Genomic DNA, 115,343 nt, shown 5'->3' on the forward strand with positions numbered 1-115,343 from the left:
CCGTCTCACCGACCTTTACTGTTGATCGAGACGGAACCTATACGGCCCAGCTGATCGTCAATGACGGCACGGTGAGCAGCACCCCCGATACCGTCAACATCACAAGCGACAATGTCGCCCCGGTGTCCAATGCCGGCCCCGACCAACTTGGCAAACAACCCGCATCCGTCATCGCTTTAGATGGTCTCGGTAGTTCCGATGCCAATGGTGACCCGCTCACCTACAGTTGGTCGCTCACCAAACCGGTAGGCAGTGCGGCAACTCTCGTCAATCCGACCACCGCATCACCGACCTTTACGGTTGATCGAGAGGGTAATTACGTTGCACAACTCATTGTGAATGACGGCACCGTGAATAGTTCTCCCGACAGCGTAATTGTGACCGTTACCAATGTGGCGCCTATTGCCAACGCCGGCCCCGACCAAAGCGGCCAAACAGTAGCAGCGCTGATCCACCTCAGTGGTAGCGCCAGCACTGATGGCAACGGAGATCTGCTCACCTATAGCTGGACATTGATAACTAGGCCTCCAGGCAGCGTGGCAACTCTGGCCAATCCAACCACTGTCTCGCCGGCATTCACCGCAGATCTTAGCGGTTCCTACACCGTCGAACTCGTCGTGAGCGACGGCCAAGTAAGCAGTTCACCAGACACCGTGACCATCATTGTTAATTAACTAGTAGGGCTGAGGGCATTGTGAAGTACTCCCACAATGTTCCCTCAGCCCATACTCACTCCTCCCCTCCCCCTTCGTAGGGCAGACAAACTCAGGGTTGTTTCGGTATGATGCGCGAATAATTTCAACCGAGAGCAAACCGGCCATCAGCCGGTACTTGCGAAGAGTGCAGTCAGATTTTACTGCCATAACTTTGAAGAGATCGTCGTGCGGATATTTGCGTTGACGCGCAACACAGAGACAGCCCTTGCGAATCAGTGGACTCTCGCCCTGATACTTCTGCTTGCAGTTGGAGTTGCGGCCTGCGGCGACGTCTCTAATGCTCCGACCCCAGCACCAGGACCAGGCGCTTTGACGATTACCGCGACGGCTCTGCCGCATGGGACGGCAAATCTACCCTATGCCGAAACAGTAGGACCATCGGGAGGCATTTCGCCATACAGCTTGTCAGTGACTCCCGCGCTTCCGGCCAATCTCTCGCTAAATCAAACCACGGGTATTATTACAGGAACGCCCGTCGCTCAAAGTAGCGGGACCTATACCTTCACGTTGCAAGATGCCTCGGTACCTCCACAGTCAGTACAAAAAGCCCTTGCACTGACAATCAACCAGGCGGCAGCCATCCTATCGATTACCACTCCATCGCTCCCCAGCGGGAATGTCGGTCGAGCCTATAGCCAGACTGTCCAAGTTGCCGGCGGGGCTGGTGCGCTGACATGGAGCATCCTTCCCGGTGGCGTACTGCCACAGAACGTAAATCTGAATCCGTCGACCGGTGTAATTTCTGGCACGCCGACGGCGCCAGGCACATCGACTTTCACCGTACGGGTCACCGATACGACAGGGCAAGCTGACCAGCAGGCCTACTCGATTCTTATCAACCCAGCAACTCCGCCGAATATCACGACCATCTTGCTTCCTGGTGGAACAGTCGGACAAGCCTATAACGAAACACTACAAGCGACAGGCGGAACAGGAACCTTAGCTTGGAGCCGCAGTGCTGGATCACTTCCCGTCAATCTCACCTTGAGTTCGAGCGGAGTCATTTCAGGCACTCCGACCAACACGGGCACGGCAACCTTCACCGTGCGAGTGACGGATGCACTATCACAGTCAGATACCCAACAGTTTTCAATCTCCGTCACCACCGCACTGACGATTACAACCACCTCCATAGCGAGCTGCCGAGTTAATCGCAATTGCAATCGGTCATTGGCTGAATCCGGAGGCACAACTCCCTACACATGGAGCCTCAATGCTGGCTCAGAGGGGCTTCCGGCTGGTTTGTCATTGAGCCAGGACGGCGTGATCAGCGGAACCGCTACGGTTATTGGATCAACATCACCGACGTTCAGAGTGCAGGACTCAGCCGGCCGATCCGTCACCAAGCAACTAACGGTCACAATTACGTCCTAATTGACGTCGGTTTGACTTCCCCTTCCCTGCCCTCCTAGAATCCGACCATGGCTTCGTCCTTCGTTCATCTCCATCTGCACACCCAGTTCAGCCTCCTCGACGGCGCGAATCAGATCGAGCCGCTCGTGCAGCAGATCAAGTCATTTGGTCAGCCGGCCGTGGCCATGACCGACCATGGCAACATGTTCGGCGCGATCGAGTTCTATCGCAAAGCCAAGGATGCAGGGGTCAAACCCATCATCGGATGCGAAGCCTATATGGCGCTCGGCAGCCGCCATGCGAAGAAGGACAGTGGGCTTGCCCATAACGATTACTACCATCTGATTCTCCTGGCTCGAAATCTGACCGGCTATCAGAACCTCATCAAGCTTTCTAGTAAAGCATACCTTGAAGGGTTCTACTATAAGCCTCGGATGGACAAGGAACTTCTCAAGGAACATCATGAGGGGTTGATTGCCTTGTCAGGCTGCCTCAGCGGCGAAATTCCTTACCTCATCGGCCAAAAAGACATGGACGGCGCCATAGCCGTCGCAGGGGAATTTCAGGAGATCTTCGGGAAAGAACATTTCTACCTCGAAGTGCAGGCCAACGGTCTCGATCACCAGCGCATCGCCAATGCCGGCCTGATCGAAATACACAAGAAACTCAACATCCCAATGGCAGGCACCAACGACTGCCACTACCTCAAAAAAGAAGACTCCCATCCGCACGAGCTGATGCTCTGCCTCCAAACCGGCAAGACGCGCAGCGACCCGAACCGGATGAAGTTCGACACCGATCAGCTCTACGTCAAATCGACGGAAGAAATCACGCCGGCCTTTGCCGAATTTCCCGGTGCCGTCACGAACACCTGCCGCATCGCGGACAATTGCGACCTGGAGCTCGTCCTTAACAAGACGCACCTGCCGCAATACAAAGTCCCGGAAGGCTATACCCGCGAATCCTACGTCGAGCAGCTGGCCATCGAAGGACTCACGGCCCGGCTGAAAGAACGGCCCAGCACGATCCTGCCGGCCGCCTATGAGTTGCGACTGCGCGAAGAGCTGATGGTTATTTGCTCCATGGGCTTTGCCGGCTATTTCCTGATCGTCTGGGACATTATCCGCTTTGCTCGCTCACGCAATATTCCAGTCGGACCGGGACGCGGTTCGGCGGCGGGCAGTCTCGTCGCTTATGCACTGCGCATCACGGACCTTGATCCGCTCGTCTACAGCCTGCTCTTCGAGCGGTTCCTGAATCCAGAACGTGTGTCCCTCCCCGATATCGACATGGACTTCTGCATGGATCGCCGCGGCGAGGTGATCAACTATGTCGTAGATAAATACGGCAAAGACCACGTCGCCCAGATCATTACGTTCGGCACGCTCGGCGCGAAAGCCGCGATCCGCGATGTCGGTCGCGTGCTCGAAATCCCCTATGCCGAAGCCGACAAGGTCGCCAAGCTGATACCCAACCAGCTCAACATGACCCTGCAACAGGCGCTGGAGCAAGAGCCCAAGCTGATGGAGTTGGTCAACACCGACGCCCGCATCGCCGAGCTCATGAAAGTCGCGCAATCGTTGGAAGGCCTGGCGCGGCACGCCTCGACCCACGCGGCTGGCGTCGTCATCTCCGAAGGCCCGCTGACCGACCATGTGCCCCTCTACAAGGGGGCCAACGACGAAATCGTGACGCAATACACGATGGGCGATGTCGAAAAGATCGGCCTGGTCAAATTCGACTTCCTCGGGCTCAAGACCCTGACCATGATCCACCGGGCGGAGATTCTTATCAACGAAACGCATCCCGATCAGCCTCCGCTCGCGGTGGAACAGCTCCCCTTCGACGATGTGAAAACCTTTGAACTCCTTTCGTCCGGCAAAACCACCGGGATCTTTCAGCTGGAAAGTTCCGGCATGCGCGACCTGCTCACCGGCTTCAGACCGGACCGATTTGAAGACATCATCGCCATCATCGCCCTTTACCGCCCCGGTCCGATGGACCTGATTCCAGACTTCATCAAGCGCAAGCAAGGCAAAATTCCGATCACCTACGAGACGCCCGAACTTGAGCCGATCCTGAAGGACACCTATGGGGTCATCGTCTATCAGGAACAGGTCATGGCGATCGCCAACAAGATCGCTGGCTTCTCACTAGGACAAGCCGACATTCTCCGCCGCGCGATGGGCAAGAAAAAGCCGGAGGAAATGGAGAAGCTGCGCGTCAAATTCCTGGAAGGCGCGAAGAACAACAAGATCGCCGAGAAGAAGGCGGACAAGCTCTACGAGCTGATTCAAAAGTTTGCCGGCTACGGATTCAATAAGTCGCACGCGGCGGCCTATGCCGTCGTCTGCTATCACACGGGCTACCTCAAGGCGCACTACCCGACTGAATTCATGGCCGCGCTCATGACCACGGACATGGGTAATCAGGATAAGATCGTCGGCTACTTCACCGAATGCCGCGATCTCGGCATCAAGGTGCTGGGGCCCGACATCAACGAGAGCGGCAAGAACTTTACGGTCATCGACCGCGCTATCCGATTCGGCATGGCAGCGATCAAGAACGTGGGCGAGGGAGCGGTCGAATCCGTCCTGGCCATTCGCGCAGAGAACGGCCCGTTCAAATCCTTTTACGACTTCTGCCGGCGTGTCGACCTGCATAAAGTGAATAAGCGCATGCTGGAAGGCCTGATCAAGACCGGCGCCTTTGATTCCTCCGCCGCGAAACGGGCGCAGCTGATGGCCGTGATGGACCAAGCCGTCGAAGACGGCGCAGCCGCCCAGCGCGAGCGCGACCTGGGACAAACCAGTATCTTCGGCGATGAGCATAGCGGGCCCGACACCTCAGCCACGCTGGCGACGCCTCCACTCCCGCCGATTGCTGAGTGGGATCAAGCACTGCGATTAAAATATGAGCGGGAGCTGACCGGGTTTTACATCACCGCCCATCCACTCACCCGATACGAAGCGACACTCAAAGCCCTCTCGACAGCCACGACCGTCGGCTTGTCGGACGTGTCCGACGGGAAAGAAGTCAGAATCTGCGGCATCATCGCCTCGGTCAAATCGATGATTACGAAAAAAGGCGATCGGATGGCCTATCTGAACGTCGAAGATCTTCACGGGACGGTCGAAGTCATTGCCTTCCCCGATCTCTTTAAAACAGCCGGCGAGCTGATTGCGCCGGAGCGGCTGGTGCGCATCACCGGCACCATCGATCGCGGGGACAAAGGCACCAAGCTGCGCGGCGTGAAGATCGAGCCGCTCGCCGAGGTGCAGACGCAGTCAATCAAGCGCGTACAGATCAGATTGTCGAATCGATCGGAGACCACCGATCAACTACCGAAACTGCGCGACATTTTCACGCGCTATCCGGGCAACACCACCGTGTCGCTGACGTTGTCTATGGAAAATGCCCTGGAAGCCGATACGGTCCCTCTGCCGAACCATACGATTTCACCCAGCGAATATTTCGTAGCAGACGTCGAAGAAGTGCTAGGCAAAGGGGCCCTCTCTTTGCTATCTTAGTGTACGTAATTGGGGGTATGCCTCCATAGGATTCACCCTGGAATACCGAGCTCCATGCGCGACTATCTCGAATTTGAAAAGCCTGTTCGCGAGATCGAAGAAAAGATCGAAAAGTTAGCGGCGGCCAATTCAGGCAAGGCCTCCACGCAGGAAGAAATCAGGAAGTTGCGCGGAAAACTTGCGCAAGTCGAGCATCAGCTCTATAGCACATTGACCCCCTGGCAGCGGACCCAACTCGCCCGCCACCCTCAGCGCCCCAGCACACTCGATTACATCAGCGAGCTCAGCCGCGGATTTTTGGAACTCCATGGGGATCGCTCATTCGGAGACGACCGAGCCATTGTCGGGGGATTTGCCAAGTTCAACGACCGGACGGTCATGATCATCGGCCACCAGAAGGGCAAGACACTGAAGGAACGCATGCAGCGAAACTTCGGCATGCCCAATCCTGAAGGCTATCGGAAAGCGTTGCGTCTGATGCGATTGGCAGAAAAGTTCGGCCATCCCATCCTGACCTTCATCGATACCCCGGGAGCTTACCCTGGGATCGGCGCAGAAGAGCGCGGACAGGCGGAAGCGATCGCCAGAAATCTTTTGGTGATGTCACGCCTGAAAGTCCCGATTCTGTCCGTCGTGATCGGCGAAGGCGGAAGCGGCGGCGCACTGGCGCTCGGAGTCTCAGACCGCGTTCTCATGCTGGAACATTCGGTCTATTCGGTGATTTCTCCGGAAGGATGCGCGGCTATTCTCTGGGACAACCCCGCTAAGGTTCCGGATGCGGCCATGGCCCTTAAGATCACGGCCCAGGATCTGATGGGTCTCGGCGTGATCGATGAAATTATTCCAGAGCCCTTAGGCGGAGCGCACCGCGAACCCAAGGCCGTCTGCGACCGGGTAGCCAAAGCCCTCACCAATCAACTGTTCCAACTGCTCGATCTCCCGCACAACGAACTCCTGAACCAGCGCGATCTCAAATTCCGCAAGATGGGCGCCGTTGAAGGACTAGTCGCGCAGGCGTAACCCGCAACAATGCTCTATTCCAGCAAGCCCGTGCTTTTTAATCGCTGGTGAATTGCCGCCTGCATGGCTGAGGCCACTTCCGTTCGGCAGGCATCCAAACTCGAATCTTGCAGATAGCGATCCACCGTCCGCGGCAGTTTTTTCCACCAGGCCTTCGCTGAGATCCGCGCCTGATCCGCTTCAACACCACCCCCAACAAGCAGCTTTCGAATCTCCTGTTCAAAGAATGCGACGTGGGTTTCCTCGTCGTCCACGATGGACTGCATGTCCGGACGCAATCCAACCAGCAGCTTCGCAAACTCCAGCCCCAGCGCTTCGTATCCGAACAACAGCACGGCCAATGACGGCCACTGGTGCGGCACCGTCGGCAACACCTCACGCCCCCAGGACTGATAGCCCACCAGCGTTTCAAAATGTTTTAAATGCTCTTCCTCATCGGCTTCGTGCTGCTTGAGAAAGGCCAAAACATTCGCCGGCACATCGCGCAACTGCGCCGCCCGCACAGCCCACAGAGCCATGGCCTCGGCTTTCAAGAAACGTTCGAGAATCGGCCGCTCGCTACTAGGAGGAATGGTCATCGACACACTGGCAGCAAGAATGAGGTTGAACGATCTGACGCAATACCGAACCGGTTGCACAGAGACACGACACTGAGTAGGATGCCCACGCGCTCACCTCTGCCTTGTCGAAAGGACACCCACATGCCGTCAGACACTCCACATTTCGCACCCATGATTCTTTCCTTCGCACTGCTCGCGGGATGCGCATCCATGGGAAATCCCCCTGACGATCTGATGAAGCATGTCCCGCTGATCGAAATCGGAAAACCGGAACCAGCCGACAAAAATTACATCCTCTACATTCCAGGAGGCAAGACCATCCCTGTTCAGCTGGCGGTGAAAGGCCCCCTCGTCGTCAATCCTGGAGAAGCCACCACTCGCATCCAACTAACCCAGAGCCTCTACATTTATAAGGAATGGTCCAGCCTCGACGGAAGGAACTGGACCCATCAAGCCTTTCAAGGGCGAGTCTCGATTGGCCTGGCCCCACAGGGAGGCATCGTCGAAGTTTTCGTGAGCCGACCGGATTAACGCGGCTTCAACCATTCCACCGCCCCTGCTCCGGCTGCGCGGCCACTGGCAAAACAGGCCGTCAAGAGATACCCGCCCGTTGGGGCTTCCCAATCCAGCATCTCTCCGGCGCAAAACACCCCCGGCACCTCACGCAACATCAACCTGGCATCCACCGCTTCAAAAATGACTCCGCCGGCCGAGCTGATCGACTCCGCCAGCGGTCTGGTCGCAATCAGCTTCAACGACAGCGACTTGATCGCGGCGGCTAGCTTGGCCGGATCGGCAAAGTCCTCTTTTGACACGACTTCGCGCAACAGCCCGACCTTCACTCCGGCCATACCCACCCGCCGCTCCAAATGCGTCGCCATGGTTTTTTTCCCGCGCGGCTTGGCAAGATCGTTCGTCAAACCGTTGAGGTCACGGTCCGGCGCCAAATCCAGCCGCAAGGCTGCGAATCCCTTGGTGGCAATTTCATCGCGCAACAGTGCGGACATCGAGTAGATCACGCCGCCTTCCACTCCGGTCGTCGTCACGACGAATTCGCCCTGCTGCCACTTCTCGCCGCCCGCCGGAGTCTGAATTTTCAACGCCACAGACTTGACCGGGTGGCCCGCAAACTTGTTTTTGAAAATCTCCGTCCAAGCAATGTCGAACCCGCAGTTGGCCGGTCGTAACGGACTCACCGAGACGCCGCGCTGAACGAGCCACGGCACCCAGGCCGCATCTGAACCGAGTTGCGGCCAACTCCCGCCGCCCAGCGCGAGAATGACCGCATCGGCACGAACGATCTGATTGCCTTCGGGGGATTCGAATTGCAACGCGCCCTGCGCATCCCATCCGCGCCAGCAATGCCGCACATGAAACCGAACGCCAGCCTGACGCAGCCGCCGCAGCCAAGCCCGCAGCAACGGCGCCGACTTCATATCTTTCGGAAACACCCGGCCGGACGATCCCACAAATGTCTCAATCCCTAGTCCCTTGACCCAGGTGCGCAGCGCCTCAGGTCCAAAGCTCGCCAGGAGTGGCGCAATCTGAGTCCGCCGTATCCCATACCGCGACAACATTTTCTCGACCGGCTCGGAGTGCGTGAGATTCAGCCCACCCTTCCCGGCCAGCAAGAATTTCCGCCCGACCGACGGCATCGCGTCATACAGGTCCACTTGGGCTCCCGCTGCGCTCGCACTTTCCGCGGCCATCAGGCCAGCCGGACCGCCTCCGACAATCGCAATCTTCATCGGGCCCACCGCGATCCGTTTCCATAAATCTTCCGCATCGTCATGTCGCGCGTCGCTTTCCTGTGGTTGATTGTTTCAAAACTAGCTGGAGCACTACCGCCTGATTGAATCGTTCGTCCCGGGCAGAATACACCAGCGTGACAGGGCCTTCCTTCGCTTGCTGTCTGACGGTATCAAGCAACGGCTGCTGTTCCCGTAATTCCGTCCGATACCGCTCGCAAAATTCTTCCCACTTGGCCGGATCATGATTGAACCACTGCCGCAAAGCCGTGGACGGGGCAATGTCTCGCATCCACAGATCAATACGCGCCGCGACTTTCGAGACACCCCGCGGCCAGAGTCGATCCACCAGAATCCGATATCCATCGCCCTCAGCAACCGGCGCATAGATGCGCTTGATTCTGACCAGGGTCGAGGCCATTACAATCCAATCGTTTCAATCCGCTGCAACTCTTCCGGCGTCAAGGTGAAGTGATCCGCCGCCAGGTCTTCCTTCATGTGTTCTGGATTCGTGGTTCCCGTCAGCGGCAACATCCCGATCTGCATGGCGAATCGAAAGACAATTTGCGCGAGCCCAGCCCCGTACTTTACCGCCATTGCGCGCACATCAGGCTCTGTAAAGACCTCACGATTCGCCGTGAGAAGCGAGAAGCCCTGATAAATGATCCGATGTTCTCGACACAGATCCCGCACCTCTTTGTCCCAACCGAAGGCGGCATAGCAGCGATTCTGTACGACCATCGGCTTGTGCCTGGCCTTGGCACAGAGCAACGCGAGCTGTTCAGCCGATACATTGCTAATACCGATCATTTTGGCCTTGCCGGAATCGTAGAACGACTCGATTGCCGCCCAGACCTCCCAATCTGCCGCGCCCAATCCCCTCCTGGAATAGGGCCCGTGCAGGACATAGGAATCGAGATAGTCGGTGTGGAGATGCGACAAAGAACTCTGAAAGGACTGACTGACCTGGGTCGTAAGATCGGCCGTCGCCTCATAGGGCGTCCGGTGGTCTTGCCCGTCAACCGAGGTAAACTTGGTCTGAAGAAACAGCGCGTCCCGCTTGACCCCTTGCGTGGCCAAATTGAGTAACGCATCCCCGACCATGGCTTCTTGATAATGAATCAACTGGTTGGCTGTATCGATTGCCGTAAAGCCTGCCGCCACGGCGAGTTGCACCAACTGGCTCGTGGCCTCTTTCTTCCAGGCCGTGCCGTACATAAATGAGGGAATCGAGATACCGTTATATGCTGTCAACGTCATGACATCGCCTCCTGGGCGCATGCTGACGGAAACCACCCCTCCCTGTCCAGCGGGATCGAGTCCATATCGCAGCCATGCGCCAGACCATCCGGCCGCCGCTTCCCATGGGGAGGCATCTCCCCATGGACTCTGCTATACTTCACAGCATGTATCGCTGGATTCTGCCTCAGATGCTCATGATCGGCCGGCTCGCGCTCCTGATCTGCTTGTGGACCACAAGCGACCGAGTGATTGATCTGGTATTTGAGGAGCCGGACGTGGCGGTCGCCACCGAGGCGTCCGCAGACGAGCCGGATAATGCCGCAGAACACCTGCTCATGCCATCCGAGCGAACGGTTCACTCACCCTCCGGTACCCTCACCTCGGCCACGGCCACTGACCTAGATACGTGGTCTATAGCCATCTCGGCAGTAGACCACGCGGCTCCGAGAGCGGCACCGCCGCTGCACACACCTCCTAAAAACACACCCGCTTCCTTTTCCGTACCTCTTCGCATCTAGACCCATCCGGCGTCTCCACGCTCGCGCTCGTCTCGTTGATCGACGGGCGCTTTCTTCCTAACCACGGAGGCCTGTGATGCGGCATGCGTATGCCTTTTTAGGTTCCTCACCTATTCGCGTTCGGTTTTGGCTCGCGTTGAGCCTCATATGGACACTGAACTACCTGACCGTATTCAACGTGGCCCTCGCTGCCCAAGACACGGCAAACGACGACATCGTCTCGATCACTACGGTCCAGATCGAAGGACTCGTCCATACGGAACAAGCCACCATTCTTCGGCTGCTGCCTCGGCCCTTACCAGCCGAATTCACCCGCGCTGAGATCGAAGAATTTGAGCGGCGTGTGCGCAACCTGAGCCTCTTCGATCACGTGCAGGTTACGCGCGACGGCCGCTCGCTGACGGTTGCCGCCCAGGAAAAGATCACTCTGGCGCCGATCCTGAATTTTACGAGCGGCAGCAGCACAAAGGATCTGAACGCCACCATCGGCCTGGTGGAATACAACCTGTTCGGCACCGGCACGCAACTCGGCGGGCAGTTCAATTACAGCCAACGCGGACCGAACGTCGATCTATGGATCTCACAACATGGCTTTGAGCCGGATCGGTGGGCCAAAGAGATCAAAGGCTCGTATAACGTGAACGGCATCCGGTTTGCCGACTCCACGACAACCTGGACGCGGAACCGGTTCGGGGGCGAGTTGGAACTGAAGGGACCATACCTGTATGGCTCGCCATTGCGGTATGAAGTGGTCCTGAAAGCGTACCGCGAGCAGATCGAGGACCTGAACGGTGCCCGCCGCCCGCCCAACGGATACTATGTCGGCGTGATTCCTGAACTGACATGGGACAAATACCACTGGCACGATCTGGTGCCGAGCGGGTATCGCATCGCGCTCGAACTGCGACCCGGCTTCATGTTCGGCGCCAATCAGCAGCGCCATGAAGCCAAATTGCGCTACCTCCAGGGCATCCCCATGGGGGCCACCACCGTATTCATGATCAACAGCGTAGCGGAGGCCGTAAACAACAGCGGAAACCCCAATCATAGCCTCTTGCTCGGGAGCATCGCGGGCGTGCGGGGACTGTCCGACAATCTGTATCGCAATCGCGCACAGGCCTACGCCAATCTGGAAATCCGGCACGCCATTTCAGTCGCACCACGCTGGGCCGTACAAGGCGTCCTGTTCTCTGACTTCGGCACATTTCAATCATTCAACGAGGACGGCACACTTCACGACTGGCGGAGAGCAATCAATGTGGGAACCGGTATACGCGTCGTCCCCACGTTTCTCTCCAATACCCTCTTGCGGGTTGACGTGGGCCATCTTTTCTCACCAAATCACAACACGCTGGTGCAGATCGGCATCACTCAGTATTTCTAGTCGGGGCATGAAATGGTACGGCGAAGCGTCCATGACTGTTGTTCCAAACCGCCGGCAGAGCTGCTAGAGTGCGGCGCACGCGAACAATACAGAGCAAACGACTATGGACAGCGACGAAACACTTCCCCTTGTCGAACTGAGAGTCACCCAGGGCTACAGCCAGGCCAACCCCTGGGTGATCCAGGCGATCTCCGGATTCTTATCGGCCTATTTTATGGAATACCCAGGCTTTCGGGTTCTGAGACACGCCGATGAAGCTGCGTCGGGTATGCACGTGTGGACCTGTGAAATTCCCACTTCCCTGAAAGTGCCTCGCCTGCTCAAACGGCTGCAAGCCGACATCCCGCCATCTACGGTGACTCCACCAAGCGAAACAGCCCCGTCACCAGCGCAATACATCATCGATACCGCCATCTGATTTTCGCAAGCCCTTCTCCCTGCAGCGACAAACCCGCATCACTGCCAACCCGCCGATAGGCCTTACCCTGTAGTTGCCCAGCCTATTGGGATTGTGTAAAAGTTATCTACATCTTCTGACATCACCATCGCTGGTCGGCACCTGGAGTTCAGAAATCCGGTCGCCCTTAGGGTGATGCCGTTAACAACACAAGCCTGGAGCGTTCATGGCACTGTCGATGCGCAGCAAGGTACTTCTTCTGAGTTTGAGTTTATGGTCCCTGAGGAGCGGCGTAGCTCTCGCGACTTCGTTTTGTGCCGTCTACCCATGGGGGCAAGAATGTACCTTTACCAATTATGACGCCTGTGTTGCCGCGGCCGGCAGCGACGGCGGATGCATCTTCAATCCTCAACAGGAAACGCCGCCTTCCGATAACAAAGCTTTTTGCCTCGTGACGGATTCTTACTCAAAATGTGTATTCGATGATGCGCCGCCTTGCCGCCTGGCGGCCAACATAGAAAACATCCAAGGCTCGACCAATGCCGAATGCCGGGAAAATCCAAATCATTAATCACCCCTATCGCTGAGACGCATGACACCTCCAGGCAGCCATCAGAGCCGAAGGTCATGGCAGAAGGGAACACAACGACATAATGGTCAGATATCTACTCATCGCAATGACGATTGGACTCTTGGGCGCGGGAGGTTGTGCATCGTCGGGGCTTACCGTGGCAACCAGTTCAGACCCCGTCACAGATTTCTCCGTATTTCGGACGGTGGCGTACTCAGGGATTTCCGATAGAGGGCGGGAAGTCGGCCCGTCAGACTCTTCACCGATCCGACTGCGCATCAAGAACATGGTTCATGACCAATTAGTTGCCAAGGGAATCCAAGAGGTTGAACTGAAAGAGCACCCCCAGCTCCTCTTGCATCTATTTTATGGCGTCAAAGACTTAATCCGCGTGCAACAGCACTACACCGACGCGTATTCCTACGGTGAGCCTGGTGTCTATGGGAGACTGGGCTCCTATGACTATCCCGACGAGGCCTACGGGCTCTATGGCCTCCAAGGGCGAACCTATACGTATCATGACGGTACCTGGGTGCCTGTCCCGCTAAGTTACGAGACAACGCATGAGGACTATGAAGGGACGTTGATTATTGACTTGGCTGAAGCGCCCACTCACAAGCTGGTATGGCGGGCGGTGATTCGAGGAATATTGAAAGATAGCTTGGAGCAGAACATGGAACGGGAAGGTCAGGGAATTGCCACCGCCTTCAAGGACTATCCGCCCCAGCGCTGATAGGGGCAACTCGCCGAGCCCTGCGACAGCGTTGCTAGATTACCGGCGAGGCTGGAACCACTCCAACACGCGCTCACAGGCGGCTTCGAGCGGGCGGTCGGCCATGACGGCAATGCCGGCCACAGCAAGAAGAGTCATCACCAAACTAGTTTCGTCAAAGTCAGTCATGGGGAGCGCCTCCTGTTGAGACGTACCCTATCTCACTTGTCGGCAACACGGTAGTCCCCGAAAGAGGGGACCAGTTAAACCCAACGACAATCCACTCCCCCTCCTTTCGAGGGGTGAGCGGTCGTCTCGTATTTAATCGCGGAAGAGTCTCACGGCCACCTTCTGACCCTTGATCCTCGTGCGGCCCAATGCTTCGATCACGTCGCGCGCCATGGATTCAGGAACTTCCACGAGCGAAAAGCGTTCTTCGATTTCGACGCCGCCGATCTGAGCGGATCCCAGCTTGGCTTCATTCGCAATCGCACCCACCAAATCCCCCGGCCTGATACCTGCGGCACGGCCAGCGCCGATGTAGATCCGTGCGGAGTTCGGCGTGCGACCGCCGGTCGGGCGCGCACTTGGACGACCCTGTCCCTCCCTGGGGCGAACCCCGCGCGACATCTCTCCTCCGGACATCGGCGACGGACGCCGCATCCCCGGACGAGCATAGTCCGGACGGGAATAGTCCGGCACTCGGGCTTGCACGGAAGGAATCTCCTGCTCTTCCGCATCGCCGCCTTGCGCCTGATGCGCCAGCTTCACCGCTGCCGCCGCGACATCGACCAATTCAAAATCTTTGGCCAGCACCGTGACGACCGAACGGAAATGTTCCACATCACCAGCGGCCAGCAGCTCTCGAATCGACGTCAGCGTCCGTTCGATCCGCTTGGTCCGCAGATCGGCCACGCTCGGCACTTGGGCGACAACAATTTTCGCCTTGGTCAACTGTTCGATATTCCGCAGCAACCGGTGCTCGCGCGGTTCGACGATGGTAATCGCCTCCCCTTCGCGGCCGGCCCGGCCGGTGCGGCCGATCCGATGCACGTACACTTCGGGGGAAGACGGCAAGTCGTAATTCACCACATGCGAGACGCTCGGAATATCCAAGCCGCGCGCCGCGACGTCCGTGGCCACCAGAATTTGCGTTTGCCCGGACTTAAACGCGGTCATGACGCGGTCCCGCTGCGGCTGGCTCATGCCGCCATGAATCGCTTCCGCGCGATAATCCCGTCCCGCCAAACCGGCCGTCAGTTCATCGACCTCCAACCGGGTCCGGCAGAAGACCAGCGCCGATTTCGGAGCCGCCAGATCCAGCACCCGTATCAAGGCCGCCACTTTGTAGGGACGATTCACCACATACGCTGTTTGCAGCACACGCGGCGCCGCTCCGGCCTTAACCAATTCTTTGGCAATCTTGATCTCGACCGGATTTTTCAGATGACGATGGGCGATCGACGCAATGCGCGGCGGCATCGTGGCGGAAAACAGCGCCGTCTGCCGCTCCGGGGGCGTCTGGGTCAGAATTGCCTCCAGATCGTCGGCAAAACCCATATCCAACATTTCATCCGCTTCGTCCAGCACCACCATCTGCACATGCTTCAGCTGCAGCGTGTTCCGTCGAATATGGTCGAGCGCCCGCCCAGGCGTGGCCACCACGACATCCACTCCGCGCTTCAGCGCATAGAGTTGCGGCCCGATCGCCTGGCCGCCGTACACCGCCAACACCGAAATCCGCAGCTCCTTGCCGTACCGCTGCATCGCTTCGCCGACCTGAATCGCCAGCTCGCGCGTCGGCACCAGAATCAGGGCCGCCGGGCGCTGCTTCGCGCCATGCGCCAGCCGCTGCAACATCGGCAAGGCAAACGAGGCGGTCTTCCCGGTTCCGGTGGCCGCCTGCCCCAACAGATCGCGGCCGGCCAATAACGGAGGAATGGACTCCCGTTGAATCGGCGTGGGCTCTTCATACCCCAGCGTATCCAGTGTCGCCAGCAACGAGCCTTCAAGGCCGAGCGCGGCGAAGCCGGGAGAAAACCCATGAACGGAGGGGGCAGTGGACGGCTCAGTGTGATCGGATTTCATATAGCCTAGGCGGCACCTTTCTGGTGTGAGCAGGATGCTGAACAAGTCCGCCAGCGGCGTTCTCGCTTCACTCAGAGGCTCGACGTACCGACCGGTACGCCTCGCCACTTCGTTGGCTGCGGCCTGGCTGGACAGCCTTGTTGAGCATCCTGAAATTGCGCTGAACTCAGCTCCATGCTGAAGCTCGTCGCTCTATGTCTGGCAGCGGCCGAGTTGTCCGCTGCCTGTTAGACCGACATGTGCTTGGGCCACAACGACTCAAGCTCAGGAAACTTTTTACGATAATCGGCGTGACTGGCGTGAATGACTTTCATCGCTTCTTCGCGCCCATACACGCTGGTAATCTCGACTTTGTGTTGCACCGAACCCGGCGCCATCTTGTAGGTCAAGAAGTAATGTTGCAACCGGTCGATCAAGGCGATCGGACAATCGCCGATATCTTTGAAATCGCCGTAGGCCGCATCATCCTTCATCACCGCGATAATCTTGTCGTCGGCTTCGCCGCCGTCGGCCATGCTGAATCCCCCGATGGGAATCGCCGTGAGTAAGATATCGCTATGGGCGATCGTCTTCTCCGTCAGGACGCAAATGTCCAACGGATCGCCGTCGCCGACCATATTCTTCCGCTTTGCCCGCTTGCCGAACAGCCCGGCCACTTTTTCGCCGCAATAGGTTTGCGGAATAAGTCCGTAATACACCGGACAGAAGTTAGAAAACCGCTGCGGACGATCTACCTTCAAAAATCCGCTGTCCTTATCGACTTCGTATTTCACGGTGTCGGTCGGCACAATCTCGATATAGGTCGTCACCACGTCCGGCGCCTGCTCCCCGATCGACACGCCGTGCCACGGATGCGCCTTGAACATCAAACCCATCAATCGCTGAATTGGATCCATCCCCGAACGCCCCATCGACTCCTCCTGAGCTGAATGCTAATACCCACGCGCCGGCATAGGCCGAACGCAGTTGCCTCAACTGAGTACACGATGCTGAATGAGAGACCGTGAAACGGATCGCGCGGCCGGCCGGTTCCGCACTCATCGACAGCCGCAGGCACGAACCGGCCCGGCAGCTGACTCGCTCCACGCCGCAGACCGAAGCCTGCGCGCCCGAGCGGCAGCATACGTAGGCCGCCTACCAGCAACAAGATGCGGAACGGTCTCTTTCGCAGAGGACAACGAACAACGGACAGGAGGATAAACGGCTAGTCGTCTTCAGGCAGTTGAATCGGTCCGGCCCATTCCCCTTTGGCCAGCGCCACTTCCTGATACCCGCCATCAGGCCACTGAAACTGTCCGACCTGGTCCACTTCCACGATAAACGGGTCGGCCTCATGCGCCGCTCCCCGAAACCAATACCATCCAGCCACTCTCGGCTTGTCGAGAGTCCACTGATAGCCCGCCATCTCCTCGATCCTCTCGTGCTTCCCCACGCGGTCTGCTACAGTCTGCTCCACGTGAGGTTGCACCCTATCATGTCTCGGCTCCCAATAGAAGATGTCCTTTCGGACCTCCGCCACGCGCTCATTCGGTCCCCCAACGGGCTGCTGACCGCCCCACCTGGGGCCGGAAAGACCACTCGCGTGCCGCTGGCCCTGCTGGACGCCCCCTGGCTCCAGGGCAAGAAGCTCCTCATGCTGGAGCCGAGACGCCTGGCCGCTCGGGCCGCCGCTCATCGTATGGCGGCCACGCTCAACGAGGGTGTCGGCGACAGGGTCGGCTATCGCATGCGCCTCGATACGAAGATCGGGCCCACAACCCGCATCGAGGTGGTGACCGAAGGCATTCTGACCCGCTTGCTCCAACAGGATCCCTCGCTCAACAGTTATGGCGCCGTCCTCTTCGACGAGTTTCATGAGCGCAGCCTTCAGGCTGACACCGGCCTGGCGCTCTGCCTCGAATCACAGCGGCTCTTCCGTCCCGATCTGCGCCTGCTCATTATGTCGGCCACATTGGATTGCGGACCAGTCAGCCAACTCCTGGGCGGTGCACCGGTCATCACCTGCGAAGGCCGGATGTTTCCAGTCGAGACCAGATATCTCGACGATCCCCTCACCGGTCATCTCGATAGCGCGGTCACGAAGGTGATCCGCCGCGCGCTGGCGCGGGATCAGGGGAGTTTGCTGGTCTTCCTGCCGGGCATGGCCGAAATCCGGCGCGTCGAACGTCAGCTGCTCGATGCGAATCTGGAATCGACCGTGCATATCGCGCCGCTTCATGGCGATCTTCCTCAGGATGCGCAAGATGCCGCCATCGCCCCGGCGCTTCCAGGCACGAGGAAAATCGTGCTGGCCACCTCGATCGCCGAAACCAGCTTGACGATCGACGGGGTGCGGATCGTCATTGATGCAGGCCTGTTGCGCGTACCGCGCTTCGACCCACGATCCGGGCTCACGCGATTGGACACGATTCGCGTCACCCAGGACTCCGCCGACCAACGGCGCGGGCGGGCCGGACGAGTGGAACCGGGCGTTTGCTACCGGCTCTGGACAGAGCGAGAACAGGCCTCGCTGGCGGCCCGGCGACCTCCGGAAATCCTGGATGCCGATCTGACCTCGCTCGTCCTAGAGCTGGCTCTTTGGGGAACCACCGACCCGGCTGAACTCTCATGGCTCACCACGCCGCCTTCAGGATCGGTCACACAGGCAGCGGATCTGCTGATCCGGCTGGGCGCGTTGGATCCAACGGGACATATCACGGCTCATGGCACCCGGATGGCCGAGCTGGCGCTGCATCCCCGCCTCTCCCACATGTTGCTGCAAGCCGGGCCGCTGAACCTCACCGACCTGGCTTGCGATCTTGCCGCCCTGCTAGGCGAGCGCGATCTGCTCCGAGGACCGGCAGGTCGGCAGCAGGCCGACATACGCACCAGACTCGATATTGTGCACGGACAACACAACCATGCCGCAGGCGCGACCGTCGATCGCGGGGTTCATCGTCGCATCACCGGCACGGCAGAGATGTGGCGGCAACAGCTTTCTCGCCGCTCAACCACAGCCTCCCCACGGACCGGCCGGAATCAACAGGGCGTCGGAACCCTGCTCGCCCTCGCCTATCCTGATCGGATCGCGCAACGGCAAGCCGGCACCGACGCGCGCTATGTGCTGGCCAACGGGCGCGGAGCCCTCTTCGCTGCCCCCGATCATCTCGGATCGGAACCCTATCTCGCCATTGCGGAACTGGATGGTGGCGCGCAATGGGCCAAGATCGAGCTGGCCGCGCCTATTTCGCAGGCGGAAATCGAGAGCCTCTACGCAGACCAGATTGTCGAAACCGAAGCGGTCAGCTGGGATGAGAAGACGCAAGCCGTCCAGGCGCTGCGCCAGCGACGCTTAGGCGGCCTGATTCTCTCGCAGCAGAACCTGTCCAAACCGGATCCCGCGCTGATCGCAACCGCCTTGCTCCAAGGGGTGCGCCAGGCTGGATTGCATGCACTGGCCTGGACGCCGGAACTGCGCCAGTGGCAAGCGCGCGTACAGTTCCTCAGACGGACTGACGGCCCCGATTCACCATGGCCCGATCTGTCCGATGAGCACTTGTTGCAGCAGCTGGACCAATGGCTCGGCCCGTATCTGCACAGCATCACGACGCTGGATCGCGTGAAGCGGATGCCGCTCGATCAGCCGCTCCACGCGCTGCTAAATTGGGATCTTCAACGGCAACTCGACCGCCTCGCACCGACGCACCTGACGGTTCCGAGCGGCTCGAATATTCGAGTGGACTATGAGAGTGCCGAGGTGCCCGTGCTGGCCGTGCGCTTGCAAGAACTCTTCGGCTGTCAGGACACTCCCCGCGTGGCAGGAGGGAAAATTCCCGTCATGCTCCATCTCCTTTCACCGGCGAAGCGCCCGGTCCAGGTCACGAAAGATCTGGCCAGTTTCTGGGCCAACGCCTATCAAGACGTCCGCAAAGAACTTCGCGGCCGCTATCCGAAACATCCCTGGCCCGACAACCCCCTCACCGCCCCGCCGACGGCAAAGGCCAAGCGGCGCGCGCACTGAATCCCATCATTGGTAGGGTAGACCCTTCAGCCGGACTCCTCGTATAGTGACGGTCATGCGCAGAAGGCTCATGGTGCTCTTCATGGCCGTCCTCCCACTCGTCTCGACCTCGCTCAGGGCGGAGTCCGGTGCCCCGCTGCCGCCGCCGACCTTCGATATCCCATTCGATGACATTGATCCGGTCGTGGCACAGGCGGAACTCACGCAGCACATCACCGTCTTCCTGAACAGGCTGCAGACGTCTCGGGGGTCAAGCCCGGAGGTGATTCGCGACCAGGTGACCGGAGACGTTGAACGGGATGAACGGGATACTCTCGTCGTAGGAAAACACTTCGCGGACCACGGCGTGTTGGAAGGCTACGAGTTCCAGGAAGGATCGTTGGTCGCCGGGCACTATCTCGTGCTCCAGCGCCCGGTCAACGGATTGAACGAATTCATCGACTATTACGCAGCGCTGAAACGATCCCTGAGCGAACACTATGGGCAACCTCGAGAGGATCGAATTGTCTGGACGAACGATCTCTACCAGCCGCTTCCCGACTATTGGGGAATTGCCGTGCAGATGGGCCACCTCCGTTACGCCGCCAGATGGGATACGCCTGCCGGCATGATCACCGTCGAACTCACCGGCAACCACCACAGTCGGCTTGCCATCGACTATCGGAGCCACGCTGTTCTCGAACCGTCTCGAAATACCTAGCGCATCGCCGCTATGCCCTCCCTCAACCAGCCACAGGCCTCGATGCCTTGAGGCGGCCGCCAAACCCAGCTACACTGCTGAAAAGACCAGTGTCGCTACAACCTAACCCATGAATCGAAAACCCGTGAAACCAAACACACCACCGCATACGCTGCCGTCTCAGGCGCCCCTCGAAACCGCGCTATCGGATGATCCCAAGCGAGTCACGCTCGACCGCCTCTTCTCAAAACTGGGGTTGGCCAGCCGGAGCGTCGCGCAGGAATGGATTCATGCCGGCCGGGTCCGCATCAACGATCGCGTCGTACGGACCACGGACGCCTGGGTCGCCTGGCCGGGCGACAGCGTCTCGCTCGACGAACAACCGCTTCAGCCAAGCACGCAACGGTTCGTGCTGTTTCACAAACCTAAAAGCGTGGTGACGACGCGCCAGGATGAGAAAGGGCGAACGACTATCTTCGATGTGCTTCCCGAGGAATTGCAGACGCTCCACGCAGTGGGACGGCTGGATCAAGCCACCAGCGGGCTTCTCTTGCTCACCAACGACACAGCGCTCTCCAGCTATCTCACCGACCCGACGAACAAGGTGCCCCGCCGGTACCTCGTCACCGTACGCGGCGAAGTCACGGAAGAGACCCGCCAGGACAGCGTCGCGGGTCTGACGGATGAAGGGGATCTATTGCATTGCGAGAGTGTCACGATTCAGAAACGATCCGGGCGGGAATCCCATCTCGACGTGACGCTGACGGAAGGGAAGAATCGGGAGATCCGGCGGCTCTTCAAAGCGCTGGGCCATGAAGTAATCCGGCTGCGGCGCATTCAATACGGACCCTTCACGATCGACGACCTGCCGCCCGGCGCCTGGCGTGAAATTCCGATCGCAGAAGCAAGAACGGCTCTGTCCCTCTCATCCTCATGAGACAGGAGCACCGACAATTTCAGTCCCTCCCCTTTGTAAGGGGAGGCCAGGAGGGGTAGAAGATCTCGAGCAGGGACGCCGTGTCAATGGACTTGCTCACACGGCAGCCGGAAGATTCGACCTCCCCTACCCCCTCCTTAGCAAGGGGGGGAAAAGATGGAATCGCCTCCGCATGAAACTCGGATACACCAACTGTTCAGCAACCGGCTAGTATCCGCGCCCCGTGCTGCCGCCGCGCCCCATCCGGTCGAGGGGAAGCGCCTCGTATCTGGTCTTCAGGTCGGGATGCGCGCTGAGAAAGTTCTTCACGCCGGCTTCATCGGCAAAGACATCCTTGCTCCGCCCGCGATAGTCTTCAATCGTCAACCCGTGCTTCGATAAGAGCGCGCCGAGTTTCGTATTGATATCGGCGCCCATTTCTTTCATTTGTTCAGGCGACGGACGCTGCCCTGGGCCGAACTGTTCCCCGCCCTTGAAATAATTCGTCATCATCTCGCCGATCTCAATACGCGCCTTCACAAACTTTTCGATATCGGCCGGCTCTGCCGCCAAACTATGCCCTGTAAACAACACAACGCCTAGAACCATCCCCAGCATGCACGATGTCTTTGTCATTCCCCTATCCTTTCAGCAAGTGGCGTAATAGTGACCAGCTACGCGACACAGAACCTCTATCATCAGACAGCGCGGCGAACGATGCGGACAGTCCCTCGCTAGTTTGGAATGTCTCTCATCCCGTCGTACGACATGCGGGACTGAAAAGAGACTTTTACCGTGTCGCCGTCCTTCACCACCGTATCCTCAGTGCCGACCTTCTTATTCACCGAGATCAACGCTTCCCGGCTGTCGATGAATCGTAGGAGCGGTCCAAGGCTCTCGACGTTCGCCTCGATCAGCTTCCTCACCGTCGTCGGCTCCGCCGACTCGATAGAGAATTCGTTCTCTCCGACAGCATCCTGAATGACTCGGCCAAATACCAACACGGTGACCATAATTCCTCGTCCTTTGCCTGACGTCCGCTACGCCTATGATATAGCACAAACCTGCCGGCGACTTTTCGAAATGCACTCCCGTGCCCACCGCACAGGCTCACTCACCGGGCGTGACAGCGAAAGCAATCCTGCCGCCTGGGATGACGATCCGGCAGCGGCTTCGCGGCGCCGGCTTGATGGCAGACGATGCAGTCCTTTTCAGCCGTCACGGCCTGATGCTCCGCATTCTTGGGAACGACCGGATTCCGGTCTTTCGGCGCCGGCAGCAGCGACACCCCCACGACAACCGCGACGGCAAAGAGGACAAACCACCAATCCGCTTTTCGCAACTTCATGAAAGAGAGGTTCCTTTGTTCGACTCCGCTGCCTCGTAGGCTTCGTTTAGTAACTGCGCCACATGTTTCACCTCAACCCGCTCCCGCAAGCCATTCTTGAGTTGAATCATGCAGGCGGGGCAACTGGTCGCGACGACATCGGCCCCGGCCTGTTCGACTGCCCGCGTCTTGCGCGCCAGAATTTTCTGCGAGGTGTCGTAGTCCTTCACGATGAACGTGCCGGCTCCGCCGGCACAGCGATCCGCATCAGGCATCTCGGCATAGTTCAGGCCCGGCAACGACGCCAGAATCTTGCGCGGCTCTTTGGTCACTCCGGCGGCCCGCAAATGACAAGAGGAATGGTACGTGACGCACTTAGTGCGCGGCGCGGCCTGCGCCATCGGCGGCTGCTGCGGCGATCGCGCCACGAACTCGGCGATATGGACGACCTTCTTCGCCAGGTTTTCCGCCTGCCGCTTTTCGTCGCCGTCGGGAAACAACGCGGGATAGTCTTTGAGCATCAGCGTGCAGGACGCGCAGCCGGTCACGACCGTCTCGTAGGCCGCCAAGGATTGCAGATTGAACTGCGCGCCCTCTCGCGCCAAATCCTGATGCCCGTAGGTTTGGATCGGCGTGCCGGAACAACGTTGCGGCGGTAAGGCCGGCTCAACGCCGTGCTTCCGCAACACCCCGATGACCGCATCTCCCACTCCGTCATCAAAATAGTTCGCGGCGCAGCCATGGAAATAGGCCACTCCACCAGAAGCAGGCTGATCACCCGGCTGCGGGATCAACGAGGCGTGACGCTCCCGCAATGGCCGGGGTGCAATCCGTGGCAACAGCAACTCTTGTGGCAACCGGGCCGTCGGCGCAAGGGCCTTGAGCACCAACGCGGCGCTCCACTCCATGACACGCCGGATAGCCGGCCGATCCCACAGGCCTTGCGTGCGGCCCAGGAATTTCAGGAACGGCTCGAACGACTTCCCACGTGCCTGCCAGCGAAAAATCCATCCGGTGAGGCGATTGGGATGCTCCGCCCGCTTTTTCAGGATGAGATCGGATACATCGACGCCCGCCGGGCACGCCGTCCGGCAGGATTTACAATTCACGCAGGCCTCGACCACCCGTTTGGAGTTGAGATAGCTGTAGTCCTTTGAGGTCACGATCTCGAACCAGCCGCGCGAGCTCATGTCTTCTGACTGAAAGACATCGTAGACGGGACAGACGGCGTTGCACTTCGCACAGGTCGCACAGGATTTCGAGAGCCTGGTGTAATCGATGTGCTCCGTGAACGGCACATCGCTGACCTTGATCCCGGGATTGAGCACATTGCCGGGATCAAACGCCCGCTTCACCTTCACAAACAGGCCGTAGAGTTCCTCGCCGAACATCTTCCTGACATACTCGGCGCGAATGCGCCCATCGCCGTGTTCTCCGCAAATGGACCCGCCGAAACGGTCCAACACCGTCGAATGAATGTCGCCATAGGCCTGCACCATCTTGTCGAAATCCTGGCGATCGTTCACATCGAGCAGCGGCACGATATGCGCATTGCCGTTCCCGATGTGACCGAAGATCGCCACCGGCACCTTCTGTCCGGCAAAGTACTCTTCGAGATAATGAATCAGCTCGCTGATCCGCTCCGCCCTCACCACCACATCATCGACAAAATTGATCGGCTTCTTGCGCGGATCGAATCGATAGAGGGTGGGATACAGCGCTTTGCGCGCCTTCCACAATTGCTCACGCTGCTCAGGATCAAAGGCGAGCGTGAGATCGGCCGCGAGCCGGAACGGCCGGCAGGCAGCGGCCATCTGCTCCGCCCGTTCATGCAGATCTACTGCGAGCGAGTCGGCATCAAGTTCAGCCAGCAAAGTGGCCGCCGCATCGGCGGGAATCCCATGTTTGGCGCGACCGATCAAGTCGAGCGTATTGGCGTCCATGACTTCGAGCGCACTCGGCTGCAAGGCCAGCAGCAGCGGCACAGCCGCGCCGACATCCTCAAGATGCCGGAAATGAATCAAGGCCGTCAGCGTCGCTTTCGGTTTCTCGACCAGCCGGAGCGTGGCTTCGCTCATGACCCCCAGCGTGCCTTCACTCCCCACAAAGAGCTTGGGCAGATCGAACTGCCCCTGAGCCAGTCCATCGACCAAACCAAACAAGTTGTATCCGGAGCTGTTCTTGCTGACCGTCGGACGCTTGCCGTTGATCAGATCAGCATGGGATTGCGCCAGAACCAGCACATCCCGCAAGGCCGGAATCGTCGAGAGCAGCCGCTCCAGCGTTGGATCGTTCAACGCATAGGCCTTCGCCTCCAACCAGCTTCCCGACTCCAAACACAGCCGGAGACGATGCACGTTGTCCTTCACCGACCCATAGCGCAACGTATGCGGACCGGAGGAATTATTCGCCAGCATCCCGCCGAGCTTGCACATCTCACCGCTGGACGGATCGGGTCCAAACAAGAGCCCCTGCCGGGCCAGCTGTTTATTCAATTCCGCCAGGACAATTCCCGGCTGCACCCGCGCCCAGCGCTCTTCGCAATTGACTTCAAGAATCCGGTTCAGCCGCGAGACATCGAGAATGATGCCGCTTCCAATGGCCGACCCGGTCAGATTGGTCCCGGCGGCACGCGGCGTGAGCGCGATCCCGCGAGACACGGCATAGCGAATCGTCTTCGCGATGTCGTCTTCGGATTCCACCAGCACGACGGCTTGAGGCTCCAGGCGATAGATACTGGCATCCACCGCGTAGGCCGTCTTGGTCGGGAAATCGTCTTTGACTTTGTCGGAGCCGAGCTGGGCTCGGAGATCAGCCGCGATCGCGCGCGAGCGGTCTGGAAGAATGAGGGTTGGCGCAGTCATAGTTCAAGCGTGGGGCATTCTAGACGGCCCGCCGCAGGAGAACAAGAGCGCACTCACCACCGATGCCCTCACAGGCAATTCAATTTCCGACAACTGCGTTGACCCCATTCCAATCCAGCGGTACAGTTCGGCTACCGAAGGAGAGATTATGCTGAAACGCGCTTTGATTCTGTTGATTCTCGCTCTGAGCCAAGCCGGATGTAGCATTGAAGAGGGCGGCGGGGCCTACAATCCCGTTCCCCTGACCGATGAAGTTCGGAAGGAGCTGGAAGGACTCAAACGTGAATTTCTCACGATTGAGGAACTCACGGTCGGTAGTGGCTCCGTCGCTGCCTGGAGTCGAAAAGTCGAAGCCGATATTGAAGTTCGTTACACTGACGGTACCGTCGTTTACCATGGACCCATCTGGATGTACACCGGCTTGGAAGGAGATGTCTTCGTCCACAATGCTAGTTCTCGTGCCGGAGGGCTCTCCTTCGGTCAAGAAGGTATTAGACTGGGTCTTAACGGGATGGCTGTCGGAGGCAAGCGACGCATCACTATTGAGCCTAAACTTGTCAGGGGTGGATTATTGGTCCAAGGACCCCAGAGAAAGAATGGTATTGGTGTTCGTCAAGAAAAGCTGATCGTTGAAGCTACCCTCACTGCCTCGTGCATTCCCGTTCTTCTCCGAATCCCCGGTCCAGGTTCCGGATACTTTATCGAGCGAGAAATCCGTTGCCGTGATGCCGACTTGCCGAAGCGCGACCCCAACGATCCCATTTGGCGTTTCTACTAAACCCCAGGAAAGAGATGGGGTCGTTGCTTGACTTTGCACTACCACGCTCCTCCCCTCCCACCACATGGCCCGCCAACTGCGCTTGGAATATCCCCGCGCCCTCTACCACCTGACCTAGACCAGATAAAACTGTCAGCAACCATTGCACGAGTTCCTTCTTCAGCCGGCCTCGCTCTCGCAATGTCGCCCCATGCATCCCTCTTCGCTCATACCGCGATCGCACACATTAGTTCCTGGCACCGTTCCCATCTTCCTGAACAGCGAATCGGTCTGCGTTAAGCCCGCCGTCACACCGGCGAGCGGCGTCATCGTGCCGGATTCGAGGAGCGCCACTTCGAAGGCGTCCGGAAACTGGTCAGGGGACTGGCTCCGACCACGTCGGTGCCTGTCCCCGGTTCTGTCGATGATGCCACGGCTCCGAGATCCAGCGCCGAGGGCACCCGGCGGATACCGGGATCAATCGAACCGGCCATGAGGCGCGTGCCGTCGACGGCAGAGCTGACGTGGTCCAATCCCATGACATGCCCCAGTTCGTGCATGAGCACGGTCATGAGATCGATGTGACCGGCAGCGGCACGGCCCTCCAGCGCCGTGAACTGCCAGAGATTCGCGCCGACCGCAAACTCTTCGTTCGTCAACGGGGTCGAATCGATGAACCACCCATACCCGGCGGCATCGGTATCGAGCGTGATCGTGGTCCCCGACGTGAGTGCCAGGTAGCCATCAGCCAGATCGGCAGTGGTAATGGTGGCCTTACTGAGCAAGGCAAGTTGATTGGACGTCAGCCCAAGGAAGCCGTTACCGAATGCATCGACTTGATTGACCAAGTTCCGATCAGTCGGTACAGTTTGGCTACCGAAGGAGAGATGATGCTGAAACGCACGTTGGTTATTTTGATTCTGACTCTGGCCCAAGCTGGGTGCAGCATTGAAGAGGGGGGAGGGGCCTACGAGCTGATTCCCATGACTGAGGACGGGCGGCAATTGCATGAACGAGACAAGCGAGAGTTTATTAAAATTGAGGACCTCAAGGTCGAGAGTGGTCCCCTCGCCGCCTGGGGCCGAAAGATCAGCGCTGACATTGAAGTCCATTATACCGATGGAACGGTCGCCTATCGTGGTCCCATCCACGACTATATTGGTTTCCACGGAAGCACTTTCATTCACAATGCCGACAACGAGCCCGGAGCCCTTGTTGGACAAACCGGTATCTGGCTGGGAATCAATGGCATGGCTGTGGGAGGTAAGCGACGCATCGAGATCGAACCCAAATTGGTCTGTGGTGACACCAACTCCCGGACTTCCTGCTTCTTGATCAAAAACGATATCCACGGCCAGGGTGGCAGGGGAGTCCGTAATGAGAAGCTGATCGTTGAAGCTACCCTCACTGCCTCGTGCATTCCCGTTCTTCTCCGAATCCCCGGTCCAGGTTCCGGATACTTTATCGAGCGAGAAATCCGTTGCCGAGATACCGACTTGCCCAAGCGCGACCCCAGCGATCCCATTTGGCGTTTCTACTAAACCCCAGGAAAGAGTTGGGGTCGTTGTGAGATGGCCCCAAGTGCCGCACTCGAAGCTGCCGCCCTTCGGCGAGCGTGCAGAACAGGCCGGAAGGATCAGACCAATGGCATGCCTACCGCTTATAGATCTCTCGCCGATGTCCGACGCGCAAAATCACAACCTGGCCTCCTTCCAGATCGAAGACGACACGATAATCACCGATGCGAAATCAGTAGGAGCCCAATTCTGATTGCTTGAGGGTCTCGGCGTACTTGAGAGGATCGGATTCGTAACGGAGGAGAGTTTTGCCGATGCGCTGCTTTACTTTCGACTCAAGCGCATCGATATCCCGAATCGCCCGGTGTGAATAAACTAACCGATATTTCACCGGCCAAAGACCTCGTGGTGGGCCTTTACTTTCCCTGACTTGAAATCTCGCCGTGCCTCCCGAATGCTCTGAAGGTACTCAGGAGAGGTCGCGGCAATGAGATCTTCTAAGAACACTCGCCTGACGGACTTTCTCATACCTTTGACCGCTCTGATGATCGTCTCCTGACTGACTTCCATTTTGACGACAGTCGGCATCATTCACCTTCCTTCGTTCGGCCCAACAGATACCCGGATCGCATAACCCATTCCAATACTCCATATTACCTGCGTGGCCCTCGATGGGGTCAAGCAATCCAGGGGATGGCCGCTTGACTTTGCCCCTCTCTCGCCCTACCCTCCGCGAAAATGACGCGCCAGATCCATCTGGAACGCTGCGCGATACACGAATCAGCCCCTGCCGATAGTCGGTCCACCGTCATACGATGACCCAACCCAAGACCATCTACATCACGCGCCTACTCCCCGAACCAGTAATGACAGCCCTGCGCGAGCGCTATGCACTCGTGTCCGAACCGCTGGAAAACCAGATTCCTACCGGCGACGATCAGCGGCGAGGCTTCGCGCAAGCCGAGGCCGTCATCTGTACGCTGGCCGATCCGATCACCGACGACCTCCTCGCCGCCGCTCCGCGCCTGAAGATCGTCGCCAACTATGCCGTGGGGTACAACAACATCGACGTGGCAGCGGCTACGCGGCGTGGAATTGTCGTGACGAATACGCCGGATGTTCTGACGGATGCCACAGCCGATTTAACCTGGGCATTACTGCTGGCAGTGGCTAGGCGTATGGTAGAAGGCGATCAGTGGGCCCGCTCCGGACAATGGCCCGGTTGGGCGCCGACTCAAATGCTGGGGACGGATGTCACGGGGAAAACGCTGGGCATCATCGGAATGGGTCGGATCGGCCAGGCCGTCGCGCTACGCGCGCAAGGGTTTCGTATGCCGGTGCTGTACGCCAGTCGTCGGCCCTGCTCCCCTCCGCCCGGTGTATCGACTTGGGTTCACCGGCCAATAGAGGACGTGCTTGAACAAGCCGACTTTCTCTCGTTGCATGTGCCTCTGTCGGATACGACGCGCCATCTCATTGGATCGCGCGAGCTGGCCATGATGAAACCCACCGCCTTTCTGATCAATACATCCCGCGGCCCGGTCATCGACGAAGCCGCGCTGTTCGCCGCCTTACGAGAAGGCACGATTGCCGGAGCCGGTTTGGATGTGTATGAACGAGAACCCCTGATCACGGACGGGCTAGAGGCACTACCCAATGTCGTGCTGCTCCCGCATTTGGGATCAGCCACGCAACAGGTGCGCATCAAGATGGGAATGCTCTGTGTGGAGAATATTGCGGCGGTACTTGCGGGCCGGCCCCCGGTAAATCCGGTCAACCGGCAGGGTTAGCTGGCGAGGCGAAATTCTTTGTGCGCGACGTGCGCCTTTCCTCGAAGCGCTTCCAGCCGTTGCGGTACATCATGAAACGACGGAATCATCTCGTAGGTGCTGACGGCCTGGTCCCATTGCGACTCGGCTTCATACAACATCCCCAACTCGTAACGGACCGCCTGTCCCTTTGCACCTTGGCAGCGAGGATCCGGCAGGACGGTCTCTAAGCTGCGAATCGCCGGTTCATATTCATGCTGGCCCTTGAGGCACAATGCGGTCATCAGACAGGAATCCAGGTAGAACGAATCGGCTGACTTGGACACGTGAAACTCATCCATCGCGTCTTCGTACAGCCCCATGTTCTTGTAGGCGATCCCCAACGTGAAGTGCGCCTCATAATCGGGGGCCAGCTCCGCAGGCACCGCCGATGGTATCTCAGCCATCAGGCTCGACGGCATCGCCATTGGCTCAATGGAAACGGGTTCAACGGTCTGAGGTATTTCCTGGGGCACATTCGTCAGCCAGGCACCGGGGCGTGACGACTCATTCTCCACCGGCAAGTTTATCGATGCGGGTGGTCCTTCATCAGCCACCAGCTCACTCACACTCACAGGCAGAGGAGCATCCGGAACCGGCTCGTTGACAGGAACCTGCCAAGCCTCAGTCGCCTCAACCAGCGGCGCTACGATCGGTGAATCGTCCCGGACAGATCCGGCCAAGCTGAAATCCGATGCCTCGACGGCCGGTTGCCATGAAATCGGCTCTGGATCAGGCGCGGCCGATTCCGTAACGGGCACTACAACTGATTCGGCAGAAACCGCAGGCTCAGCCTGAATCTCACCGCCCATAAGCACGGTCAGGCGCGCAACCAAGTCCGAGTCCGGGGCCAGGATCTTCACCTTCTCAAAGAGTTCTTCGTGCAAACTTTCCATCCCCGCTTCGGGATGGAGCAACAACAACTCTACAGCCTTTGCATACTGCTCGGCTGCCGCGGCTGGATTGCCTTTTTCTTCGAAGAGCTCGGCCGACAACTCGATGAGGGGAACCGAATTCGGTTCCGCAGTCAGAAACTCCGAGACCAGCGCTTCAGCCAATGGATAATCCTGGGCGCGAAGCGCGGCTCCGGCTAGAAAACGATACTCTCCTAACGCCACCTGCACATCGCCGCGCTGCAAATGGAGCCGTGCGAGTAATTGACACACTTGAGGATTGCCCGGCTCTCTCGTTAACAGCTGGTTGAGGATCGCCTCCGCCCCGGCATACTGCTTTTCATCCATCCGGCGCGTCGCTTCAGCGAGCAGATCCAACGGCTCCGACAACCGGCTCGCCATCGTGGCGGGCCCGCCGGACGCCGCAGGTTTCCCGGGAGCCGCGCCGCCCTTTTTCGCCCCCTCGACAAACTGGGCGGCTTCATTGTTCTTCGGATCGATCCGCAATACGGCGAGATAGGCATCCTTCGCCTCGTCATACCGGCCCTGCGCTGATCGCTCCCGCCCGAGTTGCAGATAGACCTTGGTCGCTTCGTCCTGAAGATTTTCTTGGAGACACAGCTCCGCAACGCGCTGCTGCGCATCGAGGTTCGCCGGGTCCTGGCTGACGATCTTCTTATAGACCTCCAGCGCCTCTTTGCCTTTTCGCTCCTTGAGGTAGTACTTCCCCAGCGTGAGATAGTCTTGAACCGCGCTGCTCAACAATCCACGTTCCGCGTTGAGATCGCCGAGATGACGGTAGACTTCGTACCGGGTGGGGTCGACTTTCAGAACCTTCTTATACGTCGCAATCGCCTTGAGCGTCGCACCCTCCGATCGGAAGCCGGCCGCCGCTTGCAGGAACGCCGCGATCGCATCGGACACCGCGTTGCGCTTGAGATGAAGATCCCCGATTGAGTTGTGGATGCTGCCGTCGTTCGGCGCGTCTCCGGCCAGTTTCCGCCACTCCGTAATAGCCGCATCGTATTGACCTTTGGCGGCCAACAACTGGGCGTTCTGCAGTACTTTTGTCCGATCAACGGCCAAGACAGACCTCGATGAAGAAGAATAGGTAAACGCTAACAGCGTCCCTAGGTTTTGTCCAGAAAATGCAGAAACAAAAGGGGCGTGTTTTCCCTGAAGAAAAACACGCCCCCCATACGATGACGCTTGAGACCGATGTCTAGGCTGAAAGCTCCGCCTTCAACACGTTGGCGGCCTGCGGTCCTTTCGCTCCTTGCACGATGTCAAACTCAACCGGTTCGCCTTCTTTCAAGGTCTTGAATCCATCGCCTTGAAGCGCGGAATAGTGCACAAAGACATCGTCGCCACTATCCAACCGAATAAACCCGAATCCCTTCCGGTCGTTGAACCACTTCACGGTCCCTTTGGTCTTCACAAGATCCTCCTTTTCTCAATGACTACGTGTAGTTACGCAGTCGGTCAAACACGCCGTACAGAGGCACAGATGATTGCGATGAGCAGAAAGAGAGAAGTGAAGGGATCGACTGACGGGCGTCTGCAGAAAAAAATAATTCACGCACAGAACCCATCGGTGAAATGAAAAAGCGAAGTGGAAGTACCATAGCACTTCCACCTTGTCAAGGGACGCATTCGGCCCCGGCCATATCCCGCGCGGTTTACAAGGTCACACGACTGCCCTATAGTGCCGCAACGCGCTCACGGCCCTTACACCTGTGATTCTACGAACACTACTCGACCGATATATTTTCACAGAACTACTCGCCCCGTTCGGGCTGAGCCTGGGTGCGCTGTGCTTCGTGATGCTCACGCGGGAGCTGTTGCGTCTTGTCGAGCTGCTGGTGTCAAAAGGAGTCGGCCTCTGGTCGGTGTTGAAAGTCTTCGCCACGCTGCTGCCGTCATTTCTGGTTCTGACACTGCCCATCGCGGGCATCATCGCCTCGATCACAGCCTTCGGACGTCTCTCCTATGACAAGGAGCTCGTCGCCATGCGGGCTGCGGGACTCAGCCTTTACCGGTTAACCCAGCCGGTTCTGTTGTTTGCCCTCTCGGTGTTTACACTGACCCTCGTCCTCTCTCAGTGGGGACAGCCCTGGAGCTCAGTCAACCTGAAGAAAGTCGCGCTGAACCTCCTCCGCGATCAACTGGTCTTGGCCCTGGAACGGGGCACGTTCAATGAACCCATCCCCAAATTGGTGATCTATATTCCGGACAGCGGCTCCGGACAGGCCGCGTCCGGCATCTTCGTATCGGACGAGCGCAGCCCTGATGAACCTCGGATTATCGTGGCCGATGACTTTCAGGTCCTCATGGATCCGGAGCATGAGCAGGTCGCGCTTCGGCTCGTGAACGGCGTCATTCATAGCCGGCCGGATATCGTCGATCAATATCAACAGGTCTCGTTTACCAGTTACGACCTGAAGATGAGCCTCAACCAAAGCGGCTATGCTGCGACGGAGGAGCGCCCGACCTACGCCTCGATTCACGCGCAGCTTGTGGCCAGCCAATGGAAGGACACGCAGGCCCTGCGGCGCCTGATGGAGTACTACAAAGACTTGGCCTTTCCGACCGCCTCGCTGGTGTTCTGCCTGCTGGGCGTCCCGGTCGGTATTGTCTCCAAGCGGTCCGGGCGGATGGGCGGCTTCGCCGTCGGCGTGCTGATCGTCGTCGCCTACTATATTTTGAATATCGCCTGCGAATTCCTCGTCACCACACTCTGGATTTCTCCCTTTGCCGGCGCCTGGATGCCGAACGGATTGTTCGCGCTCCTCACCGTCTGGCTGTTCTGGAAGATGAGTTACGAATAAGCGCCATGACGATCCTCTTTCGCTACATTCTTCGCGAGTACGCCAAGATCTTCCTGATGTGTTTTTCAGGACTGATGACCATCTATCTGGTGATCGACTTTTTCGAAAAAGTCCGCCGCTTTCTCAAATTCGACGCCAACATGTTCGACGTGCTCACCTATTTTGTATTGAAGACGCCGGCGATTTCGTTTCAGATCACCCCGCTGGCAATTCTCATGGCGACGCTCCTGACCCTGGGGCTCCTCGCGCGCAATAATGAAATCACCGCCATGCGAAGCTGCGGGATCAGTTTGACCTGGATCGCCTCCCCTTTCCTCATCTTCGCTGCGGGCATTTCCTTGATCCTGTTGAGCTTCAGCTCAACGGTCATTCCGCTGGCCTTGGAAAAAGCCGAAGAGATCAGACTCATCCGCATCGAAAAGAAGCCGGCCCCCATGGCCGTGAAAGCGCCTCGCCCCTGGATCCGCATGGGGTCGGATAGTCTCATGCACGTCGCAGAAGTCGAGATCGGCGGAACGGTTCTCCATCGCGTGCATCTCTACCACTTTCACAACGGGTTTCGATTGGACCGTATGACCGAAGCCGCGACCGCAACCTATACCCCTGACGGATGGATGCTCCAGAACGGAAACCAGCGGCGATTCCAAGCAGACGGATCGGTGGCGCTCGTCCAATTCGCGCAGCAACCGGTTGAGTTGTCGCTGATCCCCGACGACTTTTCCACCTGGCTGGCCGGAGACTCCGAAACGATGACCATCAGAGATATGCGTGGATACATGAGTCGCTTTAAGAACGAAGGGAGTTCGTTTGCCCGTCTGCTGACCGACTATTACGGCCGTCTCGCGTTTCCCTTCGTCGCGGTCATCATGGTGATCGTCGGCATTGCCCTCAGTCTCCGCCGAAGCGGCGTCCGCGGCGGCACGATGGCGGTAGGGATCGGCCAGGCCTTTGTGGTGGGATTCTGTTATTGGACCACGCACTCCATCGCGATCGCCTTAGGACGGGGCGGGTTACTGGCCCCCATGCTGGCCGGCTGGATCGCCAATCTGCTCTTTGCGAGCTTTGGCCTCTATCTTCTACTCAAAGTGCGCTACTGACATCGGTTGACTGCATGCAGACCTTCCGGTAAGTAGTGGGCACGCATCTGCAAATGAGGAGTGTGACGCGTGGCTAGTCGGGTAGTCATTACAGGTCTCGGAGTGGTGTCGCCGATCGGCATCGGTGTCAGCACCTTCTGGAAGTCGGCCATGGCCGGGCAGTCTGGCATTTCAGCGATTACCTCCTTCGACCCATTCCCCATGGACGGCTACCGCTCGAAGGTCGCCGGACAAATCCGAAACTTCTCCGCCGAACAACATATCGGTTCCTCGCACGGCGACCGTGTCGATCGGTACGCGCAGTTTGCCCTTGCGGCGAGCCGTGAAGCGCTGGCTGATTCGGGAATGGATATGGAGAAAGAGTCGCCCCATCGCGTCGGCGTCATTGTCGGAGCCGGTATGGGCGGCATGGTGATGGGCGAACGGGAAATTACCCAACTCTATCTGCATCAGAAGCCACACCGCGTCCATCCCAACTTTATCCCAGTCATCACGCTAAACTCAGCATCGGGAATTGTGGCCATGGCCACCGGCGCCAAAGGACCGAATTTCACGATTTCCACCGCCTGCTCATCTAGCGCCCACGCACTCGGCCAGGCCTGGCACACCATTCGAACCGGACAAGCCGATGCCGTCATCGTGGTCGGCGCCGATGCGAGCATTACGCCGCTTGTCTTTGCGGGATTTTGTTCGCTCCGCGCGCTCTCCAGCAAATTCAACGAGCAACCGGAACGGGCATCTCGCCCGTTCGACCGGGACCGGGACGGATTTGTGATGGGGGAAGGCGCGGGATCCTTGATCGTGGAGTCTCTCGCCCATGCCAAGAAGCGCAAGGCTCGAATCTATGCGGAGCTCGCGGGCTATGCGGCGACAAGCGAAGCCTATCACATGGTCATTCCCCGCGAAGACGGCGAGGAAGTCGCCACCACGATGAAGCTAGCGTTGAACGCCGCTGATATCAGCCCCTCGGAAGTGGACTACATCAACGCCCACGCCACCTCGACCAACATCGGCGATGCCGTCGAGTCCAAAGCAATCCGAGCACTGTTTAAGAATCGTGCGGATAAAATCGCTATCAGCGCCACCAAATCGCTGGTTGGCCATACCCTGGGAGCCGCCGGTGCCATCGGCGCCATCGCTACCACCCTGGCTATTCATACGGGACACATCCATCCCACCGCCAATTATGATAACCCTGATCCCGATTGCCGGCTGGGCGGCCTCAGCCGTGACCCACAAGAGAAGAAAATTCGAGCCGCGCTCCTGAACGCCTTCGGGTTCGGCAGCAACAATGCTGCGGTCGTCTTGAAACGATTCCGTGCCTAAGCGACTCCCGACCAAGAGGAATGACACCATGGCCGACCAAGTAATCGTCGATAAAATTATCCAGGCTCTCGCGGAATATTTGAAACGGGATGCCGGCACCATCAAGGCCGCGCACCACCTTCGCGATGACCTCGGCCTAGACTCAATGGCGGTCATTGAATTGTTGTATAAGATCGAAGAAACCTTTGATCTTCAAATTCCAGACCAGGACCTGGTCGGCTTGGCCACCGTCGGATCAGTTGCCTCCTACGTCGAAGGGCGTCTGGCCCCGGCAAAACCGGCAGCAAAGAAGACCGCAAAACCGGCTACCGTCAAATCGACCAAAAAGCGGAAGGCCTAGCCATGCGTGCGTCCTCCCCCTCCATACCGCTGACCCTCGATCAAATACATCAGCTAGTCGGAGGGGAACTTCACGGAGACGGAGCAACTCCCATCAGGGCAGTAGACAGTCTCTCGGATGCCACAGCCGAAGCCATCGCCTTCGTCACCAGCGACAAGGACTTGAAAATACCGGATGGCATCACGGCCGGCGCGTTGCTCACGCATCGCCACCTGCCCGAGCTGCCAATTCCCCACATCGTCGTAACGAATCCCAAACTCGCCTGGGCTCGCGTCGCTCAACGATTGGCTCCCCCCTATCTCCCACGCGGAATCGCAGCGGACCTTGCCAGAGGCAGCCAGGTCGAGATCGGACCCGACGTATCGATATGGTCGTCCGTCACCTTAGGGGATCACGTCACCATCGGTGCACGAGTGACACTCTATCCCGGTGTGTTTGTGGGCTCCGACTCCACGATCGGCGACGATTCAATCCTCTATCCCAATGTCGTGATCCGCGAAGGATGCACCATCGGCGCCCGCGTCATCATTCATAGCGGAACTGTGGTGGGCTCAGATGGCTTCGGGTATGCCCAAGATCATGGACGGCACGTAAAAATTCCACAGCTCGGCGGCGTAATGATCGAAGATGATGTGGAAATCGGCGCGAACGTGACGATCGACCGCGCAACCACGCCGAAGAGACACACGCGCATTAAGACCGGAACGAAGGTAGACAATCTCGTTCAGATCGCGCACAACGTCACCATCGGCGCGCATTCCATCGTCGTCGCGCAGGTCGGTATTGCCGGAAGCACGACCATCGGACAGCACGTGATGATCGGGGGACAGGCCGGATTGGCAGATCACATTACAATCGGAGATCAGGTCATGATTGCCGCCCGAGCCGGAGTCAATCGGAGCCTTGAGCCCAATCAAATCGTCTCAGGGGCACCGGTTATGCCGCACGAAACCTGGATGAAAGCACAGGCCGTCATTCCCAGACTTCCGGAACTACGGCAACTGGTAAGGAGTCTGGAACAACGTGTAGCGACACTGGAAAACCAGCTTGTCCAGACGTCCCGCCCCGCAAAGAAATCCTCTACACGCACCCGCAAATAGCCGCATCTGATTCGTACTGGACTAGACGCGGCCACGCCAGAAAAACAACCGCGCCCAATAGAATCCTGCCCACGGCAAGAGAATAGCCGGAACCATTGAGACCTGTCCAATCGAAATCGCCAGCCAGGATCCGCCGAGCATGACCCCTGTACCCAGCATGTACGCCATCGGGATCAACGAACGCCCCGGATGCTCCAAAGCCGCTGGTTCAGGAGCTTTCGCCCCCTTCTTGCTCTGCTTGGCCGTGGCCACTCGTATGCGGGCCGCCAAGACCTCTGGGAACGATTGTAAAAGATACCAGTGGTAACGAGACTGGGCAAACCCCAGCGCCGTACCCAACGCGATTAACCCCGTACTCTGAAGGAATGTCCCCCAGGTGTACTGATCTGTGGCAAAGAGTTGATATCCCAGTCCCGCGACTCCCCCCAGCATACTGACCAAGCCGACCAGCCCGGAAGGAATCAGTATGTAGGTCTTGATGTAATCATGCGCGTGTTTTGTCACCTGCTCCGGCCGTTGTACGGTAATCAGCTTGGGCACAATCACCTCATTCGATTAGACACACATCCGAGACTAGCAATAATATTCCTGCAACTCCTCCGCGACCTCCGCAATCCAAAAAATTCGCAACGGCACCTGGATCGATCATCTGAATGACAAGGTCTCATTCTTCACGATAGGCCTGTCGTTCATCTTCTAACATTCGCGATCACCAGGATCAACGTTCCCTTTTCGCGCCTGAACCGCGAAACCTCCCTGCCGACATAGCGCCCAACGCAGGTCGATCTATTTTCCCTTGCACGGTAACAAAATTCGCCCTTCAACACGGCATCTTGCAGCCTATCGTGGCATTCAGCAGACGACCCTCAAAACGCGACAGTCTTATGTCCACAAAATCTGTGCATGACCTGTGGGTATCCATGTGGATGATGGCCCAACCAGCATCACAGGTGCCATCGACACCTCTACGCCTATTTTTTAGGCACTGTTTCATCACTTATATCAAATGGATATGCGTCGTCCGCTCATAGCAAGACCTCACCACTAGCCATAGAGCTAGTGCATAAAATCAATGCGTTATAAGGGCAGCGCGCGAGGGTGCGGAGATGAAATTAGGCAGGAAGAATTTCTTCGATAGTCGCTCGCTCAAGACGCCCGAGATTCACCCATTGTTCAGCCATGGGAACCAGCGTCTTCAGGCGCAGTTCCAGCGCTTCAAGGCGAATGGGTAACGACGTCACCTTTCGGTACGCGGTGACCGTCAAAAACGACTTCAACCCTTGGAGAAACATCATAATGGTCATCGCCTGAACCACCTTCGCCTGATCATGTAAGAATTCGACATGGCCAAGAATGGGATCGAGCTGTGACGCCGTAACAAAGCTGGCGGCCTGCGCCCGAAGAGAGGCGAGCGCTTCCGTCATTTGCGGGACATGCGAATGAACGGCCTGGAGAAACTCACTATCCTGCCGATCCAAGTCGCGAAGGATCCGCTCAATTGTAGACACATCGACCGGCTGTTCCCCCTCGCCTACCGCTTCAGCATGATGGATCACGGCTTCGAGCATGTCCCGCGCTGGCTGCATCGATCTCGATCGAGCTTTCTGCAACTCACGCAACGCACTTAACAATGGGAGTGAGGGGAGCGAGGACCATTCAGGCTCCGAGTCATTGGAATGGAGACTAGCCGTGGCCATCTCAGCAGATTCGACAGCATTCACCTCCTCATCTACGACAGACACTTCCTCGTCAGTACCTGTCTGTTCATCTCCCGCTATGCTCTGAGAGGGAATGGCTGCCAACTGTCGGACCGCGGCGATGACTCGTCCCAACCCTTGGTGCAAATGGCGCAACGACTCGGTCGCAACGGCCGTCTCTGCTCCGCCGACATCACGAAGCGTAGGCAGCAGATTCGTCGCCATTGACTCAATCTCATCAAGATGCACCGTGGCGGCAGACCTCGCCAAATTTGTGATCCCGTTGAGGACAATCCCATAAACATGCGAACGAACCGGCCCCTCTTTGCCAGCACTGAGCCGGGCGAGCGCCGATTGAATTTGTGCCAGCCATTCGTGCGCCTCCAACGCAAACAAGCCCACGACTTCTTTGTCGAATCCGACATCCTCTGGACTCAGCGTCTCCGCACCGGACTCGTGACTCAGGATCGCCTCAGATTTCGCCCCGTCCGCGGCACCTGGATGGCGCGCATGTTCAACAACGCCTTGAATGGCAGTCGCAATGGCATCAAGGCTCTCCAGAAGCGATGTAAACTGATCCGACGCCGCGCCCATCGGGACCTCAGCGTTTGGAATCTCCGGCGCAAACGTGAGCCGACCGACCACGGGAGCCTTGAGCGCTTCGATAATACTCACCAGCGGGGTCAGACTGAGATCAATATGCCGGTTCTCCGCATTACCCGCGTCTCCAGATTCATCGACCTCTACGATCGGCCGGAGCGGGTACCGCACATTGACACTCACGACTGTTCCAGTTTCTCCCGTAGTCAGCTGAACGGTCGTCCCAAGGGGATACACCGACAGCTGCTCGACCAACGCCTTGGTGATCTCCCGTGGAAAGGTCGCCCGCTCCGCCACCAGCAACTCCTTAATCGCTTCATGCGGAAAGAGCCGGGGTCGATACGGCCGCTCGCTGATCAACGCGTCAAACACGTCGGAGACGCCGATGATCAATGCCATCTCGCTGATTTGCCGGCCTTTCAACCGATTCGGATAGCCCAACCCATTGGTGCGTTCATGCGCTTGACGAATCAATTCCGCTAACCACGCATAGCCAGCCCCCGACCGCTTGATCGCCTCATACCCTAGTTCCGGATGTTGCTCGATCAACGTTCGTTCGTCCGCCGACAGGCGCCCGGCTTTCGTGACCAGCGATTGAGGCACCGCAAACAATCCAATGTCGTGAAGCAAGCCTGCCAGCGCCAGCCGCTCCAATTCACGCCCATAATATCCCAGCCCCATCCCCACCTTCGTCGACACCACGGCCACATTCAGGAGATTCGTCAAGAGCGGCGATCCCGACGGACTGGAGAGCGCCATGACAATTAATTCATCGCTGCGCTTCAACGACGCAACCAGCGCCATGGCTATGGCTTCGAGCCGATCGAGTTCAATGGTTCGTTGACTTTGTATGGCCGAGGCGACCAGTGTCAGCTCGGCTTCGGCATCCCTATACCATGTCATGGACACTCGTACTCTCCTTCTTCCCAACCGTATCCGGTCAGCCTAATGCGACGCTGCAACGCGTAGCACCAGCGGCCGATCGATGTGATCAACGTTTCCGTGCGCTCCGCTCAACAAGCAGAGATCGCAGAGCGCATTAATCAAGCGGCAGACACCGCCTGTGTGCCGATAAATCGCTTCCACCGCCTCCACCGTAAACAGCCTTCGCGCACACCCTGCCGCAGCTAATCGGCCTTGAATATAGGTCTGCGTTTCGACAACGTCAAACCGCTCCAGGTGATACCGTACCGCGATCCGTTGCATCAGCTGTGGGATGCCCGCTATCCGTTCTCGAAGTTCCGGCTGGCCAAGCAGCACAAGCGTCAACAGAAACCGATTGTTCATCTGATAATTCATCAGGAGCCTGACTTCGTCAAAGATCCGATCCTCAAGGATTGTTTGGGCCTCATCGATGACCAGCACCGTATCGAGCCCTTGACTGGCATTCGACAGCAAATGCTCATTCAAACGCCTCAGCTGCATCGCCTTTGAACCACCGACCGGCAATCCGAATTGATACAGAATTTCTCCAAGAAATTGCTTTTCAGGAAGAGAGGGATTCGCCAGCAAGGCCACATCATACTTTGCCCTCGCCAGATTGAGAATCAGCGCACGGCTCAGAAGAGTCTTCCCGCTTCCGATCTCGCCGGTCAGCATGACCGCGCCCTTCCGAGCCTGAATCCCATACAGAATCCGTTGCCGCGCCTCCTCATGTTTGACCGAGGGGACATAAAAACGCGGATCGGGAACATTCTCAAATGGCTGGGTCTGCAATCCCCAATGCTGTTCGTACGTGAAAGGCACGGGCTCAGCAATTAACACATTCGTCTCCATTCCATCTTCACTGTACGAACACATCGTGTCAGGGATACTCAGACAATGGTGTAACAGAAAGAGACTGGACCATCACTACGCAACAGGCAACAAGGCTTCGATGGCTTCTCGCTCTCGCCGGCCAGCCTCTACCCACTCGTGAATGATCCCGGGCATCTTACGCAGTCGATCCTCCACTCGCTTGAACTGAGCAGCCGGAGGCCTCACCCGCCGCTCCGTTACCAGTAGAAGAAAGCTCTGTAGTCCTGTGAAAAACGTCATAGCCTCGCCCGCGTTCACCTGTTGGGACACCGACCAAAGCTCAGCAACCTGGTTTGTCATTGCGCGCCACTCGGGGAAGGCCTCGTCCCATTCATCTCCAGACGTCCGCGCCATCGTTTCAATGCCGTCAGATACGAGCGGGCCAATCCGCTGCACTAGTTGCGCAAACGCTTGCTCAACTTCTGCGCCTCGCTCAAGAACCTCGCGCAACGACGCGGCATCACAATGCGTCACGCCATGTTTTGTCATCCCGTCAATCTGCGCAAGAATGGTCTTCGTGACATGGCATGGCATAGCCATACTGCCGGCCAAGCGACCGATCAGATCGGTGAGAGCAATCTGGAACTCTTGCGCCGGTACGGTAACGGGCCCTACGTTGTCAGTGGCAGACTCCGCATCAAAGGCCACACCGGTCGCCCGGGTCAGCGCATCGTGAATCTGGCCCAATTGTTTGCAGAGCGCCAGAAATGCGGAGGCTGACAGAGGTACAGAGGGATTCTGTACGGCCTCAATCAAAGGCAGGCCGGCGAAGCTGGCCTGCTCCACTTCGTGCAGATTGATCGTCGCCGCGGACCCGCCAAGATTCGTGAGTCCGGCTTTGATCGCGTGCGCCAACTTGAGATGGCGATCAGCCGGAGGGCCTTGCTGCAATTCATCGAGCGCCACGTGGATCTGTTGCAGCCACTCCTGCGCTTCCTGGGCAAACAGCGCAATCAACTCTTTTTGAAACTCATCGTCTGTATCGACTGCCATGCCGCTTCATTCCTTCGCATGCGCACACATCCAGGCCCGGGACATCGCTCTATTTACACCCGTCCCTTGCCACTGCCGAGCTGAGATGCCAGTCCGGCTATTTCTCCAAGCTTGCGCGCCATCTCTTCAAACCGCTTCATCGATTGTTCAGCGGACTGTTCAGACTCCGAGACGCGCCGAGCCAACACGGCGTTCCGATCCCGCTCGGTCTCCAAGAGCTTCTCGAACTCTTGAGCCGCTGCCACCATCTTTTCCAACTCATGAATACGGCTCTCCTTGGCGCGCCCGATCTGAGTCGCCTCAGCCAGTTGCTGTTCCAGCTCGCCGACCTGCTGCAGGCCGCGTTCAGCCTCGGCTAGACGTTCGATCAACTCTCCGGCACATGCCCGTTCCGCCGTCAGTGCGGCTTCTGTTTGCGTCACCTGTCGGTCCAAGTCGGCCGCGCGATGCTCTTCGCTGAGCAGCCGCGCTTCCAGATCTCTCGCCCGGGCCGCCGCGGCCTCCAAGACGGTCAATTGTTCAACCAATTTTGTCGTAGCCGCCCGTTCGGTCATCAGCGTGGATTCCAATTGAGGCACCACGCTCACCGCTTGTTGGAGATCGGCAATCTGCCGATGAAAGGCTTGAAGGGAATCCTGCTCAGACTTCAGCGCAGACTCGAGAGCCGATGACTTCGCCTGTGCATCCGCAAGCAAATCTTCACCGCTGGCAAGCTGCGCCTTGAGCGACGCAATCTGCTGCCGCTCTTGAGCCAGCTCAGCTTCAATGGCTTGTGCCCGGCTCGACTGACTACTGGCTTCTTCAACACGCTGCCGCTCGACCGCAAGTTGATCCTCGTATTCCTTGACCTGTGCCGCCAGGGCCTCCAGCTCCTCAACTCGCTTCCTGAACCCTTCACCCTTGCCCCGCTCAGTTTGAAGCTGAATCTCAAGCTCGCCGACCTGCGCGACCGCCTGCTTATAGGTCGCGAGCTGCTCGTCCGTGATGCGCGGGCCGCTCCATATTTCAACGGGCGCGACTGGCTTGGAAGCCGTCACGGCAGGAGAAGGAGCCACGACCGCAGAGTCCTGACGCTTGGCAAGTAATTCCAGAACCCGATCCTTGAGTGACGTTCCTTGAAACGGCTTTTTGAGAACCCCATCGGCATGGCAAGACTCAGCCTGTTTCGTGACTTCGTCATTCACAATTCCTGAAATCAGCAATACTGGAGTTGTGGCCAGCGACGCATGTCCCCGCACAAAGGCGCAGACTTCATATCCGCTCTTATCCGGCATGATCACGTCCGACACAACGACGTCCGGTCGTTCCTTTGCCAAATACGCCAGCGCCTCTTCTCCATTCGCGGCTAAGGTGACGCCAAGTCCAGCCTCCGTCAATAAGCGCTCCGCAACTTTTCTGACCGCAATGCTGTCATCTGCTACAAGAATCTTCGGCATACTGACTCCCTTCACCTCTGTTCATAAATATCAACCTTGGACAGCCCCTAAGCGCGCGGCTGAAATAATGGGAACGTCTTCAAACTCATCGGTGAAACATCCGACCGTATGAATATCTTTGTCGCGATAGGCCTGAATCTTTGCGGCATCGAGAGAATGCAACACCGGCATTTCCTCATCAATGCATATCGCCATCGCACCGCCGGCCTGTTTGGCCATCAAGCAGAGGCGCTGCTCGCCCTTCACCCGAACCTTCAGCATCCCGGCGAGATCACAAACAGGAAACACCTCCTGGTCTCGGCGAATAACCGCCGAGATGAAGGGGGTACGGCTGGGAATTGGAATACTGCCAACCCAGGCTGATACCCCGATGATTTCTTCAGTTTTCACCGCAAGCCGACGGCCCCCTACTGAAAAGACCAGCAGACGGCACAGCTGGGAAGTGGCCTTGCGCTGCCGGCCAACCGCTCCCCTTAACATACGATACCCTTTTCCATTCTGTCGGACGTGTCCGATAGGCGCAGCGGCAACCGATGGCTCTGGTTCAGCAACCCGCTAGCCCCCTCTGTGGCGCCGCTCAGCAGCCACTTCGAATGAAGCCCTACCGCTACTCCTTCGCCATAGAGGATAAGGCCCACGTACCAACTCCGCTCTTCACTGCGAAATTGACCTGGCAACGGCAACACACGCGTCCGTTCGACTTCGTGCAGACCATATACTCGATCCACCCGAATGCAGGCATGAATCCCGGCTTGGGCCACCAAGACCGTGCGTGTCTCCGCCCCATTGTCAACGTGCGCAAGCCCGAGCCGCCCCCTAAGATCCAGCGAGGGATACTCCTGACCATGAACCGTAAGGATGTCGCTGGAGCCGCACTCTTCCATCGTCAACAAGCCTTGCACCAATTCAGCGAACAGGGCAAATTGCTGGCCGGCTATTCCTACAATCAAAAAACGCTCGATCGGCACATGAACAGCCGATGCAACCCCATGGCCTCGCAAACTCATACCTGCGCCTCATCGATCATGGCCCCTCGGTTCCGCATGCCGCCCCATACCGACCACATTACTTCCGGGCACCTGATACCTGTCCAACCCATCGTTCCACTTCTTGCAGCAATGCGCGCTCTTCCACCGGCTTGGCAATATACGAACTGGCCCCGATACTGAGCGCCATCTGACGATGCTTGTCCCCCGCCCGCGTGGTCATTACGACAACTGGGGTCTGCTGCGTTTGCGGCCTGCTCCGCAAAGCTTGGATGACTTCCAGTCCGTTCAACTTCGGCATTTCCAGGTCGGTAAAAATCAGCTTATAGGTCTGCGCCGACGCCTTTCGCAATCCATCTTCGCCATCCACCGCGGTGTCGACTTGATACCCTGCATTTTCCAGCATGCGACCGACAAATTTCCGAATGCTCAACGAGTCGTCGATCAAGAGAATTGACGCCCTTGCAGCCCCTTGCGCATCCATACCATGGTCCGAATCCTGATGAGACATCACAGCCGTGTCCGGGGCCGCCAACATCGCAGTGGACTCACGAGACTCCCGCGCGAACAGGCGTCCCGTATCCACCACGAGCACTACATGTCCCTCAGGATCGATGGTAGCCCCGCCAAAACAGGACCGCTCCATCGAGCGTAATGTACCCAATGATTTAATCACGATTTCTTGACGCCCCAACAACTCGTCGACCGCTAATCCGATCGGCCCAGAGACCGTGCGTACCACAACCACCGGCATGGAGATATCGACCGTCCCGCTTTCGCGCCTGAGCAGATGGCGCAGCGAATAGAGATCAATCGCCTCTTCGCCCATCTGCAAAATCGCCCGCTCCCCCATGTGCTGCAACGAGCTCACCGTCGGCATCGTCACCTCGCGCACATTGGGCAATGGAATCGCGTACCGTTCTGATCCCACTCGCACCATCAAGGCCGTGGCAATAAGCAGGGTCAGCGGCAAATCCAACGTAAACTTGGTGCCCACGCCGGGAAGCGACTCCACATCGATATGACCGTTCATGCCCTCAATCACGCGCTTGACGACATCGAGCCCGACACCTCTTCCGGCCTGATCCCCCACCTTCTCCGCCGTCGAAAATCCGGGGGCAAAAATATACTTTAAGACTTCGGCATCCGGCATTGTCTGAATCTGCTCTGGCCGAGCCAGCCCGAGATTGACGACCTTTGTCCGGATCCGTTTGAGATCGAGACCTGCCCCGTCATCTTCCACTTCGATGATGATCGAGTTGCCTCGATGCGCGGCGTGCAAGTAGACCGTGCCGACCGCGGGTTTCCCTTTTGCCACTCGAGCCCCGGCGGGTTCAATGCCGTGATACACGGCATTCCGCACAAGATGGACCAACGGATCCACCAGCCGTTCCACGACCCCAGTATCCACTTCCGTATGCTCACCGGAGGTCACCAACGACACTTCCTTCCCCGAGGCCCTGGCAATCTCCCGGATGGCTCGGCGGAACCGTGTAAACGGAGTCCCGATCGGAACCATGCGGGCCCGCGCGATTTCATCCCGCATACCCAGGGTCAGCTGCTGCAAGTGGCTCATATCATCGTGCGACCGGCGAATAGATCCGCTGAGCTGCGACATCGATTCAGTAATATCGGCCGTCACCTCGCTGATACGTCTCGCCAAAATATTGAAATCATCATACTTATCGAACTCCAGGCTGCCGAAATCACGCAGCCCAGACGCACCGACGGTTGCCGCCTCCGTGGAAGTCACAGGGGCGGACGGAAAGGTGAAGGTGTGTTTCTCTTCAAACGATTGCACGGCATCGACCAACCTAGACTTGCAAGCCAAGACTTGTTGCGACAGTTGCTCCAACACACGGAGGCGCTGTTCCAAGCGACCTCGCCCAATGACCAATTCACCGACCAGATTGAGCAATCGTTCCAATCGCTCTCGGCTGACTCGAATGACTTCTCGCTCTTCTGTGGGCCGGCCGTCGGCGGACTTGGATTGCGCCGCTTCGTCCGTGGATCCAGCCGTCGATTGCGGAGGAAGGAGCGGAACTTCGGCCGCGCCGACCGCATCCACACTTGAGACACCGCCACCATGCAGCAATTTCAGGTCGGCAAGTGCGGCGGCAAATCGTTGCTGAGTCGTCACCAGGGCCGCGGAGTCACGCCGCATGAGCACACGCACAACATCGACGGATCGGAGCAATAAGTCTGTCTGACCTGGCTGTACAGCCAAGTGCCCGTCACGCACAGCCCCCATAAAATCTTCAATGTGGTGAACCAAATCGCCGATAGCTTGAAACCCGACGGTATACGCAGACCCCTTGAGCGTATGAGCCGTTCGGAATAATTGATTGATCAACTCGTTGTCATGAATATTCTTGTCTAGCCGCAGGAGATTGGCCTCAAGCGTCTCCAAATACTCCTGGGCTTCCGGGGCAAAATACGACAGCACCTCGGGATCCAATTGCGGAATCAAATACTCCGCCGATAACACAGGGCTCGCTGCCACATCGTCATTGACTGCTGGTGCAACCGAAGGTTGGCTCTCTGTATGGACAACAGGAGTTGATGACACGGCGGCCACGATGGCTCCACCATCCCGTATCTGCTTCAGGAAACCAATCACTGCAGGCACATCATGCTGCAATTGCGGCACAGAGGACGAATCTCGCCGCAGGGCAAGCCGAATAATGCCGACCGCCCGAGTCAGTCCCTCGAAAAGGGCATCGCTCAGCTCAACCCGGCGCTCACGAACCTTGCCCATACAGTCTTCCATGGGATAGGCAATATCACCAATGACGGTAAAGCCGACCGTATAGCCTGAACCCTTCAGCGTATGGGCCGTTCTAAAAAGCCGGTGGATCGCATCGTCGTCGTTCGGGTGGGCCTGCAAGCTCCGAATCAAACTATCAATCGTGTCCAGATACTCCAACGCCTCGGGGACGAAGTACGACAGCACGTCCGCATCCACATTTGGCACCAGATAATCCGGGCTCAATTGCGCGCCATCTACGGCACCCAAGGTGCCGTTGTCGTTGATAGCGGCCGTCTGACCGGTGGATTCAGCGGGGAGAAACCCATTGGACACGGCGAGGCAACGATCGATCGTCACCTGATCTTCCCCTCCACCTTGTCCGATCACATCGAGCTGAAGCTGGACACCCTGCACAATTTCACGCATCGCCCCGACGGCGCGAGGCCAATCCGCCTCTGAAATCATGTGCCCCTGTTCGCACAACGACTCCAACCGTTCGCTCAACTGTGCGATGCCGGCAAATCCATAGAGCGCCGCAGCCCCTCGAATCCGGTGGGCCACAATAAACTGCTCGTGCAACTGTTGAGGACTTGGAACGGCCCCATCGGCTGGATGCACAGCGCGTTTGAGCTCGGCCATGCCATCGACAGCTTCAGCCACAAAAATGGCCAGCAGACTGTCTGGATCGAATTCTGCACTCATCCTGGTCCCTTCTCACCCGGAGGATGACTGGCATCCTCCGGACACGCTCATCACACCAGTTTGAATTGCGACACAGAAGCCGTCAGCGTTTCAGCGAGCTTCGCCATATCTTCTACGGTGACACGGGCGGAATCCGTAGCTTTCTGCGTGGCCACCGCGCCGCCGGTGAAGTCCTTAATCGAGCGTCCCACCTTATCGGTCGAAGCCGTCTGCTCAACCGCAGACGATGCGATGCTCTGCGCCAGCTCAGATGAGCGCTGGGCGATTGTAGAAATTTCTTTGAACACATCACCCGTGCGTAACGCTGACGCCGAGCCCGCTTCCACCGCCTGGGTTTCATGTTCCATCGCGACCACCGCGTCCTGCGTTTCACTTTGAATCACTTTCACGAGGTCCGCGATTTCTCGCGTCGCCTGCGTGGAGCTTTCCGCGAGTTTTCTCACCTGATCGGCGACGACCGCGAAACGGGCGCCCGCCTCTCCGGCACCGGCGGCCTCGATGGCCGCGTTCAACGCCAGCAAGTTGGTCTGATTGGCAATATCTCGAATCGTCGACACGATCTGTGAAATTTCCAAAGACCGATCACCAAGCGCTTTTACCTGCTTCGACATGCGTTGCACCGCCGCGCGGATACTCTGCATATCTTGCACGGTTTCTTGGACCGCCACACGACCGCGCTCGGTCGCTTGCAACACTTGGCGAGCGGATTCAGAAGACGCACCGGCTGTTTCAGCCACCTCGCGCATCGATGCCGCTAACTGTTCGACCGCGCCCAGCGTCTTGACGGACTCATCGGCTTGATGCTTGGCCGTGCCAGACATCTGACCGGCGTTGTCTCTCAGTGTCCCAGCCGACTTGTTGACGCGTTCTGCCGCTTCACGGACTTGCCGCATCAGCTGGGCGAACCGCTGAATCATGAGGTTGAATCCGTCGGCCAAGTTTCCGAACATATCCGCGGTGACCTCGCCGCGCTTCGTCAAGTCTCCTTTACCGACATCAGACACCAAGACGAGAAATTGCATTAAGCGCTTTTGCATCACGTCCCGCTCTTCCTCGGTGGACACAAGGGCCGTAATACGATCCAACATCGAGTTGAACGCTTTCGCCATGTGACCCACCTCGTCATCGCTCTCGAGCTTCGCGCGAGCCTGAAGGTTGCCCGCCGCGGCTTGCTCGGCGACATCGGCCACATGCACAATGTTCCGCGCAATATACCGAGCCAAATAGTAGCCGATGGCGCCTCCGAAAATGAGCGCGAAGAGCCCTCCGAACAGCACCCAATTCGTACTCCGCGTCGCTTCGGCCTGCCCGCTCTCGTTCAACTCTTTGGCCAATTCCCGAATCGTGGTCAATAATTCTCGGACACGCAACGTGGCGGTGTTGTACTTATTCGCGACTTCGACTGAGAGCGCCAAGTTACCCAAATCTCGCATGCTCTGCTTCTGCTCTTCGGAGAGCGACGGCGAATAACTATCCGCGAACGCGCTGACGGCACCGTCCGTCGACACAAAATATTCGGCCAGCGCAGTTTTCAACGCAGCAATATCCCTGGCCTCGTTTCGCCCCGTTCCTGATTCGCGCGATTCCAATCCCTGGTACGCCTGCAGGGGTTCCAATGTCTGTTTCTTGAGGCCCGCCAGCGGAGCAATGGCATCGTCAAAGTCGCTTTTCCGCGACTGGCGACCGGCATTCAGCAGCGCGTCGTGGTACAGACCGAGGTTCGTACTGCTGACGCCGGTGTTGGACAGCGCGACCGTTGACCCGTCATAAATATTCTGCAACTCAGTTTTCAGCCGGCTCAATCCGATAAGACCCACGAGGCCGACCATGATCATGATGACGCCGACGGCGGAAAATCCGAGAATCAGCTTCGGCAGTGTTTTAAGATTATTGAACCACGTCTGAATCGTCCACGCTGACTTGCTGTGCCTCGCCATAACATCCTCCTCCAAACCCATAGGATAATCGGTTTCTATCGTCGCCGCGCCGTTGCCCTGAGCGGCCGTCAGCCAACTCAGCGGACAGCGTCACGTGTCGGCCATCTAGTTCAACACCCCTTCCACGCAAGCCAAGAGTTTCTGCACATCCATCATGCCGCTCATGCGCTCTTCAATCTTGGCCAGCCCGGAAAGGAATGGCCGTGACTCCGACAGTCCTCGCGACGTGGCGGTCAACAGATCGTCGGGATGGATCGTGCGGATCTCCGGCACCGCGTCGATCAGAATGCCGACCTGCTGCTGACCATGACGCACGACCACCACAAACGGCAGTGACGCGGCCGACGACATCCCGAGCGACGGACGTAAGTCCGCCAGTGGCATAACCGTTCCGCGAAGATTCGCTACTCCCACTAAGATCGACGGCATCCCAGGAACCGGCGTCACGGTTTCCAGCTCAAAGACTTCCCGAACGTGACGAAGATCGATTGCAAACAGTTCTCCTCCGAGAGTCACGAGGCAGATACGCGACGGAACGGGTGGTTTGGCCCCTGCGGCCAGGACAACCCCGACGGATTGGGATGGACTGAGAGCTAGTTCCATGATCTCCCTTCAACCACCAGGTTCGATCTCTGATAGAAGCCTAGTTCAACGCGCGCTTCACGGCCGCCAAGAGATCTTCGGCTTTAAACGGCTTGACCACATACCCATTCGCGCCCTGCTGTTGTCCCCAAAACTTGTCGCTTTCCTGCCCCTTGGAGGTGCAGAGCACGACGGGAATGTTTTTAAAACGCTCATCGCCTTTCAGATCGCGGCAGGCCTGAAATCCGTTCCGTCCCGGCATAACCACATCCATCACAATGAGATCGGGCTTTTCGGAGACGATCTTCTCTTCCAGCTTGTCCGTATTCGGGAATGACACCACGGTGTGGCTGGCCGCCTTGAGATACCCTTCGATCATCTGCAACTCAGCGTATGAATCATCGACGACTACGATCTTGCTCATAATGCTCGTCCTCCAGCTCGCATAGTTGAATCGCGCCCCTTATCGCATCGGCACAACGACGCTGATTGCGCCGGCCAAGTCTCCCTCTTTCCATCCCTCTTTTTTCGTTCCGGTAATATCCCGTTCCCCTTTCGGTCCCCCATGGCAGGTCAGGCACGTCGGACCGGCATATTCAGGATCCATCACACGCATGACCGGCTTTCCCCCGACCATCGTCGCTTTGGCATATTGCTGTCCCTTCGGATGGCGTGAATCGGCGAACATGCGCAACACTTCCGATTCGAAATCATCCGGCTTGTTGCCAGGGAAGCGATAATCCGTTCCCGTCAGCTTCAAGCGAATGCCGGTCTTCTTGTAGAATTTCTCTCCGGACTTGCGCGCAAAGACAGCCGGAATGAATCCTTTGAAGGCGACACCCTGTTTATTGATGACCGGCTGTCCCTCCAACACCACCTCACGCTCCGCTTCGAGCAACGCCAGGAGCACACCGTTTTGCGGAGCTCCATTGGGACGGCTCAGATCGACACGTGTCTTCGCTTTGAATTTCTCAATGACCTGATGCGCCATGAATTCGTCGGTAAATCCTTTATTGCCTTTGCTGGGATCGTTAATCAGCGCCTGATGTTCCGAGACCACCGCGCGGCCTGATTTCAGCAATGCAATCAACAGCTCTGCCGTCTCGCTCTCATCGCCTGCGCGAGCAAACGATGCCCCTCCCATCACCATCGCACAGACGACCGCACTAACAATGAGTGATGTGAACCGTGCTTTCATAGGATCCCCTCCTCCTTCAAGGCTGGCGCGTCTGGTGATTCACGCCCAAGTGTAGTCGCTTGCTCTCCATTCGCAAGAAATCGATGAAAATCGACACCTTCTTCAGCCACTGCGAGTGCGCACAGGTCGAACGACACGGATGTGTGAGGACGGCAACTGAGAACAACAACAAAGGAATGGCAACTACTGTGCCGGGATGAGCGAGAGACGATCGAAAAACCCGCGTGAGAGAAGAATGTGGTCAAATGCTGCCATATCTGCACGAATTGTGAGTGACGCAGGCAGAAGGATACCCTCGCCGCACATTGCTGAAACCCGTGCACGGTTGTGCATTACATGACAATTCTTGCTACGGCATGAGCAGGAAGACCGCAGATAGACAGAGCAACAAGGAGTGGATGTTAGAGGCGGGGTAAGACTGCCTTAATAAACGGCGTGACCTTGAGATGCAGCTGCAGGTGGTCCGCCCACGCATCGAGCTGACTGCCGAGCGACTGAGAGATATCCCGCGAGACTGCATCCGCCAAAGGCACGAGCGACTTTCGACCACGGATTCGGTTAATCCATGCCCGCCTGAACTCTGGAAGGTCGAATACGCCGTGAACGTAGGTTCCCCAAATCAAGCCGGTTCCGTTCACCGCTCCATCGAAACGTTCCACTTCTCTACCCTCCAGCTGCCCACCCCCAAGACTGAGCGGACGCACACGAAAACAGGGGCGCCGATCCCGTCCTGTCGTCTGCCCCATATGGATAAAGTACCCTCGAACAGTCAGACATCTTTCCGGTTCTAGTTGAAGAAACTCGGCCTCAACCAATTGTGTGATCTTGGTCTTTGCAAGTGTCGTGGCTACATCCAATAACCCTAGTCCCTCAACCTCGCCTCCTGCTTCCACCCCAGCAGGATCCGCAATGCTCCGTCCCAGCATCTGATACCCGCCACAAATGCCAATCACCTCGGCTCCCTCACTCGCATGACGACTCATCGCCTCTGCCATCCCGGATTGACGGACATACGCGAGATCTTCAATCGTGTTCTTACTCCCTGGAATCACAATCACATCTGCGCCATCGAGATCTGCCGGCACTGTCGCATAGCGAACGACCACATCAGGCTCTGCCATCAGTGGATTGAAATCGGTAAAGTTGCTCATACGCGGCAGCAAAACCACCGCAATATTGACTCGATCCTTGGCGAACACCGCATGGCGATGGCGCTCGACGTCAACGGCATCCTCCTGATCCAGCATCAGGCCCCGCAGCATAGGGACGACCCCGAGAACGGGAAGACCGGTCCGTTGTTCGATAAATTTCACGCCATCGTCAAATAGCGTCGCATCGCCGCGGAACTTGTTGATGATGATGCCGATCACCCGCGCGCGCTCATGGGGCGCCAACAAGTCCAGCGTGCCAATCACTTGTGCAAATACGCCGCCGCGATCGATGTCCGCCACCAGAACAACTCGCGCATCCGCCAGTTCAACGGCCGACCAATTCGCCAGATCACGATCGCGCAAATTCATTTCAGCCGCGCTTCCGGCGCCCTCAAGGACGATTACCTCATATCGACCAGCTAGTCGCTCGTAACTCTCTCGCACACGCTCGGCCAGTTCCGCTCGCCGCTCAAAATAGGTTCGAGCTTCAGCCTTGCCCCACACCTGCCCCTGCACGACAATCTGCGCACTGCGATCCGATTCCGGCTTCATCAGAATCGGGTTCATGTCTGCGTCAGGTTCAAGCCCGCAGGCCTGCGCTTGCAACGCCTGAGCACGACCGATTTCTTTCCCGTCCGGCGTCACGAACGAATTATTTGACATGTTCTGCGCTTTGAATGGAGCTACCTTGATGCCGGCTCGGTGAAAGAGCCGGCATAACCCGGCCGTGATCAGACTCTTTCCGACATCCGATCCCGTTCCAAGCACCGCAAGTGCGCGGGCTTTCATGCGTGCCGCTTCTGCCATTGCTTCGCCTTCGCTAAACCGCGAGCCACACACTGAGTCACGGCTTGTCCAATCAGTGCGCCAATCATAGTATGAGTCCCACTATAGGCCTGCCACGGCCCCTGCCCCCTTAACCGACAGGCAATCACCACCGCGTCGGTCCCGGTCCCGGTCGCGCCTGGCAGGCCGGTCCAACTCGGGACCGCATGATCTCTCAAGACACCGGTCTTGCTCTCCGTTACAACTTGCACCGCGCCGACCATCGCCGCACTCGACAGGCAGACATTCGTCACAACGATGAGATTGATCGTTCCCAGTCCGGCTGCCTGGCCTCGACGAATGTCGGTCTCCGGACGCTCTCCCGCCTTTACCGCATTCGTCACACCGACAGTGGCAAAGCACTCAACCCAGAGAGACCCAGACGACACTCTGGCCGTGACCAACTGCTTCATCGGGACGGCGGTCATAAGTCCAACCGTTTTCTGCTGCACGCCCAGCCTGACAGCCAACCGTCGAAGCGCCCGGACGGGGTCGTCGTGAGCTCGAGGATGCGTATTCGAGACCGGATTCGACTCCACCTGGTGATTCAGGATAGACGACGCAGCGGTGAATCCGCCGCCTTGCGGAGCTGAAGACAGCACTCGCCTCTTGCCCCCAAGATCAATGACCAGCGTCTGCTCCGTCACTCGATACCGGGTCTGCATGCGTGAGGCCTGTCCTTGCGTCATGACCGGCTCTCACTCAACATTCCGGAGAGGGCTTTCAACAGTCGATCGTTATCCTGTCGAGACCTGACTGCGATCCTGATCGAGCGACGATTCGCACCTGGAACAGACGAACAATCTCGAATGAGTAATCCCTCCCGCCTCAACTGCTCAGTCAGCTTTTTCCCATGCCATCCGCGCGGCAATTCCATAAAGAGGAAATTTGCGTGTGCCGGAAACAGGGTGCATCCCAGCAATCCGGCAAGTTCTTTAGCCATTCGAGTCCGCTCTTTTTCGACAAACCGGAGACTCTTCCTGGCATGCGCCGTATCGCGCAACGCAGCCAATGCCGCCGCCTGTCCCATGGCGTTGACGGACCAGGGCGGTAACTCGCGACGCAATTGCTGGATCACGGCAGGAGCCGTGACCGCATACCCGACACGCAATCCAGGCAATCCATAGAATTTCGTCAGGCTCCGCAACACCACCACCCTGGACCAGGCTGACGCCAGCGGAAGAATAGACCGTTCCGGACAATAGTCGGCAAACGTTTCATCGATTATCAACCACACACCCCGTCGCTGCGCGGCGCGCGCCAGCTTCATCACATCATCAGCCCCGCAAGCCTGCCCCGTCGGACTATTGGGATTGCACAGCAAGATCCCATCAGGCGTCCGAGACCCCTTGGCCGGCCGTTCCAACAACCGACACAGACGATCGATGGGCAAGGCATACTGTTCATCTCGATCGGCATACATTGCTGTGACACGCCCGCCGGTTCGCGCCATCGACGCGGCATACTCGGAGAATGTCGGTTGGACCAGCACTAGATGATTGATTTTGAGCGCCCGCGGAAGCGCATAGATCAATTCTATCGAGCCGTTCCCCATCAGAATCCGTGCGGGCTCGATGCGCCACCGGCTGGCCAGCGCTTGACGAAGCTCCCAGCACTCTGGGTCGGGATAATGCGGAACGAGATGCCGTGCCCCGGTGATGGCGCGCCAGACTTTCGGAGAAGGCCCCAGTGGATTGATACTCGCGCTGAAATCGACAAGCTCGGTGACATCCCGCCCGAGTTCGCGCGACGCCGCATGCACATCGCCGCCATGAACAGGTTTCTTTATTGGAGCCACAACACTCCCGCCCCAATCAATACGCCCAACAGACTCGCCACCCCCATCAATTGAGCCGCAAGGGTGATGTCCCCTACAACCAAGGCTCGGTACCCGTCACCAAGGGTCGGACGTTCATTCGCGATCCCTTCGTAATAGTTGGTCCCGCCCAGTTGCACGCCAAGCGCACCGGCCATCGCCGCCTCTGGCCGCCCGCTATTCGGACTGGGGTGGTTGCCGCCATCGCGTCGCAACACCTGCCAACCACAAATCATACGATCCAGCTTGAGCGTAACCAGACCTGTAGCCAGGAGCAGCAGCACCGCGGCTAACCGAGCGGGAATCCAATTGGCCAGATCGTCAAGCCGGGCCGAAGCCCAGCCAAAATCGACGTGCCGTTCATCCCGATGGCCAACCATGGAATCCAGCGTATTCACCGCCTTGTAGGCCAAGGCTAACGGCGGACCGCCGAGCATAAGATAGAACAGCGGCGCGATCACGCCATCTGCCGTGCTCTCCGCCACCGTCTCGACAGTCGCACGAACGACTTCTGATTCAGATAGCGCGTGCGTATCTCGGCCGACAATCATCGCCACAGCCTGACGCGCGCCGACCAGATCTCCCCGCAGCAACGGCTTCGCCACGGCCTGCACATGATCCCACAGATCACGTCCGGCAAGCGTGCTTGAGGCCAGACCGATCGTTACAACGAGTCCGAACCACTCAGCCACCTCGCCAGCTTCAGCCACTATCCAATGCCCCAAGAGATAGGCCGCCGTCGGCAGCCCCAACGCAAGAACGACTCCTGCCAGGCGCAATGCAAGAGGACTCTGACACATCGCTCTCACATGATCGTCACACCAGGCAATGACCTGCCCCATCGCACGAACCGGATGAGGCAGCCAGCGGGGATCGCCTATGATCCAATCCAGGCCTGCCGCAAGCACTAATTCACTCGCAGTCATGGAAGTAACAACAGCGATGGAATAAGCAGGAGGAATAGGATTTCGATCACTTCGTTCGTCGCGCCCAACGTATCGCCGGTAATCCCGCCGAACCACGCGCGAAACCCAGCCCACAGCGCACACACCACCATAGCTCCTGCCAACAGAATAACCAGCGTGCCCAACAACCCGAACCCCCATCCCAGCCCCGCGGCGAGAATCGCCGTTGAGACCACGACATGGTGCCAGGAGAGATGCGTCAGGAACGAAGCGGCCAATCCCCCTTCAGCCCGGGCATAGGGAGACGCCCACGCCACGGTCACCATCGCCCAGCGGCCGATGGCCGGCAGACAGAGGAGCGCAGGAACGCGTATCGCCTGAGGCAATGCCATGAGCCCCGCATAACGCAGCAGCAATGAGAGAACGAGGCCCGTCGCGCCGATGGCGCCGATACGCGGATCGCGCATGATGGGGAGCCGCTCAGCCGGCGTCTTCCCCCCTGCCAACCCGTCCAACGTGTCAGCGAGTCCATCCTGATGCAACCCGCGCGTGAGCACCACCACCAGAACGATCAATATGACGTTCACCACCGTCGGGATGAATAACTTCGACAACCCCATGTCCGCGAGAACCAACCCACCACCGATCAGAAAGCCAACCACCGGGTACCAAGCCATTGACCTCGCCAACTCGACCGCGGTCGGTTCGTGCAACGCACGGCTCAAGGGGATCCCGGTCAGGAAATGCCAGGCGAATATGAATGGACGAACGAGCGTCCCCATGGAGCTTAGGCTTTCTCCGACACGCCGGCTTCACCGAAGGTGGCCATTTCGGTATAGATCTTGAGCGCTGCACAGACCAGGCTCATACCCAAACAGGCACCGGTGCCTTCACCGAGACGCAGATCGAGATCCAACAACGGCCTCACGCCCAGATGATCGAAGATCGCCGCATGCCCCCGTTCGACGGAACGATGCGACGCGATGAGATATTCGCGGCAACGCGGCTGGAGACCGACGGCAATCAATGCCGCCGCTCCGGCAATGAACCCATCCAGCACCACCGGTACGCGCGCGGCCGCGGCCCCGAGGATCAAGCCGACCAGCCCGCCGATATCCAACCCGCCCACTTTCGCAAGGACATCGAGCGCATCACTGCGATCGGGGCGATGCAGATCGAGCGCCTGCTGGATCACCGCCACCTTCCGCGCATGCCCCGCGTCATCGATGCCGGTCCCGCGCCCGGTCACGTCAGAAACCGGCCGTCCCGTCATCACCGCCGTGATCGCCGCGCTCGGCGTCGTGTTTCCGATTCCCATATCGCCGGTCCCGATGAGGCCAATGCCTTCCTGTGCCGCCTGCGTCGCGAGCTCGACGCCGATCAAGACGGACTGCTCCGCTTCCGCGCGAGTCATCGCCGGTTCGACGAGTAAATTGCGCGTCCCCCGCATCACTTTTTTCGAGATCAGATCCGGCAGCGTTCCGAAATCATGATCGACGCCGATGTCCACCACGCGCACGCCCACGCCGGCATGACGGGCCAACACATTGACTCCCGCTCCGCCGCGCAGAAAGTTCAACACCATCTGCGGCGTGACTTCTCTGGGATAGGCGCTCACACCTTCCTTGGTCACGCCATGATCCGCCGCAAAGGTAAAGACGACACCGCGAGGGATCGCCGGTTTCAGCTCCCCGGTCATCATCACATAGCGCGCCGCGACTTCCTCCAATCGCCCCAAGCTGCCCTGAGGTTTAGTCAGGCAATCCAATCGTGCTTGGGCTTTGGCCAACAACTTAGGGTCCGGCGATTGAATCCGATCACACGCAGCTTGTACGGACATTCCCATTCCCCCTCTTCATTTCAATCGAAGCGGAATCCCACTCACGACCAGGTGCGCCTCATCGGCGCCGGCAGCGAGCACTTGATTCACCCGTCCGGCCAGATCTCGAAAGGCCCGAGCCGTCGGTTCCGCCGGCACAAGCCCCAGCCCCAACTCGTTGCTCACGATCACGATTTTCGCCTTCGTCTTCCGCATCGCCTCCAGCAAGCCGGCCACGCGCTTCAGCACCAGTGGCTCTTTCATCCCGGAGCCCCGCAGATTGCTGAGCCAGAGCGTCACACAATCCAGGACAATCGTCCGATACCGGCTCCCGGCGCGGGTAAACCAGGCTGCGAGGTCGAGGGGAACTTCCGCCGTCTCCCAATCCGCTGCGCGAGTAGCCTGATGCCGTGCGATCCTTGCGGCCATCTCAGCATCGAGACCTTGCCCGGTCGCGACAAAGGCTCTCGGCCCCTTCGATCCGGCAAGCTGCAGAGCGGTCTCGCTCTTCCCCGATGCCGACCCACCGAGCACGAAGATGATCCGACTGGCGGATGTCGTCGCAGACTTACGGCTTTTCAGCTTTTGAGGTGGCATCCCGCTCCCACAAGAATTCCGGCTCACCCTGCGTCTTGGCCACCCAACGGGCCAAGACAAACAAGGCATCGCTCAACCGATTCACATACTTGACGATCGACGGATCGATCGGTTCGACTTTTGACAGCGCCACACACAGCCGTTCGGCGCGCCGGCAGACCGTTCGGGCTTGATGCAAAAAGCTGGAGACTTTCCCGCCGCCCGGCAGAATAAATTCTTTGAGCGGCTTCAGATCTTTCTGACAACGATCGATCAACTTCTCTAACCGCGTCACATTCTTCGCCGTCACCTGCGGCATATTCTTAAACGTCTGTCCCGGCGCCGTGGCCAAGATGCTCCCGACATCGAACAATTTATTCTGCACCCAGCGCAATTCTTCTTCGAGAATGGCTGCCGCCGAATACTCATCGAGCATGTCGGCATTCATGGCGCGCACGACGCCGATTGAGGCATTCAGCTCATCGACCGTCCCATAGGCCTCAACCCGCAGGCTGTCTTTCCAGACCTGCTGCCCTCCCGCAAGGCGAGTTTTTCCCGCGTCGCCTGTCCTGGTATAGACCTTGGTAATGCGCATCACCGTCTCCCCTCAGATCCGGCCGCGGTATTGCCCCACGACTCGTAGTGAATGAGTTCTTCCACCGGAATCCTCGCGCGCCACCCGGCGGACTCCAAGTCCGGCTTCGTCGCAAAATCCGACACGTACCCGAGACAGAGATAGGCCAGCACTGTGACCGGCTTGGGCACCCCAAGCACCCGCTTCAAGGCGCCATGATCCAGAATGCTGACCCATCCGACCCCGATGCCCTCCGCGCGCGCGGCCAGCCAAAGATTTTGAATGGCGCAGCAGGTGCTATACAAATCCGTGTCACGCACCGTCGAACGACCCAGCACATGCGGACCTCCCCGCTGGCGGCTGCATGTCACGCCGATATTGATCGGCGCTTCCTCGATCCCCTCCAGCTTGAGGCTCCGGTAGAGCGCGGCCCGCTCTCCGCGATAGCGCGCCGCCGCTTCGGCATTGGCCTGCCGAAATAGCTCTTTCACCGCTCCCTTGGTCGCACGATCGCGAACCACCACAAAATCCCAGGGCTGCATGAATCCCACCGACCCGGCATGGTGGGCCGCCGTCAGCACGCGCGTCAAGATCCGGTCAGGAATCGGCGTCGGGAGAAAATTTCGGCGGACATCGCGCCGCTCGAAGATCGCCCGATAGACCGCCTCCCGCTCCGGCACGCTAAACTCATGGCACGGCTCAGGGCTTTCTTGCGTCACGCTCGCCCGTGGAGCGACTCCATCGCGGCCGGATCGTAGGCCCCTTCGAACACCCGTTTCCCGAGCCATACGCCTCCTTCACAACACATCCATCCAACCAACCAGCCGCCTGTCTCAGTGGATGATCGAATGAACGCGCCCGCTCGATCACCCTACGGTCCAGCTCAGCTAACTCGACGTCCTGAATCGCTCGGTCCGTGCCGCGACCGCACCGGCCACGCTCAATAATGTATGAATCCCACCGGCAATACCGACATAGAACAACACTGCCGAGAAGCCTCCTGGGAAATACGTCACGAGGCGCATGGCAAACTGGGTCAGATTCGTCTGCTCAAAACGGCCGGAGAAAAAGTAAAAGCCGCCGCTTGAAATCAATTCACACAGAGCCGCGCCGAACACGAGACTCACCGCCAGCGGGAGCAACGTCACGACATTCTCCTGGTGGCGTGCGGCATACCAGCGGCCGGCTCCCCACAACACACCATAGGCCGGCAACAAGAAACCATAGGCAGGACTGACACAGAAATTATCCACGCCTCCCCACGTCACCGCCGCAACATCGAGCAAGGCCGCTTCAGCCAGCAACGCCGGAAATACCCAGCGGGATGAGAGATAGCAGCCGGCAAGAAACAAGACTGCCCAGGACGCGCTCGGCAAATGTTCGAGCGTGCCGAAATGATGGCCGCGCGTGGCGGCCATCAGCGTGGCCAGAGCAATACCGATAACGATCTGCGCCCGAGGAGAACTTATACACATCGCATGATCCCTCCTAGCCAGTTGTTGAATATCCGAATACTGAATATGTTCATCGCGTACGCAGATCACGTGGCAGGCTGAGTGCTCTGCGATAGCGGAGGCCCCAGTTCACCGGCGGCAACCTTCCCCAAACAGCCGGGACAGAGGCAGTCTTTATAATGGGCGGCAATCCAGTCCATCTGCGACTCGGTGATGCCAACCTTCCCGCACCAACACTGATAGCCGCCGCACGAGAACGCCACACCGCAAGCTTCGCATGTCTTAGTCACCGGTCCTCTCATAGGCGAGAAACACTCCCCTCTTTGTATAGCAGGCTGCTCAAAAAGACCGTCCAGCAAGGCCGCAGCAAGTGAAGGGCCGAGGCGTACCCTCCGGGGTACGTTGAGGGTCTGAACGCTGCGAGAACGGCGCTGGCGGGATTTTTCAGCAGCCTGCTAAAACTCCACCCCCGGCTGCGCCTTAATCCCTTTCCGAAACGGATGCTTGATCTGCTTCATCTCGGTGACGAGATCGGCTTCTTCGATTAAGACGTCTTTCGCCCCACGGCCCGTCAGCACCACATGCTGCATCGGAGGGCGGGCGCGCAGTACGGCAACCACCTCCGCCGCGTCGACGTAGTCCTGCTGCAGCGCGATATTGAACTCGTCGAGAATCACCATCGCATAGGACGGATCGCGCAGGAACCCACAGACGGTCTGCCACGCTTCTTGAGCGAATGTCGTATCTCGTTCGCGATCCTGCGTCTCCCAGGTATAGCCTTCGCCCATTCGGAGAAACGTGACGCGATCGCCGAACGATTTCAACGCCCGCTCTTCCGCCGTATCGATCGCCCCTTTAATGAACTGAACGACCGCCACCTTCATTCCGTGACCGATGCATCGGAGAGCCATCCCCAGCGCAGCCGTTGTTTTGCCCTTCCCGGCGCCGGTATAGATTATCAACAGCCCTTTCTCTTCTTGCGCTGCCTCGATCCGCCGATCGACCGAGGCTTTGAGCCGTTCCATCTTTGCCTTGTGTTCCACTTGATCTGTCATTGTGCCTCCCCTTGACGCCTAGCGGTTCGCCGGGCTTCATTCACGAGCGTTGCGGCGATCTCCGGTCGGCTGGAAAAGTGCAGATGGGTATAGAGCGCCAGCACATTGTCCAGCATGAGCCCGTCCTGCCCCTGTGAGCCGCCTCGCGTATCACTCAGCGAACAAGCAAAGTCGAGCGGCCCGCGCGGCACCAGCGTCGAGTAATGAAACTCGTGCCCCCTTGCGATGATGCCGGAGTCACCAAGAACGCACGGCTGGGATAATGCCACCGTTCGATATCCCAACATCATGCCGGCCTTCCCCATCACCGCTTCAGCGGGAAACAACCCGACCATCTCATGTGATCGCCCCTCAAAGTCACGAATCGCCTGCGTGAGGTACATCATGCCGCCGCATTCCGCATAGATCGTTCCGCCCTGTTTGGCAAAATCTCTGATCGCCCTTCGCATGGAGCTATTCCCCGCCAACGCCGCTCCGTGCAGTTCCGGATACCCCCCGCCGAGATACAACATGCCCACATCATCGGGAATTGTTTCGTCCGTGAGTGGAGAAAATGGAACCAGCTCGGCTCCCTCCGCTTCCAGCAATTCAAGATTCTCAGGGTAGTAAAAGCAAAAGGCTAGGTCCTGCGCAACGCCGATGCGAACTCTCACCTTCCCTCGACTTTGCAAGCAGGAAGACGGGGAGGTCGCCTCTTCCATCCCACCGCACGAGCCGGCCAGGGATTCAATCCGATCCAGATCGACCGTGTCGGCCGCAGCCTTCGCTAGTCGGGCATAGAGTTCGCCGGTCCCCTGCTCCATCGCGGTCACCAGTCCGAGATGGCGATCGGTGATCGTCACCGCCTGATCCGGTCGCAAATAACCCACCGCCGCCACGTTCGTGTACCGCCCGACCGCTTCCTTGAGCAACTGGTAGTGCCCCTCGCTGCTGACCCGATTGAACAGGACACCCACGACCTTCAACGCCGGATCGAACTGCGCATACCCCGACACCATCGCCGCAGCGGAACGGGCCATCGCACTGCCGTCGATGACCAGAAGAACCGGCGCATTTAACTGCTTGGCAAGTTCCGCCGTGCTGCCGATCTCGTTCACCGGCGAACTGCCGTCGAATAGTCCCATCATCCCTTCGATGATCGAGATGTCCGCATCCGCAGCAGCCTTCGCAAAAATTGCGCGATTGAGGTCCGCCCCCAACATCCACCCGTCCAGATTCCGAGAGACACGCCCAGTGGCCGCCGTGTGATGGCCGGGATCGATAAAATCCGGACCTGCCTTGAACGGCTGTATCCGGCGGCCCCGCTGTCGCAGAGCCGCCAGGATGGCCAATGTCACCGTCGTCTTGCCGACCCCGCTGGACGTGCCTGCAATGACCAGTCGAGAATAGTTCAACTGATGCCCTTATTTCGCATCGTAGTTCACTCGCACGCCCGCGAAAATTGATCGAATGGGAGTGCCGTAGTAGAGCACTTCCTCATACTTCTCGTTGAAAATATTGTCGGCGCGCACATAGGCTTGCACCTGCTTCATGACATCGTAGGTCGCGGAAAGATTCCATACATCAAACGCCCGCATTTTTTCCGTACTATTGACATCATTGAACCGCGATCCGACATATCGTCCTTCAAGATTGATCCTGAGCGGGTCAATTGGCTGGTAACTGACAATCAGGCTCCATTGGTCAACCGGCATGCGCGGGGATCGATTACCCGGATACTGTTGAAGATTCCGACTGATGGTATTGGTGTATTGCGCCTGCACATCCAAACTCTTGATCAACGGAACATCCCGAATGACGGCATACTTCACGCTGGCTTCCCATCCTTTCGTTCCCACAAGACCGGCATTCTCAGCGCAGAAACCGAATGGGCTACACACCGTCGAACTGGCCTGCGTAACGATCATGTCACGGAAACGATTCCAGAAGTACCCTCCGCTGATGGTCAAACGCTTATCGAGCAAATACTGGTCCACACCAACGTCCATACTTTGGCTTCGTTCCGGCTTGAGATTCGCATTGCCATAAAACGGAAAATATAGTTGATTGATCGTGGGAGCACGAAAGCCGGTCGCGTAGCTGCCTCGCAGTTTCGTGCCGGTTTCTTGATGCAGATAGCCCGCGGTCGTTCGATAGGTTGTCGCACCGCCAAAGACATTGTACTCATCATGCCGCACACCGGCCGTCGCGAACACACGATCCCAGAGATTGAGTTGAGCTTGAGCAAACCCCGCATGACTGGAAAGGGTCTTCGTCGGGATATCTAGACTATTCGTGAGCAGGTCTCGATTCTCCCCTTGCTGCTCACGAAACTGATATCCGGCTGTGAGCAGCAGAGGCTTCCCAATCTGAAAATTATTCTGCCACTCAAGGCGATTTGACACCGTGTTAATCTGCGATCGAAAGAGAAACGGCGTTGAGACAACTCCCGTTTGCACATTGCGCTGACTTTGCCCTGAAGAGGACTCTAAGTCCTCAGTTTGACGTGCCGCAGTAAATACTTGATTCCACCAGTTCGTGATCGGCTGGGTATAGGCAGCGCTGTAAACAAACTGTTGGCTATTCGAGAACCCTCCCAGCGTATCAAACCCAGGTCCAAAGCCATTGTCGAAACTTGCCTTGCCTTGTAACAGGCGAAAGTTGAAATCGAGCCTCCCCTCATGTGGAAGCGCGATACCGAGGCGTGTGGACGCCTGCCAGTTGTGGAACCCATCTCGTTCCGTCGCACCTCGCCGATAGTTCACGGCTGAAAAGCCGGTATAGTCCCAACGAGACAGCGCAACACTATAATCCACAATTCCCGTTTTCCCCGAAACCTGGCCGCCTTCACGAATAGACGAAAATGATCCGTACTCAAAGAACGCATTTGCCGACGGAGCACCCGTACCTCTCTTGGTGGTGATATTAATCACGCCACCCATCGCATCCGCGCCCCACAACATGCTTTGGGCACCGCGAAGGATTTCGATCCGTTCGATATTGTCTGTCGTCAGATTCGCCAGGTTGAATTCGCCCAGCGTTGCGCTATTCATAATCGCGCCATCAATGAGCACCAGCACTTGATCGGAATTACTGCCGCGAATACGAACCGACGTGCTCGTTCCCGGACCGCCATTCGAGAATACCGTGAGGCCCTGACTCAGACGAAGAGCGTCCGCCACGGTTTTGATCTGCCGTCTCTTCAGGTCCTGTTCGGTAATCACTTCCGTCGCACTCGTCACTTGAGTGACCGGAATCGGCGTCTTCGTGGCGCTGACAAAGACCTCGGGGGTTTGAATGATATCGGCCTGTTCGGCGGGAGTAACATCTTTAGTCTGAGCAGCCGGGGCGACACCTTGAGCCTGGTCGGCCGGTGCACTCTCTTGGGATTGGACGGCCGGTGCAGCATCTTGAGCCAGAGCGGCTTGAAGCGGCTGGCAGACACTGAGGACGCACGCACACAATACCCATCGCAGGACAAACAACGACATGTTACAGCTCCCTTGTGCTCGAAGGGTTCAGTCGAATCAACTGCGGGCTGGGTCTCCTGACTTGCGGATCGTCGCGTCTCTGCGCCTTCCCATGTGCCGAAGCACACAGTGGCATGATGCAGACTTACTCCCCGCTGACAGTGGCGGCACCGTGATGGATTTGCACCATCTTCCCCGTCCCCCGCGTCGTTTCTACAAAACGCCCTTTCACGTTAAAAATGATCGTCCCCCCTCACACCAACCCGTCACGGCCGGGGACATGGCCGTGCGGAATTACATCCGATCGAATCGTTCAACCCGGCATCGTGACGCGCGGACGGCCGCTAGTGGGATGGGCATCGACCACGACGTCGCAGCCATACACCGCCCGCAAGCTCTCCGGCGTGATCGTCTCCATGGGTGAACCGATCCGGACGATCCGCCCTTCCTTGAGCATCATCACCCGATCGCACGCCTGACTGGCGACATTCAAATCATGCGAGACCAGCACGACGGTAAGCTGCCGTTCACGTTGCAGCCGGCTGATCAGCGCGCACATTTCAATCTGGTGATTGATGTCGAGAAAGGCCATCGGCTCATCGAGCAACAGTATCGTGGGCTCCTGGGCCAAGGCCCGTGCAATCATCACCCGCTGGCGCTCGCCGCCCGAGAGGTCGGACACGAGGCGACCGGCCAAAGCCAGCACATCCGTCTCGGCCATCGCCTGATACGCTTGCCGCAGATCATGGTCGGACTCATCGCCTATACCCATTCCCCACCAGGACTCACGACGATGCGGGAAACGTCCCATGAGGACAGTTTCCGCCACCGAAAAGGGAAACACCTGCACATATTCTTGTGGAACGACGGCAATGGAACGCGCAAGGAGCTGCGGATCAATGAGTCTGATCGACTGGCTTCCAAGCCGAATCTCGCCGGCATTCGGTCGTAAGAGCCCGGCCAACAGCTTCAGCAGCGACGACTTCCCTGAACCGTTGGGCCCCACAATGCCCAATACTTCTCCCGCCCGCACCTCGCATGAGAGATCTTCGATCGTCCAAGACCTCCCCGCTTGATCGCTTCGATAGCGAAACGAGATTCGGTCCGCTTGCATGGCCGTACCTGAAGAGCACGCAACGGCCACGGAGGCTTCTGTCAATGGCATATCCACGTCACAGCATCCGATCTTTGCGCCAGAGCAGGAGATACAGAAAAAATGGGCCGCCGGCGAGTGCCGTCACGATCCCAACGGGGATTTCCGCCGGCGCCAGAATGGTCCGCGCAATCGTGTCGGAGATGACGAGGAACATGCCGCCCACCAAAGTTGATGCCGGCAGCAAAAGCCGGTGATCAGACCCCACCACCAGGCGCACGGCATGCGGCACAACCATCCCCACAAATCCGATCATCCCGCTTACCGACACGACGGCTCCGGTCAGCAAGGCCGTCAGGACGAACAACTGCTTTTTGATTCGCTCCGTCTCAATGCCCAGTGAGCGAGCCGTTTCCTCCCCCAGAGTCAGCACATTCAACGCATGCGCCTTGTGCATCACGATCACCAACACCAGCACCGCATACCCGACAAGCACACCCAATGCCGGATAGCCCGGCGCCGTAAGCGATCCCATCAGCCAGGCCATCAGGCCCGCAGATCGATTCGGTTCCATGATCGACGTGATGAACATAATCAGCGCGGTGAGAATCGCGTTCAGAATGACGCCGGCCAGCAAGAGACTATGGATAGGCAGACGCCCTTGTGACTGAGCCAATCGATAGATCAAGAGCAGCGCCAGCAACCCGCCGGCAAACCCCCACAACGGGAGGAGGGGTAAGAACAGCAGCGAGGCCCCGATACCCAGAAGCATGGCCAGGGCCGCGCCTAAGGCCGCGCCGCTTGAGACACCGAGCACATAGGGGTCAGCCAGCGGATTTCTCAGCAACGCCTGCAAGGTCACGCCGACCGCGGCAAGGCTGCCGCCGACGACAAATCCCATCAACACCCGAGGCAATCGAATGTGCATCATAATGATAGCCGCGGTGCCCCCGCCCTCACTCTCCACGCTACCCAAACCCAGCCACTGTTTCGCGATGACCAGCACCGTCGCAAGATCGACGCGCGTCGCTCCAAACTGGAGACAGAGGATGCAGAGTGCGACGCTAGCGGCGCCCAACGCCCCCATGATCCCAAGCCACCGGCGGCGCGTCAGAATCGTGCCTGTGCGCCGCCACGCATCCCGATGACTCGCCGTCTCTCCATCGAATCTGGTCGACGCGAGGGATGGCGGTTCGGGAGTCAGAAGCTGAGGGGATAGGGGCGTCATAGGCTCTTTGCTACGGGAGGGGCGATGGTCCAGCCACAAGCTCAGGGTGAAGAATGTTCACCAGCATCGTCAGCGCCTGGCCGATTCGAGGCCCCGGCCGGTTCAAGAGATCGGCGGGAATCTGGTGCAACCGGCCTTGCCGGACCGCCGTCATGGACTGCCATTGCCGCCAGGTCTGCTGCTCACTATCTGGAATGCCTTCGGCTTTTCCCACAGGGAAGAGCAGCACTTCCGGATCCTGCTGCAGCACCACTTCCAAACTCAGCCGTGGATACGGCAGCTGGCTCTGAGCGGCGACATTGGCGCCTCCGGCGATTCGAAGCAGTTGATCGATAAAACTTCCCGGCCCCACGGTTATTAACGGCTGACTATTCAGTACGTACAGCACCCGCACAGGAGACACCGTCTGAGTTCTGACTCGCACAGCGGCGATGTCCTGCCGCAAGCTCATGGCAATGGCATTGGCCTGCACCGAGCGATCCAGCATGCGCCCCAGCGTTTGAATATGTCCTAGAATATTTTCCACCGTCGCGGCGGACAGGATGAAGACCGGAACCTTCAATTGCTCCAGCTTCAGAATGACATCGGGTTTGAGAAATTCCTGCGGGGCCAAGACGAGATCTGGCTGGAGAGCCATCATCGATTCGAGATTCGGATGGGCATACCCAAGCTTTGGCTTCGTCGACGCCTCCGGAGGATAGTCGCAAAAATCGGTCACCCCGACGAGTTGATCCCCCGCACCGATGGCAAACAAGATTTCGGTCACGCTTGGCGCCAGGGAGACGATACGCGTCGGCGTCTTGGCCAAATACATCTTCCGGCCGGCATCGTCGACGAATGACCGCGACGACACGTGAGCCATAAACGGCATACCGGTCAGAATCCCCTGCTGACGCCGCTTCATCTCCGCACAGTCCCCCTCACCGCAGGCCCACACGACGGAGTTACCCGTCACGATGGCCACGGCCAACACCACACCGATCAGAATCCAACGGCCACGCGAGCGCAAATAAAAAATCCCCAAGGCCTGACAGAGACCTTGAGGATTGCACCCGGTTCTTCATCCTCGCCTGTTCCCCAGCCCTCGAGGGAACGATGGTCAATTCATTGGGCAGGTCTTCTGGCTCATGGTTCACCCTACTCCCCGCGCCTTCCCATCCACCAGGTGGACAGTGGCAATACCGGGTTTCGTCCCCATTCACAGCGGCGGGACCGCGAGGGAGTTACACCCTCTTCCCTAACCCAAGAATCATATGTGTGGAGGCACAATAGGAGACCCCGCTGATTTTTGTCAAGTTCATTAATGGCCGAAACGCGTGCGGCGAGCGCAGGATCCAGGGCGTCCACGCGCCTCATTAAATCTGGAGAACGGCCTATCAATGCGAGGTTAGAAAAATCGTCCGGTCGGCATGAGCCTTGCTGATCCGGCGCTACGGAGATCCCGCGTACAGAGTGACCGGCTGACCATACCCTGAACAACGAGGGCGCAGAAATCCATGCGGAACATTATTATTAGCCTCTGTATCATTGGGCTCTTTCTTGAACTATCAGGCCTGATCTGGTCGGCGAAAAAGGACAAGCCTAGCGAGACATTTGTCAGACTCTCAACTCCACCGGCCCGCAATATCGAACGCCCGCTCGACAACGGCTATTTTCTGTTGCTGGGGATGGCCGCTGCGGGTGGAACGAACCCCGTCCAAACCGGATACGACATCTGGAGTGAAACCGGGGCACGACCGACAGAACGCGGCTATGACTTAGACAAACCAGGACGGACAGAGCTTCGACTGCCGGTGGCCTACGACCGTGTCGTTCCCGAATGGCATGCCCACGACCCGTTGTCGGAATTCCAGAACAACGAGGCTTCGTTTCGGTTGTCGGCTTCGCTCTATGCGCCACTCGTCACACGATACGAACAATTTCTCCGTATGCAGTTTGAGGATTGGGGATACGGACATACCGGCGCGCCCCGCATTGAAGAGCTTATGGCGGCCCACCGCCTGTTTGTGGCAATCGGATTCGGCGAACAGGTACGGACCGGGCTCGATCGACTCACCCTGGACGTTGCCAAGTGGCGTAGCGTCCTGCGGGAAGCCCGAACCCTCCCGGTGAAGATACTAGCGTCAGTGATGATCGAAGACGATGTCGAACTGTTGTCGCGCATGCTGAGTCAAAGCACGGTCGACAAACGCGTGCTGGTTCAAGGGCTCAATTTGCTCCAGCCATTGACTCTAGCTGAATACTCACTCCGTTGGCCGATTCAAAATGAATTTATGATGGGCTATCAACGAAGCCGTACGGAATCGGCAAATGGAACCCGGCTTTCTCAGGCCGACCCTCACATCCTGGAAACGGTCACGATCCTGGCCCATCTGCCGTCCGATGCATTCCAAAAAGTGGCGCACCCCAAAAGCCTGACGGGATTTGGCCTGGCCGCATCCGGCCAGCGCACCTGGGACGCGTATTCGAGCTATTACGACGCCACCATTAAGGCCGCTGAAACGAATCACAGCCCGCTTCCTCGCCTGCAATATATCGCGAGACAGTCGCCCCGAACCTTTCTCGAACGGCTGGCCGATCCGATGGAATTCGAACCGCAATGGGAGCCCTTCAGTCAACACTTGGTTGAAACAGATGCGCGGCTGCGCCTGGTCTCACTGCAAATCCTGATGCGCAAGCCCACCGCCACCGTCACCATTCCGACCAGACTGGCGGAAGTCGGCTCGATGTACTTCGACCCCTTCACCGGACTCCCCATGCTGTGGAGCCCAACACAAAAGAAACTCTATAGTGTGGGGAAAGACCGGCTCGACGATGGGGGAGATCCAAGTTTCGATATCAGCGTGCCGCTTCCGCCTGCCTTCACAGCGCCGTCACCGGCCTCGTAGCAAGAGGCGTCAACGCAGCTTCTGATACTTCAGCTTGAGCACCAAGATCGTGAGTGTCAGGAGAAACGTGATGACGTTTGTGACAACGATCGGCCATGCCATCAGGTACAGACCGTAGACTAGCCACAGAAAGACTCCTGTTGTAAAGGTCACCAACATCGCCAGCGACATATCATCGGCAGACTTTGTCCTCCAGGTCCGCTGTAGTTGTGGCAGGAACGCAATGGTGGTGAGTGTCCCGGCAACGAATCCGATCCAATTCGCAGTCTCCATTCCGTCCCTTCTCCTGTCGATTCTCAAGACAGCCACCGGCATCTAGCCAGCTACTTGTCACAGTTCGTCTTAATGTGCTATTTTACCGAGCTAATCATTCGCTCGATCACTCAGAAGGAGCACTACCGTGGCATTCTCTTGCGATCTTTGTCAGAAAAAACCGAAATCAGGTAACAACGTCAGTCACGCGAACAACAAGACCAAGCGGGTATTCAACCCTAATATTCAGACTGTTCGCGCCGTCATCGACGGAGCCAACAAAAAGATTCGCGTGTGCACCCGGTGCCTCCGCTCAGGACTGGTCAAGAAGGCCGTCTAGGTCCTTCTCCGCTCCCATTCAATCTTTACGGCATTGAGAGCAGGACTCGGCCTCCGCGCTCGGTCAACTTGATCGCCTGCGGATCATCGGCCGACAGTGCGAGAGTCCTGCTGCCGTCTTTGCTCCTCAGCACGAGTCCGACTTCACCATTCGTGTCCAGCCCAAGGCCGGCTCTGGCTTTCCCCGCCTGATCCAATAGTAAAAACTCTTCCGCATTCACACCGTTTGCCTTCTGCGCTTGAACAGCCCTGCCCGAAAGGAACTGATCGCTCAGCACGCCTCCGACAATGCCGCCAAGAAATGCAGCCATCACAATCACTAGAGGTTGCCCCATCTTCATGTCACGTCCCTCCTAATCACGTGCGTGTATCTTGATGCGCTCTATAGAAAAGTCTCTGACCCGTTTCCATCACCGCACCGGCGAAAGAGACAAAAAAGGACTTGGAAGCGCGTGCCGTCCAAGTCCTTAGGTGTGACGTGTGAATTTGGAGCGGGCGATGGGATTTGAACCCACGACAACTTGCTTGGGAAGCAAGGACTCTACCACTGAGCTACGCCCGCTCGCTGTGGTGCATCCTACGCGGGCGACGATTCCAAGTCAAGAAAGGCCGTCCTACTTGGCCCGCTCAACCACGGCAAACTTGCGCCGGCCGATTTTCATTTGGTACTGGCGACCGGCATCCAACGTGACAGTGGCATTGGCGTCGCTCTGCTTCTTCTGATCAAATTCCACGCCACCTTGAATCACCAGCCGCCGGGCTTCGCTCTTGCTCGTCACCAAGCCTGTCCTGGCTACAAGATCAACCAGTCCGATCGACTGCCCATCTTTCAAATCCTGCTCCGTCAGCACGAGCCGCACATCCGGCTCGTCCGGAAACTCACGCTCGGAAAATTTGTGCTGAAAAGCGCCTCTCGCCTGCCTCCCCGCTTCTTCACCGTGATACCGAGCCACAAGAAGCTCGGCCAGCGACTGCTTCGCTTCCATCGGATGCAATGCCTTCACTCGCGCAAGATCTTCCGTGGTGAGCAATTCATAGTACCGCAGCATCAACGCGTCGCTGATCGACATCACCTTCCCGAACATGTCTTCCGGCTTATCTTCGAGCGCGATGTAGTTGCCGACGCTCTTGCTCATCTTCTTGATGCCGTCCGTGCCTTCCAGCAACGGCATCGTGATGACCACCTGCGACTCCTGCCCAAAGTCCCGTTGCAGTTCCCGCCCGACCAATAAATTAAACTTCTGGTCGGTCCCACCCAGCTCCACATCCGCCTTCATCGCAACTGAGTCGTACCCCTGCACCAGCGGATAGAGAAACTCATGGACGCTGATCGGCTTTTGCTCGTGAAAGCGTTTGTGAAAATCGTCCCGCTCCATCATCCGCGCCACGCGATAGTGCGCCGCCAGCTGAATCAAGCCCTCGGCCGTCATCGCACCCATCCAGGTACTATTGAACTCGATGACGGTCTTCTGCGGATCGAGGATCTTAAAAATCTGCCGCTGATAGGTCTTGGCGTTCTCCTGCACTTGCTCTTTGGTCAACGCGCGGCGGGTTTCCGACACGCCGGTGGGATCGCCTATCATGCCGGTAAAATCGCCGATCAGGAAGAGCACCTGATGCCCGAGATCTTGAAAATGTTTCAGCTTGTGGATCAGGACCGTATGGCCGAGATGCAGATCAGGCGCAGTCGGATCGAATCCCGCTTTCACGCGAAGGGGACGATTCTCCTTCAACGAGCGAGTCAGCTTCGTCTCCAGTTCTGCGCGCTGAATGACCTCCACGGTTCCCCGCAAAATCAGATCAAGCTGCCGACTCAATTCACTCATATCGGCCCCTTCTTTCCCTGTTCCACTGCAGCTGACTTCGCAACCGTGACAAATGGCTTCAGTTGTTCCAGCTTCTTCTTTCCAATCCCCTTCACCGCCCGCAGATCCTCGACCGCATGAAACCGCCCGACAGACTTCCGATAATCCACCATCCGTTTGGCCAACACCGGCCCGACGCCCGGAAGCTGATCGAAGTCCGCCGCCGTCGCACGGTTCAAATCCACCCGTTGCGCGCTATTCGCCTCCCTGCGCACCTCACTCACTCCGGCAGACGGAATCGTTGGTTCGCCTACCGGAACCACGGTTGGAGAGGCGTTATCGGAAAACAACGACGCTGCATGAGTCACCGCAGGCCGCTGCATCGTTTGGGGAACCTGCCAGCCGATCCACAATACGACGCCCATCGTCATCGCCAACATGCTCAGCTTGATGAGGAGCGACTGAAGCACGCTCATGATTTCTTCTTCATCTGGTGAATCGCACAACCCTCGACATCTTCGACTGCTTCGACGAAACCTTCCGCGAGCGTCGGATGGGCATGAATCATGTGGCTGATCTGCGATACCGTCGCCCCCTGCTCGATGGCAAGCGCAGCTTCGTGAATGAGGTCCGCCGCATGGGCGCCGACAATGTGCGCACCGAGCAACCGGCCGGTCACCGCATCCGCAATCACTTTGAACAGGCCCGTGATATCGCCGGTCGCTTGCGCCTTACCCAGCGCCGCGTAGCGGAAGCGTCCCACCTTGACGGCCTGCTCCGGATCGTGGCCGGCCGCTTGCGCCTGTTCACGAGCCTGCCGTTCCGTCAGCCCAACCCGGCCAACTTCCGGCAACGTGAAGATACCGGCAGGAATGACGTCATAGCGGATCGCTGTCGGATGCCCCATGATGTTTTCAACGGCGACTTTCCCTTGCGCCGACGCCACATGAGCAAGCATGGCCTTTCCGACCACATCGCCGATCGCATAGACGCCGGGCACATTCGTCTCCATCCGGTCATCGACCAAAATCTCGCCCCGCTTCCCCAGCGCAATACCGGCTGCCTCGACCCCGATGTCACGGGATTGAAATCCGCGTCCAATCGAGACCAGAAGCATCTCCGCTTCAACCGTACTGCCATCTTTGAGTTGCGCGACCACCAGTCCATCACGCACCTGCGCCTCTTGAATCGTCGTGCCCGTTCTGACATCGACGCCGCGCTTCTTGAGCTCGCGCGCCATCAGCACAGAAACCTCTTCATCTTCCAATGGAAGCACGGCCGATTGCAGCTCGACCATGGTCACCTGCGTACCCAAGCCACTGAAGAGCGAGGAGCATTCACACCCCTCGACCCCGGCGCCGAGAATGATCATCCGCGGCGGAGCCGATTCGAGATCGAGCGCCTGCTTGCTGGTGATAATGGTTTTCCCGTCGACAGGAAATTGCGCCAGCTGCGGCCAGGATGATCCCGTAGCAATCAGAATCGCATCCGCCTGCACCTGCCGTTGCGAGCCATCCTTTGCGGTCACCGCAATCGTGCGCGCATCGACCAACCTGCCGCGGCCATCGACTACATCGATCTTCCAAGCGTTGAACAACGTGGCAATGCCCTTGACCAGCGACGCCACCACCTTGTTCTTCCGCGCCACCATGCGGGCAAGATCGTAGCGCGGCGGACCGGACAGCAGAAGGCCAAGATCCTCCGCTTTTTTGAGCTTATCGCCGAGTTCAATGACGGAGAGGAGGGCCTTGCTGGGAATACAGCCCCAATTCAAACACACACCGCCGAGCGCCTGTTGCTCGATGACCGTGACTCGTGCGCCCAATTGGGCCGCGCGAATCGCCGCCACGTACCCGCCAGGCCCGGCTCCCAGAATCGCGATGTGTTTCGGCATGGAAAACGTTACGAGCGCGCGTTAATGTTTCTGACTGGCGAGAAAGGCTTCGTATTGGGCGGCCGTCATGAGTTGATCGACCTCTCCGGGATTCGAAAGATCGATCACGGCGATCCAGCCCTTGCCATAGGGATCGGAGTTGACCACTTCAGGATGATCCTTCAGGTCAGTGTTGATCTTCGAGACCGTGCCGCTGACAGGCACATAAATGGTCGATGTCGTTTTCGTCGATTCCACTTCGCCGATCTGCTGCCCGGCGGTCACCACGGCGCCGACTTTCGGCATATCGAGGAACACAATATCCCCGAGAGCATCCTGGGCAAAATGGCTGATACCCACGGTTGCTTGCTTCCCGTTGAGACGCACCCATTCATGTTCTTTGTGATACCGCAAGTCGCTCGGAATCATAGAGTCTCCATCCGTAATCAATTGAAGAAACGCCCATGGAAAGACGTCGGATCGTAGAGGGCAACCACATGATTTGTCAAGGAAGATTGGCCGCATTTCGAGGCAGCAGCAACAGATTCCCGTCTTCCACTTCCAGCGTGACTGCCCTGAGCCCGTCGGTCCACTCGCCGAGCGGAGCCGTCTCCGGCACCATCGCAGAACGAACCAGCCAGAGTCGGTCGGGCGAACCCACTTGCTGAGCGACCTGTTCCAACAACGCCGGCCCCTTGTTGTCCTCTGTACGAATCACGAGTTCCCCTCCACTCCGCCTGAACAAGTCGTTCAGATCCTCACCGTATTGCTCTAACCCGATCAACGGTTCGCTGACCGTGCTTCCGTGAACCTCAATCAACAGGCGCCCGGCCGGCTTCTCATCACGAATCAATTTTCTGATACGCGCAGCCACGGTGGCATAACTTCTGGCCTTCCACCCCACCCAGCGCCAATAGATCGCCTCCCGGTCATACGCCATTACCCCGGCACCAACGGAGTCACCCAATAATTGCTGCGGTGTGATGGTCAGACCGAAGGCCGAGGTAAACAGCTGAAATGATGAGTCAGAAAAATCTTGCGCGAAGCCCTGCGTCTCTCTTGCCCTCAAGAAAATTCCATCGCAACCGGCCCGCAGCAGCACCGTCGCTCGTTCCGCGATGACAGCTTGATAGTCAGGATGCAATGGATCTGGAAGCATCGCCGGCTCCTGGCCGTTGGGCGCCACTCCCCGCATGACAAGAGAGCGGCTCAGCCATTCGGGCCTAAGCGCGATGCCGCGACCGTGATGGAAATCCAGCGTACCCCACACCGAAAGACCAGCCAGATGCGCCGCACCAATAAAAGCCTCGACTGTTTCCGGATTCCTATCCTTGCCCCACTCGGAACTGGCCGGATCCAGCAACACCGTTGTGACACCGGCCTTTAGCAATGTCTGCAACCACGTCACCCAACCTGACACCGGCGGGAGTTGAGACAGAGGAAGCCCCAACGCAACCTGACGCGCGACCGTGACATGAGACCCGCCTGGAATCTGGCGCAACTGATCAAGCCGACTCAACGCCTGTTGCTGGTAGCGCTGTGTCCGAGAATCGCCCCCGGCCTCACCCGTGGCGAGGGCGCGGTATTCGGCCATGGCCGCACGATAGTCCCCCATCTGCTCATAGGAACGTCCGAGCCACCAGCGCGCCTCTACCGACTGCGGCGAATTAGCCACGGTTGAATCGACAACTCGCCGGAAGAACAGTGCGGCTGCGGGATATCGTTCCTGCGCGAACGCCCGGTGGGCCTCGCGCAACAGGCTCAATTGCGCGTCGCGTGCAGGATCATCGTGAATCTGATCAAGCGGGGCTGAAGAGGAAGGAGGAGCCAGTCGCGGGCTACAGGCACACAACAGTGCGAGAGACAGCATCAGCGCTGCCCCTCGCATCCGCGATTGTCCAGAAGTGAAGGGCAAAGAACCCATCGCCCTCCGAGAAAATGGCTTAACTGAAGATTTCCATGCCGGGAAAGAAATACGCCGTCTCGAATGCCGCGGTTTCAGGCGAATCCGATCCGTGCACAGCATTGAACTCAATGTTGGCGCCATGCGCCTTGCGAATCGTATTCGCGTCAGCCTTGGCAGGATCGGTCGCACCCATGAGCTCCCGATTCTTCTTAATCGCATTGTCGCCCTGCAACACAATCACGACCGCCGGCCCGGACGACATAAAGGTGCAGAGACTATCGAAGAACGGCCGCGCCTTATGGACGGCATAAAATCCCTCCGCGACCGGCTTGGACATCTGCATCAGCTTCATCGCCACCGGCTTCAGCCCTGCTTGCTCATAGCGGTTGATGATGTCCCCGACGGCATTCTTCTTCACGGCATCAGGCTTGATAATCGCTAACGTACGTTCACTCATTGTGGCTCCGATTTCTTCAGAAAGTTAAAGGATACATTGAACAGCGTTGGCGCATTATAAGTGGCTGATAACGGGCTTGCAACTGGTTGAAGAAGACGAGGAACAGATTCGATTCGATCAGATGGGAAGCGCTACGATGCGAACTGCTTGGCCAGTTCACTCGGCTTGAAGACGCCCCGTTCGGTGATGATGCCGGTGATCAGTTCAGCCGGGGTCACGTCGAAGGCTGGATTGTAGACAGCGACGCCAGCCGGCGCGATCGGGTGGCTGCCATGGATGGTGGTGACTTCTAACGAGTTGCGTTGCTCGATGGGAATGTCCGCGCCGGTCTTGGTCTTCAAATCGATGGTTGAATACGGCGCCGCGACATAGAACGGAATGCCGTGCGCCTTGGCGAGCACCGCCACGGAGTACGTACCGATCTTGTTCGCCACATCGCCATTGGCCGCGATCCGATCGGCGCCGACGACACAGAGCTGGATTTTCCCCTGGCGCATGAGTGATCCGGCCATATTGTCGGTGATGAGCGTCACCGGAATCTTGTCCTGCATCAGCTCCCAGGCCGTAAGCCGGGCTCCTTGCAAGACCGGGCGCGTCTCATCCGCAATGACCTGAATTTTCTTCCCCTGCTCCCAAGCTGCGCGAATCACACCGAGAGCCGTCCCATATCCCGCCGTCGCCAGCGCACCGGCGTTGCAATGCGTCAGTACGGTCTGCCCATTGGCGATCAACTCCGCGCCATGCTTCCCCATCGCCTTGCACAACGCGATGTCCTCATCCAGGATCGCTTGCGCCTCGGCCAGCAGCGCGGCCTTCACAGCGGGAACCGCCTGCGCGCTCAAGGAAGCAAGTTTCTTTTTCATGCGATCGATCGCCCAGAACAGATTGACGGCCGTCGGCCTGGTGACGGCCAAATGATCGCAGATCGGCATCAGCGCCTGCGCAAACGCGGGAAACTCCGTCGCTGAGACCGCCTGCGCACCCAGCGCCACACCCAACGCGGCCGTCACCCCGATCGCAGGGGCTCCACGGACTTTCAATTCACGAATGGCATCGGCCACCGCCCGATAGTCCCGGCAGTCGAGAAACTCGACATGCTCGGGCAGCCGGCTCTGATCGAGCAGACGCACAACACCGTTTTTCCATTCAACTGTAGGAATCATGGAGGGATCTTCTAGCGGGAACGGAGAGAGAGTGCAAGCCCTAACGACGACGACCGCTCAATTCAAGGATGGTCACCATGCCGACTATGAGCCCGGCTTGGACGAGCAGCAGAACCGCCTCTTGAAGGCCGGCATGGCGGAGCGCCATGGCGGAAAGACCGAGACAGATCGTAAGCAGAAAAATCATAGCCACGCTGGCCTGCCGGGACCCCAACGCCCGCTCTAAGCGATGATGCAGATGGTCCTTCCCCACATAGTCCAGCCACTCTTTCACGGAATGCACCTTTCCAGTGACCACACGCTCCACGGTTATGTGGATCATGTCGTAGATGAGCACGCCGAAAATCAGCAGCGGATTGCTGAACGACACGATGGGACTATGGTTGGCCCAGTTGCCCTTGACGGCCAGGCACGCGAGCGTAAATCCGAGGAAGGTTGATCCGCCGTCGCCGAGAAAAATTTTGGCCGGCCGGCCGCCCCGAAAGTTGTACGGGAAGAAGCCGGCACAGGCGCCGATGATGGCCATCGCCAACCATCCTACACCGGGCTGGTCGGTTTCAAAGGCGACCATTCCCATAAACCCCGCCATCAACATGGCTAACCCGGAGGCCAGCCCGTCCATGCCGTCGAAGAAGTTAAAAGCGTTCGTAATCCCGACGATCCAGAGCAGAGTCAGCACCATGTTGGCTGCATCCCCGATGCCGCCTGCCGGAAAAAGCGTGAGCACTTTTCCGGAGACGATGACAATGCCGGCCGCCACGAGCTGCGCGACGAGTTTCAATGAGGCGGGCAATTCCCGGATATCATCGATCACGCCGACGAGTAACAGCAGCGAGCCCGCCAGCATAATCGCTATCATCCAGTCAGGAAGAATTGAATTCATCAGCACGGATCCGACAAAGCCCGCATAGACCGCCACGCCGCCGAGCCGAGGCGTGGGCTGCACATGAATTTTGCGCTCTGTCGGGATATCTACAAGATTCCAGCGATGACTGATTTGCACCATGATCGGGGTAAGGGCACAGCTTCCGAGAAACGCAAACAGCAAGACATACAGCCAGCGCACCCCCTCTAACTGAAACAGGTCGCGGACCGCAGGCACGGCCAGGGTCACCGCCCCGAATAACGCCGCCACCATCGTGGGCGTGAGCCATCGCCAAGAGCGCGGAGTCACGGCTATCGACAACTCGTTCTCGATTACTCGCGTCGCCATTCGTCCCTCATTACCATACATACCTGGGCCGCTTCTTCGCCGGTCAGATCAGGATAGAGCGGGACAGAAAGAGCTTCCTCCTCCGCCGCCTCACTGGCCGGAAACCCGTCGAGACCGAGATAGCGATGCAGCGACCGAAACACCGGCTTCCGGCATTGCACGCCCTGTCGCTCCAATCGCCCCAGACATTCGCTCAGTTCATCCGAACCCGGTCGCGTCTTGGAGATCCGCACAACGAATCGATAATAGACGTGCGATCTGCCGCCCGGTACAACCGGCAGGATTGCGGAACTGCCGGCCAGCGCTTCGCGATAGCTTTGAGCCAGACTCACCCGCCGGGCAAGCAATTCCGGAAGTCGATTCAATTGCGCCAACCCAACGGCCGCCTGCAAGTCCGTCATCTTGAGATTCGTCGCCTGGGGATTCAGCGAAGGAGCGCCGTCATACTCCCGCAACGCGCGCGCCCGCTCAAGCAAGACAGGATCGTTGGAGAGCACCATCCCCCCTTCGCCGGCGCACAATAACTTGTTTGCATAGAACGAACAGACGGTGAGCACCCCCACCGAGCCGACAGACCGCCCCTGCTCCATGGCACCCAACGTCTGCGCGCAATCCTCAATGAGCGGCACCCCCAACTGCGCAAGCGCCGTCAGGTCTGCAGGCAACCCAAACAGATGCGGCACAATGATCGCGCGAGTCTTGGACGTGATCGCCGCACGGGCCAGAGCGGCATCGATCTGAAACGTCTCCGGGTCAATATCCACCAGACGCGCCTGCGCACCCACACGCTGGACCGCTTGCCACGGCGCCGCACACACATAGCTGGGCAGCAGCACCTCATCGCCGGGGCCGATGTCCAACACGCGCAGCGCCACTTCCAGCGCCATCGTTCCCGAATTGACCGCCACGCCGCCGGCCACGCCGACATAGGCAGCCATGCCCCGCTCGAACTGCTCGACCACCGCGCCCTGCGCAAGATGGCCGGACTGCAGCACCGCGGTGACCGCACGGATGTCTTCCGGTTCGATGGACGGACGGGAGTGAGGAATCATGGTCGTCGTGATCGTCATGCTCCGATATTAATAAACAATCGCAACGGAAGAAACCCTTCTGCGTTTTTCACCCGGCCCTGAATCCCGCGAAAATGCGCCGACGACCGGATCACATCCACGATGCTCAACGCTTCGATATTCGTCTTCCTGACCTGCGACGCATGGGCCTCGATAGAGGCAATCTTTTCGTTGAGGACCTGATCGATATCGACAAAGACCGTAGGCGCAAAGTTCTGTGTCGTCGGACCTTCGTAGAACAGGACGTTCTTCGTGTAGCGCGTCGCCGAAATCGCCGCCATGGCCAGATGACGGTGGTCCTGGTGCGTGTCGTCGTGATAGTGCACGAAAATAAAATGCGGATCGACTTCCTTGACCACCGCTTCAATGGACTGAATCAGTTCCCGCCCCATCGGAATGGCAGTATCCTGATACCCGCCCCAGTAAATCCGCTCGACGCGAAGCTGCTTGGCCGCTTGCTCCTGTTCGAACTTCCGGAGCTCACCGGCGCCGCCCTGCTCTCCCTCGGTCATCACCATCAAGAACACCCGATGCCCGTTTTGCGCGTACTTGACCAACGCCCCGCCACACCCGGCTTCGATGTCGTCCGGATGGGCGCCGATCGCAAGAATCCTCATTGCCTCTGTGCCATCGAATGTCATACCTGCCTCCTCATCATGATCGCGATGACACCGTCGCCCGGTCTTCTCGAACCCGGCAACCGCGCACCTGCTTCAATGCATCAGGCCCCACGCAAAACAATAGATCTATCGCCGATAGATTCGGCTCAAACGGCTCGTACATCTGACGGTACTCGGGATGGTGAAACTCTTGGATCTCCAATTCCACACCGGAGGCTTCAAATCGTGGCTTATCCATATAGCCTTCTGCTCCTGGCCCCGCGAGATACTGCGTTGCGCCGACGGCCCGGCAGAGATCGATGAGGCGATCCGTTGGCTCCTCGCGCGCGATCATCCCTGAGGCACACCGCACCGGCGTCGTGATGCCATAGGACTGGAGCAGCCACCGAATCACCGCCAGATTCAAATCGGACAGCTTCGTCCAAGGCTGTGCATAGATCGCCCGCAACTCCGGCACATACCGATCGCGAAACGGCGCCCGCGCATAGTGCATCTCCAGCGCCCGCAGATGCTGCTCTCGCCATGCCGCCGTCGGATTGATCAGCACGTCCTGCACGCGCTGACCGAAACGGTGCAGCACCGGCACCGTCAGCCATTGCCACCCGTCCGCCGTCCTGATGCGGTTCCGGTTCTGCCATTCGTTCTTCTTGAACTGGACGGTGTCCAGCACGATAAACAGATCGGCGCGATCAATCTTGTCGAGATACCCCAGCCACGGCAGAAACTGCGGTTGATGAATCGTGACACGCATGGGCTACCCGCGTTCCTTCGTCTGGACATCCACATACAGGGGATTGGTCAACAGCTCGCCGCTCTGGCCGACAACCTCCAGACGGTAATACGCGCCGCCGTCCGGCACCGGCTGCATATCCGCCAATTGATACTGCACGGGGGTCTCGGCCTTCGCGATGCCGATAATCTCGCCTGACCGGATCAAGCGCATGGTGACCGGATGAGACTTGCCGTCACGCGCAGAGAGCCGCACCATGGCGACCACGTGCGAGCCGGACGGCAGAGCCAGGTGATCTCCGATGCCGACGGTCGCCGGATCGCAGTCACAACCAAGGCTGAACTCGTCCACCGTCAACATCACCCGATGATCCCCTTCGGCGACCGCATAAGCATGGCCGGACCTGATTGCCTCCAACACACCTGCAACCGATCGTTCTTGAGCAAAGACCGTCGTCACCACACGGTCGAGATCCTTCCCCTTATCGGCCAACCCGTGAAAGGCGATCTCCCCGATCATCGTCGGCACAGCAGACTGTGCCGTCCCCTTGTGCGCCTGAATCACCTGATCCCAGAGCCCGCCTGCGGCCGTCGCCATCCTCGTATCCTGATAGAGGCCGCCGAATCCGGCATACCCGTTGGTCAAAGCCAGCGCTTCCGGATGGGCATCGGTCCTCACCGTCACGGTTCCCAAGGGACCGAAGGCATGCGCCTGTAGATCGCGCGCCTCCGTCATCGACCAGAACACAATCGCACCGCGTTGAGTCGCGACATCCACTAACGCCTGATACGGTCGATACCCCAGTTGTGAATCGTAGGAACTGAACGGCGGCGTTCCCAACGGCCAGGCATGCACCAGTGTGGCCACGGCCAGCACCAGACAGCATGCGGCGGCCGTTCGACGCGCCGCACTGACCGGCTCGCGCCAGCCTTTCACCGATTGCCGGCGGGGTTTCCATAAGAACAGCGCGGGAATGACCAAGAGCAGGGGCGCGGCATTCGCGAGACTGGCGCCATCCACCGTAAAGGAGGCCGGATTCCCGCGTGCCGGGAGCGCGCGATAATCCTCCGCCTTCGTCAGCCCCAACACCAAGAGATTGCGTTGCGCGTCATGCATCGTCAGATCGCCGCGCCACAGCGAACCGGTCCAATAATAAAACGGCGCAACCTCGACTCCCGGCACGATCACCAGCCGAGGATGGCGCGCTTGCACCGTGTGGATCTCGTCAAGATAGCGCTCGACCCCATAGGACAGGATCGACGGAAAGCTGACGGTCTTCTTCAGCAGCCCGGGAAGAGGCTGAAGGCCATACTCATACTCCAACGAGAAATTGTCGGAGAGCACAATCGCATCCAGCCCCTGTTGTTCCGCCCTGACCGCCAGGTCCTCCAGGCTCAACGTCCCGGTACTGGCCGTGCTATGCACATGAATGGCGACACGAAGCGGCACCCGCTGTTCCGCGGCCAATACCGTCGGCGACCAGGCCAGCCCCGACCACGCGAGGCCAATCCAGGCTGCGACACCGACCGCGGTTTGCCAGATGAAATTAGACATGAGCCTGTACGGATCTCCGATAGACCGACTCAACCGCCTCAACCATGGCCTGCACTCCGAATGCCTGCCCAATCGCGCGCGAGGCATTCCGGCCGAGCCTGTCGGCCAATTGCGGATCGCTCAGGATGCGGCGCAACGCCTCGCTCAATGCCCGGCTGTCCCCCGCTGCGACCAGCAACCCGTTCTCCTCATGTCACACGATCGCAGGAATCCCGCCGACCCGGCTCGCCACCACCGGCAGACCCGCTGCCATCGCTTCGATCAATGCGCGCCCCATTCCCTCGTTGAGCGAAGGGAATACGAAACAGTCCATCCCCGCCAAGCACCGCTCAATATCGTCTCGATGCCCGGCCAGATGGATGCGATCACGGAGGCCTAGCGAATCAGCTTGGGCAAGCAAGGCGTCCTGTTGCCCGCCGCTTCCCACGATCACCGCATGGAGCTGTGGAAACTCGTCTTTGAGATAGCCCACGGCCTCGACCAACACCCGATGGCCTTTGATATCCGTCAACCAACCGATCGATCCGACAATGGTCGCATCAGCAGGGCAATTGAACCCCGGTGGAATCTGCCGGCCTTCGACTCGCGCGCGGCGAAACCGCTCCACATCGATGCCGCTGGGAATCACGGCAAACCGGTCGGCACGGCCGACTCCCCGATTGAGATGATCGTCACGCTCCGCGCTCGTCAACGCCACCAGCACAGTCGTGATCCGACACAGGATGCGTTCAACCTGCACAAAGATCCTGGATTTCAAGGGACCGAAGTGGCCATAAAACACATGCCCGTGCGGCGTATGCACAATCATCGGAACCTGCGCGAACCAGGCGGCCACGCGACCGAGTACGCCGGCTTTCGACGTGTGGGTGTGCACGATCGCCGGACGTTTCGCTCGCAGGATCCCGACCAATGTCCACAGGGCACAGAGATCCTTCCAGGGATTGATCGGGCGAACGAGCGCAGGCACGATGACGCAGGAGATCCCCTCCTTCTCCAAACGGCGACCATGTTCCTCTGTCGCCGCCATGCCGCCTTGCGCATCCCACGATCCGGGGTGGCCCGCAATCACCACCGGCTCATACTGCGTCCGATCATGCCCCAAGACTGTGAGCATGGTGTTTTGCGCCGATCCACCGCGATCGAGCCGCGTAATGATGTGAATCACCGTACGTGCCGCCATAGAGATCCTGCTAGGCCGCCTTTCGTTCCGACGCCGGCTTTTTTGTGGAGAGCCGGATCAGATCCGCGCAATGCTGCACCCAGTTGTACCGGCGCTCCACCAGGCTGCGCCCTTTCCTCGACAACCGCTCCCGCTCCACCGGCTCCTCGATGCGACTGAGCACCCGCGCCAACGCATCGGCAAATGAACGGCTATCCGTCCCGTTTGAAATCAGAATGGGATCGATCTGACCCAACACTTCGGGAATCGCGCCGACCGGCGTGCCCACGACCGGCGTGCCGCAAGCCAGCGCCTCCACCGTCACAAGTCCGAACCCTTCGAGTTGAGCCGTCGGCATCAGGACCAGATCCGCGGCCTGGTAATAGGCCACCAGCTGCTCCTCGGGAATAAACCCGGCCAGCCGAACAATCTGTTCCAATTGTCGCTGCCTGATCCCCGCTTCCAAACGAGCCCGTAGCGGCCCCGCGCCTCCGATCACCAAGAGACAGCGCCGACCGACGTGCCCCAACTCTGAAATGGCATCCAACAGCGTCTCCAACCCCATCCGTGGAACCAGATTGCGGACGGTAAAGAGAATGGTCCGGTCCTCCGGTAACCCTAAACTTCGCCGCAACTCTCGTCGATTGCCAAACGGACGAAACAGTCCCGGATCCGCCGCCCCCGGTATCAACACAATCCGCTCGGGCGCAATACCATGCGTTATCATTACACGCTGCCGCATGAACTCACTCAAGACGACAATCCGGTGGCAGCGACTCATCACCAGCCACTCAATGCTGCGGCGCGCCCAGGCATTCACATGCCGGCGCAGCCGCGATACCCACGAGGTCGCGGCCGCAGTACGCGTGAGGTATTCCTCATGCGCGAGAGAGTGGCAGACATACAGCCATTCGGCCGCCGCCTTCCGCCTGAGATACAGGGGACCAAGACCTGTGAGGGCTTGATGGATGATCGCCATGTCATAGGAAGACTTCGCGGTCACACGATCGAGCACGGACAGGGCTCCCTGCACCGTCGATCGCACAAAGCTCCACTCACTCTTCTTCGATATAGGAAACCGCCACTCTTTCGCGCCGCCGATCGCGACCTCCATCGGCACAGTTTCGTCCGTCGCCCGCGTGAGGAGATCCACCTGATGCCCCGCCGCAATAAAACCGACGGCCTGCTGCCGCAACACCCGCTCAGCGCCGCCGATGACCCGTTCGGCCGAGACTTCCGCTAAGAGCAGCACCTTCACAAGACCTCCACGGCCAGCGCCGGTTCAACAACTGGCTGTGCGGCTTGTTCATGCCATAGCTCCAACACCATCAAGGCATAGAGTTGATCCGCGAAATTTCTTCGCCCACTCTGATGTTCCGCCATCAGCCACCGCACATACTCAGGCGTCACATAGCCACGCCGCCGAACGGCTGCGTCGGACAACAGATCCTGCGCCATCTCACGTAGGTCTTCGCGCAACCAGCGGGCCAGCGGAATCATGAACCCCTGCTTGGGACCGCTCAGGATTGCCTCAGGTACAATCCCGCGCAAGGCGGAGCGCATGAACCCCTTCAGCTGCCGGCCCGGCAGTCGCAGCGATGGGGACACCCGCAACGCGCAGGCCAGCAGCTGGTGGTCGCAAAACGGGACGCGGAGCTCAAGCGAATGCGCCATACTCATCCGGTCACCCATACGCAGGAGATCATCGGGAAGATAGGTCTGCAGATCGAGGCCCATCGCGCGATCCATCGGATTGTTCGACGGCCATTGATCAAACAGCGCCAAGGGTCGGCTTGATGAATATCCGTGGGGCAAAGCGTCTCTCATCGCCCCGCTCCAGATGCCGGTCTCCCATTCGCCTGGAATGAACGTCGTCCACCGGCGATATTGCTCGGCCAGCGAGCGATGGCCATGCTCCACAAATCGCTTCACCCGCCCCATCTGATCGCGACCCGCTCCACTCTCACGACAGGCCCATGCGGCAGAAGAAGCCAGCCATGAGCGCACCGCGCGAGGAAGCGTCTGATAGTAAGACGCCAGGCGGATACCGAGGTACCGCGGGTAGCCGCCGAAGAGCTCATCGCCGCCGATGCCAGACAACGCCACGGTCACGGATCGGCGCGCCACTTCAGATACCAGATAGGTCGGAATCGCCGACGAATCCGCGAACGGCTCCCCCATCCCCGCGACCACTCGCGGGAGAAGCCCACGGATATCAGGTTGTAAAATGGCTTCAGTGTGGTCGGTTCCAAAATGTGTCGCGAGGAGCCGGGCGTTGGCCAGCTCATTGTAGGACTGGTCCTCGGGATGCCCATACCCGATCGTAAAGGTCTTGACCGGGCCACGCTCCTGCATCATGGCCAACAGGGCCGCCGAATCCACCCCGCCAGACAGAAACAATCCCACCGGCACATCGCTCACCAGATGCGTGTGGACCGTATCGCGGAAGATCTCGACAAACTGTTCCTTCGCCTCGTCGACCGTCGCCCACTGAGACGGCGACATGGATTCTTCAGGCCGATAGTAGCGGAAGACCTCGACAAGCCCCTGCCCGACTCGCAAGGCTTCGCCGGGCCTAAGTTGATACACGCCTTCGTAGATCGTGTCGGGTCCGGGAACGTACAGCGAGGTCAGATAGTCGGCAATGGCTTGCGGACGAATACGCGCATCGGGCAACGCTTCCAACAAGGATGGCAACTCGGACGAAAACAGCACGTCGGTGCCGGTCGATCCCGATCCGAGACGAGTGGCATAATAGAGTGGCTTGATCCCCAATCGATCCCGGACCAACAATGCTTCCTGCCGCTCCCGATCCCAGATCGCAAAGGCAAACATCCCTCTGAGGCGCGAAAGACCGTCGATGCCTTCCTGCTCATAGAGATGCACCAGCACTTCCGAGTCACAGCGGGAGGTAAACCGGTGACCGCGTTCGATGAGATCCTGACGCAAGGCCCGATGGTTATAGATTTCTCCGTTCAGCACCGCCCAGACCGAACCGTTTTCGTTCTGCACCGGTTGCTGTCCTCCGGCAGGATCGATGACGCGCAAGCGACGAGCCCCGAGCGTGACTCCGTACTCCCGATGCAGCCCCTGTTCGTCCGGCCCTCGATGGACCAGCCGACGGAGCATCCGGGAGACCAGCGTCTCTTCACTCGAACCGATGATGCCGCAGATTCCACACATCTGGTTATTTGTCTTTCCCTTCGATCATCGCCCGCTCGTGCCGCTCTAACTCCTCTCGCTCCCGTTCATGCCGGGGCGAAACTGCTTGCGGCGGAACATCGACCGGTTCATACCGCATAAACTTGGCATCCCCAACGGATGTCAACAACGAGCGAACACCGAGCGCCGCGACTGCACCAAGGAGACACACGATCACCACGCCACCCCAAAACCCGATCCGCTGCTTCCATCGACGGCGGCTCTGCCAGCTGATCGGGCTCACGAGACGTCATCCTTCCGTCGGGTAATCAGGGCAACCGATGTCGCCCAGCTCCGCGCTAGCCTATCGGCGCGTGCAGTCACGACACACCGCCTACGCGTCGAGCGATCAGTTCAAACGACGGCGCCCAGATCAAGCGGCCGCCACTCAGCCGATAGGCCAATGCGGCCGCCATCGACAGTCCGCTTCCTACCAATCTCCACTTCAGCCGGCGCCCCCAGGATGTGGCACTGGTAACCGGACCCAGGCTCGGAGCGGAATTGCGCAGAGACAACACCTCAAATCCGCTGGCCTCCATCAGCGTCCGCAAGGCGCTCGGCGAATAACTGAACAGGTGAAATGCTTGGTCATGCTGAGATCCGCACCAGCGAACAGGCGCCCGCATGCACTGATGAAAGAGTCCGTTTGATACCCGAACCGCGATAATCCCCTGCGGTTTTACCTGCAGAGCCATGGCTCTGACGATCGCCGCCGGATCCGTCACCGTTTCCAGCACATTGACCAGCGTCACCACGTCATACTGGCCGACCGTCGATTGCGCGAGTTCGGCCGGAGAAAAGACCGGGTAGCCTTTCGCCCTCGCTCGCGCGGCTGCTCCTTGAGACACTTCAACGCCGGCGCAGGTCCAGCCCGCCTCCCGACAGAGCATCATGAACGCTCCGTCTCCACAGCCGATATCGAGCAGCCGTCCCGGCGAGATCCGCCAATCCGACAGATGCGCCAGGACGCTGGCAAACACCGGCCGTCGATCCGCCGAACTTTCCGCGGCGCCGTAGGACCCGTCATAACTCTCTCGATAATATTCCTCGACCCTGGTGGAAGAGGGGCGCGGGCTCAGGAAGACCAGCCCGCACATCGGACAGGCCACATACCGTCTCGTCGCCGTATGAAACGCCTCGGACGGACTCCGGCCTCCCCCGCAGGGGCACACAACGGTTTCCATCTCAAGCGGCAGCGCGAGGCTCATGCGACCCTCCTGCTCCAAGCGGGTGCATCGACCCCTTCTGTCCGTAGCGCCGCATCAAACACCGCCACCGTCTTCTCGACCATCCGGTCGACCGTAAACTGCGCCTGCACGACAGCACGCCCGGCGTCTCCCAATTGTCTCGCTCGCTCGGGATGTTCCAACAACGATTGAATCGCACCGGCCAGCCCCGCGACATCGCGGGCCTTCACCAAAAGGCCGGTCTTCAGATGGTCGATCACTTCAGGCACGCCATTCACGCTGGTCGCGATCACCGGCTTTCCCATGGCCAGCGCTTCGAGAATGACAAACGGAAAGCCCTCGGAATGCGAGGGGAGCACTACCACATCCGCCGCCGCATAGAATTCCATCACGTCGTCTCGGGATCCGACAAATCGGCACATAGACGACAGGCCTCGGGCAGCGGCCAACTCCTCCAGCGGCTGCCTCAATTCGCCGTCACCCACACACACACATTGCAGTCCCGGCCACTGGTCCCGCAGCAGAGCCAGCGCTTCAATCAAGTCGCCGTGTCCTTTGGGTGGGGTCAGCCGAGCCACTGTGACCAGCAGCGGGCCATCGGTGAGGCCGAGTTCGCGCCGCACCTTGGTTCGATCAATCGGTTTCTGAAACGACAGTCGATCAACCCCATTGTGAACCGTCTCTGTCCGAGCGGCCGCCGCCGGATCATCCTGGATCACATCACGCCGGACGGCGTCGGACACACAAAGAATCCGCGTGGCCCACGGCAAGGTCGCCCGGAGCGCGGCTGAATAAATCCAGCGTTTCAATCGGCTCACCTCGTAGTCGGCGATCGAATTGTGGACCGTGGAGATCACCACCGGCACTCCCGCCAGCCACCCGGCGACACGTCCATAAAAATTCGCCCGAGCCCCGTGCGTTTGCAGAATCGTCACGTTCTCTTGAGAGAGCACACGCACCAGCCGCATAAGGGCGAAGGGGTTCAAAAGAGGCTCCAGATGCACCACTCGCACGTCCACGCCTCGACGCTGCATGCGACCGACGAACGAGCCCGGCTCCGGGCAGATCAGAATCGGCCTGAAACGCGCCGGGTCGAGATGCCCGCAGAGCAATTCCAGATAGCGCTCACCGCCGCCATAAGAGGCCGACCCCGCCAGTTCTGCGACCACGATCATGCCTGTGATCCTTCTCGCTTCAACCCCACAATCATGGATCCATTTCCTCGCTTCGGCGAAAACAGCATCTCCAGCCCCACGGCAAGAAGCACCCCCGGCAGGAGTAAGAACCCGATTCCTCTAATCCCTTGTCGCTCACCGGATGAAAACATCTCCTTGAGCAACGCCACCCATCGACCAAATGTGGCGCGTGTATCGAGCACTTCTATGGACCGCCGCTCCAGGGCATGAGTCAACTGCGACAGACTAAACCCCTCATGCACATGGTCGTCTCCGGACCGATGGGCTCGGAAATGATGTGGCGTCTCGGTCTCTCCGGAACCAAACCATGAGTGCTGATGAAGACTCGGCACATGGATGAACAACAGTCCGCCGGAACGCAGCGCTGTGACCAGTCGATCGAGCGTCCCATCAAAATCTTCGATGTGTTCCAGCACATCGATGGAATAGACCAGATCGTACTCACCGACACTGGCGAGTCGCGCAATGTCCGATTCAATCACCGACACATTCTGATGTCGCAACGCACCCCTGACCTCAGGGTTCACATGCAAATCCCACCCGACAAAGGTACAGGTTGGATAGCGGACCGCGAGCATCGCCGCCAATTGAGCCTCCGGGCCACATCCGGCATCCAGAACACGCCGCCCACCCTGCCGCAAGAACGCGGCCACTTTCCATTGCAAATAGAGGCCTTTGATGACCAGGCCGGTATGAAGGCCGCCCAACCACCGTTCAGATAGAGGACTGGCCACAGTTCTATAGACCTTGTCGAGAACGGAGATCATCGTGTGTGCTGTGCCTCCACCGTCATTGATTGTGTTCGCCATCTCATCGTTTCCGCCCCACGATCAAGAGACTCCCTCGCAAATGCGGAACGGCATAGAACGGCCACTTCACCCAATCGATCGCCTGCTGCTGGGATGTCTGTCGGCAGTCCTGCGTGTCCTCGCCCAGGAAATGGCGTGATTCGGCAATCTCAAATCCGATACTCTTGAGCATGTCAGCTAGCTCGTGCATTGCATATTCGCGGGCATGCGGCCGCCATTCATCGTCCGGATTGTCATACCCGGGAGGAGCCAAGCGGTCATTGAGCGTCCGGCCGGCCAACAGCTTCATCACGTTGCCGATGCGCGTCACATTCGGCGTCGTGATCACAACGCAGCCGCCCGGTTGCAGAATACGATGGGCTTCCGCCAACAGATGAAAAGGCGACGTCAGGTGCTCAATGATTTCCAGGGCAAATACCAACCGCGCAGTCCCCTCTTCCATCGGCACGGCAGTCGGATACCCCTTCAGCTCAAACTGTTTGGCCGCCGGATCCAAATTCACCGTCAGAATGTCCACATCCACATCCTGCTTCATGAGTGCCACGAATTCCGGACTGGCCATGAGGCCGGCCCCCACGAGCCGAGCCGATCTCGTCGGTTCGGTCAAGCGCAACAGCCTCAACAGGCTGCCGGGATACGGTCCGAAATCCACGATGGCCTGCGGTCCCTGCGGCAACCAGCGCAGCCCGCTCTGCAATGCGATGTACAACCGATCCCGGCATTTCAGCGCATGATGCATCGGCGTGGTGAACCGAGGATCCTCACTCCCGAATACCTCATAGCGAGAGGGACGAAATTCCCGCATCACGCCATCGAATCCCGATCTGGTCAATTGGTAACTCATCGACTCAGGATCTCCGCCCGATCAACAACAATGTATCGCACAACCAGGTAAAACCCATGGCGGCCAGGGATTCATAGCGCTGGCGCAATCCGGTCACGGTCACAATCTCAAATCCTTCACCAGCCACGAGCGCATTCAGCAAGGCCGCATTAAAGGAATGGAAATGCCGCGCATCCGCCGTCACAGACGGCACACCTCCCCGCAGCGCCTCCAAGCGAAAGCGCCAGAAAGCGACATTCGGCACCGTGATCAAGACATGACCGCCAGGGCGGAGGACTCGATGAAATTCCGCGATGGCCCGCCCTGGTTCAATCACATGTTCGATCACCTCGCTAGCCACCACCAGGTCGAGACTGCCGTCAGGTTCTGGCAGACGATCGACATTGAGATCCACCGCATACCGGCGATCCACCCCTTCGGCACGAGTGAGCGCCGCAACAGACAGATCGCACCCGTGCACCACGACACCCGGCCATATCTGCTTGATCTCCCTGGCCAGCCGGCCATCGCCGCACCCCACATCCAGCATGCGCTCAGGCGCAAGCGCGGCCACTCTCCGGCTAATCTGGCCATACCGCCGGACGCCCTCGAACGCGCCGGCCGCAGCCTTCCAGCCGTTCCACTCGAGGTCATATTGTTCACGTTGGCTCATAGTCTGTGGCATCGCTCGTTATCCTTTCAAACTAGCCGAACAGAGGGGCGTACGATCCGTGTCGTCAGCCCCCAACCAGACCCGTCGCAACGTCATCCACATCGCCTGAAGCTGCGGTCGTCGATCGGAGGCCTGCGAGCAGGCAGTCACAATCAACCTGCGCATCACGCCCAACGCAATCCAGCTCTTCATCAGAAATCGCCGGGGTTGCGCAAAGTGCTTTTCCACATAGCGGATACGACTAAGCTCCCATTGCTTATTGAGACCATGGCGGTTCGTGCGGCTACTCCGTCCGAGCAGATGCACCACCTCACCCTCCGCCACATGCCGGACGCGATAGCCCAGCTGCTGAATGCGACGACAGAGATCGACATCTTCGAAATACATAAAGAACCGTTCATCCAATCCGCCCAGCCGGTCGTACAACGCTTTGCGGATCATGAGACAGGCGCCATTAGCCCACTCGACATCCTGCGACTGGGTGCAGTCCGTCGGCGGCAGAGTGCCGACCACGCGCCGGACAACCGTCGGCAGCATCTCCGCATAGCGCACGTGGTCGCGAATCGAAGGAAAGGGGAAACAGGATTGCAACACCCGTCCCTCTCCATCTCGTTGCAAACAACTCACGACCCCGATGTCCAGATGCTGATCCAGACAGGTCATCATCGTACGAAGCGTGTGCTGTTGCATGACCGTGTCGCTGTTCAGCAACAAAAGATATCGGCCTGAGCTGACAACGGCCGCCTGATTGCAAGCCTTAGCAAAGCCCTCATTCTCAGCATTCGCAATCACCGTGATATGAGGGAATCGAATCCGCACCGCGTCCGCGCTCCCGTCGCGAGACGCGTTATCCACCACGATCAGCTCATACTTCACGTTCGTCGTGCTGTCCTGGACCGATTGCAGGCAGGCCAGCAGCAGGTCGCGCGTGTTGTAGCTGATGACGGCCATCGACAGATCCACGTTCCCCTACTCCTCTTGCTTCACGGCGCTGAGCATCAATTCATTGCCCGCCCCTCGCCAAAAGGGCAACAATCCTCGCTCCAGCCAATGAAGCCCCCGCACAATCGGACCGGCATCGCTCGATCGCGTCTTTTCCCTCGCATGCCCCTGGCGGCGAATGCGAAGACTCTTTTCGTAATTCATCCGTGAGAGGAACGAGCGTGTTTGTACCCGTTCCACGCGAAAGCCCGCCCGCTCCACACAGGCCCGCAACGTGTCCGGCGTAAAGAGCCAGAGATGCCGAGGCGGATCCAGCGCCATCCAGTCATCGGCGAAGAGCCGGCTCATCAGCCCCGCAAAGTTCGGCGTCGTCAGCACCAAGCGCCCGCCCGGCTTCAGCACCCGATGGCACTGCCGCAAATGACTGATCGGATCAGGAACATGTTCAATGGCATGGACCATCGTAATCACCGTCATGCTTCGGTCCGGCACACCGGCCGTTTCCAGCGTCCCCACCTTCACCGGAACACCATAACTCTCTCGTGCGATCCGCGCCGCATGCGGAGAGAGATCGACACCCAACACCTTCCAACCCAGCGCTTGCATTGACGCCAGATAGCCGCCCGCCCCGCACCCGACATCAAGCAACGTCCCGCCGTCAACAAAGCGAGGACACAATTCATCGCGTCCATACCGAGCCCGATCTTGCAGCGTAGGGACATGGCTCAGCACACGCCCGGTCACCGGAGCCCACCACTCGGGCCGCTTGAACCGGGTATAGCCGAATACCTCGCTCAAGATGATGCCCCGCATCGCATCGCGCATCCCGGCCGCCGGCCGAATCGGCCCATCGCCTTGGATTGCCCCCTCGTGCGGCTCATAGTCCTCCGGGTAGCACTTCGGAATGTCTTCCGTCGTCGGACGTGGACTCTGCCAGACCAATCCGCAAGCAGCGCAGCGAGCAAACCCAAACTCGCCCTCGACGGGATAGAGCCGGTCATGCAAACCCTCAAACAATGCCGAGCCCGGCAGGCCGCACAATAAGCACTGCGCGATGAGTTCGGTCATTACCGCCGGCATACGGCCACTCCATTCATCAGCTCGATCAGCCGCTTGTTCGGACAACGGATGATAGTCAAGACAGCCATCGAAATATTGCCAGACACTCGATCCACCCGTTTAGGCCCCCCACAACAGGCGTAAGCGAAGAGACTCACGCGACCAGAGATGCCAGCCATAGACACTGACACCGGCCAAGCCACACAACGCGCCCAGCCATTGCGCCATCCACAGCGACGGCACGGCCTGACTCAGCACGACCCCACACCCCACCAACAGCACCAAGCCTCCGGCCCATCGCAACGGTTCAAACGCCGACGTCACTTCCACTCCTAACATTTTCACCGTGGCCCTAAGATGCAGGCCGAGCCCCACCAAGAATGTCAGCGTTAATGCCCACGCGGCTCCGACCAGCCCCCAGACCATCGTGAAGGGAATCACCATCGGAACATAACAGGCGCACATGACCGCCCAGATTTGCGTTTGGAGGTCCGGACGATTGGCGCCGCAGTGAAACGCCGCCATCACACTGCAAAACGCCGCCGCAATAGCAAACAGGCACAACACCCGCAACGGCTCGACCGCCGCCGACCAGGCAGGACCGAACACAAACGGAACCAGATAGGGAGCCAGGATCGCGACAGCCATCGCACTCGGCACCACGAGCATGCCGGTCAGACTCATGTGGAGACTCAAGGCCCGCAAGACTCCGGCCCGGTCATTCTGCATCAGCGCGTACGTCGGCAGGCTGATCTGAGAAATCACACTCATCGCCCGAATGCCGATCATCGTCGGAATCGCCATCGCCAACTGATACTGCCCTAACCCTCCGACTCCCTGAAGCCGGCCGATCACAAAGTCACCCCCGCTCATGACCGTAAAGATGAACCACGCCGTCACGTTCTGATAGCGGCCATAACTCCAGAGGCTCCGCAAGGCCGTACGATCCAGCGACCAACGGATACGACAGGGTGCAATCCAAAATGAGACGAGCGAACCGAAGGAAAAGGCAACCAACTGCCCTCCCAGCAACGCCCAGGCACTCTGCCACCACCAGGCCAATCCAATGGTGACCGTGGCCTCAACCAACCGCCGGCTGAGATCGAACGACACTCGCCGCCGAAGATCCAGCTGTTTAAGCAGAACGAACAACGCCGGACTATGCAGCGATTGTAAGAAAACGCCCACGGCATGAATTCGAAGAAAGAAACCGAGCTCAGGAATCCGCATGCTGCCGGCAATGACGTCCGCCAGTGCCCAGAGGCCAAGGGTCAGAACGAATCCACGAATCACCGACAAGGTCCAGGCCACGCGCAGATCTTCATCCGTCACCTTCGGCTTGGCGATCACCGCCGACTCAAGGCCCAACTCTGAAAACATCTGAATCGCCAGCACGACGGCCGCAGACGCCGCCATCAACCCAAAATCGCCCGGCAGCAGCAAGCGCGTCAGGACGATGAGCTGGAGAAACGCAATCCCCTTATCGACGACGAAGCCGGCCATCGCCCACCCGCCGGCTTCCAAGACTCGATGGCGGATGCGCCCCGCGCCGGCGGCGACCACGTCTGACTCGCCCGAGGTGACCGGCTCATGATGCGTTGACATCGTCATGACGCACACACCCGTTCACGCCGTGGTTCAACCGGAAGAATCCCGAAGACCCGCTCCAATTCCACGGCTCTCGACTCCCACGTGTGCGACTCCAATACAGCCGCGCGCCCGGACTGTCCCATTCTGATTGCCGCCGAAGGATTTTGGATGAGACGACACAATCCTCGCGCAAGATCGTGCGCATCCTCACCCTTCACCGAGACACCCGCGCCCAGCGCTTCCACGAGATCTCCGTAGCCTTCTCCTTCCGTCGCCACCACCGGCCTCGCACAGGCCATATATTCCCAGAGCTTCATGGAATCGCCTGGATAGAAACGGACAGGACGATGGAGCACCGCGCACATATCACTCGCTCCAATCCACCAGGACACTTCGTCAAATTCCACGCGCCCGACGAACGATACGGCCTCTTCTAGTCCTCGTTGCCGCACCAACGCTTCAAGGGCCGGCTTGGCCTGGCCATCGCCGACCAAAAGAAGCATCGCAGTGGGGTATTCACGCCGGACAAGCACCATCGCGTCCACGAGCGTATCCAGCCCATGCCACGGGAAAAACCCTCCGACGAATCCGATGTATGGACGATCCTGGCTCAATCTCAGGCGACGGCGAGCCTCAGCCTTATCGCGCGGTACACAGGCGGAAGGATCCGCTCCGTTTCGAATCACGCGGCACCGGGCTGCTTCAATTCCCCACTCACGTTGCATCCATTGCGGAATTTCGCGGCACACACTGACGACGGCCTGAGCCTGTTGCGTCGATAGACGCAAGGCCCCTTGCACCAGCCCGCGAATCGGAGCCCACCCCCACAGACCGGTCAATTCTTCAGCCGGCAATCCATTCACGAACAGTACGTAGGGACAGCGCAGCACCAGAGAGCACCACAAGGGGGCAATCTGGCCGGGCGAGTCGAACCACAGGAGGACCTCCGGATTTTCCCGCCGCATCGCTCGGAACAGAGCGACCGCCGAGGCAAGGAGATACAGCAATGGCCGGATAACCGGAACCCGCAACACCCGCACCCAGACCGGACGCGCGCCACCTAAAACAGCCGCCTCATCCATCTCAGTCCGGGGTTTCGGCGCCACCACACGCACCGCATGGCCCCGAGTGGCAAGGGCACGCACCAATTCCACCACCTGGCGACTCCCGCCGCCGGCAACCCCCAACTCCTCATCGCAATAGACCACAATATTCATATTGATCTAGCGAAAGACCTCAACAGGCTGGCGCATCGCGGCTGATTCATGCTCTCTCACCTGCATTGTTGCTATGAACCCGTTGTTGATGCTGATAATCAGGAGCCATCGGCTTGGCGAGATCGCGCAGCCCTCGCACGATCGCCTCCCATCCAAACCGTTTCTCGACGAACGTGCGGCCGTCGCTACCCAGCCGGCGAGATTCCTCAGGCTGGTCTAGCAATGCCAGGACGGCATCGGCCAGAGACTCAGCACAATCGGGCTCGACCAGGACCACTCCATTCGATTGAGCAAACAGCGCGGCAACCGAAGGGATCGCGCTGGCGACTACCGGCTTCCCGCAAGCCAGGTAGTCAAAGATTTTGACGGGCGAGGTCTCCCCCCGATCCCCGCAGAATGGCGCGACGCAGACATCCATGGCCCCGATCAACAACGGAACCTGCGCGTACGACACGCGACCGGTCCAGGTGATCCAGGAAGAGAGGCCTCGCTGAGCGGCCTGCTCACGAAGGGCCGCCGCCTCCTCTCCATCCCCGACCATGACGAGTCGCACAGACGACCGCCTTGCATGCAGACGTTCAAAGGCTCCCAGCAATGTCGTCAAGCCTTGATACTGATAGAAGCTCCCGACAAATCCGATGTACTCACAGGCCGGATCCAGTCCCGCCTCGCGCACACAGCGGCCCCGCTCTCTCGGATAAAACAGCGACACGTCCGACCCGCTCGGCAGCAGCGCCACCTGCGCAGCCGCCACCCCATACCGTGTCTGCACGAGCTGGCCCAATCCTTCCGTCAACACGACCACGCGGTCGCACCGCCGAAGCGCGAAAGCAGCCAGGGCATGCGTCAAACGGCCACGCCATCCACCGGCACCCCACGGAGGAACCGGCTCGCCGTTCACTTCACAAATACACGTGGCGCCGAAGATGCGCGCGAGCAGTAACGGATGAAGACTTTCCATCCAGCGGTAATACACCATCTTCGGCCGCTGACGGAGCCCCCGCCACAGTCCTGACAAGAAGGCCAGCACCGCGAAACTGATCGGTCGAATGATAGATCCCGGCAACATAGCAATCGGCACAACCCGCGATCGCCGCGGCACCAACGCTGAGCGATACTTCGGAGCAAACACCGTGACATCGTCTCCGGCGGACACCAACGCATCGGCGAGCGCCCAGATCCGCACTAACCCCACCGGGTCAGTGGGCGCATCCGGTTCATGCCAGTAACAACAGACCCACCAATTCATACAGGCCTCGGTTCACCGGCAACCGGCGCTTCGGCGTTCGACAATCGCGGAAGAATCATCACCAACCCTGCGCACAACCAGAACGGTTCCATGATGCGGATGATGATAAACGTGTTGGCCCCCACGGCATGCGCCAACATCGCCACAAGGCCAAGCCCAACGCCTAACGCCAAGCCCTTCGCAAACGGATCGTCTTCCGTCGCATAAATTCTTCGGGTACTCATCCACAGCCGCGCGGTAATGACGATGAACCCAAGCAACCCGGCCAGGCCGGTCTCACCGATAATCTTGACGTACTGCGCGTCGGCCCATGCATAGCCGGTCACCCCGCGGCCAAGAATCGGATTGTGCACCCAGTCCTGTAGGACATAGGCCCAGGACCGGAGACGCTCCGATGTCGAGAGGTCCAACCCCACCTGGCCGACTTGAATTTCTCCTCCGTACTGGCGGCCGAAGAAGGTTTCGTTGATACGAGTCTTCACATTGTCCGGAGCAAAGAGCGGCAAGAGTGCCATGGCCAGCAACAGCAAAACCATGACCCGCGGCTTTCTCCACTGTGACACTCCGACCGCTACGACCAACACCGCTCCGGCGAGATAGGAAGACCGTGAGAGGGTGGCCATCAAGGCCAGCAACCCGCACCCACCGAGGACCACAAGCGCGATACGGATCGGACCGCTTTTCATGTGAATCAATAATCCCGTCACAATAGCGAGCAGAAACACGAGATAGCCGCCCAGCGTATTCGGCTCGCCGACTTCTCCTTCAAACGGCGCCGTCGCCCGTTGTCCGCTCGGAATTTGATAGATGGCATAGAGACTAATGATGAAGCCGGTGATGAGCAGCGCGGTCACCAGCCCGACCACCTGCTGTTTGGATGTCACGTGATTCACCACCATGAAGTACACGAAGAAATATTCGAAGTACTTCAACACGAAAAAGAAGCCCGTCACCGGCTGCACCCGGCCCGCCAACACACCCATGAGTGTCGCCACAACACAGACGATCATATAGGCAGCAATGGGACGATTCAGGGGTGTTTCACGAAACAGCCCGAGCTCTCGGTACACGACGGTTTTGACCAACCATCCAATCCCGATGATCACAAGAAACACATCATCCAGGCGAAAGGACAATTCGCGCGCTCCAACGCCGCGCCCTTCGACGCGACCGACGGCAATCTCCGGAGAAAGCAGCATGGAGAAGATGAGCAGATACAGCGCGGCTGGCACCGACGTAAATGCGATGACGACGATAAAAAATCCTAGGGTGGCCTGCAATCCGATGAGCGGAGTGGTCAGCGTCAGGCCAAGCGCGAGGATCACGGCCAACGCCGTGACCACGATCACATCATTCGGTTTAACAGCGGCGTAATACACAGAATCCGGACTCCCATCTCACTCACCGATATTCGTAACGGTACAGCCCATATTCAGGAGTCACTTCCGACTTCACATTGGTGAGCACCACGCCCATGATGTTCGCCTGGGCATGATCCAGCAGAAACTTGGCGCGCTTCAGCGCATTGCGTCCGATTCTCCCGACTTGATAGACCAGGATCGTCCCGTCGACCCGCGAACTGAAAGCCACGGCATCGGTCACCGGCAGAATCGGCGGCGTGTCGAATAACACCATGTCGTAGTCCTGCTGCATTTCATCGACCAGCACCTTAATCTTATTCAGGTTCAGGAACTCATTCGGGTTGCCCGATTCAGACCCGCTCGTCAGGACATGCAGATTATCCAGCCCCGGCGTATTCATCATCCGATCCGCTCCGATCGGCCCCAACATCAGATCCGATGCCGACCGTACGTAAGACCGCCACGATGTCGTGCCGATCAGGGCATCGACCAATCCCGGCTCACGATCCAGGCCCAACCGCTGGTGCACAATGGGCTTTCGGAGATCGGCATCGACCAGCAGCACCCGCTGCCCTTCCTGCGCCATGGTAATCGCCAGATTGATGACCGACGTGCTCTTCCCTTCACCAAGCCCGGCGCTGGTAAAGATAATCGACTTCACCTTTCGATCCATGCTGGCAAATTGAATATTCGTGCGCAACGACCGGAGACTCTCCGACAGCACCGACTTCGGATCGACCAGGCAAATCAACCGCGACAAACTCTCCACGGTTGCAGGCGGCGTCGAAGCCGGCAGCGCGGCCTTGGCCTGCTCCACCAATTCACGATGGTCGAACTGCGGAATAATTCCCAGAACAGGCACCTTGAGGAATTCCTCCACCCCTTCGATCGTGCCGATCGAGGTATCGAACGATTCACGGGCAAACGCCAGCACCACTCCCATGAATAGTCCCATCAGCGAACTGACCATGATGTTCAACAGCATGTTGGAGGCGTTGACCGCCGCCATGGGCGCGATGGCCGGAGCGATGATGGTCACTTCCTCAATCTGCCCCGCGCTCTTAATCAACAGTTCCTGATGTTTGACTTTCAGCGATTCAAGAAGATCGGCGTTGACCTTCACATCACGCTCCAGCCGGCTCATCTGAATGGCGGCTTTCGGGAACGCCATGTACCGCTCCCGATACACGTGAATCTGCTGGTCCAGGGCAAGCGCTCGCTCATTCAGAGTTTTTTGCTTTGAGCGTAACTCCCGCACCATTTCGGCCTTCAGGCCCGCAATCTTCTGCGAAATCTCCTTCACCACCGGATGGCTCTCTGTATAGTTGATCAACAGAGCTGTTCGTTCCTGCCCAAGGTCCAAGAGCCGCTGATTGAGTGCCGTCAGTTGAGCGTACTGCTCTTCGGTAAAGATACGGATATTGTCCTGCTCCAGCGTACCGTCATGCCGGCTCAGGACAGCGATCTGCCTTTCAGCCTCGCCTCGATTGCGCAACACGGCGTTGTGCTGTTCCTCCAGCTTGGTAAAGGTCTCGAGCGCAGCCTTGGCTTCATCGGTGAGAAAGACTTGCCCTTCCTGTTCCTTGAAGTTTCGCAGTGCTTCCTCGGCCCCGGCCAGTTGCCCCTCCAGTTCCCGAAGCTGGTCCTCAACAAAGCGTCGAGACTCTGTGACCAACCGATTCCTTGCCGCGATATTCTCTTGGCGATAGGACTCCGCAACGTGATTGGCCATCTGTTCAGCCATCCGCGCCTCACTCGCCGTGGCGGTAATCCTGATGATGTTCGTTTCGCCTTCCCGCTGCGTCTTAATTTGCTGGCCAAAGTTATAAATCAGATTCAAGTGTTCGGCCGACCGCTTCTGCTCCGGCGTCAGATCGGATGGCACCACCCCCAACTGCGTCGCCACCCGCTCCATGACAGGAAAGCTCCGGATAAACTCCGATTGGGTAATCAGATCGTTGGCATTGGAGAAGGACATCGAATCCAGCAACTGCTGCACGACCGTTGTGGACCGGTCAAATTTCACTCGCGCCGACGCTTCATAGACAGGCGGCGGTTGCAACAGCTGAGAAAAGATCACCGTAAACCCCACGACCAGCGCGGCTGCAAGCATGATGAGATACTTGCGTTTCTTAATGATCAGCCAATAGTCGATGACATTCAGCTCATATTGTGCCATGGGACCGTCGTCTCCTTGCTATCGTATCGTGGCTGTGGGGAAGAACGCTGGAATCAAGAACGCCGGATAGAACGGGGCAATCGCCATCTGCACGATCGGCATAATCTTCTTGGCAGCCTCCGTGGTATCGCCCAAGTGTTCCCGTGGAACGAAGATCACATCGTTTTCTTCCAGAGCGATGTTTCGCGACAAATCACCATAGGTAAAGGTTCTGGCCAAGTCGGCCGTTACGATGTAGGGACGATCCAGCGATCCGCGCACAATACGGATTTCTTCCAGCAACGCCGTTTCGTTATAGTTCTCCACGGCGGCCAAAGCCTGCAGCACCGTCATGTTTCTCGGCATCGGCACCGCTCCCGGCTTCCGAACATCTCCAAACACAAATATCCGTTTGATTTTGAGCGATTTCTTTCTGAGCACGACTTGGACTCTGGGATTCCGCATATACGGAATGACTTGTTCTTGAATTCGTCCCTCGGCTTGCTGGGCGGTCAACCCGGTCACCATGACTTCCAAGAAAGACGCGCCAATGACTCCATTCTCCCGAACAACACTCGTGAACTTTTCTTCCCCTGCCCCGCGGCGAATCACGATGTCGAGCGTGTCCCCAGGTTCAATCGGCGTCTCCGCCGTCGGCACGGCCTCATCCGCGTAGACATCGCCCTTCGGCATCGGAGGCAACGGCTGCGTCACCGGGCTAATGGCCGAAGGCGGCAGAGAAGATTGTCCGGGATTTCGGCAACCCGGCAATATCTGAAGTCCTACCGCAAGAGCGAGAAGACTCCATCCAACCGATCGATGTATACGAATACTCATGGCTCCTCCTGATTCCTTCTACGCGGCCCGCGTGTCGGGTAAGACTTCAACGATATGCAGAGATGTTTCACGACAGAGATCCACTGCCGCGGCTTCCCCATCCGTCTGCCCTTCACGGTGACTCTGAACAAGCAAGACGGGCCTGAGGGGATAGCGAGCATTCACTTTCGACACGACCCCGATATGCCCGTCATTCAATCGTACCGATGTCCCGACCGGATACAGCGAGAGCTGATCCACCAGCGTTTTGATAAGCCGAGGCTGGAAGGCCTGCTTGTACTGGACCAGGAGCGAACGCAGCGCCTGATGCGGAACAACTCGCGCGTGATAGGGCCGCGGACTGATCATGGCATCGAGCACATCGGCCAGTCCGATGATTTGTGCACCTTCGGCAATCTCTCCCCCCTTCAGCCGACAGGGGTACCCACTGCCATCCCATCGCTCATGCTCCTGGGCGATCGCGGTTGCCAGCCAGTCGAACGACTCGCCCATCTCAGCCACCACACGCCGACCTTGTTCAGGATGCGCATGGATGCCGGACCACTCATCCGCACTCAACGAACCGGACTTTTCAACGATCCCGTGAGGTACCAGCCACATGCCCAGATCGTGCAGTAGGCCTGCTAGAGCCAGACGTTCCAACGCCGCCGAGTCGTAGTTGAGCCCCTGGCCGATCTTCACGCTGAGAATCGCGACATGCATCGAATTTGCGACCTGATCGCCCTCACCCTCTCCACGCATCATACGTATCAGCAGGTCATCGCTCGTCGCGAGCGCTGTGACGAGCCCTTCGGCCAATCGGGAGCACCGCTCGAATCTCACTTCACGGTTCGCACGAACAGCCTCCCCTATCACCATCAGTTCCTTGCGCGCGAGCCCATACCAATCGATACGAGCATCTCCCCCTTTGAGGGTTGGCTCGTTTTCCCCTACTAGCGGGATTGAAAGGGACGCGTGTCGACCACTCCCCCCCTCGCGAGGGTCTGGGACTTGATCGCGTACTAACTCTGAGAGTCGCATGCTCGACGTTCCTCGTAAGCGTGACAGGCTAGGACGATTTCCCTGGTGTCCGCCGACTATTGGCCACTAACTTTAGTTCAGGCTTTTTCAACTCGCGTTCCAACATCGCTCGAATAAAGCCACTGGTCGTATAGCCTTGCGATTTCAAGGCATCCAGCTGTTCCTTCAATTCAAGCGGCAGTTGAATAACTATCCGTACAAGATTAGCCATGGTGGTCGTACTCCTCAGGTCATAGATTCCCAGAGCACGGAATGTGTGCACATGCTATGCCTTGCTAGCATTGTGACAATAGTGAGGAAACTCGCGGACTTATGATGGTACACCCCAGCATTGTGGACAAGAATGGACATAAACAACCATTCGTACACCATCAATGTACGAAATTGGCTAAGACCGAATCGATGTTGAGGGATGTGACTGCGTAGGGTGAATTTCTTATTGATTAGAATTCATGCGCCAGCACCCACACTCGATGCCAATTGCGCAACTCACACGTCCAGAGACACTCTTGCAATCGCACTGGTTGCAACACCATATCGCGCATTCTTCGTACCTGGATATCAGGTGTCGAGAGCCGGCCTGTCACGATGATCCCCCCATCCCGATCTGTTCTAGCGACCTCACTCCCGATGGCCGAATAGGCATCAATCACGTCGGGAGCAGGATGCCCGTAAGAATTATGCCGACCGACCGAGAACACCGCGTAGCGAGGTCGAACCAATCCAATCCAGTGACGCTCCAACGAACTCCGCGCTCCGTGGTGAGGAACTTTGAGCACCGTCACCGGCTCTTGTCCCATGGCTGCCAGACGGTGGAGTCCGTCCACCTCGATATCAGCCGCGAACAAAATACTCTGAGGGCCACAGGTCAGCTGCACGACGACGGATTCATTGTTGAGGAATGTTCCGCTCACACTCTGGCTGGAGCCCCCACGATCCTGCGCTCTGATTGGATTAAGAACCGTGAGCCTGCAAAACGCTCCCCGAACAATTTCCTCCCCGCGTGTGGCGACATGGCTGTGTACCTGTTGCTCCGCCACGGCCTCCTGCAATTCTTTAAACAGTGGTTCGGATCGCTCGATGCCCGTATGCCAGAACTCTCCGACTTCCAGGTGGCGAATCAGCCAGGGAAGCCCGCCGACATGATCCTGTTGCGGATGCGTGGCAATGATATGGTCCAGCCGGCGAATCCCCTGGTTCAGAAGAAACGGCCCAATGACACCGCGCCCCATATCGAACCGCTCGTACCTTCTTCCACCATCGATCAACACCGTTGTTCCATCGGGGAATTGAAGGAGCGCACTATCGCCCTGTCCAACATCAAGAAAAGTAACTCGCCAGCGATCACCGTCTGCGATTGGAATACCAGATAGAATCCATCCTCCCAACGCCGTCGTAACCAACACCGCCCCAATGGCCCGGTGATATCGAAATCTTAGCGCGCCAGCCACCAGGAACACCCCTAGATAAAACGACGCCATACTCCAAAGAGGAGGGGCAGGCACACGCCAGTCGCTTCCCGGAAACGCCGCGCACCAGTGCAGGGCAGTCACCATCCACTCCAGCAGATGCTCTTGAATACGTGCAAGCGGAAGGCCTCCGTCACTATTCATAAGCGTCATAAATGCGGAGAGTAGCCCGAGAGGAACCAGGATCATTCCCGTAAAGGGAACGGCGAACAGGTTGGTTACCAGGCCAAGCCATGGCACTTGATTGAAATACCAAGCCACCAGCGGAGTCGTCACCAGCGTCACCGCTGCTCCTAGAATAACCGCCTCTCGAAGATGACGGCCCCAGACGCCCCACTTTGTGTCGGCTTGACCATCAGACGTATCTTGGCAAGACAGAGAACCCACGACCCAGATGATGGCCAGCACTGAGAAAAACGATAGTTGAAACGAAATATCTCTGATCGCCCGTGGATCGTGCAGAAGAATCAGGAGGGCCGCTCCAGCCAAGGCGTGCAAAAGATGACGCTCTGAGCCGATCCAAATAGTGGCCAGCGCCACGCAAATCATAATCCAAGCCCGCATGGTGGCAAGTTCAGCCCCGGCCAGGAGTGCGTAGAACGTCACCACCAGCCAGGTGCAGAGGATGGCCACGCGAGTCGGTGTCACGTGCCTCGACAATCCCAAAAGCATCACGGATGGCAGCGCGGAAAGTCCTCGACGGACCGCCCCAAACACCACCACTGCGATCAGTCCCAAATGCGACCCAGAAATTGAAAGCAGATGGATGGTTCCCGTCGTCATGAACCATTCTTGCAGATCCTCCTGGACGTACCCTCGCTCTCCGATCACGATCCCTAGAAAAAGACCGCGGGCCGGCTGGGCTAACGAGTGGATCGCATTCTCTCGAATGACGCCTCGCCAACGATCGATCCGCCCCCAACTCCTCCACCACCAGTCCGGCTCACTTACAAGCGGAAGCAGGTGAACGGCTTCAGACCCCGTGACGGTCCCCACGGCCTCGATGCCTTGTCGCTCGACATAGGACGCATAGTCGAACCCTCTGGGGTTGAGAGATCCCGTCGGAACACGCACACTCGCTCGAAACACAATCTGATCACCTGCCCATACGGCATCGCCGGGGTCCCGCCATGTCAGCTTAATTCTTCGCGTGAGCGTCCCTTCTTCAGAGCTTGGGACACACTCAACCACCATCGTCAGACGAGATGGTGCATGCTGAACGAGGCCGACAACTCGCCCCCGATACTCCACACTAGATCCTGAGGAGAGGTCTTCCCCGACATGGCTGGAGATCGGCGGTGTTACCCCTGTCCAATAGATCACTCCCAGACAAAGAGTCGCACACCACAGGCAACTTTTCGGCTGCTCGATGCCTCCGATTCGTTCACCAGCCGAAAGGATCAATATGAATACAAGTAAAATGGAGAGCAAACCGACGGGAAAGAACGGAAGGAATGAACCGGCCACAAGCCCGGTGAGAAAGGCGACACAAAGGGATGGCAGCATGAGCCTTCCCTGCAAAGGAACAGCTACTACGTGAGATGCGTACGCACGAGGCGCGCGAGATCCTCCGCCACTTCTTTAATCACAGCATCTTGCTCACCTTCGACCATGATTCGAAGAAGCGGTTCCGTCCCGGAATAACGTACCAGGACACGACCGTTCCCATTCAACCGGCGTTCACTCTCACGAATCGCCCGGTCAATATCCGGCACAGACTCCAATTTCGGCTTCTGCTTGACCGTAATATTGAGCAGAATTTGCGGAACAGCGGACATCGCCTGCGCCAATTCTGAAAGCGGTTTCCCCGTCCGCTTCATCAAGGAGATCATCTGGAGCGCGGAGATCAGACCGTCACCCGTCGTGTTATGGTCCAGAAAAATGAAATGCCCGGACTGCTCACCACCGAAGCTGTAGCCTTCCGCGAGCATGCGTTCAAGGAGATAGCGATCGCCTACGGGAGTTCGAAGCAACTTGACGCCCGCCTTCGCCATACAGAGCTCAAGTCCGAAGTTACTCATGACCGTCCCGACCAACGTTTGTTTGGCGAGAAGCCCATTCTGATGCAAGTCGAGCCCCAATGCCGCCATGACATGATCGCCATCGACAATGGTCCCCTGCTCGCACACAAAGATGGCTCGATCGGCATCCCCATCAAGCGCGATCCCGATGTCGGCTTTGTGACGGCGCACGGCTTCTTGCAGTTGCTGCGGATGCACTGCCCCACATCCGGCATTGATATTCATGCCGTTGGGTTCGCATCCGATCACTTCGACTTTTGCACCGAGTTCTCGTAACACTTTTGGCGCCAGCTTGTAGGCTGCTCCATTGGCGCAATCTACCACTAACTTGATTCCCTGAAAGTCCAACTCGCGTGGCAAGGAGCGCTTGGCGAATTCAATATAGCGGCCCTCTGCATCATCGATACGAAACGCCTTTCCGATTAAATCAGCGGTGGGACGCAGATGACTGATCTCATTGGACACGATCAAATCCTCAATGCGGGCTTCCATTTCATCCGGCAACTTAAAGCCATCATTCGAAAAAAACTTAATGCCGTTGTCTTGATACGCATTGTGCGACGCCGATATCACGACCCCCGCATCCGCACGGAGACTCCTGGTCAAAAATGCAATGGCCGGCGTCGGCATCGGCCCCACCAGCAGCACATCGACTCCCATCGAACAAATACCGGCCGTGAGCGCAGATTCCAGCATGTAGCCAGAGATGCGCGTGTCCTTCCCGATCACGATCTGATGGCGTCCCGCGCGTCGCATAAACAAATGTGCGGCTGCACGCCCGAGTTGCATGGCTATTTCACTCGTCATGGGTTCCAGGTTGGCCACCCCGCGAATTCCATCAGTTCCAAATAATTTACGCATAATCTTCCTGTTTCGAAGTATGGGTCGCCGCGCGCACCGCCGCGGCAACCATCACGACATCCCTCATATTTGCCACATCATGCACGCGAATGATCGAGGCGCCGCGATCCACCGCCAGCGCAACGGCCGCAGCCGTCCCCCATTCACGATCCTGCACCGGACGATCAAGAATTTTCCCCAGAAATGCTTTCCGAGAAAGCCCCACCAACATCGGACAGCCCAATTGGTCGAATGAGGACAAGTGATTCAAAAGCTCCAAATTGTGTATCAGCAGCTTACCAAAACCAAACCCCGGATCAAGCACGATCTGGCTTTTCGCAATCCCGGCGCGTTCCGCGGCGGCAATTCGCTCTACAAAAAACATACGAACATCGTCTACTACGCTATCATACCTAGGACTTTCCTGCATGGTCGTCGGCATACCCTGCATATGCATCATCACTATTCCGGCAGCGGACTGCGCTACCACAGCTGCCATATCAGGATCAAAACGCATGGCCGTTACGTCATTGATGATTGAGGCGCCCACATGAAGCGCTTCCCGCGCCACCCGAGACTTCATCGTATCCACTGAAATCGGCACGGTAGTCTGCTTCACCACCGCCTGTAAAACCGGCAGCAAGCGATCCATTTCCTCCTGCTCACCAACCGGTGTGGCCCCGGGCCTCGTCGACTCTGCACCCAGATCGAGAATATCCGCGCCCTGCGCCACGAGTGCCACAGCCCGTTCGACTGCTTGATCAACCGTCGCATAGCGTCCCCCGTCAGAAAAGGAGTCCGGAGTGACGTTCACAATGCCCATCATAAGCGGGTACTCCCGAATGGGAAGCGACCGTCCCTTAGCAAGTACGATATTGCGTTTCACAAACGTTCTCCGCACATGCGTCGTCCACCACCTTGCCCTCCGATAGATACCAGAGAGGGTCAGCGCTAAGACGGCGACATGCCATACTAGACCACGACATTTTATCGCGTCTAACGGCTTCTATTGAGAGACTGATGCCGCGCTTCCGGTGCCCAAACTAGAAGCGCGGCAGACTATTGAAGCAGACTAGGCAGGAACGGTCTGAGAGGAAGACTGCAACAGGATCGCATCGATTTCCTGTGCATCGAGTACTTCTTTTTCAAGCAACGCTTCAGCCAAAGCCTTCAAGCTGACCATATTTTCAGTCAGAATCCGCTTGGCCCGCTCATAATTCTCCGTCACAAGACGTCTGATCTCCAGATCAATATCCAATGCGATCTGATCGCTAAAGTCTCGCTTCGCGGCGATTTCCCGACCCAGGAAAATCTCCTCTTCCTTCCGTCCGAACGTGAGCGGCCCAAGCTTCTCGCTCATTCCCCACTCACACACCATTTTCCTTGCCAGATCCGTCGCCCGCTCAATGTCGTTTCCAGCCCCGGTCGTAACATGGTTGAGAACTAGCTCTTCAGCGACTCGTCCCCCCATCAAGATGGCGAGGTTGTTGTACAGGAAGTCCTTTGAGTAATTGTGCCGGTCATCGGTTGGCAACTGCATGGTGACGCCCAACGCCCGTCCGCGCGGAATAATGGTGACCTTGTGAACCGGGTCCGTGCCGGGCAAGAGCTTCGCCATCAAGGCATGGCCAGCCTCATGATAGGCCGTCGTGCGCTTTTCCTCATCCGTCAGCATCATGCTCTTACGCTCAGCACCCATTAGCACTTTGTCTTTGGCCATTTCAAAATCAACGACCTCGACTTCCTTTTTATTCTGACGAGCAGCCCATAGCGCGGCCTCGTTCACAAGATTCTCCAGGTCTGCGCCGGAGAAACCGGGCGTCCCACGAGCGATCTTCTCCAATTCGACGTTGGCCGCTACCGGCACCTTCTTCGTATGCACTTTCAGAATTTCAGAACGGCCCCGCAGATCTGGCCGATTCACCACGACCTGACGATCAAACCGGCCAGGCCGCAAGAGCGCAGGATCCAGCACATCAGGCCGGTTCGTGGCGGCAATCAGGATCACCCCTTCGGTCGTGTCGAATCCGTCCATTTCAACCAGCAACTGATTGAGCGTCTGCTCCCGTTCATCATGTCCACCGCCTAAGCCGGCGCCACGCAACCGTCCCACCGCATCAATTTCATCGATGAAAATGATACAGGGCGCGTGCTTCTTCCCCTGTTCGAACAAATCGCGCACGCGTGACGCGCCGACCCCCACAAACATTTCAACGAAATCAGAGCCGCTGATACTGAAGAACGGCACCCCAGCTTCGCCGGCAATCGCCTTGGCAAGCAAGGTCTTGCCGGTTCCTGGAGGGCCAACGATCAGAACACCCTTGGGGATCCGTCCACCAAGCTTTTGAAATTTGCGCGGATCTCTCAGAAACTCGATGATCTCAAGAACTTCTTCTTTCGCCTCTTCAATCCCCGCCACATCGGAAAATGTGACCTTCTTCCGGTCTTCCGTCAACATCCGCGCGCGACTCTTCCCAAAGGACAACGCTTTATTCCCCCCGACTTGCATCTGCCGCATCAGGAAGAACCACAGCCCGAGGAATAGAATGAACGGCCCCCAGGTCACCAAGAAGGTGATGTACCAGGGACTCTCTTCCGGCGGCTTGACCTCGATCTGGACATCCTTCTCGCGCAAGACCTTCACCAGGTCCGGATAATCCGGCGAGAAAGTCCGAATCCTCGTCTTGTCTTTCAAGACCGAACTGATGTGATTCCCCTTGATAATGGCCTTTTCGACGTCACCCTTTTCAATCTTGGCCATGAAATCGCTAAATATCACATCTTCTTCAGGCGCGTGAGTCGGCACGCTGAACAGGTTGAACAGCAAAATCATGAATAAGCCGACGACCACCCAAAAGAGCAGGTTCTTCACCCTGGAATTCATCCAGATCTCCTTCGTGGGAACGTTAAATCAGAGGAAGATACATCACATGACACCACTGAATGTGGGTGATGTTAACACAGGGTCGACAAAAGTGACAATATCAAGTGCACCGCTTACGTCTCTTCATCCGCGAGATCCAAGACCGCCAGATACGGCAAATTTCGATATTGTTGCTGATAGTCTAATCCATACCCGACGACATAATGATTCGGGATCTTGAAGCCCTCGTAATCGACCTGCACCGTGACTTGCCGGCGGTCCGGCTTGCTTAACAGGGTGCAGACCTTCAGCGAACGCGGTTTCTTTTTCGCGAATGTCTTCAGCAAGTACTGAACCGTCAATCCAGAATCAACGATATCCTCGACCAACAACACGTCCTTGCCCTTAATCGACTCCGTAAGATCGGTGACAAGCTTTACCTTCCCCGACGTCTTAGTCTTGGCACCATAGCTGGATACCACGATAAAGTCGATGTGGATCGGAATCCGGATGGCACGAGCCAGATCCGCATAAAAAGCATACGCTCCCTTGAGCACCCCCACGAGCACCAAATCTTTGCCCGCGTAGTCAGCACTGATCTGCTTTCCCAATTCCCGGATGCGGGTCCGCATCTGTTCCTGCGTCACAAGCGGCCGGCCAAACACACGCTCCATGCTAATGCACCCCCTCCGTAACTGAGACCTCGTCCATCCTGATCACGACACATCGGCGCGTGCGGCCGCTCACTTGAAACCGCTCATCTTGCCGAAATCCCAACACACCCACAATTCCTTGAGGAGAATCCAGAATCGGAATTCGTCTCCGTTGCGACACCGGAATCTTGAGATCCATGAAGTAGTCCTGCAATTTCTTTGATCGTCCCTTCATGCCCGACGGAACGAACCGATCCCCTGCCCTCCATGGGCGGATATGCAGCGGATACGACAGCACATCCGCATCGACGATCATCACCCATCCCGGGGAAACAGACAGCTGATGGGCCGCTTCACGAGTCCCTTCTTGTACTCGAATTCGTTGGCTCGTACCAGCCCATTCGATGACGGACGGAATCTGCACCAAGTGCCGTTTGACTACCCCCTCGGACTCCTGCGGGAGAGCAAGGGCGTGAGCCGGCAGTACGAGCAGCGCATTCGGAGTCACTTGGACATGCACATCGCCGGGGCAATGCCGTTCCCCTCCTCGCTTCGACGAGAGCAGCCGGTGCACGGCCTCAATCGTCGCAAGACTCGGGGGGCGCCGACTCGGATGCATTCGGCGAAACACGTCGCGCAAGAGCCTTCGTTGCAAGGCCAACGGCTGAACCTGCAAACCAAGCCGGTCGATAAAATAGCCTCCCACGCCATCCGGTTGAACCAGTGAGGCGCACAGACTGGCCGTCTGATCCTCCAGATATCGGTCGTCCTCACGGCACAAATCACCCATCCGGCAAAGCGCATCGATAGCAGCCGGTGCCAGCTGGCTGAGCAGGGGAAGGAGCTGATGACGAATGCGGTTGCGCGCATAGATCGGCTTCGCGTTGCTGGAATCCTGTCGATACGTTTGCCCCGTCGCGTCCAGAAACTCTAGTAGGTCTCGGCGCCTGACCTCATACAGCGGACGAATAATCTTCTCGTCGCGTTGAACCGGCATACCCGCCAGGCCCGTGATTCCGGCTCCACGCAACATCCAAAGCACAATCGTTTCCGCCTGATCATCCGCCGTATGGCCGACGACAATGCGGTCAGCACCGACGTCTTCGGCCAGCCTCGCCATCGCGCGATACCGTACGTCGCGCGCCTGAGCCTGAAGAGAAACCCGCTGCGGACGAGTCCGGGCATCCAGCGACACACAGCGGAGCGGCACCTGGAGTGCCTCACACAGCGACATCACAAACGCCTGATCCTCATCGGACTCGAGTCCACGAAGACCATAATTAAAATGGACCGCCGTCAGCTGCAATCGCCAACGGGGGACCAGGTGATGGAGGAGCGTCAACAGCGCCACGGAGTCCGGCCCACCCGACACGGCGACGAGCAGGTGGTGTCCCGGCTCAAACAGCCCATGCGCCCGCACCGTCTTGACGACCTTGTGGAGCAATGGGGGCCAGGCCCTCCGCGACACGCGTTGTTCGACCATTGCCATACTCGCCATCATCCTGCCGATAGCGCACTGCGATGTTCTTGTAGAATTGCCTTGGCCCGCTCCACATCGACCGCGATTTGACGGCTCAGATCGGCGCCGCTAGGAAACTTGGTGTCGCCACGCAGCCGCTGAAGGAACTGCACTTCAATAGACTCTCCGTACAGATCCTGTTGCTCGTTCAGCAAATGAACTTCCATCAGCCGCTCGCCGGCATCAAACGTCGGCCGCGATCCGATATACGCCACAGAATCGAACCGTTGCTGATTCCAAATTGTCACCGTCGCATACACGCCGTTCGGCGGAATCACCCGCTCCACCGGCAACCGCAGATTGGCCGTCGGCCAGCCCAACTCCTGCCCCCGCTGAGCCCCTGGCAGGACAACTCCTCCCATCGCATACTGCCGTCCCAGTAACCGGGCCGCGAGATCAACCTGCCCCTCTTGCACTAATTTTCGTACACGTGTGGAGCTGACGATGCCGCCGTCGGCAATCACCGGCGAGACGGGATTCACGGAAAACCCGAACCGTTTCCCCATCACCGTCAACGAGGCGACATTGCCCGTACGCCCCTTGCCGAAGACAAAATGCTGTCCGACAAAAATCTGCCGCAGATGCAACCCGCGATACAAGACCATTTCCGTAAACGTTTCAGGAGGGAGACTCGCGAAGGGGTGATCGAACTCGAGCACGACCACTTCATCGATTCCCGCGTCCTCGAAACGCTGCAACTTTTCTTCAGGACTCGTGAGAAACTTCAAATCGACATGAGGCGCAAGAATCTTGACCGGATGGGGATCGAACGTCAGCACAAGCGCCGTGCCCTCCATCCGGCGCGCCGTCTCCACGACCGTCCGCAACAGCGAGCGATGGCCAAGGTGATGCCCGTCAAAGTTGCCGACCGTGGCTACCGGGTAGGACCGCTCTTCGCCGCCTGAGTATCCGCGTGTCACCTTCATGCAGGTATCAATGGAGCTGCCGGACGGCATCCTTCGCGAAGTAGGTCAAGATGAGATCAGCGCCGGCCCGCCTGATTGAGAGCAGCGATTCCATCATGGCGCGCGTTTCATCCAGCCATCCGGCACGCCCCGCGGCTTTGATCATGCTGTACTCACCGCTGACTTGGTACGCCGCGATGGGAAGTAAGGTCCGCGCACGAGCCTGGGCGATAATATCCAGATAGGGCATGGCCGGTTTGACCATCACAATATCCGCCCCTTCTTCCACGTCCGAATCGATTTCGCGCAATGCTTCCCGCCCGTTGGCCGGATCCATCTGATACGACTGGCGATCGCCGAACTGCGGACTCGAATACGCGGCATCTCGAAACGGCGCGTAGAAACAAGACGAGAACTTTGCGGCATACGCCATGATCGGCAATTCAGGAAAGCCTGCCTGATCGAGCTCCGCACGAATCGCAGCCACCCGTCCATCCATCATATCGGAGGGGGCGACCATATCGGCACCGGCTTCGGCATGCGTACGAGCCATCGTGCGCAGACACTCCAGCGTTTCATCGTTGAGAATCTTGCCGTCTTTCACAATGCCGCAATGGCCGTGATCCGTATACTCATCGATACAGACATCCGTAATCACAGCCAGTCCCGGCACCTGATCCTTCACCGCCTTAATCGCCCGCTGAACGATCCCGTTCGGATCGTAGCCCGAGCTGCCACGGTCGTCTTTCTTCGCAGGAATACCGAATAGGATAATCGCAGGAATGCCCAGCGCCTTGACCTCCGCCGCT

110 protein-coding genes, 1 tRNA gene and 2 riboswitches (1 of these 113 running past the window's edge) are annotated in these 115,343 nt (G+C 58.4%); of the genes, 22 read left to right on the forward strand and 89 right to left on the reverse strand.

The window, feature by feature from the left end; translation table 11 throughout:
* The 4 genes from NITLEN_RS18230 to NITLEN_RS15650 all read left to right on the forward strand — a co-directional run.
* Window positions 1-674 (forward strand): PKD domain-containing protein (locus tag NITLEN_RS18230; protein ID WP_219999480.1); only part of this gene is annotated, 674 nt, incomplete at its 5' end.
* Between the two features lie 351 nt (window positions 675-1,025).
* Entirely contained in the window at window positions 1,026-2,090 is a 1,065-nt protein-coding gene (locus NITLEN_RS15640; RefSeq protein WP_146216226.1) for an Ig domain-containing protein, read from the forward strand.
* Window positions 2,091-2,137: 47 nt separating this feature from the next.
* Window positions 2,138-5,599, forward strand: a complete 3,462-nt coding sequence (gene dnaE, locus NITLEN_RS15645; protein ID WP_121990581.1) for a DNA polymerase III subunit alpha — start codon at window positions 2,138-2,140, stop codon at window positions 5,597-5,599.
* Between the two features lie 54 nt (window positions 5,600-5,653).
* Window positions 5,654-6,619, forward strand: a complete 966-nt coding sequence (locus tag NITLEN_RS15650) for an acetyl-CoA carboxylase carboxyltransferase subunit alpha (protein ID WP_121990582.1) — start codon at window positions 5,654-5,656, stop codon at window positions 6,617-6,619.
* A 14-nt stretch (window positions 6,620-6,633) separates the two neighbouring features.
* Here the strand turns inward: NITLEN_RS15650 and NITLEN_RS15655 are convergent, their stop codons facing one another.
* Complete coding sequence (locus NITLEN_RS15655; RefSeq protein WP_181416919.1) at window positions 6,634-7,197, reverse strand: hypothetical protein; 564 nt, start codon at window positions 7,195-7,197, stop codon at window positions 6,634-6,636.
* Between the two features lie 123 nt (window positions 7,198-7,320).
* Between NITLEN_RS15655 and NITLEN_RS15660 the strand changes: the two genes are divergently transcribed.
* The gene (locus tag NITLEN_RS15660) at window positions 7,321-7,710 is read left to right on the forward strand and encodes a hypothetical protein (protein WP_121990584.1); all 390 of its coding nucleotides are present in this window, start codon (window positions 7,321-7,323) and stop codon (window positions 7,708-7,710) included.
* On the opposite strand, the gene NITLEN_RS15665 is transcribed toward NITLEN_RS15660, so the two are convergent.
* The 3 genes from NITLEN_RS15665 to NITLEN_RS15675 are packed head-to-tail and all read right to left on the reverse strand — an operon-like array spanning window position 7,707 to window position 10,187.
* Window positions 7,707-8,927 carry a TIGR03862 family flavoprotein gene (locus NITLEN_RS15665; protein WP_121990585.1) on the reverse strand — a complete coding sequence of 407 codons (1,221 nt, stop codon included), beginning with the start codon at window positions 8,925-8,927 and terminating at the stop codon, window positions 7,707-7,709. The genes NITLEN_RS15660 and NITLEN_RS15665 overlap by 4 nt on opposite strands.
* A gap of 40 nt (window positions 8,928-8,967) precedes the next feature.
* Entirely contained in the window at window positions 8,968-9,348 is a 381-nt protein-coding gene (locus NITLEN_RS15670) for a DUF488 domain-containing protein (protein WP_121990586.1), read from the reverse strand.
* Complete coding sequence (locus tag NITLEN_RS15675) at window positions 9,348-10,187, reverse strand: aldo/keto reductase family protein (protein WP_121990587.1); 840 nt, start codon at window positions 10,185-10,187, stop codon at window positions 9,348-9,350. The genes NITLEN_RS15670 and NITLEN_RS15675 overlap by 1 nt, the downstream gene beginning before the upstream one ends.
* Window positions 10,188-10,763: 576 nt before the next feature.
* Here NITLEN_RS15675 and NITLEN_RS15685 point away from each other — a divergent pair.
* From NITLEN_RS15685 to NITLEN_RS15700, 4 genes are all read left to right on the forward strand, one after another.
* Window positions 10,764-12,071: a BamA/TamA family outer membrane protein gene (locus NITLEN_RS15685; RefSeq protein ID WP_121990589.1), complete on the forward strand. Its 1,308-nt coding sequence runs from the start codon at window positions 10,764-10,766 to the stop codon at window positions 12,069-12,071.
* 103 nt (window positions 12,072-12,174) lie between these two features.
* Window positions 12,175-12,489 (forward strand): hypothetical protein, encoded by a 315-nt coding sequence (locus tag NITLEN_RS15690; protein WP_121990590.1) that lies wholly within the window; start codon window positions 12,175-12,177, stop codon window positions 12,487-12,489.
* 205 nt (window positions 12,490-12,694) lie between these two features.
* Window positions 12,695-13,039, forward strand: coding sequence for a hypothetical protein (locus NITLEN_RS15695; RefSeq protein WP_121990591.1), 345 nt, complete (start codon window positions 12,695-12,697; stop codon window positions 13,037-13,039).
* Between the two features lie 157 nt (window positions 13,040-13,196).
* On the forward strand, window positions 13,197-13,772 hold the full coding sequence (locus tag NITLEN_RS15700; RefSeq protein WP_181416920.1) for a DUF4136 domain-containing protein: 576 nt from the start codon (window positions 13,197-13,199) through the stop codon (window positions 13,770-13,772).
* A 39-nt stretch (window positions 13,773-13,811) separates the two neighbouring features.
* Here NITLEN_RS15700 and NITLEN_RS18595 read toward each other — a convergent pair whose 3' ends face one another.
* The 4 genes from NITLEN_RS18595 to NITLEN_RS15715 all read right to left on the reverse strand — a co-directional run bounded on the left by NITLEN_RS18595 (window position 13,812) and on the right by NITLEN_RS15715 (window position 17,295).
* Window positions 13,812-13,940: a hypothetical protein gene (locus tag NITLEN_RS18595; RefSeq protein WP_281267832.1), complete on the reverse strand. Its 129-nt coding sequence runs from the start codon at window positions 13,938-13,940 to the stop codon at window positions 13,812-13,814.
* A 132-nt stretch (window positions 13,941-14,072) separates the two neighbouring features.
* Window positions 14,073-15,839 (reverse strand): DEAD/DEAH box helicase, encoded by a 1,767-nt coding sequence (locus tag NITLEN_RS15705; RefSeq protein ID WP_121990593.1) that lies wholly within the window; start codon window positions 15,837-15,839, stop codon window positions 14,073-14,075.
* A 227-nt stretch (window positions 15,840-16,066) separates the two neighbouring features.
* Window positions 16,067-16,750 carry an inorganic pyrophosphatase gene (locus NITLEN_RS15710; RefSeq protein ID WP_121990594.1) on the reverse strand — a complete coding sequence of 228 codons (684 nt, stop codon included), beginning with the start codon at window positions 16,748-16,750 and terminating at the stop codon, window positions 16,067-16,069.
* Between the two features lie 293 nt (window positions 16,751-17,043).
* Window positions 17,044-17,295: a hypothetical protein gene (locus tag NITLEN_RS15715; RefSeq protein ID WP_146216227.1), complete on the reverse strand. Its 252-nt coding sequence runs from the start codon at window positions 17,293-17,295 to the stop codon at window positions 17,044-17,046.
* A gap of 18 nt (window positions 17,296-17,313) precedes the next feature.
* On the opposite strand from NITLEN_RS15715, the gene hrpB reads away from it, so the two are divergent.
* The 3 genes from hrpB to NITLEN_RS15730 all read left to right on the forward strand — a co-directional run bounded on the left by hrpB (window position 17,314) and on the right by NITLEN_RS15730 (window position 21,455).
* A complete protein-coding gene (gene hrpB / locus NITLEN_RS15720) occupies window positions 17,314-19,839 on the forward strand; it encodes an ATP-dependent helicase HrpB (protein WP_121990596.1) in 2,526 nt (841 codons plus the stop codon).
* An 82-nt stretch (window positions 19,840-19,921) separates the two neighbouring features.
* The gene (locus tag NITLEN_RS15725; RefSeq protein ID WP_146216228.1) at window positions 19,922-20,539 is read left to right on the forward strand and encodes a hypothetical protein; all 618 of its coding nucleotides are present in this window, start codon (window positions 19,922-19,924) and stop codon (window positions 20,537-20,539) included.
* A 124-nt stretch (window positions 20,540-20,663) separates the two neighbouring features.
* Window positions 20,664-21,455, forward strand: a complete 792-nt coding sequence (locus tag NITLEN_RS15730) for a pseudouridine synthase (RefSeq protein WP_181416921.1) — start codon at window positions 20,664-20,666, stop codon at window positions 21,453-21,455.
* A 207-nt stretch (window positions 21,456-21,662) separates the two neighbouring features.
* Here the strand turns inward: NITLEN_RS15730 and NITLEN_RS15735 are convergent, their stop codons facing one another.
* From NITLEN_RS15735 to NITLEN_RS15750, 4 genes are all read right to left on the reverse strand, one after another.
* Complete coding sequence (locus tag NITLEN_RS15735) at window positions 21,663-22,070, reverse strand: hypothetical protein (protein WP_121990599.1); 408 nt, start codon at window positions 22,068-22,070, stop codon at window positions 21,663-21,665.
* A gap of 98 nt (window positions 22,071-22,168) precedes the next feature.
* The gene (locus NITLEN_RS15740; protein WP_121990600.1) at window positions 22,169-22,447 is read right to left on the reverse strand and encodes a MoaD/ThiS family protein; all 279 of its coding nucleotides are present in this window, start codon (window positions 22,445-22,447) and stop codon (window positions 22,169-22,171) included.
* 101 nt (window positions 22,448-22,548) lie between these two features.
* Complete coding sequence (locus NITLEN_RS15745; protein WP_121990601.1) at window positions 22,549-22,782, reverse strand: hypothetical protein; 234 nt, start codon at window positions 22,780-22,782, stop codon at window positions 22,549-22,551.
* On the reverse strand, window positions 22,779-25,625 hold the full coding sequence (locus tag NITLEN_RS15750; protein ID WP_121990602.1) for an FAD-binding and (Fe-S)-binding domain-containing protein: 2,847 nt from the start codon (window positions 25,623-25,625) through the stop codon (window positions 22,779-22,781). Before NITLEN_RS15750 ends, NITLEN_RS15745 begins: the two co-directional genes overlap by 4 nt.
* A 148-nt stretch (window positions 25,626-25,773) precedes the next feature.
* Between NITLEN_RS15750 and NITLEN_RS15755 the strand changes: the two genes are divergently transcribed.
* On the forward strand, window positions 25,774-26,403 hold the full coding sequence (locus tag NITLEN_RS15755) for an FKBP-type peptidyl-prolyl cis-trans isomerase (RefSeq protein WP_121990603.1): 630 nt from the start codon (window positions 25,774-25,776) through the stop codon (window positions 26,401-26,403).
* A gap of 305 nt (window positions 26,404-26,708) precedes the next feature.
* Here NITLEN_RS15755 and NITLEN_RS15760 read toward each other — a convergent pair whose 3' ends face one another.
* Window positions 26,709-27,230 carry a matrixin family metalloprotease gene (locus tag NITLEN_RS15760; protein WP_121990604.1) on the reverse strand — a complete coding sequence of 174 codons (522 nt, stop codon included), beginning with the start codon at window positions 27,228-27,230 and terminating at the stop codon, window positions 26,709-26,711.
* Window positions 27,231-27,269: 39 nt separating this feature from the next.
* Here NITLEN_RS15760 and NITLEN_RS15765 point away from each other — a divergent pair, with 39 nt between their 5' ends.
* Window positions 27,270-27,923 carry a hypothetical protein gene (locus tag NITLEN_RS15765; RefSeq protein WP_146216229.1) on the forward strand — a complete coding sequence of 218 codons (654 nt, stop codon included), beginning with the start codon at window positions 27,270-27,272 and terminating at the stop codon, window positions 27,921-27,923.
* Between the two features lie 112 nt (window positions 27,924-28,035).
* Here the strand turns inward: NITLEN_RS15765 and NITLEN_RS18950 are convergent, their stop codons facing one another.
* Both NITLEN_RS18950 and NITLEN_RS15775 read right to left on the reverse strand, forming a co-directional pair.
* Complete coding sequence (locus tag NITLEN_RS18950) at window positions 28,036-28,125, reverse strand: type II toxin-antitoxin system RelE family toxin (protein WP_121990726.1); 90 nt, start codon at window positions 28,123-28,125, stop codon at window positions 28,036-28,038.
* A 161-nt stretch (window positions 28,126-28,286) separates the two neighbouring features.
* The gene (locus NITLEN_RS15775; RefSeq protein WP_121990606.1) at window positions 28,287-28,490 is read right to left on the reverse strand and encodes a hypothetical protein; all 204 of its coding nucleotides are present in this window, start codon (window positions 28,488-28,490) and stop codon (window positions 28,287-28,289) included.
* A 224-nt stretch (window positions 28,491-28,714) separates the two neighbouring features.
* On the opposite strand from NITLEN_RS15775, the gene NITLEN_RS15780 reads away from it, so the two are divergent.
* Entirely contained in the window at window positions 28,715-29,689 is a 975-nt protein-coding gene (locus NITLEN_RS15780; RefSeq protein WP_121990607.1) for a 2-hydroxyacid dehydrogenase, read from the forward strand.
* On the opposite strand, the gene NITLEN_RS15785 is transcribed toward NITLEN_RS15780, so the two are convergent.
* Both NITLEN_RS15785 and NITLEN_RS15790 read right to left on the reverse strand, forming a co-directional pair.
* Window positions 29,686-31,686 (reverse strand): tetratricopeptide repeat protein, encoded by a 2,001-nt coding sequence (locus NITLEN_RS15785; protein ID WP_121990608.1) that lies wholly within the window; start codon window positions 31,684-31,686, stop codon window positions 29,686-29,688. The genes NITLEN_RS15780 and NITLEN_RS15785 overlap by 4 nt on opposite strands.
* Before the next feature lie 136 nt (window positions 31,687-31,822).
* On the reverse strand, window positions 31,823-32,038 hold the full coding sequence (locus tag NITLEN_RS15790; RefSeq protein ID WP_121990609.1) for a cold-shock protein: 216 nt from the start codon (window positions 32,036-32,038) through the stop codon (window positions 31,823-31,825).
* Window positions 32,039-32,336: 298 nt separating this feature from the next.
* Between NITLEN_RS15790 and lptF the strand changes: the two genes are divergently transcribed.
* The 5 genes from lptF to lpxD all read left to right on the forward strand — a co-directional run bounded on the left by lptF (window position 32,337) and on the right by lpxD (window position 37,291).
* On the forward strand, window positions 32,337-33,428 hold the full coding sequence (gene lptF, locus NITLEN_RS15795) for an LPS export ABC transporter permease LptF (protein WP_121990610.1): 1,092 nt from the start codon (window positions 32,337-32,339) through the stop codon (window positions 33,426-33,428).
* 5 nt (window positions 33,429-33,433) lie between these two features.
* Window positions 33,434-34,525 (forward strand): LPS export ABC transporter permease LptG, encoded by a 1,092-nt coding sequence (gene lptG, locus NITLEN_RS15800; protein WP_121990611.1) that lies wholly within the window; start codon window positions 33,434-33,436, stop codon window positions 34,523-34,525.
* 69 nt (window positions 34,526-34,594) lie between these two features.
* Entirely contained in the window at window positions 34,595-35,851 is a 1,257-nt protein-coding gene (fabF, locus tag NITLEN_RS15805; protein WP_121990612.1) for a beta-ketoacyl-ACP synthase II, read from the forward strand.
* A gap of 28 nt (window positions 35,852-35,879) precedes the next feature.
* Window positions 35,880-36,191 carry an acyl carrier protein gene (locus NITLEN_RS15810; protein ID WP_121990613.1) on the forward strand — a complete coding sequence of 104 codons (312 nt, stop codon included), beginning with the start codon at window positions 35,880-35,882 and terminating at the stop codon, window positions 36,189-36,191.
* 2 nt (window positions 36,192-36,193) lie between these two features.
* The gene (gene lpxD / locus NITLEN_RS15815; RefSeq protein ID WP_121990614.1) at window positions 36,194-37,291 is read left to right on the forward strand and encodes a UDP-3-O-(3-hydroxymyristoyl)glucosamine N-acyltransferase; all 1,098 of its coding nucleotides are present in this window, start codon (window positions 36,194-36,196) and stop codon (window positions 37,289-37,291) included.
* A gap of 21 nt (window positions 37,292-37,312) precedes the next feature.
* Here the strand turns inward: lpxD and NITLEN_RS15820 are convergent, their stop codons facing one another.
* The 29 genes from NITLEN_RS15820 to NITLEN_RS15960 all read right to left on the reverse strand — a co-directional run bounded on the left by NITLEN_RS15820 (window position 37,313) and on the right by NITLEN_RS15960 (window position 68,937).
* A complete protein-coding gene (locus NITLEN_RS15820; RefSeq protein ID WP_121990615.1) occupies window positions 37,313-37,831 on the reverse strand; it encodes a hypothetical protein in 519 nt (172 codons plus the stop codon).
* A 572-nt stretch (window positions 37,832-38,403) separates the two neighbouring features.
* A complete protein-coding gene (locus NITLEN_RS15825; RefSeq protein ID WP_121990616.1) occupies window positions 38,404-40,491 on the reverse strand; it encodes an HD-GYP domain-containing protein in 2,088 nt (695 codons plus the stop codon).
* Window positions 40,492-40,533: 42 nt separating this feature from the next.
* Complete coding sequence (locus tag NITLEN_RS15830) at window positions 40,534-41,352, reverse strand: ExeA family protein (RefSeq protein WP_181416923.1); 819 nt, start codon at window positions 41,350-41,352, stop codon at window positions 40,534-40,536.
* Between the two features lie 87 nt (window positions 41,353-41,439).
* Complete coding sequence (locus NITLEN_RS15835) at window positions 41,440-42,378, reverse strand: hypothetical protein (RefSeq protein WP_121990618.1); 939 nt, start codon at window positions 42,376-42,378, stop codon at window positions 41,440-41,442.
* 53 nt (window positions 42,379-42,431) lie between these two features.
* Window positions 42,432-43,814, reverse strand: a complete 1,383-nt coding sequence (locus NITLEN_RS15840) for a response regulator (protein WP_121990619.1) — start codon at window positions 43,812-43,814, stop codon at window positions 42,432-42,434.
* 30 nt (window positions 43,815-43,844) lie between these two features.
* A complete protein-coding gene (locus tag NITLEN_RS15845; RefSeq protein ID WP_121990620.1) occupies window positions 43,845-44,294 on the reverse strand; it encodes a chemotaxis protein CheW in 450 nt (149 codons plus the stop codon).
* On the reverse strand, window positions 44,288-44,821 hold the full coding sequence (locus NITLEN_RS15850; protein WP_121990621.1) for a chemotaxis protein CheW: 534 nt from the start codon (window positions 44,819-44,821) through the stop codon (window positions 44,288-44,290). Before NITLEN_RS15850 ends, NITLEN_RS15845 begins: the two co-directional genes overlap by 7 nt.
* A gap of 58 nt (window positions 44,822-44,879) precedes the next feature.
* Entirely contained in the window at window positions 44,880-48,251 is a 3,372-nt protein-coding gene (locus NITLEN_RS15855) for a hybrid sensor histidine kinase/response regulator (protein ID WP_121990622.1), read from the reverse strand.
* A 50-nt stretch (window positions 48,252-48,301) separates the two neighbouring features.
* Window positions 48,302-50,188, reverse strand: a complete 1,887-nt coding sequence (locus NITLEN_RS15860) for a methyl-accepting chemotaxis protein (protein WP_181416924.1) — start codon at window positions 50,186-50,188, stop codon at window positions 48,302-48,304.
* Between the two features lie 105 nt (window positions 50,189-50,293).
* Window positions 50,294-50,791, reverse strand: a complete 498-nt coding sequence (locus NITLEN_RS15865) for a chemotaxis protein CheW (RefSeq protein WP_121990624.1) — start codon at window positions 50,789-50,791, stop codon at window positions 50,294-50,296.
* Window positions 50,792-50,831: 40 nt separating this feature from the next.
* Window positions 50,832-51,194: a response regulator transcription factor gene (locus NITLEN_RS15870; protein ID WP_121990625.1), complete on the reverse strand. Its 363-nt coding sequence runs from the start codon at window positions 51,192-51,194 to the stop codon at window positions 50,832-50,834.
* 39 nt (window positions 51,195-51,233) lie between these two features.
* Window positions 51,234-51,968, reverse strand: coding sequence for a Tll0287-like domain-containing protein (locus NITLEN_RS15875; RefSeq protein WP_121990626.1), 735 nt, complete (start codon window positions 51,966-51,968; stop codon window positions 51,234-51,236).
* Between the two features lie 401 nt (window positions 51,969-52,369).
* Window positions 52,370-53,926 carry a cobyric acid synthase gene (locus NITLEN_RS15880; RefSeq protein WP_121990627.1) on the reverse strand — a complete coding sequence of 519 codons (1,557 nt, stop codon included), beginning with the start codon at window positions 53,924-53,926 and terminating at the stop codon, window positions 52,370-52,372.
* Entirely contained in the window at window positions 53,905-54,633 is a 729-nt protein-coding gene (locus NITLEN_RS15885) for an adenosylcobinamide amidohydrolase (protein ID WP_121990628.1), read from the reverse strand. The genes NITLEN_RS15880 and NITLEN_RS15885 overlap by 22 nt, the downstream gene beginning before the upstream one ends.
* Window positions 54,630-55,742 (reverse strand): threonine-phosphate decarboxylase CobD, encoded by a 1,113-nt coding sequence (gene cobD, locus NITLEN_RS15890; protein WP_181416925.1) that lies wholly within the window; start codon window positions 55,740-55,742, stop codon window positions 54,630-54,632. The genes NITLEN_RS15885 and cobD overlap by 4 nt, the downstream gene beginning before the upstream one ends.
* On the reverse strand, window positions 55,730-56,686 hold the full coding sequence (cbiB, locus tag NITLEN_RS15895; protein ID WP_121990630.1) for an adenosylcobinamide-phosphate synthase CbiB: 957 nt from the start codon (window positions 56,684-56,686) through the stop codon (window positions 55,730-55,732). The genes cobD and cbiB overlap by 13 nt, the downstream gene beginning before the upstream one ends.
* Window positions 56,683-57,447 carry an adenosylcobinamide-GDP ribazoletransferase gene (locus NITLEN_RS15900; RefSeq protein WP_121990631.1) on the reverse strand — a complete coding sequence of 255 codons (765 nt, stop codon included), beginning with the start codon at window positions 57,445-57,447 and terminating at the stop codon, window positions 56,683-56,685. Before NITLEN_RS15900 ends, cbiB begins: the two co-directional genes overlap by 4 nt.
* Window positions 57,448-57,452: 5 nt before the next feature.
* Entirely contained in the window at window positions 57,453-58,505 is a 1,053-nt protein-coding gene (cobT, locus tag NITLEN_RS15905; RefSeq protein ID WP_121990727.1) for a nicotinate-nucleotide--dimethylbenzimidazole phosphoribosyltransferase, read from the reverse strand.
* Between the two features lie 15 nt (window positions 58,506-58,520).
* Entirely contained in the window at window positions 58,521-59,081 is a 561-nt protein-coding gene (gene cobU / locus NITLEN_RS15910; protein ID WP_121990632.1) for a bifunctional adenosylcobinamide kinase/adenosylcobinamide-phosphate guanylyltransferase, read from the reverse strand.
* A complete protein-coding gene (locus NITLEN_RS15915; RefSeq protein ID WP_181416926.1) occupies window positions 59,053-59,655 on the reverse strand; it encodes a cob(I)yrinic acid a,c-diamide adenosyltransferase in 603 nt (200 codons plus the stop codon). The genes cobU and NITLEN_RS15915 overlap by 29 nt, the downstream gene beginning before the upstream one ends.
* Window positions 59,655-60,422 (reverse strand): 5,6-dimethylbenzimidazole synthase, encoded by a 768-nt coding sequence (bluB, locus tag NITLEN_RS15920; protein ID WP_121990634.1) that lies wholly within the window; start codon window positions 60,420-60,422, stop codon window positions 59,655-59,657. The genes NITLEN_RS15915 and bluB overlap by 1 nt, the downstream gene beginning before the upstream one ends.
* A gap of 99 nt (window positions 60,423-60,521) precedes the next feature.
* Entirely contained in the window at window positions 60,522-61,109 is a 588-nt protein-coding gene (locus NITLEN_RS15925) for a hypothetical protein (protein ID WP_121990635.1), read from the reverse strand.
* Window positions 61,110-61,174: 65 nt separating this feature from the next.
* Complete coding sequence (locus NITLEN_RS18955) at window positions 61,175-61,390, reverse strand: cysteine-rich CWC family protein (RefSeq protein ID WP_121990636.1); 216 nt, start codon at window positions 61,388-61,390, stop codon at window positions 61,175-61,177.
* Window positions 61,391-61,543: 153 nt separating this feature from the next.
* Window positions 61,544-62,143, reverse strand: coding sequence for a cob(I)yrinic acid a,c-diamide adenosyltransferase (cobO, locus tag NITLEN_RS15935; protein ID WP_121990637.1), 600 nt, complete (start codon window positions 62,141-62,143; stop codon window positions 61,544-61,546).
* Window positions 62,140-63,537 carry a cobyrinic acid a,c-diamide synthase CobB gene (locus NITLEN_RS15940; protein ID WP_219999481.1) on the reverse strand — a complete coding sequence of 466 codons (1,398 nt, stop codon included), beginning with the start codon at window positions 63,535-63,537 and terminating at the stop codon, window positions 62,140-62,142. The genes cobO and NITLEN_RS15940 overlap by 4 nt, the downstream gene beginning before the upstream one ends.
* 9 nt (window positions 63,538-63,546) lie before the next feature.
* Window positions 63,547-65,613 (reverse strand): TonB-dependent receptor plug domain-containing protein, encoded by a 2,067-nt coding sequence (locus NITLEN_RS15945; protein WP_121990638.1) that lies wholly within the window; start codon window positions 65,611-65,613, stop codon window positions 63,547-63,549.
* A gap of 28 nt (window positions 65,614-65,641) precedes the next feature.
* A riboswitch (cobalamin riboswitch) is annotated at window positions 65,642-65,835 on the reverse strand.
* Window positions 65,836-65,905: 70 nt separating this feature from the next.
* Window positions 65,906-66,757 (reverse strand): ABC transporter ATP-binding protein, encoded by an 852-nt coding sequence (locus NITLEN_RS15950; protein ID WP_245924541.1) that lies wholly within the window; start codon window positions 66,755-66,757, stop codon window positions 65,906-65,908.
* Window positions 66,758-66,764: 7 nt separating this feature from the next.
* Complete coding sequence (locus NITLEN_RS15955) at window positions 66,765-67,913, reverse strand: FecCD family ABC transporter permease (protein WP_121990639.1); 1,149 nt, start codon at window positions 67,911-67,913, stop codon at window positions 66,765-66,767.
* A gap of 10 nt (window positions 67,914-67,923) precedes the next feature.
* Entirely contained in the window at window positions 67,924-68,937 is a 1,014-nt protein-coding gene (locus tag NITLEN_RS15960) for an ABC transporter substrate-binding protein (protein ID WP_219999483.1), read from the reverse strand.
* Window positions 68,938-69,006: 69 nt separating this feature from the next.
* A riboswitch (cobalamin riboswitch) is annotated at window positions 69,007-69,173 on the reverse strand.
* Window positions 69,174-69,409: 236 nt separating this feature from the next.
* On the opposite strand from NITLEN_RS15960, the gene NITLEN_RS15965 reads away from it, so the two are divergent.
* Entirely contained in the window at window positions 69,410-70,801 is a 1,392-nt protein-coding gene (locus NITLEN_RS15965; RefSeq protein WP_121990640.1) for a hypothetical protein, read from the forward strand.
* A 9-nt stretch (window positions 70,802-70,810) separates the two neighbouring features.
* Here NITLEN_RS15965 and NITLEN_RS15970 read toward each other — a convergent pair whose 3' ends face one another.
* Window positions 70,811-71,074, reverse strand: coding sequence for a SemiSWEET transporter (locus NITLEN_RS15970; RefSeq protein ID WP_121990641.1), 264 nt, complete (start codon window positions 71,072-71,074; stop codon window positions 70,811-70,813).
* Between the two features lie 127 nt (window positions 71,075-71,201).
* Here NITLEN_RS15970 and rpmB point away from each other — a divergent pair, with 127 nt between their 5' ends.
* A complete protein-coding gene (gene rpmB, locus NITLEN_RS15975; RefSeq protein ID WP_121990642.1) occupies window positions 71,202-71,393 on the forward strand; it encodes a 50S ribosomal protein L28 in 192 nt (63 codons plus the stop codon).
* A 25-nt stretch (window positions 71,394-71,418) separates the two neighbouring features.
* On the opposite strand, the gene NITLEN_RS15980 is transcribed toward rpmB, so the two are convergent.
* The 42 genes from NITLEN_RS15980 to hemB all read right to left on the reverse strand — a co-directional run.
* Entirely contained in the window at window positions 71,419-71,733 is a 315-nt protein-coding gene (locus NITLEN_RS15980) for a hypothetical protein (RefSeq protein ID WP_121990643.1), read from the reverse strand.
* A 146-nt stretch (window positions 71,734-71,879) separates the two neighbouring features.
* Window positions 71,880-71,954, reverse strand: a tRNA-Gly gene (locus NITLEN_RS15985).
* Between the two features lie 52 nt (window positions 71,955-72,006).
* Window positions 72,007-73,218 (reverse strand): tyrosine--tRNA ligase, encoded by a 1,212-nt coding sequence (tyrS, locus tag NITLEN_RS15990; protein WP_121990644.1) that lies wholly within the window; start codon window positions 73,216-73,218, stop codon window positions 72,007-72,009.
* Window positions 73,215-73,673, reverse strand: a complete 459-nt coding sequence (locus NITLEN_RS15995; protein ID WP_121990645.1) for a helix-hairpin-helix domain-containing protein — start codon at window positions 73,671-73,673, stop codon at window positions 73,215-73,217. The genes tyrS and NITLEN_RS15995 overlap by 4 nt, the downstream gene beginning before the upstream one ends.
* A complete protein-coding gene (lpdA, locus tag NITLEN_RS16000; protein ID WP_121990646.1) occupies window positions 73,670-75,091 on the reverse strand; it encodes a dihydrolipoyl dehydrogenase in 1,422 nt (473 codons plus the stop codon). Before lpdA ends, NITLEN_RS15995 begins: the two co-directional genes overlap by 4 nt.
* Before the next feature lie 21 nt (window positions 75,092-75,112).
* The gene (gene gcvH, locus NITLEN_RS16005) at window positions 75,113-75,499 is read right to left on the reverse strand and encodes a glycine cleavage system protein GcvH (protein WP_121990647.1); all 387 of its coding nucleotides are present in this window, start codon (window positions 75,497-75,499) and stop codon (window positions 75,113-75,115) included.
* A gap of 76 nt (window positions 75,500-75,575) precedes the next feature.
* Window positions 75,576-76,940 (reverse strand): tetratricopeptide repeat protein, encoded by a 1,365-nt coding sequence (locus tag NITLEN_RS16010; protein ID WP_146216230.1) that lies wholly within the window; start codon window positions 76,938-76,940, stop codon window positions 75,576-75,578.
* A 73-nt stretch (window positions 76,941-77,013) separates the two neighbouring features.
* Window positions 77,014-77,433, reverse strand: a complete 420-nt coding sequence (gene ndk / locus NITLEN_RS16015; RefSeq protein ID WP_121990649.1) for a nucleoside-diphosphate kinase — start codon at window positions 77,431-77,433, stop codon at window positions 77,014-77,016.
* Window positions 77,434-77,564: 131 nt separating this feature from the next.
* Window positions 77,565-78,596: an S-methyl-5-thioribose-1-phosphate isomerase gene (gene mtnA / locus NITLEN_RS16020; protein WP_121990650.1), complete on the reverse strand. Its 1,032-nt coding sequence runs from the start codon at window positions 78,594-78,596 to the stop codon at window positions 77,565-77,567.
* A 40-nt stretch (window positions 78,597-78,636) separates the two neighbouring features.
* Window positions 78,637-79,809, reverse strand: a complete 1,173-nt coding sequence (locus tag NITLEN_RS16025) for a glycosyltransferase family 4 protein (RefSeq protein WP_181416928.1) — start codon at window positions 79,807-79,809, stop codon at window positions 78,637-78,639.
* Window positions 79,794-80,879: a DegT/DnrJ/EryC1/StrS family aminotransferase gene (locus NITLEN_RS16030; protein WP_121990652.1), complete on the reverse strand. Its 1,086-nt coding sequence runs from the start codon at window positions 80,877-80,879 to the stop codon at window positions 79,794-79,796. Before NITLEN_RS16030 ends, NITLEN_RS16025 begins: the two co-directional genes overlap by 16 nt.
* Entirely contained in the window at window positions 80,876-81,520 is a 645-nt protein-coding gene (locus tag NITLEN_RS16035) for a PIG-L deacetylase family protein (RefSeq protein ID WP_121990653.1), read from the reverse strand. The genes NITLEN_RS16030 and NITLEN_RS16035 overlap by 4 nt, the downstream gene beginning before the upstream one ends.
* 13 nt (window positions 81,521-81,533) lie before the next feature.
* On the reverse strand, window positions 81,534-82,250 hold the full coding sequence (locus NITLEN_RS16040; RefSeq protein ID WP_121990654.1) for a WbqC family protein: 717 nt from the start codon (window positions 82,248-82,250) through the stop codon (window positions 81,534-81,536).
* A 3-nt stretch (window positions 82,251-82,253) separates the two neighbouring features.
* Window positions 82,254-83,783, reverse strand: a complete 1,530-nt coding sequence (locus tag NITLEN_RS16045; RefSeq protein ID WP_121990655.1) for a hypothetical protein — start codon at window positions 83,781-83,783, stop codon at window positions 82,254-82,256.
* The gene (locus tag NITLEN_RS16050) at window positions 83,776-83,961 is read right to left on the reverse strand and encodes a hypothetical protein (RefSeq protein ID WP_121990656.1); all 186 of its coding nucleotides are present in this window, start codon (window positions 83,959-83,961) and stop codon (window positions 83,776-83,778) included. The genes NITLEN_RS16045 and NITLEN_RS16050 overlap by 8 nt, the downstream gene beginning before the upstream one ends.
* A 15-nt stretch (window positions 83,962-83,976) precedes the next feature.
* Window positions 83,977-84,963: a glycosyltransferase gene (locus tag NITLEN_RS16055; protein WP_121990657.1), complete on the reverse strand. Its 987-nt coding sequence runs from the start codon at window positions 84,961-84,963 to the stop codon at window positions 83,977-83,979.
* Window positions 84,964-84,973: 10 nt separating this feature from the next.
* Window positions 84,974-86,200 carry a glycosyltransferase family 4 protein gene (locus tag NITLEN_RS16060; protein ID WP_121990658.1) on the reverse strand — a complete coding sequence of 409 codons (1,227 nt, stop codon included), beginning with the start codon at window positions 86,198-86,200 and terminating at the stop codon, window positions 84,974-84,976.
* Window positions 86,197-88,125 carry an asparagine synthase (glutamine-hydrolyzing) gene (asnB, locus tag NITLEN_RS16065; protein WP_121990659.1) on the reverse strand — a complete coding sequence of 643 codons (1,929 nt, stop codon included), beginning with the start codon at window positions 88,123-88,125 and terminating at the stop codon, window positions 86,197-86,199. The genes NITLEN_RS16060 and asnB overlap by 4 nt, the downstream gene beginning before the upstream one ends.
* A 4-nt stretch (window positions 88,126-88,129) precedes the next feature.
* Window positions 88,130-88,387, reverse strand: a complete 258-nt coding sequence (locus NITLEN_RS16070) for a hypothetical protein (protein WP_121990660.1) — start codon at window positions 88,385-88,387, stop codon at window positions 88,130-88,132.
* A gap of 76 nt (window positions 88,388-88,463) precedes the next feature.
* The gene (locus tag NITLEN_RS16075; RefSeq protein WP_121990661.1) at window positions 88,464-89,351 is read right to left on the reverse strand and encodes a class I SAM-dependent methyltransferase; all 888 of its coding nucleotides are present in this window, start codon (window positions 89,349-89,351) and stop codon (window positions 88,464-88,466) included.
* Window positions 89,348-90,505, reverse strand: a complete 1,158-nt coding sequence (locus NITLEN_RS16080) for a glycosyltransferase (protein WP_121990662.1) — start codon at window positions 90,503-90,505, stop codon at window positions 89,348-89,350. The genes NITLEN_RS16075 and NITLEN_RS16080 overlap by 4 nt, the downstream gene beginning before the upstream one ends.
* Entirely contained in the window at window positions 90,502-91,335 is an 834-nt protein-coding gene (locus NITLEN_RS16085; protein WP_121990663.1) for a class I SAM-dependent methyltransferase, read from the reverse strand. Before NITLEN_RS16085 ends, NITLEN_RS16080 begins: the two co-directional genes overlap by 4 nt.
* A gap of 1 nt (window position 91,336) precedes the next feature.
* The gene (locus NITLEN_RS16090) at window positions 91,337-92,179 is read right to left on the reverse strand and encodes a class I SAM-dependent methyltransferase (RefSeq protein ID WP_121990664.1); all 843 of its coding nucleotides are present in this window, start codon (window positions 92,177-92,179) and stop codon (window positions 91,337-91,339) included.
* 4 nt (window positions 92,180-92,183) lie between these two features.
* Window positions 92,184-92,843 (reverse strand): class I SAM-dependent methyltransferase, encoded by a 660-nt coding sequence (locus tag NITLEN_RS16095; RefSeq protein ID WP_121990665.1) that lies wholly within the window; start codon window positions 92,841-92,843, stop codon window positions 92,184-92,186.
* Between the two features lie 6 nt (window positions 92,844-92,849).
* Entirely contained in the window at window positions 92,850-93,794 is a 945-nt protein-coding gene (locus tag NITLEN_RS16100) for a glycosyltransferase family 2 protein (protein WP_121990666.1), read from the reverse strand.
* Between the two features lie 6 nt (window positions 93,795-93,800).
* Window positions 93,801-94,853 (reverse strand): class I SAM-dependent methyltransferase, encoded by a 1,053-nt coding sequence (locus NITLEN_RS16105; protein WP_121990667.1) that lies wholly within the window; start codon window positions 94,851-94,853, stop codon window positions 93,801-93,803.
* Between the two features lie 99 nt (window positions 94,854-94,952).
* Complete coding sequence (locus tag NITLEN_RS16110; RefSeq protein ID WP_121990668.1) at window positions 94,953-96,443, reverse strand: oligosaccharide flippase family protein; 1,491 nt, start codon at window positions 96,441-96,443, stop codon at window positions 94,953-94,955.
* A complete protein-coding gene (locus NITLEN_RS16115; RefSeq protein WP_121990669.1) occupies window positions 96,440-97,639 on the reverse strand; it encodes a glycosyltransferase family 4 protein in 1,200 nt (399 codons plus the stop codon). Before NITLEN_RS16115 ends, NITLEN_RS16110 begins: the two co-directional genes overlap by 4 nt.
* Before the next feature lie 46 nt (window positions 97,640-97,685).
* The gene (locus tag NITLEN_RS16120; RefSeq protein WP_121990670.1) at window positions 97,686-98,888 is read right to left on the reverse strand and encodes a glycosyltransferase family 4 protein; all 1,203 of its coding nucleotides are present in this window, start codon (window positions 98,886-98,888) and stop codon (window positions 97,686-97,688) included.
* Complete coding sequence (locus NITLEN_RS16125) at window positions 98,885-100,267, reverse strand: O-antigen ligase family protein (protein ID WP_121990671.1); 1,383 nt, start codon at window positions 100,265-100,267, stop codon at window positions 98,885-98,887. Before NITLEN_RS16125 ends, NITLEN_RS16120 begins: the two co-directional genes overlap by 4 nt.
* A 22-nt stretch (window positions 100,268-100,289) precedes the next feature.
* Window positions 100,290-102,428, reverse strand: coding sequence for a GumC family protein (locus tag NITLEN_RS16130; protein ID WP_121990672.1), 2,139 nt, complete (start codon window positions 102,426-102,428; stop codon window positions 100,290-100,292).
* An 18-nt stretch (window positions 102,429-102,446) separates the two neighbouring features.
* Window positions 102,447-103,244 carry a polysaccharide biosynthesis/export family protein gene (locus NITLEN_RS16135; protein WP_121990673.1) on the reverse strand — a complete coding sequence of 266 codons (798 nt, stop codon included), beginning with the start codon at window positions 103,242-103,244 and terminating at the stop codon, window positions 102,447-102,449.
* 18 nt (window positions 103,245-103,262) lie between these two features.
* Window positions 103,263-104,102: an HD-GYP domain-containing protein gene (locus NITLEN_RS16140; RefSeq protein WP_181416929.1), complete on the reverse strand. Its 840-nt coding sequence runs from the start codon at window positions 104,100-104,102 to the stop codon at window positions 103,263-103,265.
* Between the two features lie 190 nt (window positions 104,103-104,292).
* The gene (locus tag NITLEN_RS16145; protein WP_121990675.1) at window positions 104,293-104,475 is read right to left on the reverse strand and encodes a YlcI/YnfO family protein; all 183 of its coding nucleotides are present in this window, start codon (window positions 104,473-104,475) and stop codon (window positions 104,293-104,295) included.
* Window positions 104,476-104,707: 232 nt separating this feature from the next.
* Window positions 104,708-107,239 (reverse strand): DNA internalization-related competence protein ComEC/Rec2, encoded by a 2,532-nt coding sequence (locus NITLEN_RS16150; protein WP_121990676.1) that lies wholly within the window; start codon window positions 107,237-107,239, stop codon window positions 104,708-104,710.
* A gap of 26 nt (window positions 107,240-107,265) precedes the next feature.
* The gene (gene glmM, locus NITLEN_RS16155) at window positions 107,266-108,615 is read right to left on the reverse strand and encodes a phosphoglucosamine mutase (RefSeq protein WP_121990677.1); all 1,350 of its coding nucleotides are present in this window, start codon (window positions 108,613-108,615) and stop codon (window positions 107,266-107,268) included.
* Complete coding sequence (gene folP / locus NITLEN_RS16160; RefSeq protein WP_219999484.1) at window positions 108,608-109,480, reverse strand: dihydropteroate synthase; 873 nt, start codon at window positions 109,478-109,480, stop codon at window positions 108,608-108,610. Before folP ends, glmM begins: the two co-directional genes overlap by 8 nt.
* A gap of 186 nt (window positions 109,481-109,666) precedes the next feature.
* The gene (gene ftsH, locus NITLEN_RS16165; protein WP_121990679.1) at window positions 109,667-111,478 is read right to left on the reverse strand and encodes an ATP-dependent zinc metalloprotease FtsH; all 1,812 of its coding nucleotides are present in this window, start codon (window positions 111,476-111,478) and stop codon (window positions 109,667-109,669) included.
* 113 nt (window positions 111,479-111,591) lie between these two features.
* A complete protein-coding gene (gene hpt, locus NITLEN_RS16170) occupies window positions 111,592-112,131 on the reverse strand; it encodes a hypoxanthine phosphoribosyltransferase (RefSeq protein ID WP_121990680.1) in 540 nt (179 codons plus the stop codon).
* 1 nt (window position 112,132) lies between these two features.
* Window positions 112,133-113,599 carry a tRNA lysidine(34) synthetase TilS gene (gene tilS, locus NITLEN_RS16175; RefSeq protein WP_181416930.1) on the reverse strand — a complete coding sequence of 489 codons (1,467 nt, stop codon included), beginning with the start codon at window positions 113,597-113,599 and terminating at the stop codon, window positions 112,133-112,135.
* A gap of 8 nt (window positions 113,600-113,607) precedes the next feature.
* Entirely contained in the window at window positions 113,608-114,555 is a 948-nt protein-coding gene (locus NITLEN_RS16180; protein WP_181416931.1) for a bifunctional riboflavin kinase/FAD synthetase, read from the reverse strand.
* Window positions 114,556-114,562: 7 nt separating this feature from the next.
* On the reverse strand, window positions 114,563-115,343 hold the 3' portion of the coding sequence (hemB, locus tag NITLEN_RS16185) for a porphobilinogen synthase (protein WP_121990683.1). 191 nt of this gene lie beyond the right edge of the window; the window shows 781 of its 972 coding nt (coding positions 192-972); its start codon lies off the right edge, out of view — the gene reads right to left on this strand; its stop codon occupies window positions 114,563-114,565.

Origin of the sequence: Nitrospira lenta (assembly GCF_900403705.1) — a bacterium.
GTDB lineage: Bacteria > Nitrospirota > Nitrospiria > Nitrospirales > Nitrospiraceae > Nitrospira_D > Nitrospira_D lenta.

Bases quoted from the DNA above. Each gene is read 5' to 3' on its own strand.
- dnaE (WP_121990581.1), top strand. From the start codon at position 2,138: ATGGCTTCGTCCTTCGTTCATCTCCATCTGCACACCCAGTTCAGCCTC.
- NITLEN_RS15650 (WP_121990582.1), top strand. From the start codon at position 5,654: ATGCGCGACTATCTCGAATTTGAAAAGCCTGTTCGCGAGATCGAAGAA.
- NITLEN_RS15655 (WP_181416919.1), bottom strand. From the start codon at position 7,197: ATGACCATTCCTCCTAGTAGCGAGCGGCCGATTCTCGAACGTTTCTTG.
- NITLEN_RS15660 (WP_121990584.1), top strand. From the start codon at position 7,321: ATGCCGTCAGACACTCCACATTTCGCACCCATGATTCTTTCCTTCGCA.
- NITLEN_RS15665 (WP_121990585.1), bottom strand. From the start codon at position 8,927: ATGAAGATTGCGATTGTCGGAGGCGGTCCGGCTGGCCTGATGGCCGCG.
- NITLEN_RS15670 (WP_121990586.1), bottom strand. From the start codon at position 9,348: ATGGCCTCGACCCTGGTCAGAATCAAGCGCATCTATGCGCCGGTTGCT.
- NITLEN_RS15675 (WP_121990587.1), bottom strand. From the start codon at position 10,187: ATGACGTTGACAGCATATAACGGTATCTCGATTCCCTCATTTATGTAC.
- NITLEN_RS15685 (WP_121990589.1), top strand. From the start codon at position 10,764: ATGCGGCATGCGTATGCCTTTTTAGGTTCCTCACCTATTCGCGTTCGG.
- NITLEN_RS15690 (WP_121990590.1), top strand. From the start codon at position 12,175: ATGGACAGCGACGAAACACTTCCCCTTGTCGAACTGAGAGTCACCCAG.
- NITLEN_RS15695 (WP_121990591.1), top strand. From the start codon at position 12,695: ATGGCACTGTCGATGCGCAGCAAGGTACTTCTTCTGAGTTTGAGTTTA.
- NITLEN_RS18595 (WP_281267832.1), bottom strand. From the start codon at position 13,940: ATGACTGACTTTGACGAAACTAGTTTGGTGATGACTCTTCTTGCTGTG.
- NITLEN_RS15705 (WP_121990593.1), bottom strand. From the start codon at position 15,839: ATGAAATCCGATCACACTGAGCCGTCCACTGCCCCCTCCGTTCATGGG.
- NITLEN_RS15710 (WP_121990594.1), bottom strand. From the start codon at position 16,750: ATGGGGCGTTCGGGGATGGATCCAATTCAGCGATTGATGGGTTTGATG.
- hrpB (WP_121990596.1), top strand. From the start codon at position 17,314: ATGTCTCGGCTCCCAATAGAAGATGTCCTTTCGGACCTCCGCCACGCG.
- NITLEN_RS15725 (WP_146216228.1), top strand. From the start codon at position 19,922: ATGGCCGTCCTCCCACTCGTCTCGACCTCGCTCAGGGCGGAGTCCGGT.
- NITLEN_RS15735 (WP_121990599.1), bottom strand. From the start codon at position 22,070: ATGACAAAGACATCGTGCATGCTGGGGATGGTTCTAGGCGTTGTGTTG.
- NITLEN_RS15740 (WP_121990600.1), bottom strand. From the start codon at position 22,447: ATGGTCACCGTGTTGGTATTTGGCCGAGTCATTCAGGATGCTGTCGGA.
- NITLEN_RS15745 (WP_121990601.1), bottom strand. From the start codon at position 22,782: ATGAAGTTGCGAAAAGCGGATTGGTGGTTTGTCCTCTTTGCCGTCGCG.
- NITLEN_RS15750 (WP_121990602.1), bottom strand. From the start codon at position 25,625: ATGACTGCGCCAACCCTCATTCTTCCAGACCGCTCGCGCGCGATCGCG.
- NITLEN_RS15755 (WP_121990603.1), top strand. From the start codon at position 25,774: ATGCTGAAACGCGCTTTGATTCTGTTGATTCTCGCTCTGAGCCAAGCC.
- NITLEN_RS15765 (WP_146216229.1), top strand. From the start codon at position 27,270: ATGATGCTGAAACGCACGTTGGTTATTTTGATTCTGACTCTGGCCCAA.
- NITLEN_RS15775 (WP_121990606.1), bottom strand. From the start codon at position 28,490: ATGATGCCGACTGTCGTCAAAATGGAAGTCAGTCAGGAGACGATCATC.
- NITLEN_RS15780 (WP_121990607.1), top strand. From the start codon at position 28,715: ATGACCCAACCCAAGACCATCTACATCACGCGCCTACTCCCCGAACCA.
- lptG (WP_121990611.1), top strand. From the start codon at position 33,434: ATGACGATCCTCTTTCGCTACATTCTTCGCGAGTACGCCAAGATCTTC.
- NITLEN_RS15810 (WP_121990613.1), top strand. From the start codon at position 35,880: ATGGCCGACCAAGTAATCGTCGATAAAATTATCCAGGCTCTCGCGGAA.
- lpxD (WP_121990614.1), top strand. From the start codon at position 36,194: ATGCGTGCGTCCTCCCCCTCCATACCGCTGACCCTCGATCAAATACAT.
- NITLEN_RS15825 (WP_121990616.1), bottom strand. From the start codon at position 40,491: ATGACATGGTATAGGGATGCCGAAGCCGAGCTGACACTGGTCGCCTCG.
- NITLEN_RS15835 (WP_121990618.1), bottom strand. From the start codon at position 42,378: ATGGCAGTCGATACAGACGATGAGTTTCAAAAAGAGTTGATTGCGCTG.
- NITLEN_RS15840 (WP_121990619.1), bottom strand. From the start codon at position 43,814: ATGCCGAAGATTCTTGTAGCAGATGACAGCATTGCGGTCAGAAAAGTT.
- NITLEN_RS15845 (WP_121990620.1), bottom strand. From the start codon at position 44,294: ATGTTAAGGGGAGCGGTTGGCCGGCAGCGCAAGGCCACTTCCCAGCTG.
- NITLEN_RS15850 (WP_121990621.1), bottom strand. From the start codon at position 44,821: ATGAGTTTGCGAGGCCATGGGGTTGCATCGGCTGTTCATGTGCCGATC.
- NITLEN_RS15855 (WP_121990622.1), bottom strand. From the start codon at position 48,251: ATGAGTGCAGAATTCGATCCAGACAGTCTGCTGGCCATTTTTGTGGCT.
- NITLEN_RS15860 (WP_181416924.1), bottom strand. From the start codon at position 50,188: ATGGCGAGGCACAGCAAGTCAGCGTGGACGATTCAGACGTGGTTCAAT.
- NITLEN_RS15865 (WP_121990624.1), bottom strand. From the start codon at position 50,791: ATGGAACTAGCTCTCAGTCCATCCCAATCCGTCGGGGTTGTCCTGGCC.
- NITLEN_RS15870 (WP_121990625.1), bottom strand. From the start codon at position 51,194: ATGAGCAAGATCGTAGTCGTCGATGATTCATACGCTGAGTTGCAGATG.
- NITLEN_RS15875 (WP_121990626.1), bottom strand. From the start codon at position 51,968: ATGAAAGCACGGTTCACATCACTCATTGTTAGTGCGGTCGTCTGTGCG.
- NITLEN_RS15880 (WP_121990627.1), bottom strand. From the start codon at position 53,926: ATGGCAGAAGCGGCACGCATGAAAGCCCGCGCACTTGCGGTGCTTGGA.
- NITLEN_RS15885 (WP_121990628.1), bottom strand. From the start codon at position 54,633: ATGACGCAAGGACAGGCCTCACGCATGCAGACCCGGTATCGAGTGACG.
- cbiB (WP_121990630.1), bottom strand. From the start codon at position 56,686: ATGACTGCGAGTGAATTAGTGCTTGCGGCAGGCCTGGATTGGATCATA.
- NITLEN_RS15900 (WP_121990631.1), bottom strand. From the start codon at position 57,447: ATGGGGACGCTCGTTCGTCCATTCATATTCGCCTGGCATTTCCTGACC.
- cobT (WP_121990727.1), bottom strand. From the start codon at position 58,505: ATGTCCGTACAAGCTGCGTGTGATCGGATTCAATCGCCGGACCCTAAG.
- cobU (WP_121990632.1), bottom strand. From the start codon at position 59,081: ATGCCACCTCAAAAGCTGAAAAGCCGTAAGTCTGCGACGACATCCGCC.
- NITLEN_RS15915 (WP_181416926.1), bottom strand. From the start codon at position 59,655: ATGCGCATTACCAAGGTCTATACCAGGACAGGCGACGCGGGAAAAACT.
- bluB (WP_121990634.1), bottom strand. From the start codon at position 60,422: ATGGCTCGGGAAACGGGTGTTCGAAGGGGCCTACGATCCGGCCGCGAT.
- NITLEN_RS15925 (WP_121990635.1), bottom strand. From the start codon at position 61,109: ATGTGTATAAGTTCTCCTCGGGCGCAGATCGTTATCGGTATTGCTCTG.
- NITLEN_RS18955 (WP_121990636.1), bottom strand. From the start codon at position 61,390: ATGAGAGGACCGGTGACTAAGACATGCGAAGCTTGCGGTGTGGCGTTC.
- cobO (WP_121990637.1), bottom strand. From the start codon at position 62,143: ATGACAGATCAAGTGGAACACAAGGCAAAGATGGAACGGCTCAAAGCC.
- NITLEN_RS15945 (WP_121990638.1), bottom strand. From the start codon at position 65,613: ATGTCGTTGTTTGTCCTGCGATGGGTATTGTGTGCGTGCGTCCTCAGT.
- NITLEN_RS15950 (WP_245924541.1), bottom strand. From the start codon at position 66,757: ATGCCATTGACAGAAGCCTCCGTGGCCGTTGCGTGCTCTTCAGGTACG.
- NITLEN_RS15955 (WP_121990639.1), bottom strand. From the start codon at position 67,913: ATGACGCCCCTATCCCCTCAGCTTCTGACTCCCGAACCGCCATCCCTC.
- NITLEN_RS15965 (WP_121990640.1), top strand. From the start codon at position 69,410: ATGCGGAACATTATTATTAGCCTCTGTATCATTGGGCTCTTTCTTGAA.
- NITLEN_RS15970 (WP_121990641.1), bottom strand. From the start codon at position 71,074: ATGGAGACTGCGAATTGGATCGGATTCGTTGCCGGGACACTCACCACC.
- NITLEN_RS15980 (WP_121990643.1), bottom strand. From the start codon at position 71,733: ATGAAGATGGGGCAACCTCTAGTGATTGTGATGGCTGCATTTCTTGGC.
- tyrS (WP_121990644.1), bottom strand. From the start codon at position 73,218: ATGAGTGAATTGAGTCGGCAGCTTGATCTGATTTTGCGGGGAACCGTG.
- NITLEN_RS15995 (WP_121990645.1), bottom strand. From the start codon at position 73,673: ATGAGCGTGCTTCAGTCGCTCCTCATCAAGCTGAGCATGTTGGCGATG.
- lpdA (WP_121990646.1), bottom strand. From the start codon at position 75,091: ATGCCGAAACACATCGCGATTCTGGGAGCCGGGCCTGGCGGGTACGTG.
- gcvH (WP_121990647.1), bottom strand. From the start codon at position 75,499: ATGATTCCGAGCGACTTGCGGTATCACAAAGAACATGAATGGGTGCGT.
- NITLEN_RS16010 (WP_146216230.1), bottom strand. From the start codon at position 76,940: ATGCTGTCTCTCGCACTGTTGTGTGCCTGTAGCCCGCGACTGGCTCCT.
- ndk (WP_121990649.1), bottom strand. From the start codon at position 77,433: ATGAGTGAACGTACGTTAGCGATTATCAAGCCTGATGCCGTGAAGAAG.
- mtnA (WP_121990650.1), bottom strand. From the start codon at position 78,596: ATGATTCCTACAGTTGAATGGAAAAACGGTGTTGTGCGTCTGCTCGAT.
- NITLEN_RS16025 (WP_181416928.1), bottom strand. From the start codon at position 79,809: ATGGCGACGCGAGTAATCGAGAACGAGTTGTCGATAGCCGTGACTCCG.
- NITLEN_RS16030 (WP_121990652.1), bottom strand. From the start codon at position 80,879: ATGACGATCACGACGACCATGATTCCTCACTCCCGTCCGTCCATCGAA.
- NITLEN_RS16035 (WP_121990653.1), bottom strand. From the start codon at position 81,520: ATGACATTCGATGGCACAGAGGCAATGAGGATTCTTGCGATCGGCGCC.
- NITLEN_RS16040 (WP_121990654.1), bottom strand. From the start codon at position 82,250: ATGCGTGTCACGATTCATCAACCGCAGTTTCTGCCGTGGCTGGGGTAT.
- NITLEN_RS16045 (WP_121990655.1), bottom strand. From the start codon at position 83,783: ATGTCTAATTTCATCTGGCAAACCGCGGTCGGTGTCGCAGCCTGGATT.
- NITLEN_RS16055 (WP_121990657.1), bottom strand. From the start codon at position 84,963: ATGGCGGCACGTACGGTGATTCACATCATTACGCGGCTCGATCGCGGT.
- asnB (WP_121990659.1), bottom strand. From the start codon at position 88,125: ATGTGTGGAATCTGCGGCATCATCGGTTCGAGTGAAGAGACGCTGGTC.
- NITLEN_RS16075 (WP_121990661.1), bottom strand. From the start codon at position 89,351: ATGAGCCTCGCGCTGCCGCTTGAGATGGAAACCGTTGTGTGCCCCTGC.
- NITLEN_RS16080 (WP_121990662.1), bottom strand. From the start codon at position 90,505: ATGATCGTGGTCGCAGAACTGGCGGGGTCGGCCTCTTATGGCGGCGGT.
- NITLEN_RS16085 (WP_121990663.1), bottom strand. From the start codon at position 91,335: ATGGCGAACACAATCAATGACGGTGGAGGCACAGCACACACGATGATC.
- NITLEN_RS16090 (WP_121990664.1), bottom strand. From the start codon at position 92,179: ATGAGTTACCAATTGACCAGATCGGGATTCGATGGCGTGATGCGGGAA.
- NITLEN_RS16095 (WP_121990665.1), bottom strand. From the start codon at position 92,843: ATGCCACAGACTATGAGCCAACGTGAACAATATGACCTCGAGTGGAAC.
- NITLEN_RS16105 (WP_121990667.1), bottom strand. From the start codon at position 94,853: ATGCCGGCGGTAATGACCGAACTCATCGCGCAGTGCTTATTGTGCGGC.
- NITLEN_RS16110 (WP_121990668.1), bottom strand. From the start codon at position 96,443: ATGACGATGTCAACGCATCATGAGCCGGTCACCTCGGGCGAGTCAGAC.
- NITLEN_RS16115 (WP_121990669.1), bottom strand. From the start codon at position 97,639: ATGAATATTGTGGTCTATTGCGATGAGGAGTTGGGGGTTGCCGGCGGC.
- NITLEN_RS16120 (WP_121990670.1), bottom strand. From the start codon at position 98,888: ATGAATTGGTGGGTCTGTTGTTACTGGCATGAACCGGATGCGCCCACT.
- NITLEN_RS16130 (WP_121990672.1), bottom strand. From the start codon at position 102,428: ATGGCACAATATGAGCTGAATGTCATCGACTATTGGCTGATCATTAAG.
- NITLEN_RS16135 (WP_121990673.1), bottom strand. From the start codon at position 103,244: ATGAGTATTCGTATACATCGATCGGTTGGATGGAGTCTTCTCGCTCTT.
- NITLEN_RS16140 (WP_181416929.1), bottom strand. From the start codon at position 104,102: ATGGTGATAGGGGAGGCTGTTCGTGCGAACCGTGAAGTGAGATTCGAG.
- NITLEN_RS16145 (WP_121990675.1), bottom strand. From the start codon at position 104,475: ATGGCTAATCTTGTACGGATAGTTATTCAACTGCCGCTTGAATTGAAG.
- NITLEN_RS16150 (WP_121990676.1), bottom strand. From the start codon at position 107,239: ATGCTGCCATCCCTTTGTGTCGCCTTTCTCACCGGGCTTGTGGCCGGT.
- glmM (WP_121990677.1), bottom strand. From the start codon at position 108,615: ATGCGTAAATTATTTGGAACTGATGGAATTCGCGGGGTGGCCAACCTG.
- ftsH (WP_121990679.1), bottom strand. From the start codon at position 111,478: ATGAATTCCAGGGTGAAGAACCTGCTCTTTTGGGTGGTCGTCGGCTTA.
- hpt (WP_121990680.1), bottom strand. From the start codon at position 112,131: ATGGAGCGTGTGTTTGGCCGGCCGCTTGTGACGCAGGAACAGATGCGG.
- tilS (WP_181416930.1), bottom strand. From the start codon at position 113,599: ATGGCAATGGTCGAACAACGCGTGTCGCGGAGGGCCTGGCCCCCATTG.
- NITLEN_RS16180 (WP_181416931.1), bottom strand. From the start codon at position 114,555: ATGAAGGTGACACGCGGATACTCAGGCGGCGAAGAGCGGTCCTACCCG.